A 115,343-nucleotide genomic window follows, 5' to 3' on the forward strand; every position below is an offset into this window, starting at 1 on the left:
GATAGGCCGGGTGTGTAAGCGCAGCGATGCGTTGAGCTAACCGGTACTAATGACCCGTGAGGCTTAACCTTACAACGCCGGAAGCGTTTTGTAAGTATTGAGAGATTTTCAGCTTTGTTGACGGATAAAGTGAAAACGAAAGATTTTGCGCTGAGGCAAGGCGGCAAGCGAAGGAAAGGAAGGAGCATACAGGGGTATGTGACTGAGTTTACGAGTGAAGCCAGCGCCGCATCAGGGTAAAAGATTCGTTTGAGCACAAAGAATTTGCCTGGCGGCGAGAGCGCGGTGGTCCCACCTGACCCCATGCCGAACTCAGAAGTGAAACGCCGCAGCGCCGATGGTAGTGTGGGGCCTCCCCATGCGAGAGTAGGGAACTGCCAGGCATCAAATTAAGGTTATACCTGAAAAGGTAACACCGGTTATCAGCGAGACCCCGCTGGTAATGCAGTATTCGGTGGTGCGGTAGTTCAGTCGGTTAGAATACCGGCCTGTCACGCCGGGGGTCGCGGGTTCGAGTCCCGTCCGCACCGCCACTCTATTAGCAATAGCCCTGACAGCAATGTCAGGGCTTTTTGCTGTTAAATACCCTACACAATCATCCTTCCTGACTTCCTGACTTCCTGACTTCCTGACTTCCTGCCAATCAGCCCATTATTTTTTACCTAAAACCAGAGATAACATGGTTTATTACGCTTTATGCTGAGTAATCCACTCGCTCAGGAAATCAATAAACGCTCGCACCCGCGTATTAACCGCACGATCGCTGTAGTACACCGCATTAAAGGGCATCGCTACCGGTAAACGTTTCTCAGCTAAAACCTCGACCAGGCTGCCCGCCTCAAGTTCTTTATCGATCATATAATCAGACAAACAGGCAATGCCGTTGCCCGCCAGGCAAAGCTGCTTTAAGGTTTCACCGCTATTTGCCGAAATCGTTGGCTGAATGGTATAGAGTTCGCCATCTGGCTGCGCGACGGGCCAGCGGTTCAACGCTGGCGTCTCGATAAAACCAAGGCAGCTGTGCAGCGTGAGATCGTCAGCATTTATTGGCGCCTTATATCGCGTAAGGTAGGCAGGGGAGGCGACCAGTTTACGGTAGCTACTAAACAGAGGGCGTGCGCGCAGGCTGGAATCCGTTAAATTACCTGCGCGAATAGCGACATCAACTTTGCGCTCAATCAGATTGATGAACGTTTCAGAAGAGAGCAACGATAACGTGACTTCCGGATAGCGTTGGCGAAAAGGCTCAACCATCGGCGTCAGCAGATGCAAAACAACCGGCGTTGCCGCATCCACGCGCAGTAATCCACGCGGTACCTGGCGACTTTCCATCAGTTCATTTTCAGCTGCCGCCATCTCCTGCAGCAGTTTTTGCACTTTGCGGAAATAACTCTCGCCTTCCTGCGTCAGATTGATTTGCCGTGTCGTACGCGTCAGCAGCTCCACTCCCAGCTTCAACTCCAGCTTTTTTACCGCACGACTTATCGCGGAAGGGGCCAGTTGAAGCTGCTTCGCTGCCCGGCTAAAGCTACCGCTTTCAACCACGGCGACAAACATTCTTAGCTCTTCTGAAGACGCTTTCACACTTGCTCCTGTTGTAAATAGATGCATTCCCACTCAGTTGCGGATAGCGAGCACCCTGAGTTTGTTGCTATCGTAACATTTGCTTGCCTGTCCGGAAGGTAAATTCCGCGGCTTTAATTGAAAGTCTCAGCTGAAGCCCCTATAACTGAAAGCAGTATCGGTACAACAGACATTTTGCAAAACACGGGCGGTATTGTGCAGAAAAAAACCTATGCCATGAGGTATGTAGCTGGCCGGCCGGTGGAAAGAATTTTTCCTCCTAATGCTATGCTGCCTGTCGGTCAGGCGCTTCCGCCCGGCGCGCCTATTACCCCTGGCCAGACATTACGTGTGCTGGTATGGAATATCTTTAAGCAGCAGCGAGCTGACTGGCTGTCAGTGCTACAAACGTTCGGTAAAGATGCGCAGCTGGTATTGTTGCAGGAGGCGCAAACTACGCCGGAGCTGATTCGTTTTGCCACCTCTAACTACCTCGCAGCCGATCAGGTGCCTGCTTTTGTATTACCTCAGCATCCGTCGGGCGTGATGACGCTGGCGGCGGCACATCCGGTTTACTGTTGCCCACTGCGCGAGCGCGAGCCGCTGCTGCGTTTAGCGAAATCAGCGTTAATAACTGCTTATCCTTTACCTGATGGCCGGATGCTGATGGTGGTCAATATCCATGCGGTTAATTTCAGCCTCGGTATTGATGTTTACAGCAAACAGCTGGGGCCTATCGGCGAGCAGCTGGCGCATCATAACGGGCCGGTGATTATGGCGGGCGATTTTAACGCATGGAGCCGTCAGCGTATGAATGCGCTGTATCGCTTTGCACGGGAAATGGGGTTAAGAGAGGTCCGCTTTACTGACGATCATCGACGTAAGGCGTTTGGGCGTCCGCTGGATTTTGTGTTTTATCGCGAACTACAGGTAACGGAAGCCTCGGTGCTGGTCACGCGCGCTTCAGATCATAATCCGCTGCTGGTTGAATTCGCCTCATCGGATTCTGCCAAATCATAAAAAAAAGCCGATCGTACGATCGGCTTTTTTGTTCGGTCCGGCAAACTTAACTGTCTGGCGTCGCATTGTTTTTAACGAACAGGGTAATTTTATCACCCGGCTGAATCGAACTACTGTCGCTCAGCACGCTATTCCAACGCTTGACGTCTTTGATCTCTACACCATGTCGACGTGCAATACTGGCAAGAGAATCACCCTTACGAACTTTGTAGGTGATGCTGTTGCCGTTATCGGCCAGTTCACTTCCTGTCGCGCCACCGCCAAAGGTGAGCGTCTGTCCTGCTTTAATCGTGTTGCCGCGCAAGTTATTGGTACGCTGCAGCTCTTTTACCGAAACGCCCATCCGGCTGGCGATGCCTGACAGCGTATCGCCATTACGCACTTTATAACTGCTGGTCCCTGTTGCAGCCAGACGCGTTGGTTGTACGGCGGCAATATCACCAGACGCGAGTGAATTACGTAACTGGGCAACATTCGCTTTCGGGACCATAATATAGTGTGGTCCATTAGGCGCAGTAGCGCCGCGTTTGTAGCCAGTGTTGTAATTCTTCAGCTTAGCCACTGACAAACCGGCCATTTCCGCCGCTTGCGTCAGCTTGATCTGCTGGCCCACCTCAACACGCGCCAACGCCCGGCTTTCTTTCGGAGCCGGTAACCGTACGCCATAACGCTTGTTGTTTTTCAGGATATCCTGTAACGCCAGCAATTTAGGTACGTACAGCGTGGTTTCTCGCGGTAAAGAGAGATGCCAGAAATCGGTTGGCTTGCCGCGCGCTTTGTTCTGTTTAATCGCTTTTAGTACACGCCCTTCGCCGCTGTTATAGGCAGCAATGGTCAACAACCAGTCTCCGTCGAACATCCCGTTCAGACGTTCCATCATATCTAAAACGGCGCGGGTCGAAGCGACAATATCGCGTCGGCCGTCATACCACTGATTTTGCTTTAAACCGTAATTCCGTCCCGTACTCGGCACAATCTGCCAGATGCCTGCGGCATTAGCAGCGGATGTGGCGTGGGGGTTAAAAGCGCTCTCCACTATGGGTAGTAGTACCAGTTCCATCGGCATTTTACGTTGCTTAATCTGCTCGACTATCCAGTACATATACGGCTCTGCCCGTAAAGTTACATCGTGGAGATAGCTCTTGTTTCTTAAATACTTTTGTTTCTGCTCTCGGATCCGGGTATTTTCCGGAACCTCCATCTTCAGCCCGTCGCGAATGAAATTCCACAAATCCTGGTCCTGGGTCAGGGCCGTTCCATCATCCTGCCAACGCGGGGATAACATACGATCTGTAAATTTATCATTCTCATTTTGACCAGCTGAAGACAGACTCTGTGCATGCTGTTCAGGAACATTGGCATCGTGTCGCGATGCCTGGCATCCCATCAGCAAGACCGAGGCGAGAAGGATAATCGCTCTAGTCTTCATGTGTGTGTCAATGGTTGCTTAAAAGACGAGCAATCATACGTGCTGAGGCCCAACAACACAACCTTAAAAATTAAAAATCATCCTTCTTTTGACGTAGCAGGGCAAAAACGTCCCATGCATGCTGTGGCGGCGTGTTGAAGCCAAGCGCGCCTTGTAAATCAGCATCTTGCGTACGCAAAAATAAATTTATGTGCCGTTCGTGCCCCAGTTTTGTGGGCAAACTACTGCTGTTTTTAGCGCGTAACTCTTTAATTTCCTGATAATAGCGAGTAATTTCCCTATCTTCTGGCAGCGTAGCGTTAGCAAATTTTAAGTTAGAAAGCGTGTACTCATGGGCGCAGCAAACCAGCGTTTCATCAGGTAATTCAGCAAGCTTTTGAAAAGATTCATACATCTGCTCAGGCGTGCCTTCAAACAGGCGTCCGCAACCGCCCGAAAACATCGTATCGCCACAAAAAAGATAAGGTGCGCTGTAATATGAGATATGTCCTAAAGTATGGCCCGGCGTAAAAATCACCCTAAATTCGCAGCCCAAAACAGGCAGGATATCGCCTTCATAAACGATTTGCGTCGCCCCTTTATCTTGTGTCTCCTGGGGGCCATAGACCACAAGATCAGGCCATTTCATTAGCAGTTCTTTTACGCCGCCAACGTGATCGTGGTGGTGGTGCGTAAGTAAAATGGCCACCGGCGTCCACTGATGCTGTTCAATAGCCGCCAGCACCGGTGCTGCCTCACCGGGATCGACAATCAAACATTCCCCCTGGCTATCGCTTAATGTCCAGATGTAGTTATCCTGAAATGCTGGGATACTGTTAAGATTCATACACACCTCTCGCACGTCGTGAAGGAACACTGATGGTAAAACATGAAGCCTGCTAAAACACGTCAAATTCTGAACGCACCGCATTCATGGCGTGATATGCCGTGGGGAGAATCATTCCGGGATGCGCTCACCCAACATTTGCAGCCCTGCCTTAGCAAGCTGTATGGCTTTCATCTGCTAAAAATCGGCAACCTGAGCGTAGAGATCGATACGCAGGCCTGCGCCATTTCACATCAGGTTAGCGTAGGGGATCAGGGGCAGGATGTGCAGGTGATTGCGGATGCGATGCAGCTGCCGTTTGAGACGAAATCGGTTGATGCCTGCTTGCTGGCCCATACTTTGAGCTGGAGTCAGGATCCGCACCGCATCCTGCGTGAGGTCGACCGCGTCTTGATTGATGATGGCTGGATGGTGATTACCGGTTTTAACCCGCTAAGCATCCTGGGAACGGGCAAGCTGATTCCTGGTCTGCATCGTCGTCCACCCTGGAGCGGGCGCATGTACAGCCAGATGCGGCTGCTCGACTGGCTCAGCCTGCTGAACTATGAAGTGGTTTATCGCAGTAGCTTTCAGGTAGTGCCCTGGAATCGCCAGGGCGGACGCATGATGACCCGACATGTGCCTGCGCTGGGCTGCCTTAATATTATGGTGGCGCGCAAGCGTACGCTGCCGCTGAGCATGACGCCGGCAAAAAAGCTGGCCGGCAAAGTAAAACTACGTGCAACGGTTAACGCCACGCGCCAGCAACATTCGCTGGACGATCAGGATTCCGGCTGATAGCCGATATCTTCAAACGATGGGCTGGACGCAGCAGAGCGCGCCAGTTCATCGCAGCGTTCATTCTCCGGATGCCCGGCGTGGCCTTTCACCCATTCCCAGTTAATTTGATGATGGCTGAGCGCCGTATCAAGCCGCTGCCATAAATCAACATTCTTCACCGGCTTTTTATCGGCCGTTTTCCAGCCGCGTTTTTTCCAGTTATGGATCCAGCTGGTAATGCCCTGACGCAAATACTGGCTATCCGTACTGATAGTAATTTCACAGGGCTGGGTCAGGGCTTCCAGCGCGACGATCGCCGCCATCATTTCCATACGATTATTGGTGGTGCGATAAAAACCGGCACTAAAGGTTTTTTCGTGCTGGCGATAGCGTAAAATAGCGCCATAGCCGCCAGGACCGGGGTTACCGAGGCAGGAGCCATCGGTGAAAATTTCTACCTGTTTGCGCATCTCTGGTAGACTTCCTCCTGATAAAACGCCAAGTCTGACATAAACGAGTCCTATGAGCACAGCAATTACACGCCAGATCGTTCTCGATACGGAAACCACCGGTATGAACATGGTGGGCGTTCACTACGAGGGCCATCGCATTATTGAAATCGGTGCGGTGGAGATCATCAACCGCCGTCTGACCGGCAACAATTTTCATATGTATCTGAAGCCGGATCGGTTGGTGGACCCGGAAGCGTTCGGCGTTCACGGTATCGCCGATGAGTTTCTGATGGATAAACCCACTTTCGGCGACATCGCGGACGAGTTTCTGGACTATATCCGTGGCGCTGAACTGGTGATCCATAACGCCTCGTTTGATATCGGCTTTATGGACTATGAGTTCAGCAAGCTGAACCGCGGCATCAGTAAAACAGAAACCTTCTGTAAAATTACCGACAGCCTGCTGATGGCGCGTAAGCTGTTCCCCGGCAAACGTAACAGCCTTGATGCGCTCTGTTCGCGCTATGAGATTGATAACAGCAAGCGAACCCTGCACGGGGCATTGCTTGATGCCGAAATTCTCTCGGAAGTGTTCCTGACCATGACCGGCGGGCAGACATCGCTGGCGTTCTCCCTTGATGGCGAGCAGCAGCAGAATGCCGACGGCGGTGAGAACATCCAGCGCGTAGCGCGTACCTCCGGCCTGCGCGTGGTTGCTGCCAGTGATGAAGAGGTGATGGCACACGAGCAGCGTCTCGATCTGGTGATGAAAAAGGGCGGCAGCTGCCTGTGGCGTGCATAAATCATTTATTTTGCGCTAAAAAAAGCCAGTTCGATGAAAAAGCAGGCAAACGATCGCTGCAGTGAGAAAAATCGTTGACGAGCAGGCGTACTCCCCTTAATATGCGCCTCGTTCCCGACGGGGAACACAGCGCGGTGCGGTAGTTCAGTCGGTTAGAATACCGGCCTGTCACGCCGGGGGTCGCGGGTTCGAGTCCCGTCCGCACCGCCAACTATTCAGAAAGGCCGATTCAGCAATGAATCGGCCTTTTGCTTTTTGTTTTCCAGCCTCGCCCTTTCATCTGCCGCCTCATCACGCGTTTTCAACCTCAGTTTAAAAACGCCCCTGTCCCGATTATCACGCGAAAAAAAGATAACGCCTGCCTTTCAGCACCTACACTAACGGGAGTCATCTGCTCAAGAAAGGGGCCAGAGAATGAGTCAATCTTCAGAGAAGAAAGAGTACAGCTTCAATAAAAGTTATCCACGCGATCTGCGCGGCTATGCAGGTCAACCGCCGCATGCCGCATGGCCTGGTGAAGCGCGCATTGCGGTGCAATTTGTTCTCAACTATGAAGAGGGCGCTGAAAACAACGTCCTGCACGGCGATGCGGGTTCGGAGCAGTTCCTGTCAGACATGATTGGCGCAGCCAGTTATTCCGATCGCCATATGTCGATGGAGTCGCTGTATGAATATGGTTCGCGCGCCGGTTTCTGGCGTATCCATCAGGAATTTCAAAAGCGCGGCCTGCCGCTAACGGTTTTTGGCGTGGCGATGGCGCTGGCGCGTCATCCGGAAGTGGTAAAAGCGATTGCTGATGCGCAATATGATGTTGTCAGCCACGGCTGGCGCTGGATTCACTATCAGTCAATCGATGCCAAAACCGAACGTCAGCATATTCAGCAGGCGGTGGATGTGCTGATGGATCTGTTTGGCAAAGCGCCTACCGGCTGGTATACCGGACGCGACAGCCCCAATACGCGTCGGCTGGTGGTTGAGCAGGGCGGTTTTAGTTACGACAGCGACTATTACGGCGACGATCTGCCGTTCTGGACGCGCGTGACCTGTCAGGATGGCACCGTCAAACCGCATCTGATTATTCCCTACACGCTGGAAACCAACGATATGCGTTTTGCCACGCCGCAGGGGTTTAATACCGCCGAACAGTTTTATACTTATCTGAAAGACAGCTTCGACGTGCTGTATGAAGAGGGTGAAACCGCGCCGAAGATGATGTCGGTGGGGATGCACTGTCGCCTGCTGGGGCGGCCAGGCCGTTTCCGCGCGCTTACGCGTTTTTTGGATTATATACAGCAGCATGAGCGGGTGTGGATCTGTACACGCCAGCAGATTGCCGAGCACTGGATCAAACATCATCCGGCACCCGAAGCCTGAGGCTGTTAGCTTATTCGCCGTGGACGTTGCCGACGTCCACGGCTTTTTTATAGCTTCAATACAAGGAAAGCCTGATGACAAGCTCGCTATGCGACCAGATCAATCCGCCGCCGCGCCTGCTGATGGGGCCGGGACCGATTAACGCCGATCCGCGCGTGCTGCGTGCGATGTCGGCGCAGCTGATTGGTCAGTACGACCCGGCGATGACCCACTATATGAATGAGGTTATGACGCTGTATCGCAGCATTTTCCGCACCGGGAACCGCTGGACGCTGCTGATTGACGGCACGTCGCGTGCCGGTATCGAGGCGATTCTGCTGTCGACGATCCGTCCCGGCGATAAGGTGCTGGTGCCGGTGTTCGGCCGTTTCGGTTATCTGCTGTGTGAAATTGCGCGTCGCTGCCGCGCGGAAGTTCATACCCTTGAAGCGCCGTGGGGCGAGGTCTTTACGCCTGACCAGATCGAAGACGCTATCAGGCGCGTGCGGCCACGCCTGCTGCTGACGGTGCAGGGCGATACCTCAACCACCATGCTGCAACCGCTGGCGGAGTTGGGCGAGATATGTCGGCGCTACGACGTGCTGTTTTACACCGATGCCACCGCCTCGCTGGGCGGCAATGCGCTGGAAAGCGATGCCTGGGGGCTGGATGCGGTCTCCGCCGGGATGCAAAAATGTCTGGGCGGCCCCTCCGGCACCGCGCCGATTACGCTCAGCCCGCGGATGGAAGAGATCATTCGTAAACGTCAACGCGTGGAAGAGGGCATCCGCACCGCCGAACATCAGGATGGCGAGGATCAGATGATTTGGTCCAACTATTTCGACCTCGGTATGATTATGGATTACTGGGGGCCGGAGCGGCTGAATCATCATACGGAAGCGACCAGCGCGCTGTTTGGCGCACGTGAATGCGCTCGCTTAATTTTGCAGGAAGGGCTGGATAATGCCATTGCGCGCCACCGGCTGCACGGCGAGGCGATGTTGGCCGGTATTCAGGCGATGGGCCTGGCCGTTTTCGGCGATATCCAACACAAGATGAATAATGTGTTGGGCGTGGTGATCCCGCCAGGCATCCACGGCGAGCAGGTGCGCAAGCTGATGCTGGAGGATTTCGCCATTGAAATCGGCACCTCTTTTGGCCCGCTGAACGGCAAGATCTGGCGTATCGGCACCATGGGCTATAACGCGCGTAAAGACTGCGTGATGCAGACGCTAAGCGCGCTGGAAGCGGTGTTGAACCATTTGCGCTTCAGCACCGTACAGGGCGCGGCGCTACAGGCGGCCTGGGATCGCTACAGCCGTGGATAAATCCACGGTGAAATTGAAATGCCTGCTGCCTGCCAGCGTTAAATACGCGCTTTCTGTCCAGGCGGCGGCATCAGCGCGAGCCATCTTGCGGCAATGGCGCGCGTTAAATCTCACACAGACGCTCCGCCGCAGCGAGCAAAGTACTTTCCTGCTTGGCAAAGCAGAGGCGAATCAAGCGATGAGGAAAGGCGTCAGCGCAAAATACCGACAGCGGAATCGCCGCCACGCCAACCTCTTCCGTGAGCCAACGACAGAAACTGACATCATCCAGATCGGAAATCGCACTGTAATCGGCCAGCAAAAAATAGGTGCCTTCGCAGGGCAGGATCTCAAAACGGCTACGGCTTAACGCCTGAATAAAGGTATCGCGGCGCGCCCGATAAAACGCGGGCAGCTCGCGATAATGCTCCGGCTCGGCGCGCAGCATATCCGCCAGCGCCAGCTGAGCGGGCGTATTCACGGCAAAGGTCAGATATTGATGAACCTTGCGGATCTCGGCGCTTAACGGCGCGGGCGCAACGCAGTAGCCCACTTTCCAGCCGGTGATATGGTAGGTTTTGCCAAAAGAGGAGACGGCAATCGCCCGTTCGCGCAGCTGCGGATGCGCTAAAACGCTGTTGTGCCCCTCGGCGGTAAAGCAGATATGCTCATACACTTCATCGCTCAGCACATAAATTTCTTTATCGGCAATCGCCTGCCACAGGGCGGCGAAGTCGCTCTGCTGCCAAACGGTGGCCGACGGGTTATGCGGGGTATTCAGAATCACCAGTCGGGTACGCGGCGATAGCAGCTGCTGAAACGCCTGCCAGTCAACGCGAAAAGCGGGTGGCTGCAACGTTAAGCGCTTCATTACACCGCCGGACAATGCGACGGCGGGCGCGTAGCTGTCATAGCTGGGATCAAAGCAGATCACCTCATCGCCCGGTCGCACCAGCGCGGTAATCGCGGCATATAACGCCTCGGTAGCGCCCGCAGTAACCGTAATCTCACTGTTAGCGTCAGCAGCATAGTCGTAAAGCGTCGTGGTTTTGTCGGCAATCGCTTCACGCAGCGCCGTTACGCCGGTCATGGGTGCATACTGGTTAGCACCCTGACTTACGTGATGCGCCAGCCGCTGCTGCAAATAGCGCGGACCATCAAAATCAGGAAACCCCTGTGAAAGGTTAATGGCGTTGTGCTGCTGCGCCAGCGCGCTCATCTGGCTAAAAATTGTGGTGCCGAGCGAGGGCAGCTTACTTTCAGGAATCAACGGATTAGAACGCATAAATAGCTCACCTTCAGGACGGGTAGCGGCCCAATGTTACGGCTGTGTTGAGCCACTATAATCATGATGTTAGTATTTGGCAATCAAGACGGGTAGACGTCTAAACGCGAGATTTCCTCTGCAACGGCGAAGCCGATAAAAGGAGCGCAATGACAGTAACTCCACAACTGGCGCAGCTGGTGGCGGCCTGCCACTGGATTGGCCAACAGGGCTGGGCACCGGCGACCGGCGGCAATATGTCGATACGCGCAGGGGAAGGATTCTGCCTGCTTAGCGAGTCCGGCAAGGACAAAGGCAGCCTGACCGCCGACGATTTTATCGAGGTGGCGATCGCCAGCGGCCAGGCGCCGTCAGGACGCAAACCCTCCGCTGAAACCGGCCTGCATACGCTGATCTATCGGCTGTTTCCGCAAGCGGGCGCGGTATTACATACCCACAGCGTAAACAGCACCGTGCTGTCACGTATTGAAAAGGCAGAGGCGCTGCGGCTACAGGGTTATGAAATGCAGAAGTCGCTGACCGGCCAGAACAGCCATCTTGATAGCGTCGCGATTGCGCTGTTTGATAACGATCAGGATATCGCCGCGCTGGCGACGCGCATTGAAAGCTGGGCGCAAATCCATACGCTGCGTTACGGTTTCCTGCTGCGCGGTCATGGCCTGACCTGCTGGGGCAGGGATGTGCAGGAGGCGCGCCGCCATCTGGAAGGGCTGGAGTTTCTGTTTAACTGTGAAATGCAACGCCGTTTGCTGGAGAGATCATGATTCGCGCGATTGTTACCGATATTGAAGGCACCACCAGCGACATAGGTTTTGTGCATAACGTTCTGTTTCCCTGGGCGCGTCAGCACCTGGCGGATTATCTGCGTAGCCACACGGCAGAACCGGCAGTCGCCGCCGCGCTGGCGGATCTGCGTCAGGAGATCGCTCAGCCGCAGGCGGACACGGAACAGCTGATCGCCGTGCTCTACGGTTTTATGGATGAGGATCGCAAATCCACCGCGCTAAAAGCGTTGCAGGGCATGATCTGGCGCAGCGGCTACCTTAACGGTGATTTTACCGGTCATCTCTATCCCGACGTGTTGCCTGCGTTAAAAAGGTGGCATCAACAGGGGATTTCCCTGTACGTTTATTCGTCTGGCTCGGTTGCGGCGCAAAAGCTGCTGTTTGGCTACAGCGACCAGGGCGATATTACCGGGCTGTTTAGCGGTTACTTTGATACCCATGTCGGGGCGAAACGCGAGACCAGCGCCTACCAAAATATTGCCCGCCAGATCGATCTGCCCGCCCGCGAGCTGCTGTTCCTGTCTGATATTCATCAGGAGCTGGATGCCGCGCAGCAGGCCGGTTGGCACACTTTGCAGTTAATTCGCGGCGAAGCGGATAATGAGAGCGTCCATCGCCAGGTAAACCGTTTTGATCAGATTACGCTGGAGCCGTTTTCCTTATGAGTGAATTGACCATTTATACCGAAACAGAAACCAGGGTGCCGGTGTGGCACAGCACCGATCCCGAGGCGATTCGCGAGCAGCTGAACGCGCGCGGCGTGCGTTTTGAGCGCTGGGAAGCCAACCGTGAACTGGGTGAAAATCCCACCGCGGAAGCAGTAATTAATGCTTACCAACATGCGATCGATCGGCTGGTGGCGGAGAAAGGCTATCAAAGCTGGGACGTCATCAGCATGCGCGCCGATAATCCGCAGAAAGAGACGCTGCGCACTAAGTTTCTGGCGGAACATACGCATGGCGAAGACGAAGTCCGCTTTTTTGTTGAGGGCGCGGGGCTGTTTTGCCTGCATCTGGAAGGGCGGGTTTATCAGGTACTGTGCGAGAAAAATGATTTGATCTCGGTCCCGGCGGGTACGCCGCATTGGTTTGATATGGGATCAAACCCACACTTTACCGCGATCCGTATTTTTGATAATCAGGAAGGCTGGATCGCCAACTTTACCGGCGATCCGATTGCCGTTACCTATCCGCGCCTGCCGTAACCGCCTGCGGCTGGAAATAACCGGCCGCAACCTCTTCCGGCGTCACCACGCCGGTATCCAGCACCCAACCGCTGATTAATTTGGCTGGCGTGACGTCAAACGCCGGGTTCCACACCTGCGCATTTTCCGGCGCCCACTGTAGCTGACCAAAACTGCCGGATACGCCGGTGACTTCGCTGGCTGCGCGCTGCTCAATAGGAATGGCGCTGCCATCCGGACAGTGTGGATCGAGCGTGGTATGCGGCGCGGCCACGTAAAAGGGAATCTGGTGATAGCGCGCCAGCACCGCCAGGCTGTAGGTACCGATTTTGTTGGCAACGTCGCCGTTGGCGGCAATGCGATCGGCACCGACCCAAATCGCATCGACCTGCTTCTGCGCCATCAGCGCCGCCGCCATAGAATCACAGATCAAGCGATGAGGGATGCCGAGTTCGGCCAATTCCCAGGCGGTCAGGCGACCGCCCTGCAACAGCGGGCGCGTTTCATCCACCCAGACCTGCGCGATTTTCCCCTGCTGGAAAGCGAGCGCGATCACGCCGATGGCGGTGCCGACGCCTGCGGTTGCCAGCCCGCCGGTATTGCAATGGGTTAAAATTTGGCTGCCGGGCGTGACCAGCTCGCTGCCCGCCTGAGCGATGCTGGCGCATAACGCTTTATCTTCTTCCACCAGCCGCAGCGCTTCGGCGCTTAATGCCGCAACATAGTTACCCTCACTCAGCGCCTGCTTCATTCGATCCAGATTATTCATCAGGTTAACAGCGGTGGGGCGGGCGGCGCGCAACGTTGCCAGCGCCTGGGTCAGCTCACTTTTGCTCATGCCGTTTTCCGCCAGCAGCGCCAGCAGCAGACTGGCAGAGAGGCCGATTAATGGCGCGCCGCGCACCCGCAACGCATGGATGTGCCCTACCAGCGCTGCCACGCTATTGGCGTCCAGCCAGTGCTTTTGTTGCGGCAGAGCTTGCTGATCGAGGATCCACAGCTGGTTATCGCGCACCTGCAGACTGGTGGTATGAAGAGTTTGCATAACAGTGAAATCCATGTTGCGTTAATGCGACATATTGTGCCAACATGCGAAACGGAAGTATAGACGTCTGAACGGCTTTTACTACAGAATTGCAGAGGAAACGGATAATGTCGCAATACCGGACGTTCACAGCCGCCGATGCGGTGGAATATGCGCAGCGCTTTGGCGGATTAAGCGATGCTGCTTCGCTGGTCAGGGCTGAAGAGATCGGGGATGGCAACCTTAACCTGGTGTTTAAAATCTTCGATCATGATGACAACAGCCGCATTGTCGTCAAGCAGGCGCTGCCTTACGTACGCTGTGTGGGCGAATCATGGCCGTTAACGCTGGAGCGTGCGCGGCTGGAAGCTGAGACGCTGGTGGAACACTATCGCCACTGCCCGCAGCATACGGTAAAAGTGCTGCATTACGACGCCGGACTGGCGGTGATGGTGCTGGAGGATCTCTCCAGCCACCGAATCTGGCGCGGCGAGCTGTTACAGGGGCGTCACTATCCGCAGGCGGCGCGTCAGCTGGGCGAATATCTGGCACAAACGCTGTTTCATACTTCTGATTTCCATCTGCATCCCCACGAAAAGAAAGCACGCGTTATCCGCTTTACCAACCCTGAAATGTGCGAAATCACGGAAGATCTTTTCTTTACCGATCCCTATGAAGGTCATCCGCGTAACCGTTATCCAGAGCAGCTGGCGGCTGACGTGGCGGCGTTACGCAGTGATACGCGGTTGCGTAATGAGGTGGCCGGGCTGAAACATCGCTTTTTATCTCATGCTGAAGCGCACCTGCATGGCGATATTCACAGCGGTTCCGTTTTTGTCGCTGAAGGTAGCCTGAAAGCGATTGATGCCGAATTTGGTTTTTTCGGACCGGTGGGGTTTGATGTGGGGACGGCGCTGGGCAACTTGCTGCTGAACTATTGCGCGCTGCCGGGTCTGCTGGCGACGCGTGAAGCGGCCGACGGTCGCGAGCAGCGTTTACAGGATGCGCGCACGCTGTGGCTGGCCTTTGCCGAACGCTTTCAGGCGCTGGCTACGGAAAAAAGCCGCGACCGCGCGCTGGCCTGGCCGGACTATATCGGCAGCTGGCTAAAGAAGGTGTTTGCCGACACTATCGGTTACTGCGGCAGCGAGCTGATTCGCCGCACGGTTGGCATGTCGCACGTGGCCGATCTGGAAAATATTAAAGATGAGGCGATGCGCATTGAAGCTATTCGCCACGCCATCAGCCTGGGGAAAACGTTAATCGTCGCTGCGCCGCATATTGATAATATCGATACGCTAATCGCCCGTATTCGGCAGAACGGCTAGGTAGCGCATTGGTCCTGATAGAAAGTTTTGAGGGCCGAAACCCTTTTTATTGCTGTCTGGTTAACGTGTTGATTTTATAAGGTCGAATCCAGACGGGCGAAAAAAGGGTTTTTCTATGGGTAACGCTTTAAGCCTTTATCCTGCATATGGTTTACGCTAATCTGCTCCAGTTCACTGCCGTACAGGCAGCTTAGAAAATAACCGCGCAATCGTCCCACGCGGGCGGGAAGTTCACTGCCGCACAGGCAGCTTAGAAAACCTCAACAACAGTGATGACGATTACGACGACGTTCACTGCCGTACAGGCAGCTTAGAAACACTGCGCTAACCGGCAGAGCCGGTAAGCTCCGTTCACTGCCGCACAGGCAGTTTATTAAGTAATGCTTTCATGTGGTCACTCTCAGCGGGCATAACGAACTGATTGAAAAACAGCCCGCTTCGCCGCATACTTCTTGTACGGAAAGGCACCGTACATTTGGATATATTGAAACTGCACAGCAGCGCATCCGCCAGTCGGACATGGAGAAATATGGCAAACACTTTAAAGAAACAGCGTATTGATCTACGTTTATCGCCGGAAGATAAAAGTCTTATCGAAAATGCGGCATCCATCAGCAATTTAACGATCTCGCAGTTTATGCTTGCGAGCGCTTCAGCACGAGCGGCAGAAGTGATCGAACAGCACCAGCGTATTGTATTGAACGAGGCGTCATGGAAACGAGTAACGGAAGCCATCAGTAACTCACCTGAACCCAATGAAAAACTAAAACAAGCGGCCCGGAGTTTACAAAATATGGAGTAGGTTGTGGAAAATCTGACAATCGAAATTTTCACGGAAGAAGAGCAGTACAAGTTAAATAGTTTTGACTGCGGTAAAGCTTCATTAAATATCTTTCTGAAAGAACATTTCAAAAGGCAGCATAAAGCTAAAATATTGAGAGGCTATATGCTTAAAGCTCAAGGGCCAGAGCCAAGCGTTTTAGGTTATTACACGTTATCGGGTAGCTGCTTTGAAAAATCTACCTTATCCTCTAAAACACAACAGAAAAAAATCCCTTATAAAAACGTTCCATGCATTACGCTCGGTAGGCTTGCGATAGATAAAACGCTTCAGGGGCAAGGCTGGGGTAGTATGTTAGTGACGCATGCGATGAAACTTATTTATAACGCATCGTTTGCCGTAGGAATTCATGGAATGTTTGTAGATGCGCTGGATGATGAGGCTAAACAGTTTTATATCAGCCTCGGTTTTATTCCGCTGGTGGGAGAAAACAAGGATTCGTTATTTTACCCCATTCAATCCATTGAAAAACTATTTCAATTAAAGTAAATCCCGGCTTACCGTTAAAATACCGCGCCATTCAGCAAAGAAAAAGCCTGAACGTTACCGCTCAGGCTCTGGTTGCCACGCTAAAACGTGACTTATGCTGGGTAATCTTTATTTTTTCGTCGTCAGGCGGCTTCGCTTTTACGCTCCGGCGTCTGTTCCTGCTTTACCGGCTGGGTCGCCAGCGCATCGGGCTCGAACTCATCAACATTAATCGAGCGCAGGCGGCTGACTTCGGCACGTATCAGCACATCCGCTTCCTGCTGAGTAATCCACTGCTCCTGCAATGCGCGTTGCGCCAGCTCATCAAGCCGGGTAAACGACAGCGGCTTTTTCAGCTGCTTGCAAAGGCGATCGTGAATCACTTCCGCAGCCATCACATCCTGTAACGCCGCCTCCAGCTGCCCGGCGGGATTATGCTCACTCGGCGTCAAATACTGCCCACCGCCCAGGCGAGAGCGGGTTGCGGACGGCGTCTGCAGCAGCTTCGCCAGCTGATGATCAAGACGATCGGATGGCGCACGGCAATGGCGACCGGCCGGGAAAATCATCAAACGCAGCGTTGCCGCAACCGCCGCGTTGGGGAAATTACGCAGCAGATCGTCAATGGCGTTTTCCGCCTGATTCAGCGCATCCTGGACGCCCCAGTGCAGTAGCGGTAAATCGGCCTCATGACGGCCTTCATCGTCGTAACGCTTCAACGCTGACGAAGCGAGATAGAGCTGGCTCAGAATATCACCCAGCCGCGCAGACACGCGTTCGCGTCGCTTCAGGCTGCCGCCCAGCACCGACATCGAAATATCTGACAGCAGCGCCAGGTTAGCGCTGATACGGTTCAGATGTTGATAGTAGCGACGGGTGGCATCGCGCGTAGGCGTTGCGCTGCCGTAGCCGCCGGTGATGCCAAGCCACAGGCTGCGCACCAGGTTGCTGCCAACATGGCCGATATGGCTGAACAGCGCGCGGTCGAACTCAGACAAATCATTACGCTCCGCAGCGCCCATTTCACGCAGAATATAGGGATGACAGCGGATAGCGCCCTGACCAAAGATGATCATGCTGCGCGTCAGGATATTCGCGCCTTCCACGGTAATCGCAATCGGCGCGCCCTGGTAAGCGCGAGCCAGGAAATTGCTCTTACCGAGCATGATGCCTTTACCGCCAGCGATATCCATCGCGTCGATAATGGCGCGCTGGCCGCGATGGGTGCAGTGATATTTTACAATCGCTGAGAGCACCGCCGGTTTCTCGCCCTGCATAATGCCATAGGTAATCAGCGTGGCGGCGGCGTCCATGACATAAGCGTTACCGGCAATACGCGCCAACGGCTCTTCGATCCCTTCCATTTTGCCAATGGAAATCCTGAACTGACGGCGAATGCGTGCATAAGCACCCGTGGCCAGCGCCAGACTTTTCAGGCTACCGGTGGAGTTTGACGGCAGGGTAATGCCGCGGCCTACCGACAAACACTCAACCAGCATACGCCAGCCCTGACCGGCCATTTTCGGGCCGCCAATAATGTAGTCGATAGGAACAAAAATATCGTTGCCGCGCGTCGGCCCGTTCTGGAAGGGGACGTTAAGCGGGAAGTGGCGCTTGCCGATCTCCACGCCCGGTGTATGGGTAGGGATCAGCGCACAGGTAATGCCTAAATTTTCAGTATCACCCAGTAAATGTTCGGGATCGGAAAGCTTAAACGCCAGACCCAGCACGGTGGCGATCGGCGCCAGCGTGATATAGCGCTTGTTCCAGGTAAGGCGCATGCCCAACACCTGCTGGCCTTGCCATTCGCCCATACAAACGATGCCGGTATCAGGAATCGCGCCCGCATCGGAACCCGCTTCCGGGCTGGTCAAGGCAAAGCAGGGGATTTCCAGGCCCTGCGCCAGGCGCGGCAGGTAATGTTTTTTCTGTTCATCAGTGCCGTAATGCTGCAGCAGTTCGCCAGGGCCGAGTGAGTTAGGCACGCCAACGGTGATGGCCAGAATCCCCGAAACGCCCGACAGCTTTTGCAGCACGCGTGACTGAGCATAAGCAGAAAACTCCAGCCCGCCATATTCTTTTTTGATAATCATGGCGAAGAAACGGTGCTCTTTCAGATAGGCCCACAGCTCCGGCGGCAGATCGGCCATCTCATGCGTGATCTGAAAATCGTTAGCCATGCGGCAGGCTTCTTCTACCGGACCGTCAATAAATGCCTGCTCTTCCGCCGTCAGGCGCGGCTGTGGGTAATTGTGTAGCTTTTTCCAGTCTGGGTTACCGCGAAACAGATCGCCTTCCCACCAGGTGGTGCCTGCCTCAATCGCCTCTTTCTCGGTGCGTGACATCGGCGGCATCACTTTACGGAAGGTGCGCAGCATCGGGGCGGAGATCAGCGAGCCACGTAGCGACGGCAGGTTTAACGGCAGAAGTATCAGGGCCAGCGGCAACAGAAGCCAGGGCGTCCAGAGATCGAACAAGGCCATGGCCGCCGTCCATAACAGCAGTACAGCGCTGCTGACCGGAAGCGAAACGCGATGCCAAAAAAGCGCGCCGATCACAATCAGCGTCGCAACAATGCTAAGAACCATCATAATGAACCGCTCCGTAACAAGTAAGAGGTCTGACCTGTTGGTCTGGCTACAGGTTTAAAGCAGTTATAGTTATTTAGCAATTAAGTAACATGATAATTACAACCTGGCTCACATTCCGACCGCATCATTCTCAACGTATTCATTTCAGCAGCGGCTGTTGTCTTATACGGCGCTTGTTTGTGGCGTCAGCACGTAAGCTTTTAGCGCTCACGCCAGGTGTGTAATGGTCAGGCATCAGCGGTTTTATAATGATGTGGACGCCGCAGCTTTACCCGGTAACGCTTTGCGCCCCGTTGCCATTTCGGTAAACTTGCGCCAACTCTTTCTCCTCAAAGGACCTCCCTATGTACCAGGATATTATTCGTTCAGAACTTAACGAAGCAGCGGATACGCTAAATAAATTCCTGAGTGAAGATGCGAACATTCATGCGATTCAGCGCGCTGCCGTACTGCTGGCCGACAGCTTTAAAGCGGGCGGCAAAGTGCTTTCCTGCGGCAACGGCGGCTCGCATTGTGATGCGATGCATTTTGCGGAAGAGCTGACCGGTCGCTATCGTGAAAACCGCCCAGGCTATCCTGCCATCGCTATCTCTGATGTCAGCCATCTCTCCTGCGTCAGTAATGATTTTGGCTACGATTATGTTTTTTCACGCTACGTTGAGGCGGTAGGCCGGGCGGGTGACGTGCTGCTGGGCATCTCTACCTCAGGTAATTCCGCTAATATCATCAAAGCGATTGAGGCAGCACGTGCGCAGGGCATGAAGGTGATTACCCTGACCGGTAAAGACGGCGGCAAAATGGCGGGCAGCGCAGATATCGAAATTCGTGTGCCGCACTTCGGTTATGCCGACCGCATTCAGGAAATTCATATCAAAGTAATTCATATCCTGATGCTGCTAATCGAAAAAGAGATGGAGAAAAAGTAACGGCTTTAGCGCTGTTACCTGGCCGCGTCAACCCTGGCGCGGCTATCTCTGTTAAGCCGCATGCTTTAGTCACGTGTTAACAAATGCGCGCTCCCGCTGCTTGTCTCCGCCTGATTCGTTATAATCGTCACAAAACCTGCGCCGGAGGCCCGTCTATGTGTGAACTGCTCGGTATGAGCGCTAATGTCCCAACTGATATTTGCTTTAGCTTTACCGGACTGGTGCAGCGCGGCGGCGGCACCGGGCCACATAAAGATGGCTGGGGCATTACTTTTTATGAAAATAAAGGCTGCCGTACCTTTAAAGATCCGCAGCCCAGCTATAACTCGCCGATAGCGCGCCTGGTTCAGGAGTATCCGATTAAGTCCTGTTCAGTGGTGGCGCATATTCGTCAGGCGAATCGGGGGCAGGTATCGCTGGAAAATACCCATCCGTTTACCCGCGAGCTGTGGGGCCGCAACTGGACCTATGCGCATAATGGGCAGCTAAGCGGCTATCGTCAGCTGGAAACCGGAAATTTTCGTCCGGTCGGCGAGACAGACAGTGAAAAGGCGTTCTGCTGGCTGCTGCATAAGCTGGCAACGCGCTATCCGCGCACACCGGGAAACTGGCCGGCGGTGTTTCGCTATATTGGCGAGCTGGCGGCGGAGCTGCGGCAGAAGGGGGTGTTTAATATGCTGCTGTCGGACGGACGCTATTTAATGGCCTACTGCTCAACCAATTTGTTCTGGATTACGCGTCGTGCGCCGTTTGGCAAGGCGAAGCTGCTGGATCAGGATGTCGAAATCGACTTTCAAAAGCAGACCACGCCAAACGACGTGGTCACGGTTATTGCCACTCAGCCGTTAACCGGCAATGAAACCTGGCATCGGATTCTGCCAGGCGAATGGCAACTATTCTGCCTTGGAGAGCGCCAGGAATGACTGCGAGGCGGCGGGGGTGCCGCTAACCGGCGCGCCGTTCAGCACATATCTGCCGTTGTTCACCATCACCGTCGGCGGCTGACGATGCTCAACAAACCAGGCATAGCCCGGCTGTAACTCTTTCCAGAAGCTGGCGTAATAAGAGTTACGGTGGCGCTGCATATTGCTTTCGGTCATGCGGAACGGATAAATGCTGACTTCCACTTCCGGCTGGCCGTTACGCAATGCGGCATTCACATAGGTAAAAATCTCATCCATATAGGCGTTGGTCATGGCGTAACAGCCAACAGAGACGCAGGCACCATGGATCATCAGGTATTTTCCGTCATAGCCCTGCTGGCGATCGTACTGGTTAGGAAAACCAATATTGATGGCGCGATAAAAACGGCTATCCGGCTTAAGCTGACTCGGTTTTACGCTGTAAAAACCTTCCGGGCTTTTAAAATCGCCCTGACGGCGTTTTGGCCCAAGGCCGCCGGAAAAATTACAGATGCGATAGCTGTCGAGCAGCCGATATTCATTGCCAATTTTGCCGTACAGTTCCAGCGTGCGCTCTTCTTTAAAGATCTGGATGTAAACCGGCGTACCTAATAACTGCTTCTTTAACTCTTTGCTGACCGGTGCCAGTGGCTGAACTGGCTCCGTCACGCTTGCCATGCTGAGGGCTGGCAGAAGAATCATCGCAAACAAAAGTGCGATTTTGCCCATTCTTTTTCCCTTGGTGATGAGGGGATAAACTGCAACGCCCTGCGGCGTCTGTGACGTGTATAATCGGATAATTCCGCTATTGCTGCGCAACATTATCACTGTCTGTTTTTTTATCAAGATGCCAGCTAAGAAATAGCTGTGATTCCAGAGACGGCCCGCAATTTCAGTTGCGCCGTTACAGGATATTCATTGCGCTACGCCATTGAATCCGCACAGGTTGGCTGTATACTTATCCAGTGCTGACGGAGGGGGTTATGCGCAAAATCATTCATGTCGATATGGACTGCTTTTACGCGGCGGTGGAAATGCGTGATAACCCCAGCCTGCGTGATATCCCGTTGGCTATTGGCGGCAATCGTATGCAGCGCGGCGTGATCAGCACCGCGAACTATCCGGCGCGCAAATATGGCGTACGCAGCGCGATGTCCACCGCAATGGCCTTGAAACTCTGTCCGCACTTAACGCTGCTGCCGGGTCGCTTTGATGCTTATAAAGAGGCCTCCGCGCATATTCGCGAAATCTTTTCACGCTATACCGCGCGTATTGAGCCGCTGTCGCTGGATGAAGCCTATCTGGATGTCAGCGATAGCCCGCATTGTCACGGCTCAGCAACGCTGATGGCGCGTGACATTCGCCAGACCATCGCTCGTGAACTGGACCTTACTGCATCGGCGGGCATCGCGCCCATTAAGTTCCTTGCCAAAATTGCCTCTGATTTAAATAAGCCGAACGGCCAGTATGTGATCACCCCGGAAGAGGTGCCGCAGTTTTTGCTGTCGCTGCCGCTGGCGAAAATTCCGGGCGTAGGCAAGGTGACGGCAAAGAAGCTGGAAGATTTAGGGCTGCGCAGCTGCGCCGATGTGCAGAACAGCGATCTGGCGATGCTGCTGAAGCGCTTTGGCAAATTTGGCCGGGTAATTTGGGAGCGTAGCCACGGTATTGATGAGCGGGAAGTGATTACCGATCGTGAGCGTAAGTCGCTCGGCGTGGAGCGTACACTGTCGGAAGATATACATCACTGGGAGCAGTGTCTGGAGATTATTGATTTTCTCTATGAGGAGCTGGAGCGGCGGTTAACGAAAATCAAGCCGGATCGCCATATTGCGCGCCAGGGCGTTAAGCTGAAGTTCAGTGATTTTCAGCAGACCACGCAAGAGCATGTCTGGCCGGTGTTGAATAAAGAGGATTTAATCGCGGTTGCGAAAGAGGCCTGGCAAGAGCGCCGCGCCGGTCGTGGCGTCCGGCTGGTGGGGCTGCATGTGACGCTGCTTAATCCGCAGCTGGAACGGCAACTGCTGTTGGGGCTGTAGGCCATTTAAGCCTTCTCACGCCAGAACTGATTTCTTAATGCAGAATGTATCGATGAATAAACATAACATGTGCTGCATGTAAAAGTAGCTGCTGTTATGTTCCTGCTGCTAACAGCCCCTGATTACTTTATCACGCATTTAGAAAAGTAAATTTGGTTAGCAGGTGTACCTTCTTACTTTGAATTTAACGCTCAACGTAATATTTAATAGGTTAGCCTATGTTCTGTGGCTTATTTTTATGGTTTATTATTGCTTTAGGATAATTTATCATTCATTTGCCGCTAATCAATATTTTCATGGAATGAAAGAGGATAATAATGAGTTTCACTGGCTACTCATCCGAAAAAAACATGCTAAGTTATGATTTTGGCCGTTGGACTGGCCAAGTCTCAGGCGGGCAGTTTATTGATTTTAAAGGATTAACCAAAAATCTGGATTGTAATCGAGATTTGTTTCAAGTCGGTATTATTTACGATGATGGCAATAAATGTTGGTTAGTTCGTCCTTCACGCCGTATTGCAACAAGTACGCAAAGTTCTGTCAGTCATATAGTCATAACTAAGATAGATCAGACAACACATTTGCATAATACAGGGCGAGCTGTAGTTAAATCCGTTTCATCCCCCTCTCTGATTACAGAAATTACCTCTACAGCTTTTGCTTGTGGCGGTTTTATAGTGACTCTATTTTTGTCAGCTACTGCAACAGCCGCAATACCCTTCACTGCAGGGGGAGCAGGCATCATTGCAGCAGTTGGTGTAGCGGGTAGTGCTGCAACTGCTGCGCAATGTTTTATTGGTAGTGGTCGTTTAATCGCTATGACCAATGGTTATGATCAGCAATTAGCATGGCTGGATAGCAAGGATTGGTACGTTGCTACTTCTACTGCGCTGGATCTTCTCTCCTTAGCAGGCGCTGGGGCAGGCCTGAAGGGCACTATTGATTCCTATAAAGCAATGAAAGCCGTGTCATCGAGTAATGTCTTAGAATGGTTTCAAACGCTAAGTCGTGCTGAACGTAAGCGTATCACTGAAAACATTATTCGTGCACAAAATCCGGGCATTTCTAACGCCGGAGTGAAAGCAGCAATGGAGGCGGGGCGTTACCCTAAGCGTTTCCCCACAGAAGCTATTCAACACCAACTACAAAGAGAATTATTAATTGCAGTAAATAACACAGTAACTTTTGCTGGCAGTGGGGCCACAGGGACAATACGAAATCCGCAAAACATGGGGGTTAGCGCTAAATATGTCATATCTTCTCTCCAGTCTTTTTCTGATTTTTAAGGGATAGTATGTTATTAAAAATATTCCTGACGCGCGTTCAACACTGTCGGGCACTGGAGCTGGAGATTAAAAAAACGCCGATTGATAAGTTGCCAGCTTTGCAGGAAAAAATTAACGCCGAGATAAAAAATTCTGTCGGGATGTTTAATTTTGCGTTTCCGCTGGTGTTTAGCGCTTTTTTTATGATTATGAGCTTTGCAATGGTGCAATTTTCACTATGGCAGGCTGTAACGCAGTGGCTGGCATTGCCCTCGACGATGACTATGGCGTTTCTGGTTATTAGTTCATTGGTTTGCAGCGTAATTTACATCATGCCGATATTTATCATGTCGAAAGGATTTATAGCCGGTGTAAAACTCCATCTGATATTGGCATATGCAACGCTGTTTAGCGCCGTTATATACTTCCTGAGCATGGCTATAAGGTGGATAGCCAGTGCGTTCACGGCATGGGGTGGAATTATTAGCGCTTTATTAGCGTTAATCTTTATTGGTCTCAGCCTGTTTATCATACGCACCGAGCGCTTTTACTCATCCCTGTTATTTGCGCTCTATTGCCGAACGCTCAGAAAATTATATGGCAGCGGCGTTAAACAACGCGCTATAAAGTAAACCGCGAAAAAAAAGGCCAGGAACGCTCTGGCCTTTATTTTTTACGGATGGCAACGCGTTACAGGCGAAATTACTTCGCCGGAATCACCTTCAGCAGCTCGGTCAACAGCTGCCAGTAAAGCGCGACGCTGCCGATATGTACCTGCTCATCTGGCGAGTGCGGGCCGGTAATGGTTGGGCCGATGGAAACCATATCCATATCCGGGTAAGGCTTCTTAAACAGGCCGCACTCCAGACCGGCGTGGATGATCTGAATATTTGGCGTCTTGTTAAACAGGCGCTGATAGGTTTCGCGCACCAGCGCCATCACCGGCGAACTGGCGTCCGGCTGCCAGCCTGGGTAGCTGCCTTTCGCTGCGCCTTGCGCACCGGCCAGCTCACACAGCGAGCTCAGCATCGTTACCACGTAATCTTTGCCGCTGTCGATCAGCGAGCGAATCAGGCTGTTGATTTTCGCTTCGTGTTCGCTCATCGATACCACACCCACGTTCAGCGAGGTTTCTACCACGCCTTTCGCCACGTCTGAGTTACGGATTACCCCGTTCGGCGTGATGTTCAGCAGCGCAATAAACCGATCGCGGCTGTCAGCCGTTAGCGCCGCGCCGCTAGCTACCGGCTCGGTTTGCAGCGTGATGTTTTTCTCAATCAGGCCCAGCTCGTTCTGTAAGGTCGCCAGATACCCCATCGCCGCAGACTTCAGCGCATCGATTTTTGCCGCAGGCAGGGCGAAAGTGGCGTAGGCTTCACGCGGGATCGCGTTGCGCAGCGTACCGCCGGTAAAATCGATCAGACGCAGATCGTATTCGCGTGCGTGCAGCGCCAGGAAACGTACCAGCAGCTTGTTGGCGTTGCCCAAACCCAGATGAATCTCTGCGCCGGAGTGACCGCCTTTCAACCCTTTCAGCGTCAGGCGCAGCGTCTCATAGTCGGCCGGAACCGCTTCACGTTGCAGCGGCAGCGTAGCGGTAAAATCGATACCGCCAGCGCAACCCATATAGATTTCGCCTTCCTCTTCGGAATCGGTATTAATCAGAATCTCAGCCTGTAGCCAGTTCGGCTGTAAGCCAAACGCGCCATCCATGCCGGTCTCTTCCGTCATGGTCAGCAGCACTTCCAGCGGGCCGTGCTGCACGCTTTCGTCAGCCAGCACCGCCAGCGCCGACGCCATACCGATGCCGTTATCCGCGCCCAGCGTGGTGCCGCGCGCTTTTACCCATTCGCCATCAACCCACGGCTGGATCGGATCTTTAGTAAAATCGTGCGCCGTATCGTTATTCTTCTGCGGCACCATATCCAGGTGCGCCTGCAGCGCCACCGGCTTACGGTTTTCCATGCCCGGCGTGGCGGGCTTACGGATCAAAATATTGCCGACCTGATCACGTTCGCACCAGAAGCCTTTTTCCTTTGCCCAGGAGAGAATGTGCTGCGCCAGCGCTTCTTCATGGAAAGAAGGATGCGGAATGGAGCAGATTTTGGCGAAGATATCCCACAGCGGCTGTGGAGAGAGTTGAGACAATTCAGACACGACAGGTCTCCTGTGTCATCGGTGCGCGGCTGCGCATCGTTGCGAAATTTTTAGTATGCGATCGCCGTCAGCGAATCTGACGTGATGGGTTGAGAATACCATTCTTTGTTGCCCGCTGCGCAGTCAGGCGCGTTAAAATGCGGCAACCGCGCAATCCGATGCTGGTTTTTAACGCGTCAGATCCTTATAATGCCGCGCAACCTTTTCCCATTGCATATTTTTTAGGCCAACTCAATTGGTCGGGATTCCTTTTATGAGCGAAAAATACGTCGTCACCTGGGACATGTTGCAGATTCATGCCCGTAAACTGGCTCAGCGCCTGCTTCCTGTTGAACAGTGGAAAGGCATTATTGCGGTAAGCCGCGGTGGCCTGGTTCCGGCTGCGCTGCTGGCGCGCGAACTCTCTATCCGCTATGTCGATACCGTTTGTATCTCCAGCTATGACCACGACCACCAGCGCGAAATGAACGTGCTGAAGCGTGCGGAAGGCGATGGCGAAGGCTTTATCGTGATTGATGACCTGGTGGATACCGGCGGCACCGCTCAGGCAATCCGTGAAATGTATCCGAAAGCGCGTTTTGTCACCATCTTCGCTAAACCAGCCGGCGCGCCGCTGGTGGACGATTATGTGGTTGATATCGCACAGAATACCTGGATTGAGCAGCCGTGGGATATGGGCGTCGCCTTTGTTCCGCCTATCGTTAATCGCTGATTGACCTGCATCAAAACAACGCCCGGTTCGTCCGGGCGTTGTTGTTTCTGCTGGTCGCGCCTCTGTAACGGGTGAAGTACACTGTAGTCTCGTCATTGCGCGACGGCAGGAGAGCGATACCATGTCAGCAAAAAATCTCAGCGAAGAGCTATTCAAACCCCGTTTTAAACACCCGGAAACCTCATCGCTGGTGCGCCAGCGTCATCATCGTACCTCAACCGTTCAATCCACGCTGGATGGTGAAAGCCATACCGGCTGGTATCGCCTGCTTAATCGTCTGCTCTGGAGCTGGCGCGGCCTGTCGCCGATTGAAATCAGCGAAGTGCTGGCGCGCATTGCTGCCAGTCCGGCGGAGCGCACCAGCGAAGACCTGTTGGATACGGTCATCGGCTATCGCGGCGGCAACTGGATATATGAGTGGAGCAAGCAGGCGGCGCTGTGGCAGCAGAAGGCGATGGACGCGGGCGATGCGCCGGAAGCGGGCGAGCACTGGCTGCATGCGGTGAATCTCTATAGCCTGGCCGCCTGGCCGCATATTAAAGGCGATGAGCTGGCCGAGCAGGCGCAAACGCTGGCCAACCGCGCCTATGAAGAAGCCACGCTGCGTCTGCCCGGCGAGCTGAAAGAGCTGGAGTTTCCCGTTGAAGGCGGCGGGGCAGTGACCGGCTTCCTGCATATGCCGCCTGCGGTCAGCGCGCCTTATCCCACGGTGCTGCTGTGCGGTAATCTGGATAGCCTGCAAATCGATCACTATCGTCTGTTTCACGATTATCTGGCGCCACGCGGCGTGGCGATGCTGACGATTGATATGCCCTCGGTGGGCTTTTCCTCTAAATGGAAACTAACCCAGGATACCAGCTTCCTGCATCAGCAGGTGCTGCGCGGCCTGGAATCGGTGCCCTGGGTGGATCATACGCGCGTAGCAATGCTGGGCTATCGTTTTGGCGCGAATGTCGCGGTACGTCTGGCTTACCTTGAGGCACAGCGCCTGCGCGGCGTGGCTTGCCTGGGGCCGATTGTTCATGCGCTGCTGGCCAATTCTGCTCAGCAGGCGCGCGTACCGGATATGTATATTGACGTGCTGGCGAGCCGGTTGGGCATGCCACGCGCGACGGATGACGTGCTGCGTACCGAACTGAACCGTTACTCGCTGAAAACCCAGGGATTGCTGGGACGCCGCACGCCGACGCCGATGCTGGCAGGCTACTGGCAGAACGATCCCTGGAGCCCGGAAGAGGATGCGCGATTGATTGTTAACTCATCAGCAAACGGCAAGCTGTTACCGATCGGCTTCTCGCCGGTGCTGGGCAACTTCGATCGGGCGCTGCAAACCCTCTGTGACTGGCTGGTACAACAGTTGAAGTGATAAGTTGCTATTTTGCCTCAGTTTGCTAAAACTGTTAGCTCATTTAAGGAGGTGTAAACCATGACGTTACCAAGTGGACATCCAAGAAGCCGGTTACTTAAACGTTTTACCGCACTGGGTCCCTATATTCGCGAGCAAAAATGCGAAAATGAGCGGTTCTTTTTTGACTGCCTGGCCGTTTGCGTCAATGTTAAGCCTGCGCCGGAAAGCCGCGAGTTCTGGGGGTGGTGGCTGGAGCTGGATGCGCAATCCGATCACTTTACCTATCAATATTTCTATGGCCTGCACGATAAAGATGGCAACTGGAAGCCATGCGCCATCAAAGGCAAAGAAAACGAAGAAAAGCTGGAAAGTACGCTGCGCAATTTCCATGAACGCCTGAAAGCCACGCTGGCCGAGCTGGAGCTGGGATTGTTGCCTGCTGAGGGAGCCAACGAACAGCCGGTACAGTTAACCGCCTGATCGTCCGTTTTGAACAGAAAAGGGCAGACATCGCGTCTGCCCTTTTTTGCATGATTACCGCACCAGGCGGCCAACGTTCTGTTGCAGCAATACAGATGTATTCAGAACGCTGACCGCGTGATGCCGGATATCAGAACTGGTAAGTCATGCCCACCGCAACGATATCGTCGGTGTTGCGGTTCAGCTTGTTGTCGTCGTCCAGCAGGTTGATTTTGTAATCAACGAAGGCGGACATGTTTTTGTTGAAGTAGTAGGTTGCGCCTACGTCAGCAAATTTAATGTAGTCCGCATCGCCCAGGCCGTTTTCCATATCTTTGACTTTCGTCTGTACGTAAGCCAGTGACGGACGCAGGCCGAAATCAAACTGATACTGCGCAACTAACTCAATGTTCTGCAGCTTGTTGGCGTAGCCAGCAACATTTTCTACGGAGCCATTAACGTTAACGTTGCTGCCGCTAATCGGGTTCATATTGCGGGTTTCCGCGTAGGTTGCCGCCAGATAAACGCCGTTGTCGTCATATTTAAGGCCGGTTGCCCAGGCTTCTGCTTTCTCGCCGCCGCCGTAGATACTGTTTTTCTGGTTCAGCGTACGGTTAGAAGAAGAGACCGCAGCCTTCAGGCTCAGGCTATCGATAATTTTATAAGAAAGCGATGCGGCCATGCCGTCACCGTTGGACACGCCGTCACCACGCGTAGGTGAGTTTTCGTTTTTGCCCTGATACTGCAGCGCAAAGTCCAGGCCATCTACCAGGCCGAAGAAATTGCTGTTGCGATAGGTGGCAACGCCGTTGGTGCGGGTCAGCATATAGACGTCAGCGGAGGTATAACCGGTGGCGCCAAATTCAGGCATCATATCGGTAATGGCTTCTACATCATAAATCAGACCGTAGTTGCGGCCGTAATCCAGTGAGCCGTAATTACCCGCTTTGATACCGGCAAAGCCGAGACGCGTTTTGTTACCGCTGTTCGCATCGCCGCCTTCTGAGTTGCTCAGGTTATATTGATATTCCCACTGACCGTAACCGGTCATCAGTTCATTAATTTGCGTCTGACCTTTAAAACCAATACGCACATAAGATTTGTCGGCGTTGTTGTTGGCATTGGTGTCAGCGTCGCTCATGTAACGCATTGCTTTCAATTTGCCATAAAAATCAAGCTTGTTGCCGTCCTTATTGTACACTTCTGCTGCCTGTGCCGCGGTGCTCAGTGCCAGTGCGGAAACCAGTAGTGCCAATGCGCTCTTTTTCATTTGTTATTAATCCCAATGAGTAAAAAATATGCTGTTTTGAAAACGCTTATAACTGCGGGTACGTTGTACCGTTATTTTATGAATGTTTTATGAAGCTTTCGCTGTTTTCTTGTGAAAACAGAACTTTTAGTCTACGCGACTGTCGCTGATTTTACATGCTTTTCCCGCGGCGGTGGTTGGCATCTTTGCTTACTCCTGCTAAAACGTCCCTTCAAAGACATTTTTACTACGGCAGGACATCATGAGCGGCAGTCAGACCTTAGTGGTCAAGCTGGGAACCAGCGTGCTGACCGGCGGATCGCGTCGGTTAAATCGGGCACATATAGTGGAGTTAGTTCGTCAGTGCGCACAGCAGCACGCGGCGGGCCATCGAATTGTGATTGTTACCTCTGGCGCGATGGCTGCCGGACGTGAGCACCTGGGCTACCCGGAACTGCCGCCTACCATCGCCTCAAAGCAGCTGCTGGCTGCGGTGGGGCAGAGCCGTTTGATTCAACTGTGGGAACAGCTGTTTTCGATCTATGGCATCAATATCGGTCAGATGCTGCTGACGCGCGCAGATATGGAGGATCGTGAGCGCTTCCTTAACGCGCGCGATACGCTGCGTGCGCTGCTGGATAACAACATCGTGCCGGTGATCAACGAGAACGACGCGGTGGCGACGGCAGAGATCAAAGTAGGCGACAACGATAACCTGTCGGCGCTGGCGGCTATGCTGGCCGGAGCCGATAAGCTGCTACTGTTAACCGACCAGCAAGGGCTGTTTACCGCCGATCCGCGCAATAATCCGCAGGCTGAGTTAATCAGCGACGTGCATGGCATCGACGATGCGCTGCGAACCATTGCGGGCGACAGCGTTTCCGGCCTGGGCACCGGCGGCATGGCGACCAAATTGCAGGCGGCGGATGTCGCCTGTCGCTCGGGAATTGATGTGATTATCGCGGCGGGCAGCCGTCCGGGCGTGATTGGCGATGTCATTGCAGGCAAACCGGTTGGCACGCGTTTCCATGCCGGGCAATCGCCGCTGGAGACACGCAAGCGCTGGATCTTCGGCGCGCCGCCAGCCGGAGAGATTATTATCGACGACGGCGCACTGTCGGCGGTGCTGGAGCGCGGCAGCTCGCTGTTGCCAAAAGGTATCCGCGAAGTGAGCGGTAACTTTTCACGCGGTGAAGTTATCCGCATTCGCAGCCTGCTCGGGCGCGATGTGGCGCACGGCGTATCGCGCTACAACAGCGATGCGCTGCGCATGATTGCCGGTCACCACAGCCAGGAGATCACCAACATCCTGGGTTATGAATACGGTCCGGTGGCGATGCACCGCGACGATATGATTGTCAGCTAAGGAGCCTTTAATGCTGGAAGAGATGGGCAAGGCGGCCAAAGCGGCCTCATATCAGCTTGCCACGCTGAGCACCACGGAGAAAAACCGCGTACTGATGACCATTGCTGACCAGCTGGAAGCGCAGAGCGACGCGATTCTGGCGGCTAATCAGCAGGACCTGGCGGATGCGCGCGATAACGGTATGAGCGAAGCGCTGCTGGATCGCCTGATGCTGAACCCGGCGCGCCTGAAGGGGATTGCGGACGACGTGCGTCAGGTTTGTCGGCTGGCTGACCCGGTGGGGCTGTTGATTGACGGCGGAAGGCTCGACAGCGGCTTGCGCATTGAGCGCCGCCGCGTGCCGCTGGGCGTGGTAGGCGTGATTTACGAGGCACGCCCTAACGTGACGGTGGATGTCGCTTCGCTGTGCCTGAAGACCGGCAATGCGGTGATCCTGCGCGGCGGTAAAGAGACATATCGCACCAACGGCGCCACGGTGCGCGTTATCCAGTCGGCGCTGCAGCAGCACGGACTGCCTGCGGGCGCGGTGCAGGCGATTGAAAGCCCTGACCGCGAGCTGGTTAATCAGCTGCTGAAGCTGGATCGCTACGTCGATATGCTGATCCCGCGCGGTGGCGCAGGATTGCATAAGCTGTGCCGTGAGCAGTCAACCATTCCGGTGATTACCGGCGGCATTGGTGTTTGCCATATCTATATTGATGTCAGCTATGAGCTGGACGCGGCGCTGAAGGTGATCGTGAATGCGAAAAAGCAGCGCCCGAGCGCCTGTAACTCGGTGGAGACGCTGCTGATTAACGAAGCCATTGCCGACGCATTTTTGCCTGCGCTCAGCCAGCGTATGGCGCAGGAAGGCGTGAAGCTGCATGCCGATGCGCGTTCGCTGCCGCTGTTGCAGCAGGGCCAGGCGGAAGTGGAAGCGGTGAAAGAGGGCGAGTATGACGACGAATGGCTGTCGCTCGATCTCAATGTACGCATTGTGAAGGATATGGACGAGGCGATCGCACATATTCGCGAGCACGGCACCCAGCACTCTGATGCCATTTTGACGCGCGACACGCGCACCGCCGAACGCTTTGTTAACCAGGTGGATTCATCCGCGGTGTATGTGAACGCCAGCACCCGTTTTACCGACGGCGGCCAGTTTGGCCTGGGCGCGGAAGTGGCGGTCAGCACCCAGAAGCTGCACGCGCGCGGCCCGATGGGCCTGGAGGCGTTAACCACCTACAAATGGGTGGCATACGGCAATGATACGGTACGTTTATAGCGTAATCCGCGCTATCTGACGATAAAAGCAGCATACGATGCGGCGCCTCTTGACTCAGGCGCCGCTTTTTTTTAACGTTACAGCCCGTAGCACCTCTCCTGAAAGCCGATATAGCTCAGTTGGTAGAGCAGCGCATTCGTAATGCGAAGGTCGTAGGTTCGACTCCTATTATCGGCACCATCACCTAGTTTCCTCAAATCAACTCACATTAATAAAGTCTTTCAAAATATAGCAATTAAGCTGATTCCAGTCGTTTGAGGTCAACCCCTGTCATTTGAAATCAACATGCAATTGGAGACACAAGCAGGGGCATGTTTTGTTCAGTCCGGTATGCTCCAATGATGTTGGATATATGTAAGGTTGAAGCCGTCAAAAGAGAAGAGCTATAGCATACGTTCGTAATGAATATTTGTTTCTCTCATACCATCAGTTCCAGTGTGCTGAATAACTAGGGCAGGGTTAAAGAGTTGATGAATGGTTTACCATTCGATGAACGGCAAAAAGCGTTAAAGCTGCTTCTGACCGCGCAAAATGCGGATGAATAGTCTGGCAGGAATGAGTAATCTATCCCCGGATTTTTTACAAACGATTTCAGTTTCAAAAAGATTAAAAATAATATACTTCAGTTGGTTATGGTTCCTCGTTTAACGAGGGGGTCCAAAAAAAGACCACCTAAAAATTTTTATCCAATTAAATTCAATTGCTTACTAAAAACAGATAACGACAGCGGCGATACGAAAAGTGAAAAAAAGTGAATTTTTTTCACTCATTTCAGTTTTGCTTCGCTGCGTATCTTCATGTCTGGCGCGCTCTGGCGGTGCTGTTGTATAAAATTCCAACTGAAAAATTTTTGTGATCTGAAATCGGCAGGCGGGTGCGGTGTAGTGAGATTTTGATCTGTTTGATAGTAGGTTTTCCCTTTCATAATGAAGTAACAATTGATGCTTTAAGAAAGCTTTTTTATCAATTAAATTGATATTAAATCCTGAAGTGCTGTATTGATCCTGTAAGTAAATTAATATAATTTATAGCAAAAATTTCAGTAACCAGAAGGAATGAAAATGGACCTTGAGAATATCAGTTTTGGTGATAGAGTGGCTGAGAATGAATCAGATAAACTATCAAATTATTTTATAAGCACTCAGCAATGGCATTCTCTTTATAGTGGGAAATCGGATGTTATTTTTGGGGCTAAAGGTTCTGGTAAAAGTGCCCTCTACACATTGCTTTTAAAAAGAAATAAAGAGTTTTTTGATAGGAATATAATTTTGGTTTCTGTAGAAAGACCTACAGGGAAAACTGTTTTTTCCGATATTAATGATGAACCACCTACTGCTGAAAATGAGTTTGTTACGCTATGGAAGGTTTATTTTATTCAGCTAATCATCAATTGGTTAATTGAAAGTGGGCGATGCCGTGGCACCGCTAGAGAAATTGCTGATAAACTAGTTAGTGCGGGTCTTATAGAAGAAAAAAACACATTAAGACGTCTTGTTAATATGGCCAAGTCGTTTGCAAAAAAATTAACGGATGTGCAGTCGGTTGAGGGCGGGGCAACTTTAGAAGGTGGAGTAACTGGGAAAATAACTTTCCGTACCCCCGATGGGCAAATGAAGAAAGATGGTTATTCTTCATTAGATGAGTTATTAGAACAATTAAATGATTTTCTTACCGAAGAAAAATTAACTTTCTGGTTATTATGCGATAGGCTAGATGTGGCTTTTGACCAGAGTGTAAGCTTAGAAAAAAATGCATTAAGAGCTTTATTCAAGGTTTATCGTGATCTTGAAGAGTTTGATTGCATCTTTCTTAAGATATTTTTAAGGGATGATATTTGGAAACGAATTACTGATGATGGATTCAGAGAAGCTAGTCATATAACAAGAACCAATACTATAGAGTGGTCATCAAAAAATTTGATGAACCTAATTGTAATGCGTGTACTTGAAAATAAAGAACTTGTTGAAGCATATGGTGTGGATTCTAATGAAATAAAATCTGATCACCAAAAGCAAATTGATTTTTATTATACCCTTTTCCCAAAACAGGTTGATGTAGGGGAAAGGCAATCAGATACGTTTGATTGGGTATTAAGTCGCGTTCGAGATGGACTGGGTAAGGTCGCCCCAAGGGAGTTGATACATTTTTATAATGAGATGTTATTGCAAGAGCAAAGGGAGAAAGATATTAGCAATAACAAAGTTGAACCACCAAACATTGTTAGTAAAGCTGCTATAAAAAACTCCACGCTTGAAGTTTCGAAGGTAAGACTAGAACAAACTATTTTTGCAGAGTATCCTGATCTTAAAGACAGTATCTTATTGTTAGAAAATCAAAAAGCAGAGCATAATATACCTTCAATTTCTGCAGTTTGGCAAAAAAGTGAGAAAGATACGATTGAGATCGCCACACAACTTGCTGAAATTGGTTTTTTTGACCTGCGTTCCTTCAAAAATGATTCTTTACTCAAGATCCCATTCATTTATAGGCCTTATCTAAAAGTAGTACAGGGAAAAGCATTTTAGATTGTGCGAGGTGCCTCCTTGTCAAAGGGGGCATCAATGAGGGCGTAATGAAAATTGTTATATTTATTTTCCTTTATCTACAATATGTTATTATTCTTTTCCTATTAACGCCACTAATGATATCAAAGATTTACGCACTTGCAATGCCATCCATAAAACCCGCATGGATTAGATTTGGGACAATATTCCCAAAATCGCGTCGATTTGCATCGTATGCCGGGTCAGATGGCCTGATGCCAGATGAGCATAACGTTGTGCCATTTCGATGCTTTCCCACCCGCCCATTTCCTGACGCGCTGACAACGGACCGTGCAATGGCCCAGCCCGCTCGAGCCGCTATGACTGGCTCTTTTTATCCACATGCCCCAACTCACGATCGGGCCAGCAGAGATCGCGTACCCGCTGCTTTAGTGTCGCTGCATCGGGGAATCCGCCTTCCTGTTTACGCTCCCAAATCACCTGACCATCAATACTGATTTCAAACACACCGCCGGTGCCTGGCTTGAGCGTTACGGCGCTTAAATCTTCGGCAAAAGTGTGCAGTAATTCTTGCGCCATCCATGCCGCTCGCAGTAGCCAGTTACATTGGGTGCAATAGTAAATAGTGACTGCCGGTTTTTGCGACATTGCGAGCCTCTGTTTGATTATTGATCATAAATAAATTAACAAAATGTGCTATCTGAGCAACACTGATGTGCAAATGATATTGATAATGATTACCAATTGCATTAGATTCCTGACGAAATTATTTATTACATAATAATACGACATATTTTACATTTATTTAACGCGGTGGCGTTTTTCGGCGGCAAATCAGTGAGCGAATACTAACAATTAATCAGGTATTTCGCGCATGTCTTCACTTTTTCAGGGAATGACCCGGCAACGTCTGTTCAACGTTGCCATCTTATCTGCTGCTATCCATGCCGCTTGCAGCTACGCCGCCAGCGATAACACTGCAATTTTGCAACAGCCTGCGGATAACGAACCCACATTAACGGTAATCGCGCCTAAACAGCAGGCAGGCAATAAAACCACGATCACCGCCAGCGAGCTGCGAAAACGCGGTGCGAATGATTTTGGTTCCATCATGCGTTATGAACCCTTGATCAGCGCAACCGGTACTGGCGGCGGTTCATCCGCCGGCAAAAGTGGTTTCGACCGCGCGGGCTATACTGGCTATAACATCCGTGGGTTGGAAAGTAACCGCGTAGGTATGGATATTGATGGCATTCCCATTCCAGATGCGACTGGCCGCCCATATGTCAGCCGTACCGGTAACAACACCTTCGGCATTGGGCGTGATTACATCGATCCGTATATGTTTAGCAGCGTGGATATTGAGAAGGGGGCGACAGCGGTCGATCAGCCCAATACGGCTATTGGCGGTAATGTCTCCTTCCACAATAAAACGCCTGACGATTATCTCCTCGGCAACAAAAGCACTTACTTTGGTTATGAGAGCGGTTACGACTCCTCAAATCACAGCTGGCACAACGGGATCACGGCAGCCGCAGGCGATGATGAACTGCGCGGCCTGTTTGTTTATAGCCGCCGTGACGGTCAGGAAACCGAAAACAATAGCGGCGTAATCGATGCCTATCCCTCTAACTGGCATTCCGACGCCTTTATGACCGCCGCCATCTGGCAGCCAAATGACTGGCACAAACTGAGTGCCACCTTCGACTACTACCACAAAACGAATCACAGTCATTACGATACCTGGGACAACAGCGGTAATACCGTTTGGGGCAGCGCTCAGCAGCAGAGTGATACTCGCCGTTGGGGCATTAATCTGGTGGATGAGTGGACGCCATATAATGACCTCATTGATACGTTGACGACGCGTCTTTACTGGCAGCAAACCCAGGCGCATGACCATACCTATTTGCCGACCAGCGCCAGCCAGTACGGTTATGTCTATTCTGATTTCAACGTTGACACTTATGGTTTTGACACGCGCGGCACCAAAACGCTGGGCCGCCACGAGTTAAGTGCCGGTTTCAACGCGCGTCTGGATAACACTGAGCGTCCGTTCCGCCAGGCACCGGCGCCGGACGCCTTTAGTGTGATCACACAGCCGCAGGCTGATAGCCGTTCCTGGGCCGTGGCGGGATATCTGCAAGATAAGATCAATATTGATCTGGATAGCCACAATTTCGCCATTATTCCTGGCGTGCGCGTCATGTACCAACATACCAAACCAAAGAGCCTGGGCGATTTGACCAACGGCAGCGCGGTACTGACGGAAGAACAGGTCAAGGCGCTGTATGGCAAAACCAACGCTGATACGCAGGTCCTGCCGTCGCTGACCTTCCAGTACGATCTGACACCGGCGCTGACCACCTATCTGCAATACAAACGCGGCGTAGAATTCCCCACCACTAGCCAGCTGTATGGCTCATGGAATCTGGGATCCAGCTATGCGCGCAACTCGCAGTATGCCCTGATTGGTAATACCGATTTGAAAACGGAAACCAGCAACAACATTGAGTGGGGCCTGAAAGGTGAGGTAACCAGAGGCATAACGGTCAACACCTCAGTGTTTTATAACCAATACAAAAACTTCATTGCTTACACACGCTACAGCCGCGCCGCCAACCCAGCGAAGTTCGTTAATGTACCGGGAAACATTTACACCAGCTACCAGGCTGAAAACCGCGATAAAGCCTACATTTACGGTGCGGAGATTTCCACCAAAGTGAACTATGGCGCCTGGTTGCCGAAAGTGGAGGGGCTGAGCAGCATTTTTGCGCTGGGCTACAACGAAGGTAAATCGAAGTCCAGTTACGCCGGTGACAAATACATCGATCTCGACAGCGTCGCGCCACTAAAAGCCATTGTCGGTCTGGCATGGGATGATGCCCAGCGTGGTTATGGCGCAGCGCTGACGGCAACCTTTGTCAAAGGTAAGAAAGCCACGGCCACTAACCGTGAAAGCTATGCGAATGCTGGTGGCGCGTTAACCGATTCCGATGCTAATTACATGCGCGTACCCGGTTATGGCATGGTGGATGCAACGGTTTACTGGCAGGCGACCCGCAACGTCAAGCTGAGCGGCGGTATTTATAATATTACCGATCGCAAATATTGGGATTACGCCAGCAGCCGGACACTGAGCGATACCACTGCGCAGAACCGTAACGATATCAACCTGGCGGTGATGCCAGGCCGCACCTTCCAACTCGGTGTAAACGTCGACTTTTAATTATCTTTTCGCCCTGCGTCCGCGCGGGGCCTTTTTATGGAGCAAGCGCAATGCACCCACGTTACGATCACTATCTTGCCTTGAAAGGCGAGCATCCCAAAAAATATGCGCGCGATCTGGCTGCGCTAATGGGCATAGGCGAAGCACAGTTGTGTGAAGCCCGCGTTGGTCAGGATGCACAATCCCTGAATGCGGATTTTCCAGCGCTGCTGAAAGCCCTGGCGGCGGTAGGCGAAACGAAAAGCATTACCCGCAACGAATATGCTGTGCATGAACAGCTCGGCAAATATGAAAATCTACACCTGGGCGCACACGCCGGATTGGTCCTCAACCCCCGTGCGCTGGATCAACGTCTGTTCCCGGCGCAATGGCACAGCGCTTTCTTCCTGCGTGAGCAGACGGCGCATGGCGAACGTCAGAGCATTCAGATTTTTGACCGCCACGCCGATGCGGTGCTGAAAATCTATACCACCGACAACACGGATATGGCGGCCTGGGATGCGCTGATTACCGGATTCAGCGTCGATGCGGCAGCCACGCTTAACCCGCAACCGGCCAGTGCGCCGACGTACAGCCATGCTGTTGATAGCGCAGGCGTCGAAGCCGAATGGCGTGCCATCACCGACGTGCATCAATTTTTTGGCTTACTGAAACGTCACAATATCTCACGCCAGCAGGCGTTTCGCGCCGTACCCGACGATCTGGCGCGTCAGGTAAGCAACGATTCGCTGGCGCAGCTGCTGGGGCAGGCGCAGCAGGATGGTAATGAAATCATGATTTTCATCGGCAATCGCGGTTGTACGCAGATTTTCACTGGCGCGGTAGAAAAGCTGATGCCGATGGAGAACTGGATCAACATCTTTAATCCAACCTTCACGCTACATCTGAGGGCGGATCACATCGCTGAGAGCTGGGTGACGCGTAAACCGAGTGGCGATGGCTTTGTCACCAGTCTCGAACTTTTTGCCGCCGATGGTACGCAAATCGCTCAGCTCTATGGACAGCGTAGCGAAGGGACGCCAGAGCAGGCACGCTGGCGTCAGCAGGTCACCGCCTTAGGAACCCGCGCATGAAGTGTTTGATGTTGCTATTGCTTGGCGCACTGGCAATGCCGACGCGTGCCGCCGAACGGATAATTTCCGTCGGCGGTGACGTTACGCAAATTATCTACGCGCTGGATGCACAGGCTGATTTAGTGGCGCGCGACAGCACCAGCCAACATCCGGCGCAGGCCAATAAGCTGCCGGATATCGGCTATATGCGCCAGCTTAATGCTGAAGGGATTTTAGCGCTGAAACCAACACTGGTGCTGACCAGCGAGCTGGCGAAACCCTCGCTGGTATTGCAGCAGGTAGAACGCGCAGGGGTAAGAGTGGTGAATGTCACGGGCAAAACCAGTCTCGACGCGATCCCGGAAAAAATCGCCACCATCGGCAAAGCGCTGCACCGGGAAGATAGAGCCAGCGCGTTAATAGCGAAAGTAAATAAGCAGCGCGTACAGATTTCGCAACGGCCATTGCCGGTGAAAGTGCTGTTTATTATGGCGCATGGCGGTATGCGCACGCAGGCGGCAGGTCGACAAACCGGCGCGGATGCGGCGATTCGCAGTGCCGGTTTAGTTAATGCCATGGCAGCGATTCCGCACTATCAGCAACTGTCGCAGGAGGGCGTAATTGCCGCTGCGCCAGACCTGGTGGTGGTAGGAAAAGAGGGGCTGCATACGCTGGGCGGTGAAAGTAAAGTATGGTCACTGCCGGGACTGGCGCTGACGCCTGCTGGTCAGCAGCGGGCGCTGTTGGTGGTGGATGACATGGCGCTGCTGAGCTTTGGCCTTGATACACCAGAGACAATCGTCACGTTACGTCGTGCCGCCGAAGCGGTTAAACATGAGTAACAGGACGGTAGTGCGATGGCTGCTATTAATGGGCGTCAGTATGGTGATGTGCATGCTGATGGCCGCCAATATGGGTGCCATGCCGCTTTCCGTGCGTACGCTGTGGCATGCGCCACTCAGCGATATGGCGTGGCAAATCTGGCTCACTATTCGTTTGCCGCGCGTGCTGCTGGCGGTGCTTTTTGGCATGGCGCTGGCGGTATCCGGTGCAGTAATGCAGGGCTTGTTTCGCAATCCGTTGGCCGATCCTGGCTTGCTTGGCATCAGCAGCGGAGCCGGACTGGCGGTGGCGATCTCTATTATTGTGCCACTCAGTTTACCGCCGTTGCTGGCGCTATGGTTGCCGTCGATTGCCGCGTTTATCGGCAGCCTGCTCGTTACGCTGCTGATTTTCAGCTTCAGTCGTCTGGCACCGGGGAATCTGTCGCGTTTGCTGTTGATCGGTATCGCCATCAATGCGTTGTGCGGCGCGGCTGTGGGCGTGCTTTCCTGGCTCAGCAACGATCAGCAACTGCGTCAACTGGCGCTGTGGGGCATGGGCAGTTTGAGCGCGGCGCAATGGCCGAGCCTTATCGTCTGTGCTGCGCTGATCCTTCCGGCATTGATGGCCATCCAAACCCGGGCGCGTCGTCTTAACCTGCTGCAACTTGGCGAGGAGGATGCGCACTATATGGGGATTGACGTGAAGCGTACCCAACGCGAACTGTTGGTGCTGGGAGCGCTGCTGGTGGGCACAGCGGTATCGGTGAGCGGCATCATTGGCTTCGTGGGCCTCGTCGTGCCGCACGTAATGCGCTTCTGCGTCGGCAGCGATCACCGCTGGATGTTACCGGGGGCGGCGCTGGCGGGGGCCATCCTGTTGCTGCTGGCGGATACGCTGGCGCGCACGGTGGTGATCCCGGCGGAGATGCCGGTGGGATTGCTAACCAGCTTACTCGGAGGGCCATGGTTTCTCTGGCTCATTCTGCGCCAGCGCAGGGGGATAAATGAGTGATTCGCTGCGGGTTCGCGGCCTGCGCTTTAACCACGGTACACGCGCGCTGATTGACGATGTTTCCATCACCTTACCTTCGGGCGAAATGATCGCGCTGATCGGCCCCAACGGCGCAGGTAAATCCACGTTGCTGCGCCTGTTAACAGGTTTCCTGACGCCCGCAGCCGGTGAATGCTGGCTCGGCGAACGCCCCCTTAAGGCGTGGCCACGGACGTTACTGGCGCAGCGTCGCGCGGTGATGCGCCAACAAAACAGCGTGACTTTCCCGTTGCCTGCGGAAGAGGTGGTGGCGATGGGGCGAGCGCCCTGGCCACCCGGCAAAGCGCAAGCGGTGATCGAGGAAGTGATGCAGATTACCGGCAGTCTGGAACTGGTCGGGCGCGATTACCGCTCGCTCTCCGGCGGCGAGCAGCAGCGGGTACAGCTGGCGCGCGTCCTGGCGCAGTTATGGCACGACGATGGCCCACGTGGCTGGCTGTTTCTTGATGAACCAACTTCAGCGCTCGACCTGTTCTGGCAGCAGCACAGTTTGCGTTTGCTGCATAAGTTGACGCGCAACGGCGGCCTCAGCGTCTGTATGGTATTACACGATCTCAACCTGGCTTCGCTGTGGTCCGATCGTGTTTTGCTGCTGCATCAGGGCAAACTGGTGGCGCAGGGCGCCCCGCAAGATGTGATGACCGAGAGTACGCTGACGCGCTGGTATCAGGCGGATCTACGCGTCGTGATGCCACAAGAACAGGGCCGACCGCAGATCCAGCTGCGCGCGTGAACGGGATATCTCAGCGCCGCACAACGTGCGGCACTGAGGTTCATTTCACAAAGCAGAGATAGCGTGCGCGACGCTGTTTTTCGCACCCATTTTCAGCAGCGAAAGATAAGCGGCGGTTACCTGCGTGACAAAGCGTGGTTCCTGCGGCAGTTCATTGCCGAAAATAGCCTCAATGCCCAGCAGCGCCTTAACGCGTGCTTCACCTTCCTCGCTGTGCGTTACCGCATCCTGAAGCAGCGGAAGCAGCGGGTCGCTGACGTCAATCGCTGCGCCTTGTTCGTCGATGCCGCCGACATAGCGCATCCAACCTGCCACGCCCAGCGCCAGTAAAGTAAAGTCGCTCTGATGAGCCAGATGCCAGCGAACAGAATCCAGCATACGCTGTGGCAGCTTCTGGCTGCCGTCCATGGCAATCTGCCAGGTTCGGTGGCGCAACCCGGTGTTGCTGTAACGCTCAATCAGCAGATCGGCATAGCGCGCTAAATCAACCCCTTTGACATTCAGCGTGGGCGCCTGCTCGTTCAGCATCAGCAAATGCGCGGCGCGCCTGAAGTTCTCATCCTCCATGCATTCATTAATATGCTGATAGCCCGCCAGATAGCCGAGGTAAGCCAGAAAAGAGTGACTGCCGTTCAGCATACGCAGCTTCATCTCTTCAAACGGCAGCACGTCTGATACCAGTTCAGCGCCCGCTTTCTCCCATTCCGGGCGACCTGCCACAAAATTATCTTCAATCACCCACTGGCGGAAAGGCTCACAGGCTACGCCCGCCGGATCGCGCACGCCCGTAAGCTGTTCAATCTTATCCAGGGTATCTGGCGTAATGGCCGGTACGATGCGATCCACCATGGTGGAAGGGAAGGTGACATGCTGTTCAATCCAGGCGGCGAGTTCGGCATCAAGCGCACGGGCGTAGCTAACGATAACGTTGCGCGTGACGTGTCCGTTTTCCGGCATATTATCGCAGGACATCACGCTAAACGGCGGCAGACCTGCGGCTTTGCGGCGCGCCAGCGCTGCCACAATCACCCCAGGTGCCGATTTTGGCTGATACGGGTTTTGCAGATCGGCGGCGATCAACGGATGATCCGCCATCAGCTGGCCGGTCGCGGGCGAATGGCAATAGCCCTTTTCAGTGATGGTCAGCGAAACAATGGCTACCTGCGGCTCGCACAGCGCGGCCAATACCGCGTCCAGCCCGTCCACCTGCGCATGCAGCGCGCGTTTTACCACGCCGACCACGCGGGCGGTCCAGGCTTCTGCCGACATCTCCGCAACGGTAAAAAGATGATCCTGCTGGTTCAGATCGGCAATCTGCTGCTCGCCGCCAATCAAATTCACTTCGATATAGCCCCAGTCGCTGCCCTGTTCCGCCGCCAGAATATCGGCGTAAACCGCCTGATGCGCGCGGTGAAACGCGCCAAATCCCAGATGGACAATACGCGGTACCAGGCGGTTGCGATCCCAGGCTGGCACGGTGGCCTTCGCCGTTAACAGTTTACTTTGCATGTTCTGCTCGCTTTATTAAAAGAGAAGGGCAGCAGACAGGCTGTGCCTGCTGCCAACAGGATTTATCCATTCAGTACCGGGCCAGGCTTAGCGGCTACGCGCTCAGGCGGAGTCGCATTCCACAGCGTGTCGTAAGCGTATCCGGTAAGATCTTCCACCACGTGGCGCGCCTCTGGCGTCACGTCCTGTTTGCGTCCGTGTGCTTTCAGGCGCTCGATCTCATCGACAAAAATTTTGTGCGTGCGCTTATTGAGGTGGAAGGTCAGCGCCTGCCACAGGGCAATCATCAACAGGCCTGCCGTGCCCACAAACAGCAGCATGGCGATGGTGTTAATCGCTTCCTGCGGCTGCACCTGGCTACCCTTGACGAAGCCGCCGCTTTGCAGCAGCAGGCCGACGGCGAAGGTGGCAATCGCGACCGTGGTTTTACGAGAAAAGGTCATTACCGCCGCAAACAGCCCTTCGCGACGCTGGCGGGTGATCATTTCATCGATATCGGGAATAAACGGGAAAACGTTCCACGGCGTAAATTCCAGTACGCAGCGGCCCACCTGATAGATCCCGGCGATGATCACCAGCAGCAGCACTTTGTTATCCGTCGGGAACTGATAAATCAGGAAGAAGCCGCCAAGACACAGCATCATCAGCAAATAAGCGAAAACGTAGAGGCGGGACGGGCCATATTTAATGATCGCGACGCCTGCCGCCAGCGTGACCGGCAAGCCGACAATACTCATCGACAGCAGCGTTCCCGCCAGCGAGGAAGAGACGTTCAGGCAGTAAACGCAGAAGAAAACAAAAACGGTGTTGTAAATATCCTTGGCAGTAAAGGAAAAAAGATAAATCGCCAGATGTTTACGGAACGCCCGCACTTTCAGCGTGGAGGCATACTCCTTAAACAGATTGCCAAAGGCGACCAGCTTGTCGGTGAAACGGGTGGCCTGCGGCTTTTTCTCGATCTCGGCCAGCATTTCCGGCGTCAGTTCCCGCTCCCAGGTCACTTTCCACGAGATAAATACGCAGACGGTGAACATCACGGCAAATACCACGCCGTTGATCAGATAAGCGTCGGCATTGTTCTCGCCCAGCCAGGCGATCAACAGGCCTGGAATAAAGGTGGCGAGGAATGTACCGGAAGCAGAGAGAAACATGCGGCAGGTGGAAAGCTTAGTTCGGTCGTTAAAATCTTTGGTCATCTCCGACGGCAGCGTTTCCCACGGAATCAGCACCATGGCGGCGATAATTTCAAAGGCCAGATAAACCGCAAGATAAAACCAGAAATTCATGCCGTTCAGCCACAGCAGGATATAGACCAGCATCAGCGGCGCGCCGATCAGCAGGAAAAACCGGCGGCGGCCGAATTTTTTGCCCAGATAGTGTTTGTAGAAATGATCGGTGAAGCTGCCCATAAACAGGCTGACGATGGCATCGACGATACGAGCAATCGCCACAATAGACGCCGCTTCAATCGGCGAAAGACCCACAAAGGTGGTATAGAAAAAAAGCAGCCACGCGCCGATCACGGTAAAGGCGCCGCCGCCCATAATATCGGTCAGACCGTAGCCGATACTGACCGGGATAGTGACTTTTCTGTTTTTAAGCATGATTTATCCCTGTATCAGCGCTGAGAAAAACGAAAGTAGCGGCGGGCGTTTTCCACGCAAATGCCACGCACCATGGCGGCAAGAATCTTTTCATCATTTGGCACTTCGCCTCTTTCTACCCAGCCGCCAATCAGATCGCAGAGAATGCGGCGGAAATAGTCGTGGCGGGTATAGGAAACGAAGCTGCGCGAGTCGGTGAGCATGCCGATAAAGTTGGCGAGCAGGCCCTGATCGGCCAGCGCGTTGAGCTGATTAACCATGCCGCGGCGCGTATCGTTAAACCACCAGCCGGAACCGAATTGCAGCGGGGATTTCACGCCCGCTTCGCCGCTCTGGAAATTGGCGATGGCCGAGGCGACGACGTCGTTGTAACTGGCATTCAGGTTGTAGAGGATGGTTTTCGGCAGGCCACTATTCTCAGTCATGGCGTTGAGCAGAGCGTTCAGGCTCCCGGCAAGGTGCGTCTGATCGCCAATGGAATCGAAGCCGCTGTTGATACCGACCTGGCGGAACATCGGCATGTTGTTGTTGCGGATTGCGCCGAAGTGAATCTGCATTGCCCAGTCGCGCTGTTTATACATTTTGGCGAGCGCGACAAAAATAAGGCTGTCCCACGCCTGGCATTCAGGCTCCGTCAGCGTTTCTCCGGCCAGACGACGCTGGAATAGCGCAGCCTGCGCGGCATCATCCAGATGGCAATAGCCTATCGTCTGCGGCCCGTGATCGGCAACGCGACAGCCTGCACGGTGGAAGAAATCGATGCGTGATTCCAGCGCGGCGAGGAAATGCGCCAGTGAAGCGATCGGCTGGTTGGTTTTCTGCGTCAGCCGGGCGATAAACGTCAGAAAACGCTGCGGGTCGGTATCGAACAGTTCATCGGGGCGGAAGGTTGGCAGAACCAGCGTGGGGAAATCGTGCTGTGCCGCCAGCTGCAGGTGGTATTGCAGATCGTCAAGCGGGCCATCGGTGGTACAAAGCGCTTCGACGTTGGCACGACGAATGAGCGCCTGCGGTAAAAAATCGTCGCCGCGTAATTGCTCATTGCAGCGCGCCATAATAGCGCGCCAGTTTTTGCTGTTGAGCGTGTCGTCGATAGCAAAGTAGTGTTTAAGCTCAAGGTGGGTCCAGTGATAGAGAGGATTGCCAAAACTGGCCTCAACGGTTTGCGCCCATGCCTCAAACTTTTCTTCTGCGCTGGCGTTACCGGTAATCTTTCGCTCAGGAATGGCATTCGCCCGCATAGCACGCCATTTGTAATGGTCACCTTCCAGCCATAATTGGGTGATATCCGTAAACGGTTTATTTTCCCAAATCGCTTTAGCCTCAAGGTGACAATGATAATCGATAATGGGTAATGTTTTTGCTACCTCAGCGTAGAGCTTCTGCCCAGGCGCATTATTGATCATAAAGCTATTATTTATTAGCGACATAAATTCCCTGTGTAATTATTGGCTACAGGCTAAAACAGAACGTTCTTGGCCTGAATAGATAGTTAATGCGTTTTTATGCCACGAACAGTAAACCCTTCATGGATTTAACGTCTACTGCCATACAAGTATAAATAAATAAACTGTGAGTTGCGTAATATTCGGCAATCCTTAATTATCTGCTTTGTTATCGGAAGGAATACGTTAATTTCTGGACTGTTAACAGAGCGGAATTGATATTTATTTAAATAAAGTAAAAGGAATTATTCTATTTAATAAAATAATTATAAGTATCGGAAATGTTGTTTTTTTATTTCCAGAAGTTAGCAACGATGACGTGCCAAAAAACGCATCATCTATTTTTTTTACTGGCAGTTGATCTGGGAAAAATAACTGCATATGCTTTCATCTACTAGTATGGTACTTATCCAGCAGGATAAGAAGCGAAGCGAAAGGCGGGTATAAACATGCAGATGACGATGCGGTGGTTTGGGCCACAGGAAGATAAAATTCCTCTGGAATATATTCGACAGGTACCGGGCGTAGAAGGCGTGGTGGGTGCGCTGTATGACGTGGCGCCGGGAGAGGTATGGCCGGTTGATAAAATCGAAGCGCTGGTTGCGCAGGCGCATGCTGCCGGTTTGAAAATGGAAGTGATCGAAAGCGTCAACATCCATGATGATATCAAAATCGGTACGCCAGAACGCGACCGCTATATTGAAAACTACAAGCAAACTATCCGTAACCTGGCCGGTTTTGGTGTAAAGGTCATCTGCTATAACTTCATGCCGGTGTTTGACTGGATGAAAACCGACATGAACTATGTTCTGCCGGATGGTTCCCTGACGATGGCTTTCGAAAAGCATGGCATCGACAAAACGCTGGAAGAGGTGGTGAAAGAGGTTCTGGATAACGCCAACGGCTTCGCCTTACCGGGTTGGGAACCTGAGCGGCTGGCAAAAGTACAGGAGTTGTTCGCCCGCTACCATGGCGTTGACGATAATAAACTGCGGGAAAACTTATTCTACTTCCTGCGGGAGATCATTCCGGTATGCGAAGAAGTTGGCGTGAAAATGGCGATTCATCCGGACGATCCGCCTTATTCTATTTTCGGTCTGCCGCGCGTGGTGAAAAATCAGGCCGATCTGGCGATGATTTGCGATGCGGTGGATTCCCCGGCAAACGGGATAACGCTCTGTACCGGCTCGATTGCCGAAGACCCGGATAATAACGTGTATGAAATACTGGCCGAGTTCACGCGCCGCAAGCGCCTGCATTTTGCCCATGTGCGCAATATCAAGCTGATTAAAGATAAAGACTTTTATGAGTCGGCGCATCCTTCGCAATATGGCTCGCTGGATATGTATCGGGTGATGCAGGCGCTGCACGATAACGGTTTTGACGGCTATATCCGCCCGGATCATGGTCGTTTCATTTGGGGTGAAACCGGGCGACCCGGATATGGCCTTTATGACCGCGCGTTAGGCGTGACCTATTTGATGGGCCTGTGGGAAGCGCTGGAAAAAAGAAAATAAGTGTTGTGTAGGCCGGGAGCGCCTGCTCCCGGCCTACAGGCGTTGCGCCGGACAAAAGCAAGCATTTTGAAGCTTTCACTGGTATAACTTTTTAGCAGAGCATTTTCTTTCTTATTGAGGATTACTGGAACCCGTAACATGCTGAAAAGCCCCCTTATTTAGTGTGTTAGCTGCACACTATTTCAGCAGCAAAGTTTAATGTCATTTCCAGTTGCCTGGCGCTAACCAGCCTTTAATCCGCCGCTTTTAGCGCTATTTTTACTGATTACCCCCTTCATTGACGCCTTTTCCCCTGTTTATGACTAAATCTGCCAAAGGGATAAATCAGGCGGCACCATCGCTTTGCCCTTAAGCTAATGTTTAAAAAGGATTATGCCTTAGCATACTGAATGTGGCAGAGTGTCAATAATTATCCCGTTTTCACCAACAAAAAATCTGATAAAGTAGATGCTTGTCGACTTTTTATCTTAAAGTTTTGAAGAACACACGAGAAAAAACTAGCATCCCGTTGCTAAACGGTTAAATACTTTTTTACCGAATGTAAAATCACGGCCAGACAAATAAATGGCCGACATGCATTCAGCACTCGCGGGCACTACGCCATACCTTTTTGGGAGAATTTATGCGTTCCTCTGTTCATAAAAACGAAAGCCGGACGTTCTTCGGTCATCCTTATCCGCTGGGCTCGCTGTTCTTCACGGAAATGTGGGAACGCTTCTCGTTTTACGGCATTCGTCCATTGCTGATCCTGTTTATGGCCTCGGCGGTTTACGATGGCGGCATGGGGCTGGCGCGCGAAAATGCCTCGGCGATTGTCGGCATCTTTGCGGGCAGTATGTACCTCGCCGCGCTGCCGGGCGGCTGGCTGGCGGATAACTGGCTCGGTCAACAAAGGGCGGTCTGGTACGGTTCCATTCTGATTGCGCTGGGTCACCTGTCGATCGCGCTTTCCGCCGTAATGGGCGATAACCTGTTTTTTATCGGTCTGATGTTTATTGTGTTGGGATCGGGCCTGTTTAAGACCTGTATTTCGGTGATGGTCGGTACGCTGTATAAGAAAGGCGATGCGCGTCGCGACGGCGGCTTCTCGCTGTTTTATATGGGCATCAATATGGGCTCGTTCATCGCGCCGCTGATTTCTGGCTGGTTGATTAAATCTCACGGCTGGCACTGGGGCTTCGGTATCGGCGGTATCGGGATGCTGGTGGCGCTGGTGATCTTCCGCCTGTTCGCCGTTCCGGCGATGAAACGTTACGACAGCGAAGTCGGCCTGGATTCCACCTGGAACAGTCCGGTAGTGAAAAAGAACGGCGTGGGCGCATGGCTGCTGGCGCTGACGGCAGGCGTGGCGATCGTGACAACGCTGATCGCCATGGGCGTGATTGTGATTAACCCGGTTGCGGTCGCCAGCATGCTGGTTTACGTGATCGCGGCCTCAGTGATGCTCTATTTTGTTTATCTGTTTCTGTTCGCTGGTCTGAGCAGAAAAGAGCGCGCCCGGCTGCTGGTCTGCTTTATCCTGCTGGTGTCGGCTGCGTTTTTCTGGTCTGCGTTCGAGCAGAAGCCGACCTCGTTTAACCTGTTCGCTAACGACTACACCAACCGCATGATCGGTGATTTTGAAATCCCGGCGGTGTGGTTCCAGTCAATTAATGCGCTGTTTATCATTCTACTGGCGCCGATATTCAGCTGGGCATGGCCGATGCTGGCGCGGAAAAATATTCGCCCGAGCAGCATTACCAAATTCGTTATCGGCATTTTGTTTGCTGCCGTTGGCTTCGGCCTGATGAAGATGGCGGCACAGGATGTGCTAAATAACAGCGGGGCCGGCGTATCGCCGCTGTGGCTGGTGGGCAGTATTTTGATGTTGACGCTGGGCGAGCTTTGTCTGAGCCCGATCGGCCTGGCGACCATGACGGTGTTGGCACCGGAAAGAATGCGCGGCCAGATGATGGGGCTGTGGTTCTGCGCCAGCGCGCTGGGTAACCTGGCGGCAGGCCTGATTGGCGGTCACGTTAAGGCCGATCAGCTGGATATGCTGCCCGATCTCTTCGCCCGTTGTTCCATTGCGCTGCTGATTTGTGCGGCGGTGCTGATGGTACTGATTGTTCCGGTGCGTCGTATGCTGGAAAACGCGCAGGCTAAGCAGCCTGCGCAGAAACCGGTAACCAGCGCCTAAGCAGAGATATTGTTACCTTCCTCAAACCGGCGTTAACGCGCCGGTTTATTCCGCTTTACTCATCGCCCTCAAGCGGATATCCCGCTCTGCGGATCGCCTCTTTGCAATCATTCACGCCATTAGCGTAACCCGCTTCAATTTCACATACCGGGCTGGAACTGCACCAGGGCAGGCGAATCGGCTTTGCGAGCTGCTGTTCAAGCGCCGCGATGCGCTCCATACATGCTAACAACTCCCGGCATACCTGAAGTTCGAACGTTGGCGCGTGGCCTTCAAGCGCGGCGATATGTTCAGTCAGCTGTTGCTTATTCATCTGCTATGCTCCGGGGTAAAAAAGTGGGTTTCCCCACGTTTTCTCTGCCGTGTTTTTTAACTGTTTAGTTATGCCCGGTTACGGCATGCGGCACATACTCTTTTTCCAGCGCGGCAATTTCATCTTCCGTTAGTTTAATTTCTAACGCGGCAATAGCATCATCGAGCTGACGGGTTTTCGATGCGCCGACAATCGGGGCTGATACCGCTTGCTTGTTCATCACCCAGGCCAGTCCGATTTGCGCCATAGCAACGCCACGGGCGGCGGCGATTTGCTCAACGGCCCTGATCACACGGTTATCTGCTTCTTCCGTTGCGGCATACAGCATTTTAGAGGTGGTATCTGTTTCATTACGGTTAGAGCTTTCACCTACCGGACGCGCCAGACGTCCCCGTGCAAGCGGACTCCATGGGATTAAGCCAACGCCCTGATCCTGACACATCGGGATCATCTCACGTTCTTCTTCACGATAGAGCAGATTCAGGTAGTTCTGCATGGTGACAAACGTTGTCCAGTTATTAGCACGCGCGGTTTCCTGCGCTTTAGCAAACTGCCAGGCATACATGGATGAAGCGCCGATGTGGCGTGCTTTTCCGGCTTTCACCACGTCATGCAAGGCTTCCATTGTCTCTTCAATGGGGGTGCTGTAGTCCCAACGGTGGATCTGATAAAGGTCAACATAGTCAGTCCCCAGACGTTTCAGGCTTTTATCGATCTCCGTCATGATCGCTTTGCGCGATAGCCCCTGTCCGTTTGGACGCGTTGCGCCACCCAGCATGGCAGGTGGGAAAAAGACTTTTGTCGCCAGGACGACTTCATCACGCTGAGTAAATTCCTTCAGGAATTTCCCGACCATCTCTTCAGAAGTACCGGCAGAGTAGCTGTTTGCCGTGTCGAAGAAATTGATACCTTGCTCCACCGCATGGCGGAAAATCGGACGCGCATCGCTTTCCGCCAACGTCCACGGGTGCGCCCCCGCATCAGGCTGACCAAAGGTCATGCAGCCAAGACAAAGACGCGAAATATCCAGCCCGGTAGAGCCTAACTTTGTGTATTCCATATATCCTCAAACATTGATGTTGGGTGGCAGTCTGTGCAGTTAAGTGTAGATATCAGCACAGAGGAAGGGGCTTTAATCTCAATCAGCGCTGTCATAAATTTTTCATCAATTACTCTTATAACAGGCTCTTTCCCGTTACGGATGTAAGCAGATGAAAATTAAAACGCTTGCCTTGCTTTGTGCCTCTTTTTTTTCGTTATATGCCAGCGCGGCGCAGCCGCAAATTGAACGCTATGTGGTGAGCTTCCCGCAGGGCGACCGCGTAGCCTACCACGGCGCGTCAGCCAACGAATTTCCCCACGGCCTGGCGGTGGGCATCGGTTCGGGCCTGCATTTCCTGCGTAAAGAGGGCGGCGATCTGCTGTTCACCACGCTGACCGATCGCGGCCCAAATGCGGACGCGCCTAAAACCGGCAAGCGCGAATCAAAAATCTTTGTCAGCCCGGACTATACGCCGCTGCTGATGACCATTCGGGTTGGCCACGGCAAAGCTGAGGCGACCGATGCGCATCCGCTACATGATGAGCAGGGCAATATTAGCGGCTTGCCGCTGCCGGAAGGGGTGATCGGCGCAACCAATGAAGTGGCACTTAATGAAACGTTGCAAGCGATCGGCAGCGATAAACGCGGTCTGGATACGGAAGGCATTACTTCAGATGGCAACGGTGGCTACTGGATTTGTGATGAGTACGGTCCGTTTATTGCGCATATCAGCGCCGACGGCAAAATCCTGCAAAAATATGGTCCGCAGGCGGCGTCCGGCGAGCAGAGCGTCGCGGGCGGCCTGCCAAATATTGTGAAATGGCGTCAGCCTAACCGTGGCTTTGAAGGCCTGACGCGCATGCCGGATGGCCGGATTATCGCTGCGGTGCAAAGCACGCTGGATATTGAGGGAAAAAGCAAAAACAGCGCCCGCTTTACCCGCCTGGTGAGCGTCGATCCGGCAACGGGCAAAACGGCCAGCTACGGCTATCCGATTGACATTGATGCTTATAAGAAAGCCAAAGACGCCAAAATCGGCGATATCGTCGCGCTGGATAATCAGCGCTTACTGCTGATTGAGCAGGGTGCGGATAAAGATAAGAACATGCGCAACCGTATCTATGTCGTTGACCTCAGCCACGCCAGCGAGCTGACGCCGTTCGACCAACAGCCGCCAGAGTTTGATGACGAAGCAGCGCTGAAATCACGCGGTATCGTTCTTGCCAGTAAACAGCTGGTGGTGGATCTGCGCGCGTCCGGCTGGCAGCAGGAGAAAGTAGAAGGCCTGGCGCTGATCGATAACAAAACTTTGGCGGTGATTAACGACAACGACTTTGCGGTACGTGCTGAGCTGACCGACGCCGTATCCGGCAAGGATAAAATGGATGACTACGCCGCAGACGGCAAAGGGCATCTGCTGGTCAACGGCGAAGCGGTGAAGAGCAAAATCGCCGTGCGGCCGCTGGATAAGCCGGAAAGCAATAATGAGCTGTGGATAATCAGCCTGCCGGAGGCGCTGTAAGGTATGACCTGCGCCGCTGTAAAGTTGCGCAGGTCATTAAGGTTACGCAGCATCCTGCGATAAGAGATCGCAATGCAACGCAGTGGCTTACAGATAGAGCAGAAACGCCTTGTGGCCGGTCTCTTTGGCGCGTTTATTCTTTAACGCCTTGAGTTCGCCTGCGGGCATCAGCTTCAGCGCAAAGGTTGGGCACACCTCCACGCAGGCCGGGCCCGCTTCACGCGCGGCGCACAGGTCGCATTTAACGATCTCAGCGCCGCGGGCATTACCCGACGCTTCAATAGCAATGCAGCCAAAAGGGCAGGCGACAATACAATTTTTACAGCCAATACAGCGTGCTGAGTCGGCCTGCACGCGATGTTCATCCAGGCTCAGCGCCCCGGTTGGGCAGGCTGCGACGCAGGGCGCATTTTCACACTGATGGCAGATTGACGGCGCGCTGGCCTGGCTTGATTTATAAACATTAAGCCGGGGCAAAAAGGTGGTTACGTCGAGATCGCCTTGCGTCAGATGTGCCTGCGCGCAGGCGATCTCACAGGTCCGACAGGCGATGCAGCGTTGCGTATCAACAAGAACAAAATCGGTCATAGTGCCTCCTGCATAGCATTAAGCTGAGCGGGCTGATGCGCCAGCATCGTCAAAATATCGCGTGCCGCCTGATGACCCGCCGCCATCGCGGTCACCACCAGATCGGCGCCGTGCACCGCATCGCCACCGGCAAACACCTTACGCTGGCTGGTTTGCGTGGCCAGCCGCGCGCCGCCGCCGGTGGTAATTAATCCCCATTTATCGCGTTTGATATCGAATGGATCCAGCCACGGCATGGCGTGCGGCCTGAAGCCCAACGCCATGATCAGCACATCAACCGGCTGCACAAACGCCGAGCCTTTAACCGGTTGCGGTTTTCTGCGGCCGTCAGGGCCAGCGTCACCTAACACTGTGCGAATCAGCCTGATGCCGTTAACCCGGCCTTTGCGATCCCGCTGAATATGCTGCGGCTGAACGTTAAATAAAAACTCGACGCCCTCTTCACGCGCGTTGGTAACCTCTTTTTTCGAACCGGGCATGCTGGCCTCATCGCGCCGATAGGCACAGGTCACGCTGGCCGCTTCGCGCCGGATCGCCGTGCGCAGGCAATCCATTGCCGTATCGCCGCCGCCCAGCACCACCACCTTTTTGCCTTTCACATCAATCCAGGGATAGCGAGGATCCTCTTCTAACGCCATCACCCGCCGCGTGCTGGCGATCAAAAACGGCAGCGCCTGCACCACGCCCGGCGCATCCTCATGCGCGAGGCCCGCAGGCAAAAAGCCATAGGTGCCGGTGCCAAGAAAAATGGCGTCATACTCTGCCATCAGCGTGCTGAAAGGGATGTCGCGACCGATTTCGCAGTTAAGGTGAAACCGGATACCCATGGCGCTGAAAATGTCACGTCGGCGCGCCATAAGCTGTTTATCCAGCTTGAACGGCGGAATGCCAAAGGTCAGCAGGCCACCGATTTCGGGATGACCATCAAACACATCCGCCTGAATACCGGCGCGCGCCAGCCTGTCGGCGCAGCCTAATCCGGCCGGACCTGCGCCAATAATGGCGACCTTTTCGCTGCGCGCCGTTACCGTGCCGATCGTCGGACGCCAGCCTCTCTCAAAGGCGGTATCGGTGATATAGCGTTCCAGGTTGCCAATCGTCACTGCGCCGCTGCGGCTGTTTAAGGTGCATGCGCCTTCGCAAAGGCGATCCTGCGGGCAAACCCGACCGCATATTTCCGGCAGGCTGCTGGTTTGATGGCACAGCTCCGCCGCCTCGAGAATATCTCCTTCGCTAACCAGGCGAATAAAATCGGGGATCGCGTTGTGCAGCGGGCACGTCCAGTTACACCAGGCCTTCTGCGCGCAATAAAGGCAACGTCGGCTTTCGTCGCCCGCGCAATCTGCGGTCAGTCCCTGATAGATCTCCTGAAAATCGGTTTTCCGTTGCGCCGCCGCGACCTTTTGCGCGCCACGACGAGGCGGTTTATCCAGTAACCGGGCCGCCCGGCCTGGCGTCGCCTCAGATTGATAGCCGTCGGGGAGCGCTGCGCGTTGCCGCTGATGTCGCAAAGCCTTTAAATCCGTGTTATCCAGCAGTTGTAACGCCAGAGTAGGGCAGTGGGATACGCAGGCCGGAGAAGCCTGATGGCTACAGAGATCGCACTTCTGCGCGATAGCTGTCATTGAATCCTGCCGGGTAACCATCTCAATTACGCCGAAAGGGCAGGCGACAAGGCAATTTTTGCAGCCGATGCAGCGTTGTGCGTCCAGCTGGATCGCCTCATCGCTAACGTACAGCGCCTCAACGGGACAGCTCGCCACGCAGGGGGCGTCCTCACAATGATGACAGGTCACGGCAACGCTGTTTTTCCCCTGAAACATTACCTGGATGCGCGGTATAAATGCCGACCGTTCCGGCCAGCGATAATGATTATGCGCCACAACGCATGCCACTTCACAAACGTGGCAACCGATACATTGCCGGGGATCGGTCACAATAAATTTATTCATGTACGTCCCTTATTATTATTTCCGCCATTACTCTCACGTTTCAGAGGTATGCAATAAACGTACGCACTGGCCTCCTTGCGGCGGGTTTACATTAACTTTGTGGCGCACCTCAAATATTTGTCCCCTTTATCGCCAGGGCAGCGGCGCGGCGTCTCTCTATTCTCATTTCGCTTTATCACTTTGATAAAGGTTGCGTCACAGTGAAAAAAGGGGATTGTCGTTATGCGCAATAAAACCGGCTTCAGGCGATGTAATCGCGCCATTTTATTGGCGTCTATCACAACTCAGTTTCTTCGCGTCTGAATGCGTACGTCCTGGCACAACCTTTGCTGCTATCTGAAAAAGTGAGCAATCTGGTAGCTGACCAGGGAGATAACGCGCTAATGGAAACAACAATTGTGGGTAGTGAAGTGCCGCGAACGGATGGCGCAGCCAAAGTCAAAGGGCTGGCGGTTTACGGCGACGATCTGGTAATGAAAAATATGCTGTACGGCGTGTGCCGCTATGCGGATATTCCCGCCGGACAGATTACATCGGTGGATTTCTCTGAGGCGTTGAACGTGCCGGGCGTGGTAAAAATCGCCACCTGGGACGATATTCCCGGCGAAAAGAAGATTGGGGTAGTCACACCGGATTATCCGCCTCTTGTCGAGCGGGAAATTGCGTTTCGCGGCGATGTCGTGGCGGTGGTAGCGGCAGAAACGTATGAAGCGGCCTGCCTGGCAGCGGAAAAAATAAATATAACCTATAAGCCCTGGATGCCGGTGACCTCTCCGCAGGAAGCGCTTCAGCCCGGCGCGCGTTTAATTCACAGCGGCACGCAGAACAATATTATTAATCACCACTTTACCGTGAAGGGTGATATTGATGCCGGGTTCGCCGCCTCAACGCATATATTCGAACGCGAATATCAGGTGGGCTTTCAGGAACACGCTTATATAGAGCCGGAATCTATTACCACCTGCTATGACGATATCGAACAGATCATCACGGTGTATGGATCGATACAAAACGCCCACCGCGTGCGCGGCTTTGTGGCGAAATACCTTGGGCTGCCCCAGTCAAAAGTTAATGTGAAACGCTCGGTGCTGGGCGGATCGTTTGGCGGCAAGGACGATATTATTGACCACCTTGCCTGTCGCGCGGCGCTGCTGACATGGCTGACTTCCCGTCCGGTGAAAATGACCTATAACCGCGAACAATCTATGCGGGAAAGCTATAAACGTCATCCTTACACCATGAAATATAAAATTGGTCTGGATAGCGATGCGCGTATTCAGGCAATTAAAATTGATGTGCTGGCGGACGGCGGCAGCTACGCCGGGCAGACCGTTTTTGTTACCTGGCGCAGTTCGGTGCAGGCCGCCGGCCCCTATAACATTCCTAATGTGCGCATTGATGTCACCGGGGTTTATACCAACAATAACTACACCTCTGCCTATCGCGGTTTCGGGGCGCCGCAGGTGATTTTCGCCAATGAATCATTAATGGATGAAGTCGCAGAGGAGATGGGGCTGTCGCCGGTTGAGCTACGGCTGCGCAATATTTTGCATCAGGGCGATACCAGCATGGCCGGGCAGGTGCTTTCCGGGCATACGGTATCCGCCAGCGAAGTGCTGCAAAAAGCGATCGATAAAACGCAATTTGCAGAGAAAAGACGGCAATACGCCGCCCTGAACGCAGCCGGAGGGCCGATAAAATATGGTATCGGGCTGGCGCTAAGCCATCGTGGTTGCTCGCTGGGTGCCGAAGGGCTGGACGCCTCATCCGCCTTGATTCAGGTCAACGCTGATGCCAGCATCAATATCTCCACCTCCGTTTCAGAAAACGGTCAGGGGCTGCAAACTACCATGTCGCTGATCGCCGCCGAAGCCTTTGGCGTGCCGCTGGAAAACATCACTTTTAGCGAGCCTGCTACGGCGATGATTGCCGATGGCGGCTCGACCGTTGCTTCACGCGGCACGCTGATGGGCGGGCAGGCGATATTGAGCGCGGCGGAAAAGATCAAAGATCGCATGGCGCAGGCCATCGCCGAGCGGTTAGATGTGCATGATAACCACGATCTGGTGTGGGAAAACGGACGGGTTTTCAATCGCCATCATCCTTACAACCGCTTGTCGTTTGCAGAAGTGGTTAATCTGACGAAAGCCACCGGCGCAAACCTCTCTGCTTACGGCTGGCATGTTGCGCCAGATATTCACTGGGATGAGGAAAAAGGCACCGGCAGCCCTTATTTCACCTGGGTTTATGGCTGTCAGGTGGCGGATATCGCGCTGGATACCCGCACGGGGAAAATCGAGATCAAACGCGTCACGGCGGTTCATGATGTGGGCAAAGTGATTAATAAAATCGGCTTTGAAGGCCAGGTGTGCGGCGGCATTGCTCAGGGCATGATCGGTTACGGCATGCTGGAAGATTTCAATATTGAACAGGGCGATGTGAAGTCGGAAAACTTTGATACCTATCTGCTGCCGACCATCAAGGATATTCCGGAAATCGATATTATCGCCGTGGAAAATCACGATAACGCAGGGCCATACGGTGCGAAAGTGCTGGGCGAACCGGTGCTTGAGCTGGGGGCGGCGGCGCTGAATAATGCCGTCAGCTTTGCTCAGGGAGCGCGTAACTATGCGCTGCCCCTGACGCTGGAGCAGGTCAAGCTGGGATATGCGCTGAAAAAGCCAGAGCGGCAAAGCGAAATGATGGTTGCGGCGGGCGAGAAAAAACAGGTGCTGCGTCTCAATACGCTACAGCTGCGCCGGGCGAAGACGCTGGATGACGCGCTTGACGCGCTGGCCGCAGGGCAGTGCCGTCCAGTGGCGGGCGGAACGGATGTTTTGGTGCAGGCGCGCCTGAGCAACGATCCCGTGGCGCTGGTGGATATTTCCGGCATACCGGCGTTGAAAGCGCTGGTAGAAACCGCCGAGGGCGGCGTAGCGATTGGCGCGGGCGTCTGCTTTAGCGATCTCACCGCCTCGCCGCTGGTGCAGAAAAAATACCCGCTGCTGGTAACCGCCTGCGACACGATCGGATCGCTGCAGTTACGTAACCGGGCGACGCTGGGCGGAAATATCGTCAATGCCGCGCCCTGCGCTGATTCGGTGCCGCCGTTGATTATCTACGATGCTGAGGTAGAACTGCAAAGTCAGCAACGCGGCATACGCCGGGTTCCGCTTAGCGAATTTATTACCGCAGGCTATCGCACCCAGCTGCAACCGGATGAACTGCTCATCGCCGTGATTCTGCCGCCGCCGTTACAGCATGAACGTCTGCAGCAGCGCTACCTGCAGTTAGGCCGTCGCAACGCGCTTAATATCACGCGCCAGAGCCTGACCGGCCAGTTTGTTATCGATAACGCCAAAAACCTGATCCGTTGTCGCCTGGTTGACGGCGCGATGTTCAGCAAGCCGCAGCGGCTGATCGCGCTGGAAAAAGCGCTTACCGGTCGTCGGCTGGATGCCCAATTAATAGAAGAGGGGGCATTGGTCATGCACAACCTGCTTAATGAGGCGATTGGTTCGCGCTGGTCTGCGGCTTACAAGGTGCCCGTGGGCGTTGAGATGCTGCGTCAGATGCTGCAAGAAGCCCTGGCCGCGCAACAATAACAAGGGAAGGTGAGCGATGAATGTAATCGAACTTAAAGTAAACGGTATTCGTGTACGGCGTGAGGTTGATGATAATCGCCGACTGATCGATTTTCTACGGGAAGATCTGCAGCTGACCGGCACAAAAGAGGGCTGTTCCGTGGGCGAATGCGGTGCCTGTACGGTGATTATGGCAGGAAAAGCGGTTTGCTCTTGTCTGTTGCTGGCGGCGCAGTGCGACGGCGCGCAGATCACTACCGTGGAAGCGCTGCGCCACGACAAAATAGGGCAGCGGCTACAAAACGCTTTTGTTCGGCACGGCGGCGTGCAGTGCGGCTTTTGTACGCCCGGTTTTTTAATGAGCGCAAAAGCGCTGCTGGATGCCACGCCGCAGCCTAACGATCGGCAAATTTATGACGCGCTGGAAGGTAATCTTTGCCGCTGTACCGGCTATCGGCCGATTATCAAATCGATCAAAGCGGTACTGGAACAGGCATAGCAATGCGCAACCACGGCGCGCAGAAGCAGAAGCAGAAGCAGTGTCTGATGCTGGCCGCAGGCCTCTCTTCGCGCATGGGCGCATGGAAGATGCTGCTGCCCTGGGGAGCGGCTACCGTTCTGGATAGCGCCCTGGAGAATGCGCTTTCCTTTTGCGATCGAGTAGTGCTGGTGACCGGCTATCAGGGCGTGCGCCTGCATCAGCGCTATGCAGGCCATGTCGGGATAGCGCTGTGTCATAACCCACATTATTTACAGGGCATGTTCTCTTCCATTCGTTGTGGCGCTAAGCAGCTGGTTCCCGGTGATTTTTTTGTGGTGCCTGGCGATATGCCGCTGCTGAGCGGGGATATTTACGCCGCGCTCTGGCAGCACCGTGACCACAACTGCTGTCTGGTGCCGGAATACGCGGGCGGCCGTGGGCATCCGGTGCTGCTGCCAGCTGATATGCGTGAGGTCATTTTACAGGCGCAGGCGGATGCGAATCTGAAGGCGCTAGTCAACGCAAGAGGGCGTTACGCGGTTCCTGTCGCCACGCCCGCGATTCACTGGGATCTTGATACGCCCGAACAATATGAAAAACGCTTACGCGCCTCGTTTAAGCCAGACCATACTTTTTGATCTTACGGTAGAGCGTTGCCACGCCGATCCCCAGCTCATCGGCAATCTGTTTTTTATTGTGAACGCGCTGAAGCGCCTCCTCGATCAGCGTTTTTTCTACCGTTTTTAGGTTGGATGGCGCATCGTTTTCTGCTGGTGCGGCAGGAAAGGCAGGTGCAGCTGAAGAGACAAGCTCTCCAGCGTCGGGTACTGCATCGCGGTAAGCGCGGATGTGATAAACCGGCGGCAACAGCGAGCTGTCAATGATTTCCCCCTCCGGTACAATATTCACCAGATACTCTACCAGGTTGCTTAACTCCCTTACGTTGCCAGGCCACGGATAAGCGCTTAACAGGCGTAACACCTCCGGACTCACGCCGGTCACCGAGCGGCCAATTCTTTCCGCATGCAGAGCAAGGAAGTGATTCAGCAGCAGAACCAGATCGTTTTCCCGTTGCCGTAACGGAGGAAGGTAAAGCGGCACCACATTCAGACGATAGTAGAGATCTTCGCGAAACTGCCCTTGGTTAATTTTCTCCTGAAGGTTCTGGTGCGTCGCAGAAATAATACGAATATCGACCGGCACGGGCTGGCTGGCGCCGACTGGCATGACTTCACGGCTTTCAATGGCGCGCAGCAGCCGCGCCTGTAGCGTCAGCGGCATATCGCCGATTTCATCAAGGAACAGCGTGCCGCCATTTGCCAGCTGGATTAACCCTTTTTTGCCGCCGGGGGCCGCACCGGTAAAGGCACCTTTCGCATAGCCGAACAGTTCGCTCTCCAGCAGATTTTCCGGTATCGCCGCGCAATTAATCGCCACAAAGGCTTTATCATCGCGCGGGCTTAAACGATGAATAGCGTGGGCAACCACCTCTTTGCCGGTGCCGCTTTCTCCCATAATCATCACGCTTGACGGACTGGGCGCGATGCGTTTAATCAGCGCCTTAAGCGCGCGCATGGCGCGGGAGTCACCCGTCAGATTGTTTATTTCCGGCGCTTCCGGCTCGCGCCGATCGTTTATGGGTTGCAGGTGATGAAACAGCACCATTAACACGCCGTTATCGCTCTCTTGCCAACGGCCAGACAAACGCCAGCAGCGATCGTTAAGGCTCAGGGTTATATCCTGCTCCTGATTTTGTTGTTTTAGTAAAGGCGAAAGCACTGCCGGATTGCGCTGCAAATCGTTAATATCCAGCTGTTGGCGCGCAAATTTATTGGTGAAAATAATGCGGCGTTGCGCATCAAAAATAATAACGCCCTGTTCTGTTTGTTGCGCCATAAATATCAGCAAGGGATCGACGCGGCGCTCTTTGCGTTGTAGTTCATTAATATTTGCCGCCAGCAGCGTAGTAATATGGCGAATATATTCAATAAACATACTGGTATGGGTACGCAAACGCTGGAGTTGATCATTATTCATTGCCACAAGACTGATCACACCAAGGCAGCGCTGCTGATAAATCACCGGAACGCCAACAAAGCCTCGCTCTTTGCAACTTTCCCGTTGGGTACAGGCCTGGCATAACGCATTACGCTGAGAATCAAAAATAACAACGTCGTGTTGCTTGTCGATCACCTCAGATAACAACAGTGTATTGCTGGCGGGAACCTGGCCCAACCGCTGGCTGTAAGGGCCGGTCCCGGCAATGCGATGCAGCGTGTTATCAACAATTTCAACTTCCAGATGCAGGACATTCGCTAACAGCGCGGCAAAATGCTGCACCGTTTTTTGGATCTTCATCAGCGTAGAGCTGTTGTCTGTTTCATCACTCGATGCCATGAGCGCCGCAGGCTGTTCATCAAGGACGTTATCATCGGGCGCTTCTCTCAATTTGATAACGGGCGCTTCTTTTCTCATTTTGATCCCTCTGGCAATCCACATTCGCCATATTTATTTTTCTTCCGCAGCAAGAGTAGCGCCAAAATAGCCCGGAAAAACATGACAGAAGCCACACTCTGTATCTCATGACAAAACCTGGCACAAAACTTGTTTGTTCCATTCCAGAACGTTTTCTCTTTTATCAACAGGCGACGTCTATTCTGCGATTTAACTCGAAAAGGTATTCAAATAATGGATGAAATAAAACGACTGATTAAGCTGAGCCGTGAGAAAAAATCTGCTTTGCATAAAAAAGATTTTTTACTGAGCTGGGAACAAACGCGTGATGAACTGGAGCAGGTACTTTACCTGGCGGAAGCGTTAAAACTGATGCGCGCTGGCAATATTGATACGCGCGTTTTCAATAACGGGCTGGGTATTTCTCTCTTTCGCGATAATTCTACGCGCACGCGTTTCTCGTATGCCTCAGCGCTTAATTTGCTGGGGCTGGCGCAGCAGGATTTGGATGAGGGGAAATCACAAATTGCTCATGGGGAAACGGTGCGTGAAACGGCCAATATGATCGCCTTCTGCGCGGAAGCGATTGGCATTCGGGACGATATGTATCTCGGTGCGGGCAATGCCTATATGCGTGAAGTTGGCGCGGCGCTTGATGAAGGCTATCAGTGCGGCGTGCTGCCGCAGCGTCCGGCGGTGATTAATCTGCAATGCGATATCGATCACCCCACGCAGGCAATGGCGGATCTCGCCTGGCTGAAAGAGCATTTTGGCTCGCTGGAGCAGCTCAAAGGGAAAAAAATCGCCATGACCTGGGCCTATTCGCCCAGCTACGGCAAGCCGCTCTCCGTACCGCAAGGGATCATAGGGCTGATGACCCGCTTCGGCATGGATGTGACGCTGGCGCATCCGGAAGGTTATGGGCTGCTGCCTGAGGTGCTTGACGTGGCGGCCAATAATGCCCGCGCCTCCGGCGGTAGCTTCCGGCAGGTTGCGTCGATGGAAGCGGCATTTAAGGATGCCGATATCGTCTATCCAAAATCCTGGGCGCCGTGGCAGATCATGCAGCAGCGTACCGAGCTGCTGCGGAATCAGGATCAGGTTGGCCTGAAAGCGCTGGAGCAAACCTGCCTGGCGGAAAACGCCCGCCATCAGCACTGGCACTGTAGCGAAGAGATGATGAAGCTGACGCGCAACGGCAGCGCGCTCTATATGCACTGCCTGCCAGCAGACATCAGCGGGGTCTCCTGCGAACACGGCGAGGTGGCGGCCAGCGTCTTTGAGCGTTACCGCATCCCAACCTATAAAGAAGCCAGCTGGAAGCCGCTGATTATCGCCGCCATGATTCTGGCGCGTAAGTTCACCAATCCGGCCGATATTCTGGCGCAGCGCCTTGAGGCGGCCGTGCCGCGCATCTGTAAATAAACGCCCAGGCGTGTGGTTCGCTACCGGCAAACCAGCGCCAGTTTGCTGCTGTTTTGACTTGAGGAAGCTCTATGTCTCAATTCGAGTTACGTATGCAGATAGCCGACAACGCTAATCTGCGGCCGCAGCGGGATGCGGTATTTAACACTGACGCCGCCCGGCAGGCCCGCCGTTTTCACCGCACGCTCAGCGGTTATCAACCCACGCCGGTTTATGCGCTGGATAGCTTTGCCAGTGCTTTGGGGGTCGATAAGGTGCTGGTAAAGGATGAATCGCAGCGCTTTAACCTTAACGCTTTCAAAATGCTGGGCGGCACCTGGGCGGTGGCGCAGCTGTTGTGCAAAATCTGGCAGCTGGATGTTGCCACTTTCTCTTTCGATACCTTTCGCCAGCAGCCGCATCCGCCGCTCACGCTGGCGACCACCACCGACGGCAATCATGGCCGGGGCGTGGCGTGGGCGGCCAAAGCGCTGGGCCAGCACGCGGTTATCTATATGCCGAAAGGCTCCTCTGCGGCGCGCGTTAAACATATCACCGATCTCGGCGCGGAATGCATCGTTACGGATATGAACTACGACGATACCGTGCGTTTGACGCTGCGCCATGCTCAGGAGAAAGGCTGGCATATGGTGCAGGATACCGCCTGGCAAGGCTACGAAGAGATTCCTACCTGGATTATGCAGGGCTACGCCACGCTGGCCGATGAGGCGGTAGAGCAGCTGGATGCGCTGATCGCTGCGCCGCCGACGCACGTGCTGCTGCAGGCGGGCGTCGGCGCGATGGCGGCTGGGGTGCTGGGTTATCTGGTCGATCATTATGGGCCTGGCGCCGTGCGGGCGATAGTGGTGGAGCCGGAGCGTGCCGACTGCCTTTATCGTTCCGGCGTACAGGGCCAGATCGTCAACGTCGGCGGCGAGCTGAACACCATTATGGCGGGGCTGGCCTGCGGCGAACCCAACCCGTTGGGCTGGCCGCTGCTGCGCAACAATGTGCATCACTTTATCTCCTGCGAAGATCGCGTTGCAGCGTTAGGCATGCGCGTTCTGGGCAACCCCCTTAAGGGCGATGCGGCGATTATTGCCGGGGAGTCAGGCGCGCCCGGTATGGGCGTACTGGCGGCGCTGTTGCACCACCCGCAGCGTCAGCGGCTGATGCAACAGCTTCATCTCACACCCGACTCACGCGTACTGATCATCAATACCGAAGGCGATACGGATCCTCAGCACTACCGTGAAGTGGTCTGGGAAGGCAAAGACGGAATATCACATCATTAAACAAGGATCACAGCGATGGCTAAACCAATTCCTTTCAGCGACATTTTGGCGCTGGCAAAAAAATATCAACCGGAAATGACGCGCTTTTTACGCGACATGGTGGCGATCCCCAGCGAAAGCTGCGATGAAAAGCGCGTGGCGCAGCGGATTAAACAAGAGATGGAAAAAGTGGGCTTCGATAAGGTAGAAATCGATCCCATGGGCAATGTGCTGGGCTATATCGGCCACGGTCCGCGCCTGCTGGCGATGGATGCGCATATCGATACGGTCGGCGTGGGCAACATCAATAACTGGACTTTCGATCCCTACCTCGGCATGGAGGATGATGAAATCATCGGTGGCCGTGGCACATCCGATCAGGAGGGCGGTATGGCCTCCATGGTCTATGCCGGGAAAATTATCAAGGACCTGGGACTGGAAGATGAATATCAGCTGTTGGTCACCGGCACCGTACAGGAAGAGGACTGCGACGGCCTGTGCTGGCAGTACATTATTGAGCAATCAAACATTCGGCCGGAATTCGTGGTGAGTACCGAACCCACCGACTGCCGTATTTATCGCGGTCATCGCGGCAGGATGGAGATTCGCGTTGAGGTTGAGGGCATTAGCTGTCATGGCTCCGCGCCGGAGCGCGGCGATAACGCAATTTTCAAAATGGCGCCGATATTGCTGGAGCTGCAAACGCTGGCCGACAGGCTGGGCAACGATGAATTCCTGGGCAAGGGCACGCTGACGGTTTCAGAAATCTTCTTTACCTCGCCAAGCCGCTGCGCCGTAGCGGACAGCTGCGCCGTCTCTATTGACCGTCGTCTGACCTGGGGCGAAAGCTGGGAAGGGGCGTTGGAAGAGATTCGTGCCTTACCGGCGGTGCAGAAAGCCGGGGCGAAAGTCTCGCTCTATCAATATGACCGTCCTTCCTGGACCGGCCTGACCTATCCCACCGAATGTTACTTCCCCACCTGGAAGGTGCCAGAAGACCACTTTACGGTACGGGCATTAACTACCGCCTATCAGGGACTGTTTCAACAGCCGCCGACAGTGGATAAATGGACCTTTTCCACCAACGGGGTTTCGATCATGGGCCGTCACGGCATCCCGGTGATCGGCTTTGGGCCGGGTAAAGAACCGGAAGCGCATGCGCCCAACGAGAAGACCTGGAAATCGCATCTTGTCACCTGTGCGGCGATGTACGCGGCAATTCCGCTGGCATGGCTGCAACAGGATAGTTAAGCCGCTAAGGAGCGCCCGGCCGGGCGCTCCAGGAGTCGTATCATGTTAACACTGATTAAAGGCGGGACGCTGGTTGACGATACGCGGGAACAGCGGGGCGACCTGCTGATCGAGGGTGAAAAAATCATCAAAACCGCCGCGCGCATTGATGCTGCCGTCGCCGATCGGATTATCGACGCCAGCGGCCTGCTGGTTATGCCCGGCGGCGTTGATGTCCATACGCATTTTAATATTGATACCGGCAGCGCCGTTAGCTGTGATGACTTTTATAGCGGCACGCGCGCGGCGGCCTGCGGCGGCACCACCACGATTGTCGATCATATGGGGTTTGGCCCCGCTGGCTGCAACCTGCATCATCAGCTGGAAAAATATCATCGCGATGCACGCGGCAAGGCGGTGATTGACTACAGCTTTCACGGTGTGATTCAGCATGTTGATGAAGCTATCCTGGATGAACTCTACGCCATGGTGCATATGGAGGGCATCAGCAGCTTTAAATTCTATCTGACCTATCAATATCACCTGAATGACGGCGATGTATTACGTTTGCTGGAGCGTCTGAAAGAGGTCGGTGCGTTGGCAACGGTACATCCGGAAAATGATGCGGTTATCGCGCATCATCGCCAACGGTTGCTGGCTGAAAACAAGCGTGCGCCGATCTGGCATGCCTTAAGCCGCCCGGTAGCCTGTGAAGCGGAGGCCATCGCCCGCAGCATCAATCTTGCCCAGCTGGCGGGTAACGCGCCGCTGTACATTGTGCATCTTTCTAACGGCCTGGGGATGGACTATATCAAGCTGGCGAAAGCGCGCGGGCAACCGGTATGGATGGAGACCTGCCCACAATATCTGCTGCTGGATATTGGGCATTATCAGCGTGAAGATGCGCTGAAATATATTCTTAGCCCGCCGCTGCGGCCTCATCCGGAGCTGGACAGCCTGTGGGGCGGCATCAACGACGGCAGTATCGATACGGTCGCGACCGACCACTGCACCTTCCCCTATTCCCTGCGGCAGGCGCGCGCGGCGGAGGATTTTACCCGCTGCCCGAACGGCCTGCCCGGCGTAGAAAATCGTCTGGCGCTGCTGTTCTCCGAAGGGGTGGCGAAAGGCAGGATTAGCGCTTCCCGCTTTGTCGCGTTGACCAGCGCCAATCCGGCGCGCTTGTTTGGTCTGTGGCCGGATAAAGGCAGCCTGCGCCCCGGCAGTGATGCCGATCTGGTGCTGTTCGATCCGCAGCGTCGTCAGGTGATTCGGCACGCCGATCTTCATGACAATACGGATTACTCTCCCTGGGAAGGCTTTGCCTGTGATGGCTGGCCGGTGATAACCCTTTCACGAGGCGAGATTGTCTGGCAGGACGGCATATTCTGCGGCCAGGCAGGGCATGGGCGCTTTATCCATCGCAAACCTTTTTTCTTAAAACATCAGGAAGCCAAATGAAGCAGAGAATAGTATTGGCCCTTGGCGGCAACGCCTTAGGCAAAGGCCTGGCCGAGCAGATGAAGGCGGTTCATACCACGGCATCGGCGATTGTCGACTTGATTGCCGCGGGGCACGAACTGGTGATTACGCACGGTAATGGCCCGCAGGTGGGTATGATCCATCAGGCTTTTGAAGCGGCGGCCCATACGCCAACCCATTCACCTGTGTTGCCGATGTCGGTATGCGTGGCGCTAAGCCAGGGGTATATCGGTTACGATCTGCAAAACGCCATTCGGGAAAGGTTGCTTAAACGCGGTATCCACAAGTGCGTCACCTCGTTAATTACTCAGGTACGCGTCGATGCCGACGATCCCGCTTTTCTCTGTCCGGATAAGCCGATCGGCAGCTTTTTAACCAGAGAAAATGCCGACGCGCTGGCAGCTCAGGGCGTGGCGGTTAAACAGGACGCGGGGCGTGGCTGGCGACGTGTAGTGGCGTCGCCGGAGCCGAAAGAGATCGTTGAGATTGACGCCATCGACGCGCTGTTGGCCGCAGGCGTGGTGCCGGTGACCATCGGCGGCGGCGGCATTCCGGTGGTGGCGGAAGGCGAGGGGCTGAAAGGCGTCAGCGCGGTGATTGATAAAGATCGAGCCAGCGCGATTCTGGCGCGCGATCTGAATGCCGATATGCTGATCATTTTAACGGCAGTAGAGAAAGTGGCGATTAACTTTAATACGCCACAACAGCGCGACCTTGATCATATGACAGCAGCTGAAGCTGAAAGGTACATTGCTGAAGGGCAATTTGCGCCCGGTTCGATGTTGCCAAAAGTTGAAGCGGCTCTGACGTTTGCCGCTTCGCGCCCCGGCAGGAAAACGTTAATCACACTGCTGGAGCGCGCCAAAGACGGGATTGCTGGTTTAACCGGAACTACTATTAGCGGCTAAGCGGCATGGGTTTTTCCACCGGCACCAGCCTGGCGGCCGACGCCCGATGATCCTGCGGCAGCATTATCGAGCTTATCTGGCCGGTACGATGCAACTGAATCAGCTCGGCGATAATGCTGACGGCAATCTCCATTGGCGTCTCTGCGCCAATCTTCAGGCCAAGCGGAGCATGCAGCCGCGCCAGCTGCTCTTCGCTAAGGCCATGTTCTTTACGCAGCAGGTTGCGGAAATGGTGCGCTTTGCGCGTGCTCGCCAGTAACCCCAGATAGCGGAGCGGCAAAGAGATAAGCTGTTCCAGCGCTTCGCGATCTTCATGGTTGGTGGCGATAATCACATAGCTTTGATCGTCAAGGCCCAACTGAGGCACGATGGCGGCGTAATCGTTGCCGCCTACGCGTCGGCATACGGCTGGCAGCTCAGGATGCTGTAAATTAGCGGGCCAGGTATCCGCCAGCGTGACGATAAAGCCCAGCCCCACGGCCAGCCTGGCAACCTCGCGGTTAACATGTCCCGCCCCCAGCAGAAAAAGCGCTGGCCGACGTGGATAAACCGCAATATGAATGGTCATCGCGCCGCCGCAGTCTGAACCTACCGCGTTTTCGCCCTGACGTGCCAGCCGCGCCTCAAAAAGACGGGAAGCGCCCTGTACGATCGCCTCCCGCGCCGCCTCAATAGCCAGCCGCTCCATCATTCCGCCGCCAATAGTGCCTGCCGTATCGCCCTGCTCGGTGACGATCATCCAGGCGGAATGACGCGGCGTAGAGCCGCGGCTCTCAATAATTTGCAGCAGGGCAAAGGCGCGATTCTGTTCCTCAAGGCGCGCCAGCTCGTTAAATAAACGCATCGCTGTTCCTCCTTTATATCGATACCTGCTACCTCGCAACTCTTATGCCACTTCTTCATCACTATAAAAATCATTAGGTTAACGATTGTTTCAGCGTTTTTTTTCTCATAGTGAGAAAACCAGAATCACTCTGACAACGTCTGATGATATTTCGCTTAACAGAGTGAGAAACCGCTCACGCTCTGCGCTTGAAAACGTCGATACGGGCGGGGTGGTCTGGAAGTTGCTTTAAGCAGATAACGGCCTGCGCGAACGAAACTGATATGGCGCAGCGGGCTGGCAAAACACAATAAATTTCAGCAAGGAGCAATGTATGGCTGACATTATGCGTCCTATTCCCTTTAGTGAGCTACTGACGCGTATCTGTGCCGAATATGAAGAGGAACAAAGCATTTTCGGCATCCCTGAAAGCGAATTTTATGTCCGTAACCCGGAGAAGCAAATATCCCTGTTTGGCGAAACCTGCGATACGGCGATTGGCCCGGCGGCGGGACCGCATACGCAGCTGGCGCCCAATATTATTGTCGCCTGGCTGACCGGCGGCAGTTTCATTGAGCTGAAAACGGTACAAATTCTCGATCGGCTGGAGCTGGAGAAACCCTGTATTGATTCCAGCGATGAGGCGTTTAATACCGAATGGTCTACTGAATTTACCCTGGCGAAAGCGTGGGATGAATATCTCAAAGCCTGGTTTGCGCTCTGGCTGCTGGAGGCGCTGCTGTCGCCGCGTCATGCCGGTCAGGGCCGCTCGTTTATCTTTAATATGAGCGTGGGTTACGATCTCAAAGGCATCACTCAGCCGCCAATGCAGAAATTCATCAATGAGATGCTGGATGCCGGTCACACCGAGAAATTTAACCGCTATCGTCAGGAGCTGGCGCAGTTTATTCAGCGCGGCGGCTGGCGTTTACTGGCTAAAGCCACGCCCGCCGTGCTGCAACAGCTCACAGAAACCATCCATCCGCACCTGGTGCGCAGCGTCATGCTCTCAACCATGCATGGCTGCCCGCCCGATGAAATTGAATCGATCTGCCGCTATATGCTGACAGAGAAAAAGATTCACACCTTCGTCAAACTCAATCCTACGCTGCTAGGTTACGGGAAGGTGCGCACTATTCTTGATGGCAACGGCTTTGACTATATTGAGCTGGATGAAGAGGCCTTCAGCCACGATCTCCAGCTGGCGCAGGCGCTGGCGATGCTGGAACGCCTGATGGCGCTGGCTCAGGAAAAGCAGCTTAGTTTCGGCGTCAAACTCACCAACACGCTGGGCACCCGCAACCATAAAAAACGCCTGCCGGGCGATGAAATGTATATGTCCGGGCGGGCGCTCTTTCCGCTGTCGATAAACGTGGCGGCGCTGCTTTCACGTCATTTTCACGGGCAGCTGCCCATCTCTTATTCAGGCGGCGCCAGCCAGTACAATATCTGCGATATTTTCGCCACCGGCATTCAGCCCATTACCATGGCAACGGATTTGCTGAAGCCGGGCGGGTATTTACGTATGGCGGCCTGCGCCCGGCTGCTGGATAGCAGCGTGCCGCGTCAGGCGCCAGGGATCGACGTCGAACGGCTTAACGCGCTCGCCAGTCAGTCGCTGGAAGTGGCATGGGCGCAAAAAAGCTGGAAGGGGCAAGCGGAAATTGATGCGGGCGGGCCGCTGCCGCTTACCGACTGCTATATCGCCCCCTGCGTGACCGCCTGCGCCATTAAACAAGATATTCCGGAATATCTGCGGCTGGCCGGAGAAGGGCGTTATGTCGATGCGCTGTCATTGATTTATCAGCGTAATGCGCTGCCTTCGATTACCGGTCATATCTGCGATCATCAGTGTCAGTACAACTGTACGCGGCTGGATTACGACAACGCGCTCAATATTCGCCAGATCAAAAAAATCGTGCGTGAAAAAGGATGGGAAGGCTACCGTCAGCGCTGGCATAAGCCCGCCGGTTCGGGCACCAAACATCCGGTTGCGGTGATTGGCGCGGGGCCCGCCGGTCTGGCCGCGGGCTATTTTCTGGCGCGAGCCGGTCATCCGGTCACGCTATTTGAACGTGAAGAGAACGCAGGCGGCATCGTCAGAAATATCGTGCCACGGTTTCGCATTCCCGCTGAGCTGGTTGAACAGGATATCGCTTTTATCGCCGAACACGGCGTGAAATTCGTCTATGGCTGTGGGGAAGGGATAACGCCCGCCACGCTGAAGCAGCAGGGGTTCCACTATGTCTGCATCGCGACGGGCGCGGGCAGCAGCAACCGGCTATCGCTTGCAGGCGATAACCCCAACGTTTTGCCCTCCTTCCAGTTTCTGCGTCAGTTTAATCAGCACCGGGTTGCGCTGCATGGCGACATCGCCGTGGTGGGAGCGGGGAATACCGCGATGGACTGCGCCCGCGCCGCGCTGCGGCTTGAAGGCGTGAAGAGCGCAACCATTATCTATCGCCGTCAGCCAGAGGATATGCCCGCCTGGCCGGAGGAAATCGCTGAAGCCAGAGCCGAAGGCGTGACCTTTATGACGCTGGTTAATCCGGAACGTTACGATCCTGATGGAACGCTGCAGCTACGCATCATGCAGCCCGGCGAGCCGGATAAGGATGGCCGTCGTCGTCCTGTCGCCACGGAACGGACGCTGACACATCATTTCGACGCGTTGATTACCGCTACCGGCGAAAAAAACGATGAACAGCTGTTACAGCAGTTTGGCCTGACGCCGAAGCGTGACGGGATACCTGACATCAATCCGGCAACGCTGGAAACCGCCATAGAGAACGTCTTTCTGATTGGCGATGTGCAAAGCGGCCCGGCCTCTATCGTGGCGGCCATCGGCGGCGCGCGTAAGGCCTGCGATGCTATCCTGGCGCGAGAAAATATCCGCAGCGATACGCCGCCTTATTATCTGAATACCGATCCGCGTGAAGTGTATGCGCGCAAAGGGCGCATTGCGCTGCGCCAGCTCGCTTCTGATGCGCCCGATGCCTTTGCCCGTCAGGAGGCGGCGCGCTGTCTCTCTTGCAACTACGTCTGCAGCAAGTGCGTTGATGTCTGCCCGAATCGGGCAAATGTCGCCATCGCCGTGCCGGGCTTTAACAGCCGCCAGCAGATTTTGCATCTGGACGCGTTGTGTAATGAGTGCGGTAACTGCGCGCAGTTCTGCCCATGGCAGGGCAAACCCTATACCGACAAGATCACCCTATTTAGCCTGGCGCAGGATTTTAATAACAGCAGCAATCCTGGTTTCCTGCTGGGCAAAGAGGAGATTCGTATCCGCCACGACGGCAAGGTATGGCAGCTGAAGCTGAATGCGCAGCGACAAATCGTCGATCTGCCGGAAACGCTGGCCGGGATGGCCGCGATTATCGATTACATCCGACAGCATCACGCTTACTTATTAGGCACCGTGGAGGAATAATATGCTGCTACTCAAAAATTGTACCGCCGTTGAGCTGTTTCCCGCTTCGGTTAAACCCGCAACGGATATCGTGATTGCCGACGATAAAATAGTGGCGTTGGGCGAAAACCTGGCCGGGCGCTATACGCAAGCAACGGTCAAAGAGATGCATGGCAAGCTGGTTATGCCGGGGCTGGTTTGCGCACATAATCACTTCTATTCGGGACTGTCGCGCGGCGTAATGGCACCGATTGGCCCATGCCCGGATTTTATCTCCACCTTAAAAAACCTCTGGTGGCGTCTCGATCGGGCGTTGGATGAAGAGTCGCTCTATTACAGCGGCGTGATCTGCTCGCTGGAAGCGATCAAAAACGGCTGCACCGCCGTGATCGATCACCACGCTTCACCCGCTTTTATCAAAGGCTCGCTGGCGGTGCTGCGCGAGGCGTTTATTCACGTCGGCCTGCGCGGTATGATTTGTTTTGAGACCACCGATCGTAACGGCGGGCAGGCGGAGCTGCTGGCGGGAATCAAAGAAAACAGCGATTTTGCGCAGCTGATCGATCGGGAAAAACGACGGCATCCGCAGCGTTATCTGGTGGAGGCGCATATCGGCGCGCATGCGCCTTTCACCGTGCCGGATATCGGGCTGGAGCATCTTGCCGCCGCCTGTGAAGCAACCGGACGCGGGCTGCACATCCACGTGGCTGAAGATCGCTACGATGTCTCACACAGCCATGATAAATATGGTCTGGATCCGCTGGTGCGCCTCGATAAGTTTGGCCTGCTCAGTGAAAAAACCGTGATAGCGCATGGGCTGTGGCTGTCGCCGCAGGAAGTGGCGCTGTTAAACCAGCGCAATGCGTTCCTGGTGCATAACGCCCGCTCCAATATGAATAATCACGTTGGCTACAATGCTCATCTGCCTGCGGTGAAATGGGCGGCGCTGGGCACGGACGGCATCGGCTCCGATATGCTGGAAGAGTTAAAATTTGCCTGGTTTAAACATCGCGATGCGGGCGGTCTGGAGAGCACCGATAAATTTTTACAGATGCTTTATAACGGCAACCTGCTGCTGGAGCGTAACTTCGGTCAGCCTTTTGGGCGTCTGGCGGCGGGTTATACCGCCGATCTGACGGTCTTTGACTACGCCGCCCCAACGCCGCTCTGTGCGGAAAACCTCGCCGGGCATCTGGCTTTCGGCATGAGCAGCAGCAGCGTCGACAGCGTGTTTGTCGCCGGACAAGCCGTTTATCAGGATAAAGCCTTTGTGCTGGATGTCGCGCCGCTGTATGAAAAAGCCCGTATCGCGGCGCAAAAAATGTGGCGGCGTATGGCTGCTTTATAAACGCTTTTGCGGCGCGTAGCCGTTCTGCTATCTCCCTCTGCGGCGTCACCTCGCTTTCACGACGCCGCCTTTTTTTCTCATTCGTTAGCCTTTCCCGCCGTTTATCTCTCGACTTATTTCCTGTTGCTGCGGGAAAGCGTTTTTATCGCGCTGGCGGAGGCTATTGCGGAATGAGAAGCCACTTCTCAAAGTGAGAAACGAGGGTGATGTTTTCGCCGCCGATGTCAGCATCGCAATGAAAAAAGACGCTGTTTTGCTGGCGTGCGTCCCCGCTTTTAGCCCTTTCCCACGCTAACTCGTGATGTTCTTCACAGATACCTTTTTACCTTCGGGCTTTGCCCAATTCTGGCACGCCTTACGCATTAACCCAGCCATGCGCGCAACATCCTGATGGCAACATCAGATCAGGGAGGCAAAGGCCTTCGAATCGTAGCTCCTGACAAACTACGTAGGGGAGCCGTACAAAAGAGAACTGGTTTATGAAAGCATCCGCTCCATCTGCATTAAGCCCGCAAATCGTCTCATCTCCCGTGGATGAGGTGTTGCCCATTACCCAGATGTTCCTTTATGGACTGCAACATGTATTAGTGATGTACGCCGGTGCGGTCGCGGTTCCGTTGGTGATAGGCAGCGCTGTCGGGCTACCTGAACAGCATATCATTCTGCTTATTAGCACCGATTTATTTATCTGCGGCGCGGCGACGCTGGTGCAATCGCTGGGTGTCGGACGCTGGCTGGGCTGTAAGCTCCCTTTGATTCAGGGCTGCACCTTCGCTGCGCTGATCCCCATGGTGCTGATCGGCAAGGAGTACGGCCTTGGCGCCATCTCCGGGGCGGTGATTGTCGCCGGGGTTTTTATTCTGCTCTGCGCGCCCTGGATCAGCCGGTTAATCCGCTTTTTTCCCAAGGTGGTGATGGGATCTATTGTGACGCTGATCGGCCTGTCAATTATGCCGGTTGCTGGCGGCTGGGTCGGTGGCGGCAGTAGCGACATGAGTGATTTCGGCAATCTGCTTTCGCTATTAATGGCGGCGATTACCCTGGTGATCATTCTCAATCTTTATACCTTTGCGACCGGCATGATTAAAAATATTGCCGTGCTGATCGGTCTGGTTGCCGGAACGGTGATCTGGAATCTCTTTATCCCGCTTAATTTTAATCTTGTTTCCGCTACGGGCTGGTTTCATTTACCGCAGTTAATGCATTTTGCCCGACCTGAGTTTCATCTTCTGCCGGTTGCGCTGCTCTCAATGGTGATGGTGGTGGTGATGGTAGAAACCATGTCTTCGTTAATGGCGACGGGCGATATTGTCGGTAAAAACGTGGACGCCGTTATGCTACGCAACGGCCTGAATACCTGCGGGCTGGCGACCGTGGTTTGCGGTTTCTTTAATCTCTTTCCGTATGCCGCTTTTGCGCAAAACGTTGGCCTGATCGGTTTAACCGGCGTACGTAGCCGCTTTGTCGTCTCGCTCTCCGGCGGGATCCTGATGGTCATGGGCCTCTGCGCCAAAATGGCGGCGCTGGTGGTGCTGATCCCGAAACCCGTACTGGGCGGCGCAGGCATTGTGATGTTTGGCATGGTTGCCGTATCCGGCATCCGTACGCTGGGCCAGGTGGATTACCGCAATAACAATAATGGCCTGGTGGTGGCGCTGACCTTAGGGCTGGGCATGATGCCGGTGCTGGTTCCCGGCCTGTTCACGCAGTTTCCTTCGATGTTACAGCTGTTTATGCACAGCGGTATCACCATCGGCACCTTGATCGCGATTGTCGCCAACCTGACGCTTAACGGCATCGTGCATCCGAAAGCCGCCAAAGAGATGCCGGTTCCCGATCCGCTGCCGCCCAGTGCCGCCGCGCGTAACGTCGCTGTGCGTACCGTGCGGATGTGGCTATTGGTTCGCAAGGTGCAAAAAGAACAGCAGCAGTTGAAAAACAGGGGATAGCCATGTTGCTGCGTATTTTTCTGGCGACCGTATGGCTGTTTCTGCTGGCGCTGCCGCCAGTACAGAGCGCAGTAGCATCAGGGATCGGTCAGCGCTTTAGCTATTTACTGCTGTTTAATCTGGCATGGTGAAACGGGGCCTCTTATGAAAAAAATTACCACGGTATGTCCTTATTGCGCATCGGGCTGCAAGCTGAAGCTGGTGGTGGATGAGGGTAAAATTATTCGCGCGGAAGCGGCGATGGGGAAAAATAACCAGGGCACGCTCTGCCTGAAAGGCTATTACGGCTGGGATTTTATCCATGATACCCAGCTGCTTACGCCGCGCCTGCGCACGCCAATGATACGTCGTCAGCGCGGCGGCAAGCTGGAGGCGGTCAGCTGGAATGAAGCGCTGGATTACGTCGCTGAGCAACTCAGCAGGATCAAGGACAAATATGGCCCCGATGCGATCCAGACCACCGGATCGTCACGTGGCACCGGTAATGAAACTAACTACGTGATGCAAAAATTTACCCGTGCGGTTATCGGGACGAATAATGTGGATTGCTGCGCACGTGCCTGCCACAGCCCGTCGGTGGCAGGTTTGCAGCAGTCGATCGGCAACGGCGCGATGAGTAACGCGATAACCGAAATCGATGGGACAGATTTGGTCTTTATCTTTGGCTATAACCCGGCAGATTCACATCCTATCGTGGCCAATCATATTCTTAATGCTAAACGTAACGGGGCCAAAATCATCGTTTGCGATCCGCGCAAAATCGAAACGGCAAAGATTGCCGATATGTATATTGCGTTGCGTAACGGTTCCAACATTGCGCTGCTTAACGCTCTTGCGCAGGTGATTATTGCCGAAGATCTCTATGACAAAGCGTTTGTTGCCGCGCGTTCTGAAGGCTTTGCGGCTTTTTGTGAGGTGGTCGCCGCTTATACTCCGGAGTCGGTAGAAAACATCACCGGCGTTAGCGCGCAAGAGATCCGCCAGTGTGCTCGTTTATATGCCACGGCGAAAACGGCAACCATCCTTTGGGGAATGGGCGTTACTCAATTCTATCAGGGCGTAGAAACCGTGCGAGCGCTTACCAGCCTGGCGATTCTTACCGGTAATCTGGGCAAGCCGCACGTTGGCGTGGGGCCTGTGCGCGGGCAAAATAATGTGCAGGGCGCCTGCGATATGGGGGTTTTGCCTAATACCTATCCAGGCTATCAATCGGTTAGCGATGCGGCTAACCGTGAAAAGTTTGCCCGCGCGTGGGGAGTCGACAGCCTGCCAGCGCACCCCGGCTACTGTAGCAGCGAACTGCCGCATCGGGTTGCAAAAGGGGAGGTGCATGCGGCCTACATTATGGGGGAAGACCCCTTGCAAACCGACGCCGAGCTGGCAGCGGTGCGCACGGCCTTTAGCGATCTGGATCTGCTTGTGGTTCAGGATATTTTCATGACCAAAACCGCAGCGGCAGCTGACGTCATTCTGCCTGCGACCTCCTGGGGCGAGCATGAAGGCGTCTACACCGCGGCCGACCGCGGGTTTCAACGTTTTTTCAAGGCGGTCGAACCGCAGTGGGACTTAAAAACCGACTGGCAAATTATCAGCGAAATTGCCACCCGCATGGGCTATCCGATGCACTACAACAATACGCAGGAGATCTGGGATGAGCTGCGGCACCTCTGCCCTGATTTCTATGGCGCTACCTATGAAAAAATGGGCGAGCTGGGCTATATCCAGTGGCCATGCCGAAGTGAGGATAAGGCCGACCAGGGAACGTCCTGGCTGTTTAAAGATAAATTCACCACGCCAAATGGCCTGGCGCAGTTCTTCACCTGCGACTGGGCTGCGCCGCAGGATAAGCTTAACGACGAATATCCTATGGTGCTTTCTACGGTACGGGAGGTGGGCCACTACTCTTGCCGTTCGATGACTGGTAACTGTGCCGCCCTGGTCGCGCTGGCGGATGAGCCAGGCTGTGTGCAGATTAATAATAAGGATGCCGAACAGCTGGGCATCGAGGATCGGGCGCTGGTATGGATCCATTCGCGCAAGGGTAAGGTCATCAGCCGTGCACAGGTAAACGACCAGACCAACAGAGGCGCGGTCTATATGACCTATCAGTGGTGGATAGGGGCCTGTAACGAACTGGTGGGCGAGAACCTCAGCCCGATAACCAGAACCCCTGAATATAAATATTGCGCGGTACGCGTTGAACCCATTGCCGATCAGCGCGCCGCAGAGCAGTATGTCAGCAATGAATATGCGCAGATAAAGCATTACCTAAAAGCGCAGGCGCTGAATTAATCAGAGTGCACTGCTTATAAAAGCACTGACGCTGAATGAATCAGGGTGCATTAGTTATAAAAGCGCAGGCGCTATGAGTTAATCACTCATACACCGGCATCGGAGAGAAGCGTTAACCGGTGGTTATTTTCTCTTTAACCTGATGCACGCGGATTTCCTGCCGCTCCAGAATATGTTGATATTCAGGCGATAAACCTTGATCGCTAATAACATGGCGGAAAGGTTTATCCGGGGCGAGCGGATAAGGGTGAATTAACCCAAATTTTGAGGAGTCGGTTAGGGCAAAGGTTTCAACATCTTTGGCCATTACCGCGTTAACGATATCGCTGCGCAGCATATTTTTGCCGGTAAAACCGGTTTCGGGATGCCAGCCATCAATACCAATAAAAGCTTTCTGGAAATGCACCTGTTGAATACAGCTGCGCGTTAACGGACCGACTACCGATTCACTGCTTTTCTGGTAAAGGCCGCCCAGTACAATGACCTCACAGCGTGAATCTTTTAATAAACCGGCAATGTAATGGCTGACGGTGATAATGGTGATGCTGTCATCGTTGGCAAGGTGGCGGGCGAGCAGCGCATTGGTGCTGCCGCCTTCAATAAATACCGATTCACCGGAATGAACCTGTGCGGCGGCATATTCCGCCAGGCTCTGTTTCAGCGAAAAACGCGATTGCATCCGTGCCTCAACATTATCGCTTTCCATCGAAACGGCGGAGCCATGAACGCGCTTCAGGTAGCTGTTTTTTTCCAGCGTATTTAAATCCTGACGAACGGTAACTTCAGAAACGTTGGTAATACGGGACAGTTCGCTGACGCTGACGCTTCCTCGCTCGTTAACCAGCTGAATAATTTGTAATTGCCTTGCGTTCATCTAACGTCTCGCCATCTGTTCCGGGGGAAGGGAGTATATCAAAAGCGCGGGGGAATCACATTTGGCCTGGATTTCCCCGCGTCTTAACCGCGCGATTAATTTAGGCTTTTGCTATGTCAAAAAGCCTGACCAGAGAGTAATTAACCTTCCTCCATATCCAGACCACGGCGGCCGTTGGCGTTAAGATCGCTCAGCTGAAAGCGGTTTTCCCACGCTTGCTCATAATTTTCACGCGGGAAATCTGCCGGTGAGGCGCCCTGTTCCAGCGCGGCGCGTACGCTGCGCGCATAGGCGAGATTTTTCGCACACGCCGGGGCGGCCGGAATATACATGACATTGCCCCAGCCCTGCTGATTTTCAACCGGTGCGACGGAATGGATAACATCACAATGCCACCACACCGAATCGCCTGCCTGCAGCGCCGGGATAGAGCAAAGTCCGGCAATCAGATGAGGATGCCACTTCTCTGAGACCGGCAGCACCCGGCCAGGCTCCACGCCGCACAATTCATCTTCTGGTACATCATCCAGTAAAGGCCGCAGCAGCACATATGCCATCGCTTCTGGCACCGGTACGACATGCAGCAGGCCTTGTCCGGCGATCATATCCGACAGCGCTGTCCAGCCCTGGAAAGTGCGAAACGCCGAACATTTGGTGGTGTTGTCCACGTCATATTCATTCACCTCGGGACGATAAGCCGCATTCCACGGATCGTATTCGGCAAAATGGTTAGTGAAGATCTTATGGAACACGTTTTGGTAAGCGGGCAGTAACCAGCGCTCCAGCGCGCCGGAGTCGGTGTGTGCGCCCAGTCCTTTTGAGGTGGTGCCCGGCAGGCGGCGGCGAATGCGATCGGGGTAGATAATATTCACGTCTGGATTGAACCAGCTGCCGCCAGCATGCTGAAACGTCCAGAGGCGGTTAAGAAATGCCTGCGTCGTAGCTATTTGCTGACTCTGACGCGCTGCCATTTGGGCTTTTGACCAGTAGATGGGATAAATTTCCGGCCGCGACGCCTCCAGCGAACCAAAGAAGTTATCTCCCGGCCCACGATAAACTTCATCAAAATGGTTCTCATCGAGATAACTAAGCATTGATTGATCCATCGCCAGCGCGTTATCTCTGCTGAACGTTTGCCGCACGACCAAACAGCCGCGCCGCTTGATATGCGCAATTTGCTGCTCGGTAATATTACCCGCCGCCAGATCGGCATAGTTAATGTCCGGCCAGGCGCTGCCGCTCGCTTTCTCTTCTGCACGCGCTGCGGCTATCTCAGACTCGATTTTATCGCACACCTGACGGAATAAGCCTTCAACGTCACCAATCTGCGCACGCATCGCACGCTTCATCTCTACAATATTCTTTTTATAATCATCAGGTAAGGTTACTGAAGTAAAGGATGCGCTCATCATCTTCTCCACCGTTTGGGTAAGGTATCAGGTAAAATGAAAGCTATAAACTTTCATTCGTAAGCTTCAGCAGCAAATGTAGCAGAAATGATCGCAGTCCAGGGGGAAATTACGCGCTATTTAACGATTTTGTGACTTTCATTCGAAGATGGCTGGCAGCGTATCCGCAATCCGGTACGCTGCAAGAGAGACGATCTTTTATGATCCTGCGGCTTAGCTCTGCTTACAGGTTCGCTACGCCAAAAGCGGCTAACCAGTCCTGTTCAAATTTTTCCACTGCGGCGTTGACGGCTGGTGTTGTCACGATTTGCTCCGCAACATCCAGCGGCAGCGTAATGGCCTCGCAGCCCGTCAGCAGGCAATCCAGCGCCTGACGCGGCGTTTTAAAGCTGGCTGCCAGCACTTTGGCGGTAGGCGCGTGCAGTTTTAAGAGTTGCTGCAACTCTGTGACCGTTTGAATGCCATTACCACCCTGGGCATCGATCCGGTTTACGTAGGGCGCGATATATTCTGCCCCGGCCAGCGCCGCCAGCAGCCCCTGCGCAGCACCATAAACCGCCGTGCCTAAGGTAGGAATGCCTTCTGATTTCAGCAGCTTAATTGCCGCCAGCCCTTGCGGGGTCACCGGAACCTTCACCACCAGATCGCTGATAATAGCGCGCAGTTTTTTCGCCTCATCCACCATCGCTTCAGCGTCTCTTGCCATGACCTGCGCGAACAGCCGTCCTTTACCGCCCAGCGCCTCCTGCAGTTCAGGCAGCACGACCGCAAGCGGTTTTTTACCGTTGGCGATAATGCTGGGATTGGTGGTAACGCCCGCCAGCGGGAAGATCGGTGCCAGTCTCCTGACCGCCGCGACATTAGAGGTATCAAGATAGAGTTCCATAGGGTTTCCTTAATAATGTGTGATGCTGAGCAAGCTGCGCTCAGTATATCCACAAAGCCGCCTTTTTTATTGACTGAAGTCAATATGATTTTCTTTCGAAAGTTATTTAATCTTCATGCGTAAATAAGGGGGCCTTATGATTTTTAATATCCAGCGCTATTCCACGCATGATGGACCAGGTATTCGTACCGTGGTGTTTTTAAAAGGCTGCTCGTTGGGATGCCGCTGGTGCCAGAATCCTGAAAGCCGTTCCCGCCAAAAAGATCTGTTATATGACGCACGCCTTTGCCTGGCTGAGTGCGATCTGTGTCAGCAGGCCGCGCCTGAGGTGATCCAAAAAACCTTAAACGGTTTGATTATCCGGCGTGAAAAAATCGAACCTGAACATATCGCTGTACTGGAAAACTGCTGTCCCACGCTGGCGCTGACCGTATGTGGCGAAGAAAAAGATGACGCAGAAATTATGGCGGTTGTCAGGCGCGACCGCGCTTTTTACCAGCGCAGCGCGGGCGGCGTCACGCTTTCCGGCGGCGAGCCATTTATGAATCCGCAGCTGGCGGCCAGGCTGTTGCGCCAGTGCAAAGAGGAGGGGATCCATACCGCGGTCGAGACCTGCCTGCATGTGCCCTGGCGCTATATAGAACCCGCTTTGCCGCATGTCGATCTGTTTCTCGCCGATCTGAAACACGTTGATGAACGTACTTTTAAGCAGTGGACCGACGGCTCGGCGAAACGCGTGCTGAATAACCTGCGCCGTCTGGCAACGGCAGGCAAAAACATCACGATTCGGGTGCCGCTGATCCCGGAATTTAACGCCAACCCGCAAGCCGTTACCGACATTGTTAACTTCGCTGCCGATGAACTCGGCGTCAAAGAGATTCATTTTCTGCCTTATCACACCTTGGGCATGAACAAATATGCCCTGCTTCATCAGCCTTATCTGGCGCCGGATAAGCCGCTGGATTGTCCGGCGTTATTAACTTTTGCCGAGTCGTATGCAAAACAAAAAGGCCTGACAGCGACATTAAGAGGATAAGAACATGACTACCCTGAAACTCAATACCCTGAGCGAACGCATCAAAGCGCATAAACAAGCGCTGATACATATCGTTAAGCCGCCGGTGTGCACCGAACGTGCGCAGCACTACACCAAAATCTATCAGGAGAATATGGATAAGCCGGTGCCGGTACGCCGCGCGCTGGCGCTGGCGCATCATCTGGCGAACCGTACTATCTGGATCAAGCATGATGAAATGATTGTGGGTAACCAGGCGAGCGAAGTGCGCGCCGCGCCGATTTTCCCTGAATACACGGTAAGCTGGATCGAAAAAGAGATCGACGATCTTGCCGATCGTCCCGGCGCGGGCTTTTCCGTATCCGAAGAGAACAAGCGCGTGTTACATGAAGTTTGCCCCTGGTGGCGCGGGCAGACGGTGCAGGATCGCTGCTACGGCATGTTTACTCATGAACAGCAGGCGCTGCTGGCCACCGGCATCATCAAAGCCGAAGGAAATATGACCTCTGGCGACGCGCATCTGGCAGTGAACTACCCGTTGCTGCTGGAAAAAGGGCTGGACGGCCTGCGCGAGAAAGTGGCGGAACGCCGGGCGCGTATTAACCTCACCGTGCTGGATGATCTGCATGGCGAACAGTTCCTGAAAGCGATCGCTATTGTGCTGGAAAGCGTTAGCGACCACATCAAGCGTTTCGCTGAGCTGGCGCGCCAGATGGCGGAACAGGAAAAGCGTGGCGCACGCAAAACGGAACTGCTGAAAATTGCCGAAAACTGCGCAGTGATTGCTCATCAGCCGCCGCAGAATTTCTGGCAGGCTTTACAGCTTTGCTATTTTATTCAGCTGATCCTGCAAATCGAATCCAACGGTCATTCCGTCTCTTTTGGCCGGATGGATCAATACCTTTATCCTTTCTATCGCCGCGATGTCGAGCTGGAGCAGACGCTGGATCGTGAACAGGCGATTGAGCTGCTGCACAGCTGCTGGTTAAAGCTGCTGGAAGTAAACAAAATCCGCTCCGGCTCCCACTCAAAAGCGTCAGCGGGCAGCCCGCTCTATCAGAACGTCACTATCGGCGGTCAAAACCTGATCAACGGCCAGGGCGTGGATGCGGTTAACCCGCTCTCCTATGCCATTCTGGAATCCTGCGGCCGCCTGCGCTCCACGCAGCCAAATCTGAGCGTGCGCTATCACGCCGGGATCAGCGATGATTTCCTTGATGCCTGCGTACAGGTCATCCGCTGCGGCTTCGGTATGCCTGCTTTTAATAACGATGAAATCGTTATTCCGGAATTTATTAAACTGGGTATCGCCGCGGAAGATGCCTATCAGTATGCCGCTATCGGCTGTATTGAAACTGCCGTGGGCGGCAAATGGGGCTATCGCTGTACCGGCATGAGTTTCATTAACTTTGCGCGCGTGATGCTGGCGGCGCTGGAAGGCGGACGCGATGCCACCAGTGGTAAGGTCTTTTTGCCGCAGGAGCAGGCGCTATCGCAAGGTAATTTCAGCAGCTTTGATCAGGTGCTGGCATGCTGGGATCGCCAGATTCGTTACTACACGCGTAAATCGATTGAGATCGAATATGTGGTGGATACCGTGCTGGAAGAGAACGCCCACGATATTCTCTGTTCGGCGCTGGTGGATGATTGCATCGAACGCGCTAAAAGCATCAAGCAGGGCGGGGCGAAATATGATTGGGTATCGGGTCTGCAGGTAGGGATTGCCAATCTCGGTAACAGTCTGACGGCGGTGAAGAAGCTGGTTTTTGATCAGGGTGTGATTGGTCAGCAACAGCTGGCAGAGGCGCTGGCCAGCGACTTCGACGGCTTAACCCATGAGCAGTTGCGTCAACGCCTGATTAACGGCGCGCCAAAATATGGCAATGATGACGACAGCGTCGATGCGATGCTGGTGCGCGCCTATCAAACTTATATCGACGAAATCAAAAACTATCACAATCCGCGCTATGGCCGCGGCCCGATAGGCGGCAATTATTATGCAGGCACCTCGTCTATTTCCGCGAATGTGCCGTTTGGCGCGCAAACCATGGCCACGCCCGACGGACGCAAAGCGAAAACGCCATTGGCGGAAGGTGCAAGCCCCGCTTCCGGCACCGATCATCTGGGGCCGACCGCCGTCATCGGTTCAGTCGGCAAGCTGCCGACCGGCTCTATTCTGGGAGGCGTTCTGCTTAACCAGAAGCTGAACCCAGCGACGCTTGATAATGATAGCGATCGCCAGAAGCTGATGGCGCTGCTGCGTACATTTTTCGAGGATCACCAGGGCTGGCATATCCAGTACAACATCGTATCCAGGGAAACGCTGCTTGAGGCGAAAAAACATCCCGATCAATATCGTGATTTAGTGGTGCGGGTAGCGGGCTATTCGGCCTTCTTTACCGCGCTCTCTCCTGATGCGCAGGACGATATTATCGCCCGTACCGAACACACCTTGTCTTAATACCCCAAGGCGCAGCAAGCTATCGCTGCGCTGCTTTCCCCGCTATTTCGCATTTTTACCCCACCTGGCTTGATCATCATCCGTAACAAAATGCCGTTTTCACTCTCTTCTCGACTCGCAAATGTTATGTTATAACATATTATTATTCGGCGGCCAGACTCCGTTTCTACGTCTCTTTACGCCTGCCGGAATGACGTTACGCATGATTTTCCTGCCGTCGGCAGAACGTGTTTGTAGCATGGTCAGCAAATGATATTGAGTTGCTTATGTCTGAATCTTCCTCTTTTTGTAAACGCACAGGCCTGACCTTACTGGCCCAGTCTGCGTTTGTCCGTACGCTCTACGTTAGCCTGGCGCTGATAGCGCTGTGGGGCGCTATTCACTGGGCGGACGCCATCGCATGATTAGCCTGAACAAACTGGTGACTGGCTATCGCGGGCAGGCGCTCAGTCAGCCAATTAGCGGGCAGTTCCCGCAGGGGAGCCTGACGGCAATTATGGGCGTCAACGGCGCGGGTAAGTCCACCTTGCTGAAAACCATTGCAGGTTTGCTGCCGCCGGTCAGCGGCGCGGTGCGGTTTGCACGGAGCGATAAAACGCTGGCCTGGCTACCGCAGCAAAGCGATATCGATCATCACTTCCCGCTGCGGGTGATTGAAGTGGTCGCGATGGGAAGCTGGCCCGCCAGCGGCATGCTGAAGGGCCTCGGTTGCGGCACGCGCGATAGAATTGAGGCCGCGCTGGAACAGGTTGGGCTACAGGACTTGGCTGGCCGGACGATTAACCAGCTCTCCGGCGGTCAGTTTCAGCGCATGCTGTTTGCCCGCATGCTGGTGCAGGACGCGCCGATCATTTTGCTGGATGAACCTTTTACCGGTATCGACAGCCAGACCAGCGCTTTCCTGCTACAGGTTATCGAACGGCTACATACGCAAGGGAAAACCATCCTGACGGTATTGCATAACCTGCAAATGGTGGAGCGCCACTTCCCTGAACTGCTCTATCTGCACGATGGCCATTATCACTGGGGAAACACCGCCGATATCGTGGAGGAAAACGCTGCGCGTCCGCTGGTGCGCTGCGCAGCCAGGTCGGAGGTGCGCCAGTGACCCATCCTGTTCTGGAGGCTTTTACCGCGTTTGGCTTTATGCGCCGCTCGCTGGTGGCCTGCCTCGCCTTATCGTTAAGCGTCACGCCGCTGGGCGTGTTTTTACTGCTGCGCCGCATGAGCCTGATTGGCGATGCGCTTTCCCATGCGGTGTTGCCGGGCGTGGCGGTCGGCTATTTGCTTTCCGGCATGTCATTGCTGGCTATGGGAGCGGGTGGATTTATTGCCGGTTTGCTGGTCGCGCTGCTGGCGGGGTGGGTGAGTTCGGTCACCACGCTGCGTGAAGATTCCAGCTTCGCCGGTTTTTATCTGGGTTCGCTGGCGCTGGGCGTAACGCTGGTTTCCCTGCGCGGCAGCGGTGTCGATCTGTTGCATTTACTGTTTGGCTCGCTGCTGGCGGTGGATCACACCGCGCTGATCTTCATCGGCGTTATCGCCACGGTGACGCTGTTGACGCTGGCATTGGGCTATCGCGCTATTGTGGCGGAAGCCTTTGATATGACCTTTCTGAAAGTGCGCTATAAGCATGCGCCGCGCCTGATCCATGCGCTGTTTCTGGCGCTGGTCGTGATGAACCTGGTGGCTGGATTTCAAATCCTCGGCACGTTGATGACGGTGGGGCTGATGATGCTGCCCGCTATCGCCGCGCGCTGCTGGTCAAATCGCTTACCAATCATTTTGCTGCTGGCGGTGGTTATCGGCATGGGTAGCTCCTTTGTTGGGCTGACCTGGTCCTGGTATCAGTCGCTGCCGGCCGGCCCGGCGATTGTATTAGCCGCCAGCCTGAGCTTTTTGGTTTCCGTGCTGTTTGGCGTGGAAAAAGGTCTGTTTCGTTTTACACATAACAAAATAAGAAGGTGAGGAAAAATGAAGTCTGTGCAATGGAAATATGCTGCGCTGTCGTTGGTGATGTTTAGTCCGGCACTGCTGGCAAAAACCGTTACCACCGTCGCCAGTTTCTCGGTGCTGGCGGATATGGTTCGGCAGGTTGGCGGCGAGCATGTCAGGGTCACTTCGCTGGTGGGCCGCAACGGCGATCCGCATGCGTTTCAGCCCTCGCCCAAAGATAGCCTGGCGCTGAATAAAGCGGATGTGGTGTTTGTTAGCGGACTGGGGCTGGAAGGCTGGATGGATCGTCTGGTTACGGCGTCCGGTTATCAGGGCAAAGTGATCACCGCGTCTGACGGTATCAATACTCGCAGCATGGAAGAAGAGGGGCAAAAGATAACCGATCCGCACGCCTGGAACAGCGCTAAAAACGGGGCGGTCTATGCGCGTAACGTGATGGCGGCGCTTATCGCCGCCGATCCGCAGGACAAAGCTTATTTTGAGCAGCGCGGCAACGCCTATATCCAGCAGCTGGAGAAACTGGATGCCTGGGCCAAACAGACTTTTGCCTCGGTGCCGGAAAGCAAGCGTAAAGTGTTAACCAGCCACGATGCGTTTGGCTATTTCGGCGCGGAATATGGCGTTGATTTCCTGTCGCCGGTGGGGTTTTCCACTGAGGCAGAAGCAAGCGCCAGTGAGGTGGGCAGCCTGATTCAGCAGCTCAAACAGGAAAAGATTAAAACCTATTTTATTGAGAATCAGACCGATCCGCGCCTGGTGAAACAGATTGCCGCGGCCAGTGACGCGCAGCCGGGCGGCGAGCTGTATCCAGAAGCGCTCAGTAAAGAAGATGGTCCGGCATCCACTTATGAAGCGGCGTTTAAACATAACGTCGAAACGCTTTACGCCAGTATGAAATAATCGCCGGATGCAGAGAGAAGGCCGCCTGGCTTCCTCTCTGTTACCTGTCCCTTTCTCAGTACATCCATTTCACCCGTTAATCAATTGGCTTGTAACCCGGCTATCGTCCTGATTCATCGCGGCAAAAAGCGGCACGATGGCTTTCACGCCCAGGCGACGCACGATGGCTTTCACGCCCAGGCGACGGATGATTTGTCGCGCCGGGCGCCGTGCTGAATCGATCCCCTTCTGAGCAAGAAAACTGCGAGGCGATGCACAATTCCTTTTGAAACCGGTTGCAGGTGCAAGGGGCGATGTTAGGCTGAAACCGGTTTCAACTACTGAGCGGCAGGGAATCACCATGGGAAAGATAAGAGATTATTCTAAATTAGCCTCTGATATTCTGAATGAAACAGGCGGCGAAGCGAACCTGATCGGCTTCACGCGCTGTGCGACGCGCCTGCGGTTGGTGCTGAAAGAGGTGCCCGCTAACGCCATCGAAAAGGTCAAACAGCTGGCGGGCGTGATCACCGTCGTGGTGAGCGGCGGTCAGTTTCAGGTGGTGATCGGCACCCACGTCGCCGATGTTTACGACGCCCTTGCCGCGCTCGTCGATCCCGATAAGCTGCAAAACAGTAATGAGAAAAAACGCTTTTTTGATACGGTGATCGCCACCATGTCTGCCGTGTTTGCGCCGATTATCTATGTGCTGGCGGCGGCGGGAATACTGCAGGGAATTTTAATTACCGTTAACTGGTTTCTGCCGTCGTTTCAGCAAACCGGCGCCTTTAGCGTGCTTAACTTTATCTCCTGGACGCCTTTTGCCTTCCTGCCGGTGTTTATCGCCGTTACCGCCGCTAAGTTTTTCAAGTGCAATATGTTTATCGCGCTGTTTTGCTGCTGCGCGCTGATCAATCCAGAATGGGCGGTAATTGCCGCGCAGATCGCCAAAGGCGATGCGGTAACCTTCTTCTCTCTGCCGCTGGCGCAAACGGTGTACACCTCATCGGTGCTGCCGCCGCTGTTCCTGGTGCTGGGCCTCTCGTACCTGGAGCGCTTTGTGGAACGCAAGCTGCCGCAGGTGATCGCGCCGCTGTTTACGCCGCTGATTTGCGCGGTGATTATGGTTCCGCTGACGCTGGTGCTGATTGGACCGGTGACGTCCGGGCTGGCTAACGGCATTGCGTGGGGCTACAACTGGCTGTTTGATACCGCGCCCGCGCTGGCGGCAGCGGTGATTGGCGGCGTATGGCAGGTCATCGTGATCTTTGGCGTTCACTGGGGTATTACGCCGGTGGTGATGGCAAACTTTGATCTGCACGGGCGCGATTCATTTCAGGCCTTTCAGACCATGGCAGTGGTCGGACAGATGGCGGCCGCCTTTGCCTGTGCGCTAAAAGCAAAGCAGCGCGGTTTTAAAACCGTGGCTTATTCTGCTGGCCTGACCGGCGTGTTCGGCATTACTGAACCGGCGATTTATGGCGTTACGCTGAAGCTGAAAAAGCCCTTTATCTGTGGCTGTATCGGCGGCGCAATCGGGGCGATTGTCACCAGCCTGTTCGGTAGCTATTACTACGCCTATGCCGGTCTGCCTGGCCTGTTAACCATTGTGAACGCCATCAGCCCGGAAAATCCGATGTCATTTATCGGTGAAGTCACCGGCGTGCTGGTGACGCTGGTGGTGACCTTTGTGCTGGTTTTTGTGGTGGGCTTTAAAGAGCCGGAAGCCAAAGCGGATGAGACCCGCGCCGCGCCGGGAACGGCTGGCTCCACCGGCGCAGGCAGCGCCGCGCCCAATGCAGCTGCTTTTAATAACGCCGCCGCAAACAGCGTTTCTCAGCATGGGAATGCGGACAATAGCGTCACGTCAACGGCGGTTGCCGCCTTAACCCTGATGAGTCCGGTGGCGGGCAAAGCGCTCCCGCTGGCGCAGGTGAGCGATGAAACGTTCTCCGGCGGTCTGCTGGGCGACGGCATCGCTATTGTTCCCGAAGAAGATATTATTCGCGCGCCCTGCGATGCCGAAGTCGCGACCACGGTGGACAGTCACCATGCCGTTGGCTTGCTGTGTGCTAACGGCGCAGAGCTGCTGATCCACGTTGGCCTGGATACGGTCAAACTCGGCGGCCAGCACTTTTCTACGCTGGTTAAAGTGGGGGATAAGATCTCCGCAGGCACGCCGCTGATTCAATTTCAGCGCCGCGAGGTGATCAATGCGGGTTATGACATCACCACGCCGTTTCTGGTGATAAATAGCGAGGAGTACCAGATGACCAAATATATTGATCACGGCGCCATCGCTTCCGGCGCGCCGGTGATGGCGATTGGCTAACAGGCAAAAGGGTTCGGAAGAACCCTTTTTTTATCGCCGACAACGTTATTCGGCCCGCTGATCTTTACGATATACTAGCGCTGTTTTAGCCGCTCCTGGTGGGGGGATCGTTCTGTCTATAAGCGAGGCTGTAATGGTGACAATGCTGGACGTTGCGCGCTGTGCCGGGGTATCGAAATCCACGGTGTCGCGCGTATTAAATGGTAAAAACGTCGTCAGGGAAGAGGTGAAGGCGCTGGTGTATAAAGCGATTGCCGAGACGGGCTATCGTCCTAATCTGCTGGCGCAGCAGCTGGCCACGCAAAAAAGCAGCATGATCGGCCTGGTGATTACCAATGAAGTCTATAACGGGCCTTTTTTCTCCACGCTGGTGTATAACGCCGCGAAGTTCTGCGAGCAGCATGACCACCGGCTTATTTTTGCCGACGGCAAACATTCTGCCGACGAAGAGATCAACGCTATCGATTTCCTGGTGCGGATGAAATGCGCCGGCATCATGGTTTACGCCCGTCACACCTCGCAGGCGCAGCTGGAAAAAATCATTAATGAAAGCCCGGTGCCGGTGATGATCCTGAACCAGCGGCTGACCGTTCGTCCTGACCGCAATATTTTTATCGATCACTATCGCGGCGGCGAAATCATGATGGATTACCTGCTGAGCCAGGGACACCAGCGCGTCGCCTATATCAGCGGCAAAATGCCGTCGCCCAGCAACACCGCGCGTCAGCAGGCCTGGCAGGATAAAACCCGCGTTGCGAGCGCCGCGCTGCTTGCGCAGGGCGACTGGAGCATGGAGAGCGGTTATCAGGCCGCGCTGAAGCTGATTGACAGCGCAGCGCCATTTACCGCCATTCTGGCCGCGAACGATGACATGGCGCTGGGCGCAATCAGGGCGTTGAAAGATCGTGGTCTACGGGTGCCGCAGGATATCTCGGTCGCCGGATTTGATAACGCCAATATCGGTCACTATTTTTCCCCGGCGTTGACCACGCTGGATACGCCGATTGAGCAAATGATCCAGTGCGCAGTGGAAAGGATCCTTGACGGCTCTAAACAGACGCAGGCGGCGCTCACCGGCACGCTGGTGAGGCGTGAATCGGTAAGCGCTCGTTAATCACGTTATCAGTCAGAGCCAACCGGCGCGTTTCAGCCGTCGCCAAAGCACCAGGCAGACAAACAGCGTGCCGAAAATGGCAATCGGATAGCCGTAGGGGGAATGGATTTCTGGCATGCTCTCAAAGTTCATGCCGTACATGCTGAAAATCACCGTGGGGATTACCAGGATTGCGCCCCAGCCCGCCAGTTTCTTCACCACTTCGTTTTGCTGTACGGTCACCAGCGCCAGGTTAACATGCATGGCGTTGGTCAGGATCTCGCGCATATCGTCGGTATCGGTAACCACGTGGTGCGCATGGTCCTGCACGTCGCGGATATAGGCGCGCAGCGGTTTGGGAATAATATTTTCATGCAGACGAAGCAGCTGGCTACATATCTCGTCCACCGGCATCGCCGCGTTACGTAACGCTAGCAGCTGCCGCCGCAGCATATAGACTTCCTGCACCGACTGGCGGTCGAATTCGGTGCGGAACATCGCGCCTTCCAGCTCGTTGATGCGCCCGCCAAGCGCGGCGGTGATGTTGCTGTAGTTATCCACGATAAAGTCAAAAATGCAGTAAAGCGGAAAGCCAACCCCTTTGCTCAGCATTTCCGTCCGCTCTTCCGCACGCAGGCGGATCGGCGCGTAGCTGTCTGAAGCGCCGTGACGCACGGTAATCAGGAATTTTTCGCTGACAAAAAAGTGGGTTTCGCCAAACTCGATGCGGTTCTCTTCGGTGAGATGCGCCGTTTTCAGCACAATAAACAGCGATTCGCCATATTGTTCAATCTTGGGGCGCTGATGTGCGGTCAGGGCATCTTCAATCGCCAGCTCATGCAGACCGAATTCCTCCTGCATCTTTTTCATAAACGGCGGATCGGGCTGATAAAGCCCCAGCCAGATAAACGTATCCGGGTCATCAATCACGTTGCTGATATTCTCGGGATCAATGACTTCTCCCCGCTCTCCGTTGCGATAAACGATACTGTTCACCACCATAGCTTATGTCGCTCCCTTTATTTATGGGTTTCTTCCCCGATAAAGGGTAGTCGTTATTGTCAGCGCAGCTAAAGAAATTCTGGAAAATCACCTGCTTCGGGTCGAACGCTGGGAAACATTAACCGCTCTGAATTAACATAGCTTACCGCCGACATTCGGCTTTCGTGCATTATCGATTTATGGAGTTGTTTATGGCTGTTGTAGCAGATAAAACATCATCACCTGTTTTAGCTTCAGATGAGTGGGTTCGCATTGGACAGTGGTCAACGCTGTTACGTGAGCTGCTGAAAGGAAAAGGAGAGATGTGGAGCGCGGCTGATGAAAAACTGTTTATTCAACTGCAGAGCGCGTTGCTGGCTATGGATAATAACGATGTGGCGAGCATTGAAAGCGTAACGCCGGAAACCTATTAATGATAAGCGGGCGCGCTTTCCGCGAACAGAAAGCGCGCCGCATACGGTTACTTCAGCAGAATGGCGCGGCAGCTTTTGCCTTTGATCTTGCCCTGTTTGAGCTTAATCAACGCCGCTTTCGCCTGGTCAGCCGCGATCGCCACATAGGCGTGCGTCGGGGTCAAATCAATCTTACCAATCAGATCGGCACTGAATCCCGCTTCGCCAGTGAGCGCGCCGAGAATATCACCCGGACGGATTTTCGCCTTACGGCCGCCGTCGATACAGAGCGTCATCATCGCCGCAGGCAGCGCCTGTTGCGGCTGATTTTTCAGCGCAGCGGAAGAGACCCAGTTCAGCGTCTGCTGCAAAAAGTCCTCCAGCGCGTGCGCGCGCACCATCTCATCCGGCGCAACAAAGCTTACCGCCGTGCCCTGTTCACCCGCGCGTGCGGTACGGCCGATACGGTGAACATGCACTTCCGGATCAAACGAGAGCTGATAGTTCACCACCATCGCCAGCGCTTTGATATCCAGTCCGCGCGCGGCGACGTCGGTTGCCACCAGCACCCGGCAGCTACCGTTGGCAAAGCGGATCAGCACCCGGTCGCGGTCGCGCTGTTCCAGATCGCCATGCAGCGCCAGCGCGCTGATGTTGCTGTTCTCCAGCGCGGCGGCGATATCATCACATTCGCGTTTGGTATTGCAGAACACCACGCAGGAGGCGGGCTGCTGCTGGCTGAGCAGCGCAATCAGCAGGGTTAATTTTTCCCGGCTGCTCGCTTCATAGAAATATTGCTCAATAGTTGGCAGCTCGGTGACATCTTCCGTGGCGATAGAGAGCGCATCGCGTTGAAAACGCTTGCTGATAGCGATGATGCCGTGCGGCCAGGTAGCGGAAAACAGCAGCGTCTGACGCTGCGGCGGCGTATGGCTGACAATCACTTCCATATCTTCCAGGAAGCCCATTTCCAGCATCCGGTCAGCTTCATCCAGCACCAGCGAACGCAGCTGAGAAAGATCCAGCGTTTCACGCTTCAGGTGATCGAGAATACGGCCCGGCGTCCCTACCACGATATGCGGCGCATGAACCAGCGAATCGCGCTGGGCAGCAACCGGCTGGCCGCCGCACAGCGTCAGAATTTTAATATTACGCGTAAAGCGCGCCAGACGACGCAGCTCATTGCTGACCTGTTCCGCCAGCTCGCGCGTCGGACACAGCACCAGCGACTGCGTCTGATATTGCGCGGTATCAATATGTTGCAGGATGCCCAGCCCAAACGCGGCGGTCTTGCCGCTGCCGGTTTTTGCCTGGGCGCGCACGTCGCGACCGTCAAGAATGGCGGGCAGGGCGGCGGCCTGAATGGGCGTCATGGCGTCGAAGCCCATTTCGCGCAGGTTATCGAGCTGGCTGGCGGGCAGTTGCGTCAGGGTGGAAAAAGCAGTCACGGGAAAATCTCTAATCAGGCGGGTTTGCGGCGCTCAGTTTAACAGAAGTTGAGCGGGCCGACAGTAAAAGGCACGTTCAGGTTGCGCCTGCTGGTATAAAATTTCCGCAGCGGTAGAGCATTGTCACTGCGACAAATCGTTGTCAAAGCGACACTGTTCGGGCGCGTCTTTTTCACAATCTGGCGTAACGGATAATTACGTAAGTCATTGATAAATAGATTTTAAAATAAGCTGGCACGGTGGTTGCAATAGAAAGATTAACCAAAGATTAAATGAAAAAATAAGAGGATTTCATCATGGCACATCGCATTCCTGAACATTTCGTACATACCCGTTCCACGCCTTTCTGGAACAAAGAGAGCGTGCCGCGCGCGCTGCTGACGCACCATAACACCAAAAAAGGCGTTTATGGCCGTCTCTCTGTGATGCGGGGCGCAGTGAAATATTATGGTTTCCCAAATGAACATGACGAAACGCCGGAAATCGAAGTGGTCATCGAGGCGGGGCATTTCGGCATTAGCCCACCGGAATACTGGCATCACGTGGAATTGCTGACTGACGATACCTATTTCAATATCGATTTCTTTGCCGACCCGGCAGAAGAGTTGCAGGGCAAAGGCATGGGGCAGGTCGTGAACACCAACAAAGGTGCATAATGGTTTAAGCCTGGCGCTTCGGCAGCAGCATTATTGCCTGCCGAAGCGCACGCGTTCAGACTTATTGCGGCTGTAAAATCGCCTGAAGCTGTTGCTCGCTTAAGCTAATGCCGAAGAAGTCGAGGTAAAACCGTCGCGTCTCCTGTTGCATATCAATATCCTGAAAGCGCTGCGGATAAAGCGTTTTCGCCAGCCACAAAAACTGCAATGCCTCCTCGCTGGTCTCCCGGCACCACCAGAACAGCCCTTTGGGATTCACATAAACGCGCTGTTTTTGCACCGCCGCGATCCCCTGCCACTGTGCAGAGCTGCGGATCATCTCAGCGTCACGCCGATTCATCGCCACAATCACATCGGGATTGGCCTGCGCTATTTTCTCCAGCGGCACTTCGCCCGCGCTGTTTTTCTCTTTGCTAAACCACTCGGCCGCTACGTTGCGTGCGCCTGCTAAATCCATCCAGTCCTGATTCAGCGAAGGCCGCCCGCTGGTGGTCAGCGCGCTGCCCATACTGTGGTAAACCTTAAGCCGCTGGCTTGCCGGTAGATCGCTAAGGCGCGCCTGTACCCGCGCCACATTGCGCTGAAAATAGCGTTGGTAGCGCTGCGCCACCTGTTCAGCATCCGGTCCCAGCGCCTGACCGCTGAGCGTAACGCGATCCACCAGCGCCTGCATTGAATTGGCGCGCAGCGCCAGCACCTTGATTCCCGCCTGTTGCAGCATGTCGGTCTGCGTCATCGCCATACTTTCCGGCAAAAACAGCAGCTGGGTACGCAAGGCGATAATCTGTTCTGGATTGATCTCATGGCCGCTGGTGACGCCAATCACCGGCACGCGATCGATCGAGGGATAGATCTGGCGGAACAGCGGGATACGTTTGGCGACCGCTGAGGTGCCAACAATATTCTCACTGTAGCCCAGCATGGCGATAATGGTGTTCTGCGCGGGCCACGGCGTGGCGACGCGAATATCACGATGCCCCGCCGGTGCGGCAAACAGCAGCGACGGCACCAGCAGGCAGGCGAGCAGGGCGGTGGGAAGGCGGTTTCTCATTCATTTTCGGCGCGCCAGGCACGCCGCTCCGGTTAAAAATCGAAGGTTACCGAGGCGCGAACTTCACGCCCGGCTCCCGGAAACGCGCTCGATGCGCCGCCGTTGCCATCGCTATTGGTGGCAAAAATAGAAGCCCAGTAGCGCTCATTAGTGACGTTATTCACTGCGATACGGAAGGTGGTCGGCAGCCGATCAATTTTCGTGCTGTAGCGCGCGCCGAGATCGAGCGTGGTATAGCTGCCAGCCCAGCTGGTATTGGTGGCGTTAGCGGCGCGGCGGCCGGTGTAATGCACATTGGCGCTGTAAACCAGCTGCGGCGTGGAGGGGAAATTATATTCCATCAGCAGATTCGCCTGGGTTTTCGGCACGCCTACCACGCGCTTATCGCTGGTGTTGGCGGAGGCGGTTTTCTTCAGCTGTGGATCGAGGAAGGTGACGCCGCTGTAGATATTCAGCCCCTGCCAGAGCTGGCCAGTCGCCGTGAACTCCAGGCCGTTATTTACCTGTTCACCCTGCTCCTTGTAAATCATGTCGCTGGGGTCGACCCAGGCAAACGGCCGTTTCAGGCGGAACAGCGCCGCGCCGAGGTTCATTGCGCCCAGGTCCGCTTTTAGTCCCAGCTCATACTGTTTGCTGCGGTAGGGATCGAGCGTCTGACCCTCATTTTTAACCCCTGCATTCGTCGGCGCAGTGCCGCCCTGTTCCAGCGAATCGGCGTAGCTGATGTATGTCATTAGCGTTGGGGTGATGTGATACATCAGCGCCACGTTCGGGCTGAAGCCGTTTTTGTTAATCTGACGGGTTTTATTATGCTGTTTATCGAAACTTTGCGCTTCCAGCCAGCTCTGGCTGAGGTAGAACATCGCCGACCACTGCGGGTTAAAGGTCAGAGTGTCGCCGACCGTGATGCTCTGCTGGCTGTTAACGCTGGATTTATAACGCGCGCCATGTTTATTGATTTTGCCATTGCCCGGTTCGTGTAGCGCCGAAGGATGATTAATCGAGGTGTTGCCGAATTCATAATCGGTAGCGCTGTTTTTCGCGCCGTAGATTGACCAGACATAGCCGCTGGTGGCGAAAGAGAGATCGTGCCCGATGCTGCCGCTATCCAGATGACCGTTCAGCACCAGGCTATTGCTCAGCACGCGGAAACGGCCTGCGGCGCCGGAGTCGCTGATGGAACGGTTAAGCGTGCCGTTATTATCCACCAGGCTGTTCGAAAGCGATCGCATGGCGCGATCCGCCTGTTGCCAGCCCACGCCAGCGGTTAATGACCAGTCCGGATTAAAGTAGTGAATCAGGCGGGTACTGAGCGTATCGGTGGTTAAATCATTGCCCGCGGTGGGCAGGGCGAAGTTTTTATTTTTGGGGTCCGGCGCGGAAGGTAGCTTAATGTTTGGCCCGTAGCTGAAACCGCCCACATAGCCTTTCTGCAAAAATTCATAATGGCTGGCATTCAGCTGTAGCTGGGTGCCGGGCCGAATATTCCAGTCCAGCGCCAGCGAGACCAGCCTGCGGCGCAGCGTACTGTCGTCCACGCTGCCTTCGCCATCCTCATCCAGCAAGTTGAGGCGATAGCCGAAACGGTCATCCTGATCAAGATGGCCGCCTAAATCGATATGGCCGCTATAAGCGTTGCGGCTTTGGTAGCCGAGCGTCACGCGGTGCAGCGGCTCGGCGGTGGGGCGTTTGGCGACAAAGTTAAACTGTCCGGCCGGGCTGGCGGGGCCGTAGAGCGCGCCGGTCAGGCTGTTCAGCACATCCAGCCGCTCCAGCATCTCTACCGGAAAGGCGGTGGTGGCGACAATATTCAGTCCGTCGAGTCGGCTGTTTGCGACCACGCTACCCTGCATGCCACGGCTTTGTGGACGCCCAACGTCCATGCCGCCGCGCGCCTGCATCTGCGTATCGGGCGCATACTTCAGCAGCTCGCTGACGCTTTTCGCCTGCTGATTCTGCATCATCTGCTGCGTAACGGTATTGCTGGAGTAGGGGGTATCCACCCAGCTTTTATTACCCAGCGGCCCGACATCCAGCTCAGAGGTTACAAATCCCGCGCCGGAGGGATTGGGGGAGGGCGAAGCTGTTGCGCTTACCACCATCTGTTGTTTATCGGTTTTAGAATGGGTCGCGTCGGTTGCGGCTAAGGCGGCCCCTGGTAAAGCCAGCAATAGAGCGGCAAAAGAGGAGTTGTTCATTATCTGCTCATCGTCATATAAACATTTATATTACGATGGCGGAAGGTAGCACCTTTTGATTTTTATCACAATTTATCAGGCGCAGCCGGACATAACCCCTGGCGAGCTGCGCCCGCAGGCTACGGGCGCAATAAAGAGGAATTAACGATAGTAGATAGCGATATGCTGGCCGTGCAGGGTTTCAATACGTACCTGAGTGTCAAAAATCGCCTCAATAATTTCCGGGCGCATAATCTCCTGTGGCGTGCCGCGATACAGTACCTCGCCCTGTTTCATGGCAATAATATGGTCGGAATAGGCCGAGGCGAAATTAATGTCATGAATCACCAGAATAATGGTTTTATGCAGCTCATCCGCCGCGCGGCGCAGCTGTTTCATCATCGCTACGCTGTGCTTCATATCCAGATTATTCAGCGGCTCATCCAGCAGCACATAATCGGTATCCTGACACAACACCATCGCCACGCAGGCGCGCTGCCGCTGACCGCCTGAAAGCTGATCCAGATAACGGTCTTTTAGCGGCAGTAAATCCAGAAACGCCATCGCCGTCACGATATGCTGGCGATCCTCTGCGGTTAAGCGCCCTTTGGACCACGGATAGCGGCCAAAGCCGACTAAATCTTCCACCGTCAGGCGGCTGGTAAAATGGTTTTCCTGACGCAGTACCGACAGCACTTTCGCCATCTGCTCGTCGGGCGTTTTCGCTACTTCCAGGCCGTTAACCCATACGCTGCCGCTGTCTGCCGTTAGCAGCCGACTAACTACCGACAGCAGCGTGGATTTGCCCGCGCCGTTCGCGCCAATAATCGAGGTAATACCGCCCGCGGGGATGGTTTCGCTGATGCGGTCCAACACTTTACTGTTTTGATAGCTTTTACAAATCTCTTTAACTTCAATCACACCGCAGCCTTTTTAATCAAAAACCAGAGGAACAGCGCGCCGCCGACAAACTCAATCACCACCGAAAGCGAACCGGCCATATGCAGCACCCGCTCCAGAATAACCTGACCGCCCACCAGCGTAATGATGCCGGTCAGCACTACGCCAGGCAGCAGATAGTGATGGCGATGCGAACCAATCAGCTGATAGCTCAGGTTCGCCACCAGCAGGCCGAAAAAGGTCAACGGCCCGACCAGCGCGGTCGAGAGCGCTACCAGCAGTGAAACCAGCAGCAGAATCAACGTTACGCGCCGACGCCACGCCACGCCAAGTCCAATCGACATATCACGTCCCAGCGCAATCACATCCAGGCTGTGACGCATGCGCCACACCACCAGCGCCACCGCCAGCACCACCACGGCGGCAATTGCGATGATCTCCGGTGCTGCGCGGGTAAAGGTGGCGAAAATGCGGCTCTGTAAAATGGCGAATTCGCCCGGCTCCAGCAGCCGCTGCAGCAGCCCGGAAACGCTGCGGAATAGCGTGCCGCACACCAGCCCCACCAGCAGCACCATATGTAAGTTGACGCCGATGCGGCCCAGCAGCCAGCGGTAAAGGAAGGTGGAAAACAGCACCAGCAGCGCCGCTTCGCAGATAAACTGCCCAACGCTGCCCAGCATTTTCAGGCCGTTAGCATCAATAAAGAAGATCAGCACCGTCTGGATCAGAATAAACAGCGTCTCCAGCCCCATGACCGAAGGGGTCAAAATGCGGTTATTGGTGACGGTTTGAAACAGCAGCGTCGCGATCCCGGAGGCAAAGGCCACCAGCAGCATGGTGGCGAGTATCAAACCGCGATGCTGCAGAATATAGCCAATGTTGCCGCTGAGATTGATGGTCATAAACAGCACCATCGAGAGCAGCGCCAGCGCGCTTAACCCCAGCAGCCGTTTGGCTGGCGTGGCAAAGCAGAGGCGAAACGAACGCCGCGCCGGACGGCGTACGGAACTGTCAAGCTGCATAGCGGCGGCTCCTTAGAATCAATACCAGGAAAATCACCGCGCCCAGGCAACCCAGGATCACGCTGACCGGAATCTCCCACGGGAAACTGATGAGTCGACCAATAATATCGCACAGCACCACTAGCCCGCCGCCACACAGCGCCACCCAGGGAATGGTGCGGCGCAGGTTATCACCGATAGCCATGCTGACCACATTCGGGACGATCAGCCCAAGGAAAGGCAGCACGCCCACCACCACGATCACCACGCCGCTTATCAGCGCGATAATCGCCATGCCGAGAAACACCACCTGGCGATAATTTAGCCCGACGTTCACTGCGAACTCACGGCCCATGCCCGCCACGGTAAAGCGATCGGCGATGATACAGGCCAACAGGGTTAACAAGCCGGTCAGCCAGAGTAGCTCATAGCGGCCCTGCAAAACGCCGGAGAAGTCGCCCGATTCCCAACTGCCCAGTGACTGCAACAGATCAAACTCCATCGCCAGGAAGGTGGTGACCGCGCTGAAAATCGCCCCGAGCATAATGCCGGTGAGCGGCACCATCAGCGGCGTTTTGATACGCATCCGCTGCAATACCAGCAGAAACAGCCCGGTGCCCAGCAGCGCAAACAGCGTGGCAACGCCCATTTTGACCATCACCGGCGCAGCAGGATTCACGATCATCACCAGCAGCAGGCCCAAACTGGCAGACTGCGTAGTGCCTGCGATAGAAGGCTCAACGAAACGGTTCTGCGTCAGCATTTGCATAATCAACCCGGCCACGCTCACCGCGCTGCCCGCCAGCAGCAGAGCAAGCGTACGCGGCACGCGGCTGAGGAAGAAAACGTCGCGCACTTCCGCATCACTCCACAGCCGGGAGAAGGTAACGGGGCTGACGCCGACAAACAGACTCCAGGTCATCAGGCCCAGTAACACTACCAGGCCCGCTACAAAGCTGAAACTCTTCATTACGTCAATGATTACTCGCTTTTAGCACTGTCCGTGACGCCGTCAGCGGCAGCGTTATCGCCGTCTGTTTCAGCGTCGGCGCTTTCGGCTTCAGCATCGGCGCTGGCCATGGCGGCGTTGGCGCTTTTTTCTGACGCGCTGGCATCATCCAGTACGGTATTGATATTTTCGATCAGGCGCGTGTAGCTCTGAATACCGCCAGCGATATAGAGGGATGCGGAATCGAGATAGACGATATGTTTGTTCTGCCAGGCTTTGGTTTTATGAATCAGCGCGTTATCCAGCACCTGCTGAGCAGAGGAGCCTTCGGCGCGACCAATGGCGCTATCGCGATCCAGCACAAACAGCCAGTCAGGATCGGTATTCATAATAAATTCAGAGGTCACCACGTTGCCGTGTTTGCCCGCCTGGGAGAAGGTTGCCGCAGGCTTAAAGCCCAGCTCATCAAAGATAAAGCCAAAGCGGGAGCCTGGCGCATAGGCAGACATTTTACCGCCGCTGACCATGATCACCATCGCATTACCGGCATGTTCAGATTTTTCGCGCAGCGCGGCGATATGCGCAGTAAAGGCATCGGTCAGCGTTTTGGCTTGCTGCTGTTTATTAAAGATTTCGCCCAGCTGTTCCACGCGTTGCGTCAGGCTCTGCGTAAACTGTTTCGGATCGACGTCCAGCGCGATGGTCGGCGCGATAGCGCTGAGTTTATCGTAAGCGTCATGGGCGCGGCCGCCTGCGATAATCAGGTCAGGTTTGGCGTTGCTGATCGCCTCGTAATCCGGCTCGAACAGCGTTCCGGCATTCAGGTAAGCGTCGCCCTGATATTTCGACAGGAAAGCGGGCAGATGCGCGCTGTTTTTCGGCACGCCAGCAACCGGGATCTGTAAGGCATCAATGTTATCCAGCGTCGAAGGATTCAGCACAATCACTTTCTGTGGCGGCTGAGCGACCTCGGTGGTGCCCTGCGCGTGTTCAATTTTAATGGTTTTGGCTGAAGCGGAGGCTTGCGCGTTAGTGTCATCACATCCGGTGAGTGCTAAGGCTGAAGCCAGAATCGTAGTGGTAAAGAGGGCAGATAAACGCATTTTCTCTCCTGAAAATGTTAACAGAAAAAAGTAACTGTTAATGCATATGATTCGCATTCATGATGCTGCGCCCGAATCATACCGCCGTCTCGTCCGCTTGAACAGTATTCTGTCCGGTTTTCATTGCAAGAAATGCTGGCAGGATCGGGCAAGGTCAGGGCGGGTAGAAATCGTTAATCGGGTAATAATTGCTTGTTTTGCATGGTTTTTAATGGATAAGGTAAAAAATGCCGATGTGTAACCGGCGTAAAATAGTGGAGATTTTATGAAGATTTCTGCGCTGACGTTTCTCAGGCGATAATTTGCGGTACTCTTTACTGCCAGAAACAAGCGTATACACTTTTTCAGGCGTCGTTGCCTGAAAAATATCCGCTCTTTTTCCCAGCTGAAAAACTAATGCAAATAGTTTAGCTGCAACACTATTTCATCGGCGGAATATACATAGTAGTTATTATTTAGCTAACGTTAATTTCGCTTACTGGCATAAATACGTTACGCCACGCCACTAAATAAGTCGGTAATTTGAGTTAATAAAATAATAATCCTTTCAATAAGCCAAATAATTAAAGCATTGTCTTTTTTTCGACCCGCGATGAAACTTTAATTGTTTAGCTGTTATTCTGTGCGCCATCAAAAATAAGATTAATCTCATTCAACACTCTTTCATGATGATGGCACAGGCAAGGAAAATAGTGGCGCTGGCCGCCGCGCTGATAATGTTTAACGCCCACGGGGCGCCGCTTTCGCCTGCGGATCGTAATCAGGCAGAGTTTGAACAGCAGCAACGGCTACAGCAAAACCAACAGCAGCGCGAAGAGTTACAGCGCAGCGCCGACACGCATTTACCCGCCAACACCGCGCCCCAGCCTGCACCGGGCGGCTGCATCACTATTCAGCAAATCATTATTGAACAGGCCACGCTGCTGAGCGAAAAAGAGCAACAGCGGCTGACCGCGCCTTATTCCGGTCGCTGCCTGGGCATGCCGCAAATTAATCAGCTGATTCGCGCTATTTCCCAGTGGTATATCAGCCGGGGCTATATTACCAGCCGCGCCTTTATTACGGAACAAAACCTCGCCAGCGGTCAGCTGCATATTAGCGTGCTGGAAGGGAAGTTACAGGCCATTCGTCTGGACGGCGCGAATGCGCGCCAACTGCGCATGGCATTTCCCGGTCTGGTCGGCAAGCTGCTTAATCTGCGTGATATTGAGCAGGGCATGGAGCAAATTAACCGGCTGCGTATCACGCCGGTACAGATTGAAATATTGCCGGGCGATAATCCCGGCGATTCGATTGTTAATTTAACCGCCACGCCGGAATTTCCGCTCACCGCCTCGCTGGGCTTCGATAATAGCGGACAAAAAAGCACCGGCGTGGGCCAGCTTAATGGCTCGCTGACCGCCAACAACCCGCTGGGCCTGGCGGATAAATGGTTTATCAGCGGCGGGCGCAGCAGCGCCTTCTCGCATGCTCGCGATGCGCAAAACTTTCAGGCGGGCGTCAGCGTGCCTTACGGCTACGGCCTGCTGGATTACAGCTACAGCTGGAGCGACTACCGCAGCACCATTAATAACAACGGCTTTAACTGGCTCTCGCACGGCGATAGCCAGGCGCATCGTCTTACCGGCTCCTGGGTGATGTTTCGCAACGGTGAAATCAAAACCGGCCTGATGGCGGGCCTGAGCCAGCGCAGCAGCCATAACTGGCTGAACGACACCTTATTGCGCAGCAGCAGCCGTCGCCTGACCAGCATCCAGCTCGGCATTAACCATACGCAAAAAATCGCAGGCGGCGTCGGCACCGTCAATCCCACCTTCAGCCGCGGCATGCCCTGGTTCGAGGCGGAACACGACAGCGGCAAACGCGGGGATCTGCCGAAGGCGCAGTTTCGCAAATGGAGCCTGAACGCCAGCTTCCAGCGCCCGCTGACTCAGGAGCTCTGGTGGCTGACCAGCGCCTACGGACAGTGGTCGCCTGACCGGCTCTACGGCAGCGAACGCCTGACGCTGGGCGGTGAAAGCTCGGTGCGCGGTTTCAAAGAGCAATATCTTTCCGGCGACAACGGCGGCTACTGGCGTAACGAACTCAACTATCGCCTGTTCACGCTGCCTTATCTCGGCGACGTAAGCAGCACGCTGGCGCTGGACGGCGGCTGGCTGCAAAAGGATGCCCAGGATCGCTGGGCCTCCGGCACGCTGTGGGGCGGCGCGGTCGGGCTCGGCAGCCGCAATCGTTATGTTTCCACCCAGTTCACGCTTGGCGTTCCGCTGAGCTATCCCGACTGGCTGGCACCGGATCATCTCACCATTAACTATCAGGTCGCGTTGGCTTTTTAAGAGGCAAAGATTATGGACAATCAACAACAACCCGTTCGGCTTTCTTACCGCCTGCTGAGCTACCTGATTTGCGCATTAATCGCCTGGCAGCCGCTGTTGCCTGCAATAGCGGCGGGCATCACGCCCGCCAGCAAAGGCACCCAGCTGGATAAAGCCGCGAACGGCGTGCCGGTAATCAATATCGCCACGCCTAATCAGGCTGGTCTTTCGCATAACCAGTATCAGAACTACAACGTGGGGAAAGAGGGCTTAATCCTCAACAACGCCACCGGGCAGCTCAATCCCACGCAGCTGGGCGGCCTGATCCAGAACAACCCCAACCTGAAAGCCGGGCAGGAAGCTAAAGCGATCATCAACGAAGTCACCGGCGCGAACCGCTCACAGCTGCAAGGCTATACCGAAGTGGCGGGCAAAGCGGCCAACGTGATGGTGGCAAACCCTTACGGCATTACCTGTAACGGCTGCGGCTTTATTAACACGCCCAACGCCACGCTCACCACCGGCAAGCCGATCATGGATGCGCAGGGCAACCTGCAGGCGCTGACGGTCAGCAAAGGCACCATTACCGTAGAAGGGCAGGGGCTGGACGCCAGCCAGAGCGACGCGCTGGCGATTATTTCACGAGCCACCGAGATCAACGCGGCGATTCATGCGCAAGATCTGAAACTGATCGCCGGTGCCAACCGCGTCGATAAAAACGGCGCGGCAACGCCGATCGCGGGCGAAGGCACGGCGCCGGGCGTGGCGGTGGATACCGGCGCGCTGGGCGGCATGTACGCCAATCGCATCCATCTGGTCTCCAGTGAAAAAGGGGTTGGGGTTAACCTTGGCAACCTGAACGCGCGTCAGGGTGACATGGTGCTGGACGCCAGCGGCAAGCTGACGTTGAAAAACAGCCTTACCAGCGGCGCGCTGACGGCAAAAGGCGAGAGCATCGCCCTGAATGGCGATCACAAAGCGGGCGGCGCGGTTACGCTGAACGGCGCGCAGGCGGTCACGGTCAATGCCGGATCGCTGCTGAGCGATGATGCCATCAGCCTGAGCAGCGACGGTCAGGTTGCGCTTAATCACGGCAAACTCACCGCCAAAAAAGCTATCCAGCTGAACGCCGCAGAGATAAAAACTGATAAAGCGAGCACCGCGGACAGCGGCGGCAATATCGGGCTAACGGCGCGCAACAAGGTGGATAACGCCGCGCAGCTTACCGCAGGCAACGCGCTGACGCTGACGGCAAAACAGGCGAAAAACAGCGGCGCGCTGCTGGCGCAGCAGCAAACATTGCATGCCGATACGCTGGAGAACAGCGGCCAGATTCAGGGCGGCAGCACGCTGGATATCACCGCCGCGCAGCTCGCCAACAGCGGTGCGATGCGCAGCAACGACGCGTTAACACTCAACGCCGAACAGCTCACTAACAGCGGAGAGATGCAGGGCAATCAGACGCTGGCGTTAACCACTGGAACGCTGGATAACCGCGGCACGCTCTCTGCCGACAGCCTGACGCTGACCGGCAAAAATCTCACCAATAGCGGCAAGATCCTTGGCGGCAAGCGCAGCGACATCAGCGCCGATCGGCTGACGCAGAACGGTACGCTGAGCGCGCAGGGCACCGCGCAGATCGCGGTTGCGCAGCAACTGGATAACGGCGGCGAGACCAGCGCACAGCAGGCGCTGGCGATTCACAGCGACAGTTTGTTTAACCAGGGATCGCTTATCGCACCGCAGCTGACATTCAACGGTCAGCAGCTCAGCAATAAGGGTGTGATCCAGGGTAATCGTACGCTACAGATTCGCGCCGACGAGCTGAATAACGGCGGCAGTTTAATGGGTGACGACCTGCTGATTCACGGCAAAAATCTCACCAACAGCGGTAAGTTCCTCGGCGGCACGCGCAGCGAGATCAGCGCTGACCGGCTGACGCAAAGCGGCACGATAAATTCAGACAACACGCACCTGACCGTCGCCGATACGCTGGATAACAGCGGCGCGATTGCCGGACAGGATGCGCTGACGATCATTAGTAACCATCTGTTTAATCAGGGTTCACTGACGGCACCGCAGTTGATGCTCAGCAGCCCGCAGCTGACGAACAGCGGGTTAATTCAGGGTAGCAAAAACCTGGCCCTGAGCGCCGAACAGCTGGATAACCTGCATGGCGGCAGCATCGCCTCCGCCAGCGACCTTACGCTTGATTTACCTGTGTTGAACAACAGCGGCCTGATTAAAAGCGATGCCGGTCTGTTGCTCAGCGGCGACAGCTTAACCAACAGCGGCGAGATTAACGCCGCCACGCTCAACGCCAGCCATAACCAGCTGATTAACCAGCACGGCGGCAAGCTGCTGGCGCAGGGCGCAATGCAGCTTGAGCAAAAGCAGCTGAGTAACGATGGCGAACTGGCGGCAGAGCGCCTGAACATTAACGCGCAGGCGCTGCATAACAGTGGCCTGTTGCAGGGCAACAAAGATCTGGCCATCACCAGCAGTGATCTGACTAACGGCGGCACGCTGCTCAGCGGCGGCAAGCTGACGCTGCAAAGCGACAGCCTGGATAACCAGGGCCTGATGCAGGGCGACACGCTGTCGCTAACCGCGAACGACTGGCAGAACAGCGGTAACGCGCTGAGCGAACACGACGCCGATTTGCACAGCAAAACGCTGCGTAACAGCGGCAAAATTTTAGGCCAACACAAGGTTCAGCTGCAGGCTGACAGCAGCGACAACAGCGGCTGGCTGGTGGCGCAGGCGTTAGCGCTGCGCGGCGATCTGATTAACAGCGGCCTGCTGCAGGGTAACGACGCGTTAACGCTACAAAGCGGCACCCTCGGCAACCAGCGCGCCGGACAGCTGCTGAGTGGCGGCACGCTGGATCTGGCTACCACGCAGCTGGATAACCAGGGCGTTTTGCAGGCGGATACGCTGCGGGTTAAGGCGCAAAACTGGCAGAACAGCGGCAGCGCGCGCGGCACCTCGCTGCTGGATGCGCAGATTGATAATAACCTCTACAACGGCGGTTACCTGCTAGGTGAGCAAGCGCTCACTTTAACCAGCAATAGCATTATTAATCAGGGCCAGCTGGCGGCGGATCGTCTTAGCCTGAGCGCGTCGCAGCTCACCAACGGTGGGCTGTTACAGGGCAACAGCGCCCTGACGCTGAACAGCGCACAGCTGTACAACCAGCAGGACGGCGAACTGCTGAGCGGCGCGCCGCTGGCGTTAACGCTGGATCGGCTGGATAACGATGGGCTATTACAGGTGGATGGCGCGCTGGATATCACCGCCCGCGAGGCCAGTAACGGCGGCAACATGCTGGCCGATAACATTTCCGCGCAGGTGAGTGAAACGCTGACTAACAACGGCGAACTGCTGGCAAAGCAGCAGGCGAGGCTGGATGCGCAGAGGCTGGATAACAAGGGGGCGCTGGCGGCGCAGAACCTGACGCTGACGGCGGATACGCTGCATAACCGTGGCGCGCTGCAGGGCGATACGCTGCTGGATATCAGCGCGCAGCAGTTGGATAACCAAACCAGCGGCACGTTGTTGAGCGGTAACAGCCTGCGGCTGCACGGCGATCGCTTCAGCAACGATGGCAGCCTGCAAGGGCAACAGGTTGATATTCAGGGCAATACGCTGATTAACCGGGGCAGCATCAACGGTATTGACCAGCTAACCGGCAGCCTGCGCGATGAACTGAACAACGGCGGCAGCCTGTTAAGCCAGGGCAACGCCAGCCTGACGGCAAACCAGCTGGCAAACAGCGGCAAAATGCTGGCTGACGGCCTGACGCTGCGCGGTCAGACGCTCAATAACAATGGGCTATGGCAGGGCAGTTCGCTGCTGGATGCGCAGGGCAGCAGCCTCACCAGCGCCGCCGGCAGCCGCACGCTTTCCGGCGGGCTATTAACGTTAAACGCCGATCAGCTGACCACGGCGGGCACCTTACAGGGCGAACAGGCGCAGGTCAGCGCCAACGGCTGGCAACATCAGGGATCGCTGCTGGGTAACAGCGGGTTTACCGCTGACGTCGCGGGTCAGCTTACCAACAACGGCGATCTGCTTAGCCAAAATGGCGCGCAGATTCACGCGCAGAACCTGAATAACCAGGGCAGCCTGCTGAGCGCGGGGGCGATGACGCTCACCGGCAACAGCCTGAACAACAGCGGTTCGGTGCAGGGGAAAACGCTGCATATCGCACCGGCACAGGTCATCAACCAAGGCAGCCTGATCGGGCTACAGGCGCTGACGCTGGGCGCGTTGCCGCAGACGATGGGGCGCATGATGCTGATGGCGCTGGCGACCCCGGCGCGTGAGCTGATCAATAACCAGGGCGGCGCGCTGCTGACGCAGGGCACCCTGACCATTAACGGCGACAAGGTCACTAACAACGGCAGCTGGCAGGGGCAACAGATCCTGCTGAACGCGCAGCGGCTAACCAACGGCGGCGCGATTCAGAGCGCCGACGGTATGCAGCTGATCCTCTCCGATAAGCTGGATGCCGCCGCAGGCAGCAAAATCAGCGCTAACGGCACGGCGGCCTTGCAGGCGCTGGCGTTAACCAATCAGGGACAATGGGTAGCCAACAACCTGACGCTGAACGGCAACAGCTTAACTAATGGCGGCGACATCAGCGGCGTTAACGGTCTGACGGTAAAACTCAACGGCGCGCTGACCCAGCAGCAGGACAAAACGCTGCTAACGGCAGGCAAGCTGGATCTACAGGCGGCCTCGGTGAATAACGCCGGACGCATTCAGGGCGGGGAACTTCAGGTCACCAGCGGCGCGCTGGAAAACCGTGGACGATTGCAGGGCGATAGCAACCTGCTGATGACGCTCAGCGGTCGTTTAACCAACGCGGCTAACGGCACGCTGCTGAGCCAGAAGGCGCTGACGGTAACCACGCCGGAGCTGTATAACAGCGGTCTGATTCAGGGCGGCACCACCAGCGGGATTCACGCCACTGGACTTACAAACAACAGCGGCAAAATCCTTTCCGGCGGCGAGCTCACGCTTAACACGCCGCAGCTGACCAACGGCGGCTGGCTGCAGGCAACGCAGCTGATTTTAAACGCCTCCAACGCCAACAACAGCGGCACGCTGCTGGCGCAGCAGCAGGGCACCCTCACCGGCAGCAGCCTCAATAACCAGGGCAGCGTGCAGGGCAACAACCTCAGCGTTAACTATCAGCAGCTGACCAACGGCGGCACGCTGCTGGGCAATAATCAGCTCAACGTGACCGCAGCGCAGGTCAATCAGCAGCCCGCGGGTAAACTCTTCAGCGGCGGCAACCTGATCCTCAACAGTAACGGCCTCGACCAGCCTGGACAGATCGTGGCGCTGGGCGATGCGACGCTGAAGCTAATCAATGCTTTCACCAACCAGGGCACGCTGGCCGCCGGTAACCGACTGAGCGTCAGCAGCAACGGCGCGCTGGCAAACCAGGGCACCATGCAGGGGCAGGCGCTGACGCTTGGCGCGGGCGGCGATCTGATAAACAACGGCCAGCTCACCAGCGGCAGCGGCGACAGCACGTTAAGCGGCAACCGCATCGCCATGAACGGCAGCGGCACCTTGCAGGGCGGCGGCAATATTAATCTCACCAGCCGCAGCGATATCGCGCTCGACGGCTTTACCGGCACGCTGGGCAACCTGACGCTCAGCGCGCCTGGCAGCATCGTAAACAGCGCGCTGCTTTACGCGGCAAATAATCTTTATCTTTACGCCAATAGCATTAAAAACCAGCAGGGCGATGTGCTGGCCGGTAACAGCCTGTGGATGCAGCGCGACGCGGCGGGCAATGCCAATAGCGAGGTGGTGAACACCTCCGGCACCATCGAGACGCAGAATGGCGATATCACGGTGAAGACCGGGCATTTGTTGAATGAAAGAGCAGGATTCAGCGTTAGTGAACAACCGACCGCGTCAGCCGCTATACCGGCCTGGGCGACAGGTAACGCTACCGTTGCTATTCCCGTTTCATGGTTGCCAGCCGGTAGCTATGGCGTCTATTACACCGAAGGGCAGAGATATCACGGGCATGGCGATGACTGGTATGAAAAAGTCCCTCACTATGCGCCTTATGCAAAGGCAGACGAGCAAAAGGTTCCGGTAAGCGTAACGGCGGTTACCGTAAATCCCGGTGGCAACCAGTCCCGTATTTCATCCGGCCGCGATTTAAGTGGTCAAATAAACAATTTAGATAATCTGGCTTCAACCATTTTAGCCGGACGTAATATTGCTCTTTCAGGTGACAACCTTAATAACAAAAGCTGGACAGATGGCACCACCACCCAATACAACACCTATCGTTATGGCGTAGGGAATAAAAAACCGCCCAGACCGACATCTGGTGCCGGAGGCTCGCCTAAAAGTAAAAGCATAAGCTACACGCTGGTTGGTGCCCCTACCTATGAAACGGTTGGCAGCGGCAATGTTTACCGTGGCGTCATTCAGGCGGCAGGTAATATTACCGCCAACTTTAGCAGCGATATCAGTAATAGTAATACCAGTCCCGGCGTCGCGGGCGTTACATCAGGGCTGACTGCGCCAGCGCTAAGCCGATTAACTAACCTTACTGCACTTAAGGCCCAACAGCAGCAGTCACTGGCCTCCGCTGATAATCTTGCCGTTGGTTCCCCGCAATGGCGCGATCAGCTGCAAAATGCCTTACAGGCAATCAACGGCGGCGGCTCGCTGGAAAGTAATGGTGCCTCGGGCGCAGCGCTTAATCATTATAATAATTCGCGCAAAGGCGCATCGGCGTTAGAGAAGGCGGCGCAGCTGGCTTCTGCTAATACCACGGGTCAGGCGTTAAACAATTATCAGGGCAACCCGGTTGATACCAGCGCTTATCCTTTACCGAGCGGCGACAATGGTTACTTTGTGCCTGCCGCCGATGCCAACAGCCATTATCTGATCACCGTCAACCCGAAATTGAACGGTTTGGGGCAGCTGGATAAAGGGCTGTATGGCGACCTCTATTCCTTATTAGGCACGCAGCCGGAGACAGCGCCTGCGCAGGAAACGCGCACCCAGTTCACCAATGAAAAAGCCTTTTTAGGCTCGTCTTACTTGCTGGATCGCCTGAATGTGCATCCGGATTATGACTATCGTTTCCTCGGCGATGCGGCATTCGATACGCGCTACGTCAGCAACACGGTAATCAATCAAACCGGCAGCCGTTATATCAACGGCATCGGATCCGATCTGGAGCAGATGCGCTATCTGATGGATAACGCCGCCGCCGCACAGCAGTCGCTGGGACTGCAATTGGGCGTATCGCTCACCGCCGCTCAGATTGCCGCACTGGATCACAGCATTATCTGGTGGGAAGCCGCCACCGTGAATGGCGAAACGGTCATGGTGCCGAAAGTTTATCTGTCGCCAAAAGATGTGACGGTAAATAACGGCAGCGTCATCGCTGGTAATAACGTCAAGCTGGACGCAGGTAATATTACTAACAGCGGCAGCACGCTTATCGCCAAAGCGGATCTGAACCTGGATAGCCAGAACAGCATCAGCAACCTGAATCAGGGGCTGATTAATGCGGGCGGCGACCTCCAGCTGAGCGCGTTAAACGATATTAATAATATCGGCTCAACCATCAGCGGGAAAAAAGTCGCGCTGGAAAGCCTCGACGGCAGCATTAATAACCTCACGCAGTCGAAGCAGATCAAGATTGATGGAACGGGTTATTTCGGTAATAAAATTAGCCTGACCGAAACAATGGTGGGTGACCGAGCCAGCATCAATGCCGCCGATGCGCTTAGCCTGAGTTCGGGCAAGGATATTGCGGTTCAGGATGCAGACATTAAGTCGGGCGGCAATTTATTAATGAATGCGTGGGGCGATATCGCCGTTACCGCGAATGAAATTAACCAGGCGCAAAGTCAGACAATCCGAGGGAATACCAAAGGTAATCCCAGCACCACCTGGCAGGGCAGCAATATCTCTGCTGGCGGTCAGCTGGCAATGCATGCGGATAATAATCTGTCGCTAAGTGCCAGCACGCTGAATGCCGGAAAAGATGCCGCGCTTTCAGCAGGCAACGATCTCAACCTCAACGCTGCAACCACCCAACAGAACAGCCGCAACGGTAAATCGGAGTCGCACGCCTCCGGCCTGGAGCGCACTACTATTTCCAGCGGCGGCGATCTAAAACTGGCGGCAGGGCGCGATCTCACCAGCCAGGCGGCGGGTCTGGCGGCGGAAGGCGATGTGGCATTGCAGGCGGGGCGCGACCTTAACCTGCAAGCGGAAGCGACCCGCTCCGGCAACAGCTATAAGGCGGGCAAAAAGCAGGAAATCAACGAGCATGTGCGCCAGCAAGGCACGGAAATCGCCAGCGGTGGCGACACCGCGCTGCTGGCCGGACGCGACCTGAACAGCAGCGCGACGCAGGTCACTGCTCAGCAGGATATCGCGGTTGCCGCCGGTCATGACGTTAACCTGAACACCGCGACCGAAAGCGACTATCACTACAAAGAGGAAACCAAAACCAAAAAAGGTTTCCTGAAGAAGAAAACCACGCACACCATCGAAGAGGACAGCGCCACGCGTGAGGCGGGCACGCTGCTGAGCGGTAATAATGTCGCAGTCACGGCGGGTCACGATCTGCTGGTAAAAGGCTCGCAGGTGGTCGGCGATGACAGCGTTGCGCTAAAGGCGGGCAACAATGTCGAGATCGCGGCAGCCACCAACACCGACTCCAGCTGGCGCTTCAAGGAAACCAAAAAAAGCGGCCTGATGGGCAGCGGCGGCATTGGCTTTACCATCGGCAGCAGCAAATCGGTACATGACCTGCGTGAGAAAGGCACCACGCAAAGCCAGAGCGTCAGCACCGTAGGCAGCACCGGCGGCGATGTAACCATTACCTCCGGCGGACAGACGCACGTTGCTGGCGCCGATTTGGTGGCGGGCAAGAGCCTGAATATCAATGGCGATGCGGTGGTGATTGAACCGGGTCACGATAAACGTACCCGTGACGAACGCTTTGAGCAGAAAACCAGCGGCCTGACGCTGGCGCTGTCGGGCGCGGTAGGTGAGGCGGTCAACAGCGCAGTCGCTACCGCGCAGGCGGCAAAAAGTGAAAGCGACGGCAGGCTGGTGGCGCTACAGGCCACTAAAACCGCGCTCTCCGGCGTACAGGCGGCGCTGACGGCGCAGCAATCGGCGGTGAGCGGCGAACCGGCCGATCTGGTGGGCGTCAGCATCTCGCTGACCACGCAAAAATCGAAATCGCAGCAGCATCAGCGTTCTGATACGGTTAACGGCTCGACGCTGAACGCCGGGAAAAATCTGTCGATTACCGCCAACGGTAAGGGCGATAGCGCGCACAGCGGTGATATCCTGATCGGCGGCAGCCAGATGAAGGTGGCGGGCGACAGCACGCTGAACGCCGCCAGGGATATCCTGTTAACCGGCGCGGCCAGCACCCAGGAAACCAGCGGTAAAAACAGCAGCAGCGGCGGCGGCATCGGCGTCAGTATCTCGGCAGGCCAGAAAACCGGATTCAGCATCTTTGCCAACGTCAACGGCGCGAAAGGCAAGGAAAACGGCGACGGCACGCACTGGAGCGAGACCACGCTCGACAGCGGCGGCAACGTGGCGCTGAACAGCGGACGCGACGCCACGCTGAACGGCGCACAGGTCACCGGTAACAACGTCACGGCGGATATTGGGCGCGACCTGCTTATCCGCAGCCAGCAGGACAGCGATCGCTACGACTCGAAGCAGACCAGCTTCGGGGCGGGCGGTAGCTATGGCTTCAGCACCATGCCGGTATCGGGCTACGTCAGCGTCAGCCAGGACAAAATGCGCAGCCGCTACAGCAGCGTGCAGGAGCAGAGCGGCATTTTCGCCGGTGAGGGCGGTTTTGACATCACCACCGGTAACCACACGCAGCTGGACGGCGCGGTAATCGCCTCCACGGCGGAGGCCGGTAAAAACCATCTCGACACCGGCACGCTGGGCTTCAGCGATATCGGCAACGCGGCGGATTATAAGGTCAGCCACAGCGGCATCAGCGCCGGGCTCTCCAGCGCCGGTCCGCTGGGCGGTCAGCTGCTGTCGAATGCGCTCTCCAACGCCACCGGCACGCTGCTGGCGGGGCTGGGCGGTAAAGGCCATGCGGAAGGCACCACGCAGGCGGCGGTGGCTGACGGCACCATTACCCTCCGTAATCAGCAGCAACAGCAACAAAACCTGAATGACCTGAGCCGCGACACGGAACACGCCAACGGCAGCATCAGCCCGATATTTGACAAGGAGAAGGAGCAGAAGCGGCTGCAGATGGCACAGATGGCGGGCGAGATTGCCGGTCAGATGAGCACCATCGTACAGACGCAGGGCGATATCAGGGGACTGGAAGCGGCGAAAGCGGCTGGTATTAAGGGTACGGCGAGCGAGCTGCGTGATAGCGACGCCTATAAAACCGCGCAGCGCGATTTCGGTACTGGCGGTAAGTGGCAGATGGTGACGCAGTCGGTGAGCGGCATCCTCAGCGGGCTGGCGGGCGGCAACGCCATGCAGGCGGCGGCGGGCGCGCTGAATCCGTGGGTGGCGCAGGTCATCAAACAGCAAACCACTGACGCGAAAGGCAACGTGAACGTAGCGGCGAATGCGGCTGCACACGCGGTATGGGGCGCGGTGGCGGCACAGATGGCGGGCGGCAACGCGGCGGCCGGTGCGGCTGGCGCCTTCAGCGGCGAGCTGGCGGCACGCTATATTGCTGAGCATTATTATCACGTCGATTTGTCGAAGCCGGGCAGCGAGCTTACTGAAGATGAGCGCCAGCAGCTGAGCCTGATGAGTACGCTGGCTGCGGGTCTGGCAGGCGGTCTGGCGGGTAACAGCACGGCGGCGGCCACGACCGGCGCGCAGGCCGGGAAAAATGCGGTTGAGAATAACTCGCTGAGCGGTGAAGACGCTCAGGAAAAAAACAGCATTGAACTGGCATTGTCAAAAACCGGACTGGCCCTGCATCCCAGAACGCCTGAAGAAGTGGCTGAACTGGAGTCGCGCCA

85 protein-coding genes, 3 tRNA genes, 1 rRNA gene and 2 pseudogenes (1 of these 91 running past the window's edge) are annotated in these 115,343 nt (G+C 54.8%); 59 read left to right on the forward strand and 32 right to left on the reverse strand.

Features of this window, described 5'->3' with window-relative positions:
- The first annotated feature begins 267 nt into the window (after nucleotides 1–267).
- Both rrf and J2X14_RS12630 read left to right on the forward strand, forming a co-directional pair.
- Nucleotides 268–383 (forward strand): 5S ribosomal RNA (rrf, locus tag J2X14_RS12625).
- 73 nt (nucleotides 384–456) lie between these two features.
- Nucleotides 457–533 (forward strand) — tRNA-Asp (locus J2X14_RS12630).
- A 154-nt stretch (nucleotides 534–687) separates the two neighbouring features.
- Here J2X14_RS12630 and yafC read toward each other — a convergent pair.
- Nucleotides 688–1,584, reverse strand: a complete 897-nt coding sequence (yafC, locus tag J2X14_RS12635) for a DNA-binding transcriptional regulator YafC (protein ID WP_352411558.1) — start codon at nucleotides 1,582–1,584, stop codon at nucleotides 688–690.
- A gap of 195 nt (nucleotides 1,585–1,779) precedes the next feature.
- Here yafC and J2X14_RS12640 point away from each other — a divergent pair, with 195 nt between their 5' ends.
- Nucleotides 1,780–2,583 carry an endonuclease/exonuclease/phosphatase family protein gene (locus tag J2X14_RS12640; protein WP_352411559.1) on the forward strand — a complete coding sequence of 268 codons (804 nt, stop codon included), beginning with the start codon at nucleotides 1,780–1,782 and terminating at the stop codon, nucleotides 2,581–2,583.
- Nucleotides 2,584–2,629: 46 nt separating this feature from the next.
- Here the strand turns inward: J2X14_RS12640 and mltD are convergent, their stop codons facing one another.
- Complete coding sequence (mltD, locus tag J2X14_RS12645) at nucleotides 2,630–4,012, reverse strand: murein transglycosylase D (protein WP_352411560.1); 1,383 nt, start codon at nucleotides 4,010–4,012, stop codon at nucleotides 2,630–2,632.
- A 70-nt stretch (nucleotides 4,013–4,082) separates the two neighbouring features.
- On the reverse strand, nucleotides 4,083–4,838 hold the full coding sequence (gene gloB, locus J2X14_RS12650) for a hydroxyacylglutathione hydrolase (protein ID WP_352411561.1): 756 nt from the start codon (nucleotides 4,836–4,838) through the stop codon (nucleotides 4,083–4,085).
- A gap of 42 nt (nucleotides 4,839–4,880) precedes the next feature.
- Between gloB and J2X14_RS12655 the strand changes: the two genes are divergently transcribed.
- On the forward strand, nucleotides 4,881–5,615 hold the full coding sequence (locus tag J2X14_RS12655) for a class I SAM-dependent methyltransferase (protein ID WP_352411562.1): 735 nt from the start codon (nucleotides 4,881–4,883) through the stop codon (nucleotides 5,613–5,615).
- Here J2X14_RS12655 and rnhA read toward each other — a convergent pair.
- Entirely contained in the window at nucleotides 5,600–6,067 is a 468-nt protein-coding gene (gene rnhA, locus J2X14_RS12660) for a ribonuclease HI (protein WP_502890006.1), read from the reverse strand. The two genes, J2X14_RS12655 and rnhA, sit on opposite strands and share 16 nt — an antisense overlap.
- Nucleotides 6,068–6,119: 52 nt before the next feature.
- On the opposite strand from rnhA, the gene dnaQ reads away from it, so the two are divergent.
- From dnaQ to J2X14_RS12680, 4 genes are all read left to right on the forward strand, one after another.
- Entirely contained in the window at nucleotides 6,120–6,851 is a 732-nt protein-coding gene (dnaQ, locus tag J2X14_RS12665) for a DNA polymerase III subunit epsilon (protein WP_352411564.1), read from the forward strand.
- A gap of 133 nt (nucleotides 6,852–6,984) precedes the next feature.
- Nucleotides 6,985–7,061 (forward strand) — tRNA-Asp (locus J2X14_RS12670).
- A gap of 204 nt (nucleotides 7,062–7,265) precedes the next feature.
- The gene (gene puuE, locus J2X14_RS12675) at nucleotides 7,266–8,225 is read left to right on the forward strand and encodes an allantoinase PuuE (RefSeq protein ID WP_352411565.1); all 960 of its coding nucleotides are present in this window, start codon (nucleotides 7,266–7,268) and stop codon (nucleotides 8,223–8,225) included.
- Nucleotides 8,226–8,299: 74 nt separating this feature from the next.
- A complete protein-coding gene (locus J2X14_RS12680) occupies nucleotides 8,300–9,532 on the forward strand; it encodes a pyridoxal-phosphate-dependent aminotransferase family protein (protein WP_352411566.1) in 1,233 nt (410 codons plus the stop codon).
- A gap of 103 nt (nucleotides 9,533–9,635) precedes the next feature.
- Here J2X14_RS12680 and J2X14_RS12685 read toward each other — a convergent pair whose 3' ends face one another.
- Entirely contained in the window at nucleotides 9,636–10,796 is a 1,161-nt protein-coding gene (locus J2X14_RS12685; RefSeq protein WP_352411567.1) for a pyridoxal phosphate-dependent aminotransferase, read from the reverse strand.
- Between the two features lie 149 nt (nucleotides 10,797–10,945).
- On the opposite strand from J2X14_RS12685, the gene J2X14_RS12690 reads away from it, so the two are divergent.
- Genes J2X14_RS12690 through J2X14_RS12700 form a run of 3 tightly spaced genes read left to right on the forward strand, consistent with a single transcriptional unit; the run spans nucleotide 10,946 to nucleotide 12,785 of the window.
- Complete coding sequence (locus J2X14_RS12690; RefSeq protein ID WP_352411568.1) at nucleotides 10,946–11,560, forward strand: methylthioribulose 1-phosphate dehydratase; 615 nt, start codon at nucleotides 10,946–10,948, stop codon at nucleotides 11,558–11,560.
- Nucleotides 11,557–12,246 carry an acireductone synthase gene (gene mtnC / locus J2X14_RS12695; RefSeq protein WP_352411569.1) on the forward strand — a complete coding sequence of 230 codons (690 nt, stop codon included), beginning with the start codon at nucleotides 11,557–11,559 and terminating at the stop codon, nucleotides 12,244–12,246. The genes J2X14_RS12690 and mtnC overlap by 4 nt, the downstream gene beginning before the upstream one ends.
- Complete coding sequence (locus J2X14_RS12700) at nucleotides 12,243–12,785, forward strand: 1,2-dihydroxy-3-keto-5-methylthiopentene dioxygenase (protein ID WP_352411570.1); 543 nt, start codon at nucleotides 12,243–12,245, stop codon at nucleotides 12,783–12,785. Before mtnC ends, J2X14_RS12700 begins: the two co-directional genes overlap by 4 nt.
- On the opposite strand, the gene mtnA is transcribed toward J2X14_RS12700, so the two are convergent.
- Nucleotides 12,763–13,809 carry an S-methyl-5-thioribose-1-phosphate isomerase gene (gene mtnA, locus J2X14_RS12705; RefSeq protein WP_352411571.1) on the reverse strand — a complete coding sequence of 349 codons (1,047 nt, stop codon included), beginning with the start codon at nucleotides 13,807–13,809 and terminating at the stop codon, nucleotides 12,763–12,765. The two genes, J2X14_RS12700 and mtnA, sit on opposite strands and share 23 nt — an antisense overlap.
- Before the next feature lie 107 nt (nucleotides 13,810–13,916).
- Between mtnA and mtnK the strand changes: the two genes are divergently transcribed.
- The 3 genes from mtnK (at nucleotide 13,917) to J2X14_RS12720 (ending at nucleotide 16,446) form a co-directional block, all read left to right on the forward strand.
- Nucleotides 13,917–15,116, forward strand: coding sequence for an S-methyl-5-thioribose kinase (gene mtnK / locus J2X14_RS12710; RefSeq protein WP_352411572.1), 1,200 nt, complete (start codon nucleotides 13,917–13,919; stop codon nucleotides 15,114–15,116).
- Nucleotides 15,117–15,645: 529 nt separating this feature from the next.
- Nucleotides 15,646–15,918 carry a type II toxin-antitoxin system TacA family antitoxin gene (locus J2X14_RS12715; protein WP_352411573.1) on the forward strand — a complete coding sequence of 91 codons (273 nt, stop codon included), beginning with the start codon at nucleotides 15,646–15,648 and terminating at the stop codon, nucleotides 15,916–15,918.
- A 3-nt stretch (nucleotides 15,919–15,921) separates the two neighbouring features.
- A complete protein-coding gene (locus J2X14_RS12720; protein WP_352411574.1) occupies nucleotides 15,922–16,446 on the forward strand; it encodes a GNAT family N-acetyltransferase in 525 nt (174 codons plus the stop codon).
- Nucleotides 16,447–16,568: 122 nt separating this feature from the next.
- On the opposite strand, the gene fadE is transcribed toward J2X14_RS12720, so the two are convergent.
- A complete protein-coding gene (gene fadE / locus J2X14_RS12725; protein ID WP_352411575.1) occupies nucleotides 16,569–19,016 on the reverse strand; it encodes an acyl-CoA dehydrogenase FadE in 2,448 nt (815 codons plus the stop codon).
- A gap of 344 nt (nucleotides 19,017–19,360) precedes the next feature.
- Between fadE and lpcA the strand changes: the two genes are divergently transcribed.
- Nucleotides 19,361–19,942 (forward strand): D-sedoheptulose 7-phosphate isomerase, encoded by a 582-nt coding sequence (gene lpcA / locus J2X14_RS12730; RefSeq protein ID WP_084971004.1) that lies wholly within the window; start codon nucleotides 19,361–19,363, stop codon nucleotides 19,940–19,942.
- Nucleotides 19,943–20,097: 155 nt separating this feature from the next.
- Nucleotides 20,098–20,865: a class II glutamine amidotransferase gene (locus tag J2X14_RS12735; protein WP_352411576.1), complete on the forward strand. Its 768-nt coding sequence runs from the start codon at nucleotides 20,098–20,100 to the stop codon at nucleotides 20,863–20,865.
- On the opposite strand, the gene dpaA is transcribed toward J2X14_RS12735, so the two are convergent.
- Entirely contained in the window at nucleotides 20,836–21,573 is a 738-nt protein-coding gene (dpaA, locus tag J2X14_RS12740) for a peptidoglycan meso-diaminopimelic acid protein amidase (RefSeq protein ID WP_352411577.1), read from the reverse strand. The two genes, J2X14_RS12735 and dpaA, sit on opposite strands and share 30 nt — an antisense overlap.
- 254 nt (nucleotides 21,574–21,827) lie before the next feature.
- On the opposite strand from dpaA, the gene dinB reads away from it, so the two are divergent.
- The 3 genes from dinB (at nucleotide 21,828) to J2X14_RS12755 (ending at nucleotide 24,780) form a co-directional block, all read left to right on the forward strand.
- On the forward strand, nucleotides 21,828–22,883 hold the full coding sequence (gene dinB / locus J2X14_RS12745; protein ID WP_352411578.1) for a DNA polymerase IV: 1,056 nt from the start codon (nucleotides 21,828–21,830) through the stop codon (nucleotides 22,881–22,883).
- 317 nt (nucleotides 22,884–23,200) lie between these two features.
- Complete coding sequence (gene ssp4, locus J2X14_RS12750) at nucleotides 23,201–24,169, forward strand: Ssp4 family T6SS effector (protein ID WP_352411579.1); 969 nt, start codon at nucleotides 23,201–23,203, stop codon at nucleotides 24,167–24,169.
- An 8-nt stretch (nucleotides 24,170–24,177) separates the two neighbouring features.
- Nucleotides 24,178–24,780: a hypothetical protein gene (locus J2X14_RS12755; protein WP_352411580.1), complete on the forward strand. Its 603-nt coding sequence runs from the start codon at nucleotides 24,178–24,180 to the stop codon at nucleotides 24,778–24,780.
- 70 nt (nucleotides 24,781–24,850) lie between these two features.
- Here the strand turns inward: J2X14_RS12755 and pepD are convergent, their stop codons facing one another.
- Nucleotides 24,851–26,305 (reverse strand): beta-Ala-His dipeptidase, encoded by a 1,455-nt coding sequence (gene pepD / locus J2X14_RS12760; RefSeq protein ID WP_352411581.1) that lies wholly within the window; start codon nucleotides 26,303–26,305, stop codon nucleotides 24,851–24,853.
- Nucleotides 26,306–26,558: 253 nt separating this feature from the next.
- Here pepD and gpt point away from each other — a divergent pair, with 253 nt between their 5' ends.
- The 3 genes from gpt to crl all read left to right on the forward strand — a co-directional run bounded on the left by gpt (nucleotide 26,559) and on the right by crl (nucleotide 28,845).
- Complete coding sequence (gene gpt, locus J2X14_RS12765; protein ID WP_103058977.1) at nucleotides 26,559–27,017, forward strand: xanthine phosphoribosyltransferase; 459 nt, start codon at nucleotides 26,559–26,561, stop codon at nucleotides 27,015–27,017.
- A gap of 121 nt (nucleotides 27,018–27,138) precedes the next feature.
- On the forward strand, nucleotides 27,139–28,383 hold the full coding sequence (gene frsA / locus J2X14_RS12770; protein ID WP_352411582.1) for an esterase FrsA: 1,245 nt from the start codon (nucleotides 27,139–27,141) through the stop codon (nucleotides 28,381–28,383).
- A gap of 60 nt (nucleotides 28,384–28,443) precedes the next feature.
- The gene (gene crl / locus J2X14_RS12775; RefSeq protein WP_352411583.1) at nucleotides 28,444–28,845 is read left to right on the forward strand and encodes a sigma factor-binding protein Crl; all 402 of its coding nucleotides are present in this window, start codon (nucleotides 28,444–28,446) and stop codon (nucleotides 28,843–28,845) included.
- 130 nt (nucleotides 28,846–28,975) lie between these two features.
- On the opposite strand, the gene J2X14_RS12780 is transcribed toward crl, so the two are convergent.
- Complete coding sequence (locus tag J2X14_RS12780) at nucleotides 28,976–30,094, reverse strand: porin (RefSeq protein ID WP_352411584.1); 1,119 nt, start codon at nucleotides 30,092–30,094, stop codon at nucleotides 28,976–28,978.
- Nucleotides 30,095–30,335: 241 nt separating this feature from the next.
- Between J2X14_RS12780 and proB the strand changes: the two genes are divergently transcribed.
- From proB to J2X14_RS12800, 4 genes are all read left to right on the forward strand, one after another.
- Nucleotides 30,336–31,439 carry a glutamate 5-kinase gene (gene proB, locus J2X14_RS12785; protein WP_352411585.1) on the forward strand — a complete coding sequence of 368 codons (1,104 nt, stop codon included), beginning with the start codon at nucleotides 30,336–30,338 and terminating at the stop codon, nucleotides 31,437–31,439.
- Between the two features lie 10 nt (nucleotides 31,440–31,449).
- A complete protein-coding gene (gene proA / locus J2X14_RS12790) occupies nucleotides 31,450–32,703 on the forward strand; it encodes a glutamate-5-semialdehyde dehydrogenase (RefSeq protein ID WP_352411586.1) in 1,254 nt (417 codons plus the stop codon).
- 104 nt (nucleotides 32,704–32,807) lie between these two features.
- Nucleotides 32,808–32,883, forward strand: a tRNA-Thr gene (locus J2X14_RS12795).
- 881 nt (nucleotides 32,884–33,764) lie between these two features.
- Entirely contained in the window at nucleotides 33,765–35,228 is a 1,464-nt protein-coding gene (locus tag J2X14_RS12800) for a P-loop ATPase, Sll1717 family (protein ID WP_352411587.1), read from the forward strand.
- A 130-nt stretch (nucleotides 35,229–35,358) separates the two neighbouring features.
- Here J2X14_RS12800 and J2X14_RS12805 read toward each other — a convergent pair.
- Both J2X14_RS12805 and J2X14_RS12810 read right to left on the reverse strand, forming a co-directional pair.
- A pseudogene (locus J2X14_RS12805) lies at nucleotides 35,359–35,534 on the reverse strand (integrase); the annotation flags it as partial.
- 30 nt (nucleotides 35,535–35,564) lie between these two features.
- The gene (locus tag J2X14_RS12810; RefSeq protein WP_352411588.1) at nucleotides 35,565–35,855 is read right to left on the reverse strand and encodes an Rdx family protein; all 291 of its coding nucleotides are present in this window, start codon (nucleotides 35,853–35,855) and stop codon (nucleotides 35,565–35,567) included.
- 226 nt (nucleotides 35,856–36,081) lie between these two features.
- On the opposite strand from J2X14_RS12810, the gene J2X14_RS12815 reads away from it, so the two are divergent.
- From J2X14_RS12815 to J2X14_RS12835, 5 genes are read left to right on the forward strand one after another with little or no spacing between them, the layout of a single operon-like run.
- The gene (locus J2X14_RS12815; protein WP_352411589.1) at nucleotides 36,082–38,436 is read left to right on the forward strand and encodes a TonB-dependent receptor domain-containing protein; all 2,355 of its coding nucleotides are present in this window, start codon (nucleotides 36,082–36,084) and stop codon (nucleotides 38,434–38,436) included.
- 50 nt (nucleotides 38,437–38,486) lie between these two features.
- Nucleotides 38,487–39,509, forward strand: a complete 1,023-nt coding sequence (locus J2X14_RS12820; RefSeq protein ID WP_352411590.1) for a hemin-degrading factor — start codon at nucleotides 38,487–38,489, stop codon at nucleotides 39,507–39,509.
- Complete coding sequence (locus tag J2X14_RS12825) at nucleotides 39,506–40,330, forward strand: heme/hemin ABC transporter substrate-binding protein (protein WP_352411591.1); 825 nt, start codon at nucleotides 39,506–39,508, stop codon at nucleotides 40,328–40,330. The genes J2X14_RS12820 and J2X14_RS12825 overlap by 4 nt, the downstream gene beginning before the upstream one ends.
- Nucleotides 40,323–41,324, forward strand: coding sequence for a FecCD family ABC transporter permease (locus J2X14_RS12830; RefSeq protein WP_352411592.1), 1,002 nt, complete (start codon nucleotides 40,323–40,325; stop codon nucleotides 41,322–41,324). Before J2X14_RS12825 ends, J2X14_RS12830 begins: the two co-directional genes overlap by 8 nt.
- Nucleotides 41,317–42,096: a heme ABC transporter ATP-binding protein gene (locus J2X14_RS12835; RefSeq protein ID WP_352411593.1), complete on the forward strand. Its 780-nt coding sequence runs from the start codon at nucleotides 41,317–41,319 to the stop codon at nucleotides 42,094–42,096. The genes J2X14_RS12830 and J2X14_RS12835 overlap by 8 nt, the downstream gene beginning before the upstream one ends.
- A 45-nt stretch (nucleotides 42,097–42,141) precedes the next feature.
- Here J2X14_RS12835 and J2X14_RS12840 read toward each other — a convergent pair whose 3' ends face one another.
- The 3 genes from J2X14_RS12840 to uxaC all read right to left on the reverse strand — a co-directional run bounded on the left by J2X14_RS12840 (nucleotide 42,142) and on the right by uxaC (nucleotide 46,639).
- Entirely contained in the window at nucleotides 42,142–43,605 is a 1,464-nt protein-coding gene (locus J2X14_RS12840) for a mannitol dehydrogenase family protein (protein WP_352411594.1), read from the reverse strand.
- A 62-nt stretch (nucleotides 43,606–43,667) separates the two neighbouring features.
- A complete protein-coding gene (locus tag J2X14_RS12845) occupies nucleotides 43,668–45,209 on the reverse strand; it encodes an MFS transporter (RefSeq protein WP_502890007.1) in 1,542 nt (513 codons plus the stop codon).
- Nucleotides 45,210–45,223: 14 nt separating this feature from the next.
- On the reverse strand, nucleotides 45,224–46,639 hold the full coding sequence (uxaC, locus tag J2X14_RS12850) for a glucuronate isomerase (protein WP_352411595.1): 1,416 nt from the start codon (nucleotides 46,637–46,639) through the stop codon (nucleotides 45,224–45,226).
- A gap of 464 nt (nucleotides 46,640–47,103) precedes the next feature.
- Between uxaC and uxuA the strand changes: the two genes are divergently transcribed.
- Nucleotides 47,104–48,171 carry a mannonate dehydratase gene (uxuA, locus tag J2X14_RS12855; protein ID WP_352411596.1) on the forward strand — a complete coding sequence of 356 codons (1,068 nt, stop codon included), beginning with the start codon at nucleotides 47,104–47,106 and terminating at the stop codon, nucleotides 48,169–48,171.
- A gap of 622 nt (nucleotides 48,172–48,793) precedes the next feature.
- Nucleotides 48,794–50,350 (forward strand): peptide MFS transporter, encoded by a 1,557-nt coding sequence (locus J2X14_RS12860; protein WP_352411597.1) that lies wholly within the window; start codon nucleotides 48,794–48,796, stop codon nucleotides 50,348–50,350.
- 55 nt (nucleotides 50,351–50,405) lie between these two features.
- On the opposite strand, the gene J2X14_RS12865 is transcribed toward J2X14_RS12860, so the two are convergent.
- Together J2X14_RS12865 and J2X14_RS12870 are read right to left on the reverse strand one after the other, a co-directional pair.
- Nucleotides 50,406–50,663, reverse strand: a complete 258-nt coding sequence (locus tag J2X14_RS12865) for a hypothetical protein (protein WP_352411598.1) — start codon at nucleotides 50,661–50,663, stop codon at nucleotides 50,406–50,408.
- Nucleotides 50,664–50,727: 64 nt separating this feature from the next.
- Nucleotides 50,728–51,723 carry an aldo/keto reductase gene (locus J2X14_RS12870; protein WP_352411599.1) on the reverse strand — a complete coding sequence of 332 codons (996 nt, stop codon included), beginning with the start codon at nucleotides 51,721–51,723 and terminating at the stop codon, nucleotides 50,728–50,730.
- A gap of 151 nt (nucleotides 51,724–51,874) precedes the next feature.
- On the opposite strand from J2X14_RS12870, the gene J2X14_RS12875 reads away from it, so the two are divergent.
- Nucleotides 51,875–53,227, forward strand: coding sequence for an esterase-like activity of phytase family protein (locus J2X14_RS12875; RefSeq protein WP_352411600.1), 1,353 nt, complete (start codon nucleotides 51,875–51,877; stop codon nucleotides 53,225–53,227).
- Nucleotides 53,228–53,314: 87 nt separating this feature from the next.
- On the opposite strand, the gene J2X14_RS12880 is transcribed toward J2X14_RS12875, so the two are convergent.
- A complete protein-coding gene (locus J2X14_RS12880) occupies nucleotides 53,315–53,815 on the reverse strand; it encodes a 4Fe-4S dicluster domain-containing protein (protein WP_352411601.1) in 501 nt (166 codons plus the stop codon).
- Nucleotides 53,812–55,767: a glutamate synthase small subunit GltD family protein gene (locus J2X14_RS12885; RefSeq protein ID WP_352411602.1), complete on the reverse strand. Its 1,956-nt coding sequence runs from the start codon at nucleotides 55,765–55,767 to the stop codon at nucleotides 53,812–53,814. Before J2X14_RS12885 ends, J2X14_RS12880 begins: the two co-directional genes overlap by 4 nt.
- A 383-nt stretch (nucleotides 55,768–56,150) precedes the next feature.
- Here J2X14_RS12885 and J2X14_RS12890 point away from each other — a divergent pair, with 383 nt between their 5' ends.
- The 3 genes from J2X14_RS12890 to J2X14_RS12900 are packed head-to-tail and all read left to right on the forward strand — an operon-like array spanning nucleotide 56,151 to nucleotide 60,470.
- Entirely contained in the window at nucleotides 56,151–59,372 is a 3,222-nt protein-coding gene (locus tag J2X14_RS12890; RefSeq protein ID WP_352411603.1) for a molybdopterin cofactor-binding domain-containing protein, read from the forward strand.
- A gap of 16 nt (nucleotides 59,373–59,388) precedes the next feature.
- On the forward strand, nucleotides 59,389–59,850 hold the full coding sequence (locus J2X14_RS12895; protein WP_352411604.1) for a (2Fe-2S)-binding protein: 462 nt from the start codon (nucleotides 59,389–59,391) through the stop codon (nucleotides 59,848–59,850).
- 2 nt (nucleotides 59,851–59,852) lie between these two features.
- On the forward strand, nucleotides 59,853–60,470 hold the full coding sequence (locus tag J2X14_RS12900; protein ID WP_352411605.1) for an NTP transferase domain-containing protein: 618 nt from the start codon (nucleotides 59,853–59,855) through the stop codon (nucleotides 60,468–60,470).
- On the opposite strand, the gene J2X14_RS12905 is transcribed toward J2X14_RS12900, so the two are convergent.
- Nucleotides 60,448–62,229: a sigma 54-interacting transcriptional regulator gene (locus J2X14_RS12905; RefSeq protein WP_502890013.1), complete on the reverse strand. Its 1,782-nt coding sequence runs from the start codon at nucleotides 62,227–62,229 to the stop codon at nucleotides 60,448–60,450. The two genes, J2X14_RS12900 and J2X14_RS12905, sit on opposite strands and share 23 nt — an antisense overlap.
- 291 nt (nucleotides 62,230–62,520) lie before the next feature.
- Here J2X14_RS12905 and ygeW point away from each other — a divergent pair, with 291 nt between their 5' ends.
- The 5 genes from ygeW (at nucleotide 62,521) to arcC (ending at nucleotide 68,584) form a co-directional block, all read left to right on the forward strand.
- Nucleotides 62,521–63,711 carry a knotted carbamoyltransferase YgeW gene (gene ygeW / locus J2X14_RS12910; protein ID WP_352411607.1) on the forward strand — a complete coding sequence of 397 codons (1,191 nt, stop codon included), beginning with the start codon at nucleotides 62,521–62,523 and terminating at the stop codon, nucleotides 63,709–63,711.
- A 71-nt stretch (nucleotides 63,712–63,782) separates the two neighbouring features.
- A complete protein-coding gene (locus J2X14_RS12915; protein ID WP_352411608.1) occupies nucleotides 63,783–64,985 on the forward strand; it encodes a diaminopropionate ammonia-lyase in 1,203 nt (400 codons plus the stop codon).
- Nucleotides 64,986–65,000: 15 nt separating this feature from the next.
- A complete protein-coding gene (locus J2X14_RS12920) occupies nucleotides 65,001–66,215 on the forward strand; it encodes a YgeY family selenium metabolism-linked hydrolase (RefSeq protein ID WP_352411609.1) in 1,215 nt (404 codons plus the stop codon).
- Between the two features lie 42 nt (nucleotides 66,216–66,257).
- Nucleotides 66,258–67,655, forward strand: a complete 1,398-nt coding sequence (gene hydA / locus J2X14_RS12925) for a dihydropyrimidinase (RefSeq protein WP_352411610.1) — start codon at nucleotides 66,258–66,260, stop codon at nucleotides 67,653–67,655.
- Entirely contained in the window at nucleotides 67,652–68,584 is a 933-nt protein-coding gene (arcC, locus tag J2X14_RS12930) for a carbamate kinase (RefSeq protein ID WP_352411611.1), read from the forward strand. Before hydA ends, arcC begins: the two co-directional genes overlap by 4 nt.
- On the opposite strand, the gene J2X14_RS12935 is transcribed toward arcC, so the two are convergent.
- Entirely contained in the window at nucleotides 68,574–69,428 is an 855-nt protein-coding gene (locus J2X14_RS12935) for an XdhC family protein (protein WP_352411612.1), read from the reverse strand. The two genes, arcC and J2X14_RS12935, sit on opposite strands and share 11 nt — an antisense overlap.
- Nucleotides 69,429–69,741: 313 nt before the next feature.
- Between J2X14_RS12935 and ygfK the strand changes: the two genes are divergently transcribed.
- From ygfK to fdhF, 5 genes are all read left to right on the forward strand, one after another.
- Nucleotides 69,742–72,837 (forward strand): putative selenate reductase subunit YgfK, encoded by a 3,096-nt coding sequence (gene ygfK / locus J2X14_RS12940; RefSeq protein WP_352411613.1) that lies wholly within the window; start codon nucleotides 69,742–69,744, stop codon nucleotides 72,835–72,837.
- Between the two features lies 1 nt (nucleotide 72,838).
- A complete protein-coding gene (ssnA, locus tag J2X14_RS12945) occupies nucleotides 72,839–74,164 on the forward strand; it encodes a putative aminohydrolase SsnA (protein WP_352411614.1) in 1,326 nt (441 codons plus the stop codon).
- Between the two features lie 479 nt (nucleotides 74,165–74,643).
- Nucleotides 74,644–76,113, forward strand: coding sequence for a nucleobase:cation symporter-2 family protein (locus tag J2X14_RS12950; RefSeq protein WP_352411615.1), 1,470 nt, complete (start codon nucleotides 74,644–74,646; stop codon nucleotides 76,111–76,113).
- Nucleotides 76,114–76,115: 2 nt separating this feature from the next.
- Nucleotides 76,116–76,244 carry a hypothetical protein gene (locus tag J2X14_RS12955; protein ID WP_352411616.1) on the forward strand — a complete coding sequence of 43 codons (129 nt, stop codon included), beginning with the start codon at nucleotides 76,116–76,118 and terminating at the stop codon, nucleotides 76,242–76,244.
- Nucleotides 76,245–76,257: 13 nt separating this feature from the next.
- On the forward strand, nucleotides 76,258–78,405 hold the full coding sequence (gene fdhF, locus J2X14_RS12960; RefSeq protein WP_352411617.1) for a formate dehydrogenase subunit alpha: 2,148 nt from the start codon (nucleotides 76,258–76,260) through the stop codon (nucleotides 78,403–78,405).
- A gap of 112 nt (nucleotides 78,406–78,517) precedes the next feature.
- On the opposite strand, the gene J2X14_RS12965 is transcribed toward fdhF, so the two are convergent.
- From J2X14_RS12965 to fsa, 3 genes are all read right to left on the reverse strand, one after another.
- On the reverse strand, nucleotides 78,518–79,279 hold the full coding sequence (locus J2X14_RS12965; RefSeq protein WP_352411618.1) for a DeoR family transcriptional regulator: 762 nt from the start codon (nucleotides 79,277–79,279) through the stop codon (nucleotides 78,518–78,520).
- Nucleotides 79,280–79,419: 140 nt separating this feature from the next.
- Nucleotides 79,420–80,688: a DUF1479 domain-containing protein gene (locus J2X14_RS12970; protein ID WP_352411877.1), complete on the reverse strand. Its 1,269-nt coding sequence runs from the start codon at nucleotides 80,686–80,688 to the stop codon at nucleotides 79,420–79,422.
- A gap of 223 nt (nucleotides 80,689–80,911) precedes the next feature.
- Nucleotides 80,912–81,574 carry a fructose-6-phosphate aldolase gene (fsa, locus tag J2X14_RS12975; RefSeq protein WP_352411619.1) on the reverse strand — a complete coding sequence of 221 codons (663 nt, stop codon included), beginning with the start codon at nucleotides 81,572–81,574 and terminating at the stop codon, nucleotides 80,912–80,914.
- Between the two features lie 136 nt (nucleotides 81,575–81,710).
- Here fsa and J2X14_RS12980 point away from each other — a divergent pair, with 136 nt between their 5' ends.
- The 8 genes from J2X14_RS12980 (at nucleotide 81,711) to J2X14_RS13015 (ending at nucleotide 91,331) form a co-directional block, all read left to right on the forward strand.
- On the forward strand, nucleotides 81,711–82,610 hold the full coding sequence (locus tag J2X14_RS12980) for a glycyl-radical enzyme activating protein (RefSeq protein WP_352411620.1): 900 nt from the start codon (nucleotides 81,711–81,713) through the stop codon (nucleotides 82,608–82,610).
- A gap of 4 nt (nucleotides 82,611–82,614) precedes the next feature.
- Nucleotides 82,615–85,050 (forward strand): formate C-acetyltransferase/glycerol dehydratase family glycyl radical enzyme, encoded by a 2,436-nt coding sequence (locus J2X14_RS12985; protein WP_352411621.1) that lies wholly within the window; start codon nucleotides 82,615–82,617, stop codon nucleotides 85,048–85,050.
- A 266-nt stretch (nucleotides 85,051–85,316) separates the two neighbouring features.
- Complete coding sequence (locus J2X14_RS12990) at nucleotides 85,317–85,454, forward strand: hypothetical protein (RefSeq protein ID WP_352411622.1); 138 nt, start codon at nucleotides 85,317–85,319, stop codon at nucleotides 85,452–85,454.
- Nucleotides 85,451–86,158 (forward strand): metal ABC transporter ATP-binding protein, encoded by a 708-nt coding sequence (locus J2X14_RS12995; protein WP_502890014.1) that lies wholly within the window; start codon nucleotides 85,451–85,453, stop codon nucleotides 86,156–86,158. The genes J2X14_RS12990 and J2X14_RS12995 overlap by 4 nt, the downstream gene beginning before the upstream one ends.
- 38 nt (nucleotides 86,159–86,196) lie before the next feature.
- Entirely contained in the window at nucleotides 86,197–87,018 is an 822-nt protein-coding gene (locus J2X14_RS13000) for a metal ABC transporter permease (protein ID WP_352411878.1), read from the forward strand.
- 6 nt (nucleotides 87,019–87,024) lie between these two features.
- Nucleotides 87,025–87,906: a metal ABC transporter substrate-binding protein gene (locus tag J2X14_RS13005; protein ID WP_352411624.1), complete on the forward strand. Its 882-nt coding sequence runs from the start codon at nucleotides 87,025–87,027 to the stop codon at nucleotides 87,904–87,906.
- 340 nt (nucleotides 87,907–88,246) lie between these two features.
- Entirely contained in the window at nucleotides 88,247–90,217 is a 1,971-nt protein-coding gene (locus tag J2X14_RS13010; RefSeq protein ID WP_352411625.1) for a glucose PTS transporter subunit IIA, read from the forward strand.
- A gap of 133 nt (nucleotides 90,218–90,350) precedes the next feature.
- The gene (locus J2X14_RS13015; RefSeq protein ID WP_352411626.1) at nucleotides 90,351–91,331 is read left to right on the forward strand and encodes a LacI family DNA-binding transcriptional regulator; all 981 of its coding nucleotides are present in this window, start codon (nucleotides 90,351–90,353) and stop codon (nucleotides 91,329–91,331) included.
- A gap of 12 nt (nucleotides 91,332–91,343) precedes the next feature.
- Here J2X14_RS13015 and J2X14_RS13020 read toward each other — a convergent pair whose 3' ends face one another.
- Nucleotides 91,344–92,312 carry a magnesium and cobalt transport protein CorA gene (locus tag J2X14_RS13020; protein ID WP_352411627.1) on the reverse strand — a complete coding sequence of 323 codons (969 nt, stop codon included), beginning with the start codon at nucleotides 92,310–92,312 and terminating at the stop codon, nucleotides 91,344–91,346.
- A 191-nt stretch (nucleotides 92,313–92,503) separates the two neighbouring features.
- Here J2X14_RS13020 and J2X14_RS13025 point away from each other — a divergent pair, with 191 nt between their 5' ends.
- Entirely contained in the window at nucleotides 92,504–92,725 is a 222-nt protein-coding gene (locus J2X14_RS13025) for a hypothetical protein (RefSeq protein WP_352411628.1), read from the forward strand.
- Nucleotides 92,726–92,772: 47 nt separating this feature from the next.
- Here J2X14_RS13025 and dbpA read toward each other — a convergent pair whose 3' ends face one another.
- A complete protein-coding gene (gene dbpA, locus J2X14_RS13030; RefSeq protein ID WP_352411629.1) occupies nucleotides 92,773–94,152 on the reverse strand; it encodes an ATP-dependent RNA helicase DbpA in 1,380 nt (459 codons plus the stop codon).
- 296 nt (nucleotides 94,153–94,448) lie between these two features.
- Between dbpA and J2X14_RS13035 the strand changes: the two genes are divergently transcribed.
- Nucleotides 94,449–94,808, forward strand: coding sequence for a TehB family protein (locus J2X14_RS13035; RefSeq protein WP_352411630.1), 360 nt, complete (start codon nucleotides 94,449–94,451; stop codon nucleotides 94,806–94,808).
- A 61-nt stretch (nucleotides 94,809–94,869) separates the two neighbouring features.
- On the opposite strand, the gene J2X14_RS13040 is transcribed toward J2X14_RS13035, so the two are convergent.
- The 6 genes and pseudogenes from J2X14_RS13040 to J2X14_RS13065 all read right to left on the reverse strand — a co-directional run.
- Nucleotides 94,870–95,859 (reverse strand): ABC transporter substrate-binding protein, encoded by a 990-nt coding sequence (locus J2X14_RS13040; RefSeq protein WP_352411631.1) that lies wholly within the window; start codon nucleotides 95,857–95,859, stop codon nucleotides 94,870–94,872.
- A 32-nt stretch (nucleotides 95,860–95,891) separates the two neighbouring features.
- Nucleotides 95,892–98,057, reverse strand: coding sequence for a TonB-dependent receptor (locus J2X14_RS13045; protein WP_352411632.1), 2,166 nt, complete (start codon nucleotides 98,055–98,057; stop codon nucleotides 95,892–95,894).
- Nucleotides 98,058–98,198: 141 nt separating this feature from the next.
- Nucleotides 98,199–98,957 carry an iron ABC transporter ATP-binding protein gene (locus tag J2X14_RS13050; RefSeq protein WP_352411633.1) on the reverse strand — a complete coding sequence of 253 codons (759 nt, stop codon included), beginning with the start codon at nucleotides 98,955–98,957 and terminating at the stop codon, nucleotides 98,199–98,201.
- Nucleotides 98,954–99,850, reverse strand: coding sequence for an iron chelate uptake ABC transporter family permease subunit (locus J2X14_RS13055; RefSeq protein WP_352411879.1), 897 nt, complete (start codon nucleotides 99,848–99,850; stop codon nucleotides 98,954–98,956). The genes J2X14_RS13050 and J2X14_RS13055 overlap by 4 nt, the downstream gene beginning before the upstream one ends.
- Before the next feature lie 97 nt (nucleotides 99,851–99,947).
- Complete coding sequence (locus J2X14_RS13060; RefSeq protein WP_352411634.1) at nucleotides 99,948–100,907, reverse strand: ABC transporter permease; 960 nt, start codon at nucleotides 100,905–100,907, stop codon at nucleotides 99,948–99,950.
- 128 nt (nucleotides 100,908–101,035) lie between these two features.
- Nucleotides 101,036–101,989, reverse strand: a pseudogene (locus J2X14_RS13065) (siderophore ABC transporter substrate-binding protein); the annotation flags it as partial.
- A gap of 668 nt (nucleotides 101,990–102,657) precedes the next feature.
- On the opposite strand from J2X14_RS13065, the gene J2X14_RS13070 reads away from it, so the two are divergent.
- Nucleotides 102,658–104,325 (forward strand): ShlB/FhaC/HecB family hemolysin secretion/activation protein, encoded by a 1,668-nt coding sequence (locus J2X14_RS13070; protein WP_352411880.1) that lies wholly within the window; start codon nucleotides 102,658–102,660, stop codon nucleotides 104,323–104,325.
- A 12-nt stretch (nucleotides 104,326–104,337) separates the two neighbouring features.
- Nucleotides 104,338–115,343, forward strand: the 5' portion of a protein-coding gene (locus tag J2X14_RS13075; protein WP_352411635.1) for a hemagglutinin repeat-containing protein. 1,084 nt of this gene lie beyond the right edge of the window; only the first 11,006 of its 12,090 coding nucleotides appear in the window; it begins with the start codon at nucleotides 104,338–104,340; its stop codon lies beyond the right edge, outside the window.

It is taken from the genome of Mixta sp. BE291 (assembly GCF_031457955.1).
In the GTDB taxonomy this organism is placed as follows: Bacteria; Pseudomonadota; Gammaproteobacteria; order Enterobacterales; family Enterobacteriaceae; genus Mixta.

Bases quoted from the DNA above. Each gene is read 5' to 3' on its own strand.
- mltD (WP_352411560.1), bottom strand. From the start codon at position 4,012: ATGAAGACTAGAGCGATTATCCTTCTCGCCTCGGTCTTGCTGATGGGA.
- gloB (WP_352411561.1), bottom strand. From the start codon at position 4,838: ATGAATCTTAACAGTATCCCAGCATTTCAGGATAACTACATCTGGACA.
- J2X14_RS12655 (WP_352411562.1), top strand. From the start codon at position 4,881: ATGAAGCCTGCTAAAACACGTCAAATTCTGAACGCACCGCATTCATGG.
- rnhA (WP_502890006.1), bottom strand. From the start codon at position 6,067: ATGCGCAAACAGGTAGAAATTTTCACCGATGGCTCCTGCCTCGGTAAC.
- dnaQ (WP_352411564.1), top strand. From the start codon at position 6,120: ATGAGCACAGCAATTACACGCCAGATCGTTCTCGATACGGAAACCACC.
- puuE (WP_352411565.1), top strand. From the start codon at position 7,266: ATGAGTCAATCTTCAGAGAAGAAAGAGTACAGCTTCAATAAAAGTTAT.
- J2X14_RS12680 (WP_352411566.1), top strand. From the start codon at position 8,300: ATGACAAGCTCGCTATGCGACCAGATCAATCCGCCGCCGCGCCTGCTG.
- J2X14_RS12685 (WP_352411567.1), bottom strand. From the start codon at position 10,796: ATGCGTTCTAATCCGTTGATTCCTGAAAGTAAGCTGCCCTCGCTCGGC.
- J2X14_RS12690 (WP_352411568.1), top strand. From the start codon at position 10,946: ATGACAGTAACTCCACAACTGGCGCAGCTGGTGGCGGCCTGCCACTGG.
- mtnC (WP_352411569.1), top strand. From the start codon at position 11,557: ATGATTCGCGCGATTGTTACCGATATTGAAGGCACCACCAGCGACATA.
- J2X14_RS12700 (WP_352411570.1), top strand. From the start codon at position 12,243: ATGAGTGAATTGACCATTTATACCGAAACAGAAACCAGGGTGCCGGTG.
- mtnA (WP_352411571.1), bottom strand. From the start codon at position 13,809: ATGCAAACTCTTCATACCACCAGTCTGCAGGTGCGCGATAACCAGCTG.
- mtnK (WP_352411572.1), top strand. From the start codon at position 13,917: ATGTCGCAATACCGGACGTTCACAGCCGCCGATGCGGTGGAATATGCG.
- J2X14_RS12715 (WP_352411573.1), top strand. From the start codon at position 15,646: ATGGCAAACACTTTAAAGAAACAGCGTATTGATCTACGTTTATCGCCG.
- fadE (WP_352411575.1), bottom strand. From the start codon at position 19,016: ATGATGGTTCTTAGCATTGTTGCGACGCTGATTGTGATCGGCGCGCTT.
- lpcA (WP_084971004.1), top strand. From the start codon at position 19,361: ATGTACCAGGATATTATTCGTTCAGAACTTAACGAAGCAGCGGATACG.
- J2X14_RS12735 (WP_352411576.1), top strand. From the start codon at position 20,098: ATGTGTGAACTGCTCGGTATGAGCGCTAATGTCCCAACTGATATTTGC.
- dpaA (WP_352411577.1), bottom strand. From the start codon at position 21,573: ATGGGCAAAATCGCACTTTTGTTTGCGATGATTCTTCTGCCAGCCCTC.
- dinB (WP_352411578.1), top strand. From the start codon at position 21,828: ATGCGCAAAATCATTCATGTCGATATGGACTGCTTTTACGCGGCGGTG.
- ssp4 (WP_352411579.1), top strand. From the start codon at position 23,201: ATGAGTTTCACTGGCTACTCATCCGAAAAAAACATGCTAAGTTATGAT.
- J2X14_RS12755 (WP_352411580.1), top strand. From the start codon at position 24,178: ATGTTATTAAAAATATTCCTGACGCGCGTTCAACACTGTCGGGCACTG.
- gpt (WP_103058977.1), top strand. From the start codon at position 26,559: ATGAGCGAAAAATACGTCGTCACCTGGGACATGTTGCAGATTCATGCC.
- frsA (WP_352411582.1), top strand. From the start codon at position 27,139: ATGTCAGCAAAAAATCTCAGCGAAGAGCTATTCAAACCCCGTTTTAAA.
- crl (WP_352411583.1), top strand. From the start codon at position 28,444: ATGACGTTACCAAGTGGACATCCAAGAAGCCGGTTACTTAAACGTTTT.
- J2X14_RS12780 (WP_352411584.1), bottom strand. From the start codon at position 30,094: ATGAAAAAGAGCGCATTGGCACTACTGGTTTCCGCACTGGCACTGAGC.
- proB (WP_352411585.1), top strand. From the start codon at position 30,336: ATGAGCGGCAGTCAGACCTTAGTGGTCAAGCTGGGAACCAGCGTGCTG.
- proA (WP_352411586.1), top strand. From the start codon at position 31,450: ATGCTGGAAGAGATGGGCAAGGCGGCCAAAGCGGCCTCATATCAGCTT.
- J2X14_RS12800 (WP_352411587.1), top strand. From the start codon at position 33,765: ATGGACCTTGAGAATATCAGTTTTGGTGATAGAGTGGCTGAGAATGAA.
- J2X14_RS12810 (WP_352411588.1), bottom strand. From the start codon at position 35,855: ATGTCGCAAAAACCGGCAGTCACTATTTACTATTGCACCCAATGTAAC.
- J2X14_RS12815 (WP_352411589.1), top strand. From the start codon at position 36,082: ATGTCTTCACTTTTTCAGGGAATGACCCGGCAACGTCTGTTCAACGTT.
- J2X14_RS12820 (WP_352411590.1), top strand. From the start codon at position 38,487: ATGCACCCACGTTACGATCACTATCTTGCCTTGAAAGGCGAGCATCCC.
- J2X14_RS12825 (WP_352411591.1), top strand. From the start codon at position 39,506: ATGAAGTGTTTGATGTTGCTATTGCTTGGCGCACTGGCAATGCCGACG.
- J2X14_RS12830 (WP_352411592.1), top strand. From the start codon at position 40,323: ATGAGTAACAGGACGGTAGTGCGATGGCTGCTATTAATGGGCGTCAGT.
- J2X14_RS12835 (WP_352411593.1), top strand. From the start codon at position 41,317: ATGAGTGATTCGCTGCGGGTTCGCGGCCTGCGCTTTAACCACGGTACA.
- J2X14_RS12840 (WP_352411594.1), bottom strand. From the start codon at position 43,605: ATGCAAAGTAAACTGTTAACGGCGAAGGCCACCGTGCCAGCCTGGGAT.
- J2X14_RS12845 (WP_502890007.1), bottom strand. From the start codon at position 45,209: ATGCTTAAAAACAGAAAAGTCACTATCCCGGTCAGTATCGGCTACGGT.
- uxaC (WP_352411595.1), bottom strand. From the start codon at position 46,639: ATGTCGCTAATAAATAATAGCTTTATGATCAATAATGCGCCTGGGCAG.
- uxuA (WP_352411596.1), top strand. From the start codon at position 47,104: ATGCAGATGACGATGCGGTGGTTTGGGCCACAGGAAGATAAAATTCCT.
- J2X14_RS12860 (WP_352411597.1), top strand. From the start codon at position 48,794: ATGCGTTCCTCTGTTCATAAAAACGAAAGCCGGACGTTCTTCGGTCAT.
- J2X14_RS12865 (WP_352411598.1), bottom strand. From the start codon at position 50,663: ATGAATAAGCAACAGCTGACTGAACATATCGCCGCGCTTGAAGGCCAC.
- J2X14_RS12870 (WP_352411599.1), bottom strand. From the start codon at position 51,723: ATGGAATACACAAAGTTAGGCTCTACCGGGCTGGATATTTCGCGTCTT.
- J2X14_RS12875 (WP_352411600.1), top strand. From the start codon at position 51,875: ATGAAAATTAAAACGCTTGCCTTGCTTTGTGCCTCTTTTTTTTCGTTA.
- J2X14_RS12880 (WP_352411601.1), bottom strand. From the start codon at position 53,815: ATGACCGATTTTGTTCTTGTTGATACGCAACGCTGCATCGCCTGTCGG.
- J2X14_RS12885 (WP_352411602.1), bottom strand. From the start codon at position 55,767: ATGAATAAATTTATTGTGACCGATCCCCGGCAATGTATCGGTTGCCAC.
- J2X14_RS12890 (WP_352411603.1), top strand. From the start codon at position 56,151: ATGGAAACAACAATTGTGGGTAGTGAAGTGCCGCGAACGGATGGCGCA.
- J2X14_RS12895 (WP_352411604.1), top strand. From the start codon at position 59,389: ATGAATGTAATCGAACTTAAAGTAAACGGTATTCGTGTACGGCGTGAG.
- J2X14_RS12900 (WP_352411605.1), top strand. From the start codon at position 59,853: ATGCGCAACCACGGCGCGCAGAAGCAGAAGCAGAAGCAGTGTCTGATG.
- J2X14_RS12905 (WP_502890013.1), bottom strand. From the start codon at position 62,229: ATGGCATCGAGTGATGAAACAGACAACAGCTCTACGCTGATGAAGATC.
- ygeW (WP_352411607.1), top strand. From the start codon at position 62,521: ATGGATGAAATAAAACGACTGATTAAGCTGAGCCGTGAGAAAAAATCT.
- J2X14_RS12915 (WP_352411608.1), top strand. From the start codon at position 63,783: ATGTCTCAATTCGAGTTACGTATGCAGATAGCCGACAACGCTAATCTG.
- J2X14_RS12920 (WP_352411609.1), top strand. From the start codon at position 65,001: ATGGCTAAACCAATTCCTTTCAGCGACATTTTGGCGCTGGCAAAAAAA.
- hydA (WP_352411610.1), top strand. From the start codon at position 66,258: ATGTTAACACTGATTAAAGGCGGGACGCTGGTTGACGATACGCGGGAA.
- arcC (WP_352411611.1), top strand. From the start codon at position 67,652: ATGAAGCAGAGAATAGTATTGGCCCTTGGCGGCAACGCCTTAGGCAAA.
- J2X14_RS12935 (WP_352411612.1), bottom strand. From the start codon at position 69,428: ATGCGTTTATTTAACGAGCTGGCGCGCCTTGAGGAACAGAATCGCGCC.
- ygfK (WP_352411613.1), top strand. From the start codon at position 69,742: ATGGCTGACATTATGCGTCCTATTCCCTTTAGTGAGCTACTGACGCGT.
- ssnA (WP_352411614.1), top strand. From the start codon at position 72,839: ATGCTGCTACTCAAAAATTGTACCGCCGTTGAGCTGTTTCCCGCTTCG.
- J2X14_RS12950 (WP_352411615.1), top strand. From the start codon at position 74,644: ATGAAAGCATCCGCTCCATCTGCATTAAGCCCGCAAATCGTCTCATCT.
- J2X14_RS12955 (WP_352411616.1), top strand. From the start codon at position 76,116: ATGTTGCTGCGTATTTTTCTGGCGACCGTATGGCTGTTTCTGCTGGCG.
- fdhF (WP_352411617.1), top strand. From the start codon at position 76,258: ATGAAAAAAATTACCACGGTATGTCCTTATTGCGCATCGGGCTGCAAG.
- J2X14_RS12965 (WP_352411618.1), bottom strand. From the start codon at position 79,279: ATGAACGCAAGGCAATTACAAATTATTCAGCTGGTTAACGAGCGAGGA.
- J2X14_RS12970 (WP_352411877.1), bottom strand. From the start codon at position 80,688: ATGAGCGCATCCTTTACTTCAGTAACCTTACCTGATGATTATAAAAAG.
- fsa (WP_352411619.1), bottom strand. From the start codon at position 81,574: ATGGAACTCTATCTTGATACCTCTAATGTCGCGGCGGTCAGGAGACTG.
- J2X14_RS12980 (WP_352411620.1), top strand. From the start codon at position 81,711: ATGATTTTTAATATCCAGCGCTATTCCACGCATGATGGACCAGGTATT.
- J2X14_RS12985 (WP_352411621.1), top strand. From the start codon at position 82,615: ATGACTACCCTGAAACTCAATACCCTGAGCGAACGCATCAAAGCGCAT.
- J2X14_RS12990 (WP_352411622.1), top strand. From the start codon at position 85,317: ATGTCTGAATCTTCCTCTTTTTGTAAACGCACAGGCCTGACCTTACTG.
- J2X14_RS12995 (WP_502890014.1), top strand. From the start codon at position 85,451: ATGATTAGCCTGAACAAACTGGTGACTGGCTATCGCGGGCAGGCGCTC.
- J2X14_RS13000 (WP_352411878.1), top strand. From the start codon at position 86,197: ATGCGCCGCTCGCTGGTGGCCTGCCTCGCCTTATCGTTAAGCGTCACG.
- J2X14_RS13005 (WP_352411624.1), top strand. From the start codon at position 87,025: ATGAAGTCTGTGCAATGGAAATATGCTGCGCTGTCGTTGGTGATGTTT.
- J2X14_RS13010 (WP_352411625.1), top strand. From the start codon at position 88,247: ATGGGAAAGATAAGAGATTATTCTAAATTAGCCTCTGATATTCTGAAT.
- J2X14_RS13015 (WP_352411626.1), top strand. From the start codon at position 90,351: ATGGTGACAATGCTGGACGTTGCGCGCTGTGCCGGGGTATCGAAATCC.
- J2X14_RS13020 (WP_352411627.1), bottom strand. From the start codon at position 92,312: ATGGTGGTGAACAGTATCGTTTATCGCAACGGAGAGCGGGGAGAAGTC.
- J2X14_RS13025 (WP_352411628.1), top strand. From the start codon at position 92,504: ATGGCTGTTGTAGCAGATAAAACATCATCACCTGTTTTAGCTTCAGAT.
- J2X14_RS13035 (WP_352411630.1), top strand. From the start codon at position 94,449: ATGGCACATCGCATTCCTGAACATTTCGTACATACCCGTTCCACGCCT.
- J2X14_RS13040 (WP_352411631.1), bottom strand. From the start codon at position 95,859: ATGAGAAACCGCCTTCCCACCGCCCTGCTCGCCTGCCTGCTGGTGCCG.
- J2X14_RS13045 (WP_352411632.1), bottom strand. From the start codon at position 98,057: ATGAACAACTCCTCTTTTGCCGCTCTATTGCTGGCTTTACCAGGGGCC.
- J2X14_RS13055 (WP_352411879.1), bottom strand. From the start codon at position 99,850: ATGGTGCTGTTTATGACCATCAATCTCAGCGGCAACATTGGCTATATT.
- J2X14_RS13060 (WP_352411634.1), bottom strand. From the start codon at position 100,907: ATGAAGAGTTTCAGCTTTGTAGCGGGCCTGGTAGTGTTACTGGGCCTG.
- J2X14_RS13070 (WP_352411880.1), top strand. From the start codon at position 102,658: ATGATGGCACAGGCAAGGAAAATAGTGGCGCTGGCCGCCGCGCTGATA.